The sequence below is a fragment of the Nocardiopsis sp. NPDC055551 genome, from assembly GCF_053619415.1.
Map to the genome: position 1 here is coordinate 230,687 of NZ_JBSHJJ010000008.1, position 88,780 is coordinate 319,466.

The 88,780-nt window shown below is 69.2% G+C and carries 68 protein-coding genes and 1 riboswitch (1 of these 69 only partly in view); of the genes, 47 read left to right on the forward strand and 21 right to left on the reverse strand.

Going from position 1 to position 88,780, the window contains the following annotated elements:
- The 3 genes from ACWGSK_RS16655 to eccCa form a co-directional block, all read right to left on the reverse strand.
- Window positions 1–31: the 5' portion of a hypothetical protein gene (locus ACWGSK_RS16655; RefSeq protein WP_452456162.1), read on the reverse strand. 2,489 nt of this gene lie to the left of the window's left edge; 31 of the gene's 2,520 nt are visible here — the first part of the coding sequence; it begins with the start codon at window positions 29–31; its stop codon lies beyond the left edge, outside the window.
- Window positions 32–275: 244 nt separating this feature from the next.
- Window positions 276–638 carry a DUF6507 family protein gene (locus tag ACWGSK_RS16660; protein ID WP_358512971.1) on the reverse strand — a complete coding sequence of 121 codons (363 nt, stop codon included), beginning with the start codon at window positions 636–638 and terminating at the stop codon, window positions 276–278.
- A 74-nt stretch (window positions 639–712) separates the two neighbouring features.
- Window positions 713–4,717 (reverse strand): type VII secretion protein EccCa, encoded by a 4,005-nt coding sequence (eccCa, locus tag ACWGSK_RS16665; RefSeq protein WP_452456163.1) that lies wholly within the window; start codon window positions 4,715–4,717, stop codon window positions 713–715.
- A gap of 376 nt (window positions 4,718–5,093) precedes the next feature.
- On the opposite strand from eccCa, the gene ACWGSK_RS16670 reads away from it, so the two are divergent.
- From ACWGSK_RS16670 to ACWGSK_RS16695, 6 genes are all read left to right on the forward strand, one after another.
- Complete coding sequence (locus tag ACWGSK_RS16670; RefSeq protein WP_358512967.1) at window positions 5,094–5,432, forward strand: hypothetical protein; 339 nt, start codon at window positions 5,094–5,096, stop codon at window positions 5,430–5,432.
- Window positions 5,433–5,457: 25 nt separating this feature from the next.
- The gene (locus ACWGSK_RS16675) at window positions 5,458–5,757 is read left to right on the forward strand and encodes a hypothetical protein (protein ID WP_452456164.1); all 300 of its coding nucleotides are present in this window, start codon (window positions 5,458–5,460) and stop codon (window positions 5,755–5,757) included.
- A 43-nt stretch (window positions 5,758–5,800) separates the two neighbouring features.
- Window positions 5,801–6,781 (forward strand): TNT domain-containing protein, encoded by a 981-nt coding sequence (locus ACWGSK_RS16680; RefSeq protein ID WP_358512963.1) that lies wholly within the window; start codon window positions 5,801–5,803, stop codon window positions 6,779–6,781.
- 92 nt (window positions 6,782–6,873) lie between these two features.
- Window positions 6,874–8,199: a type VII secretion integral membrane protein EccD gene (gene eccD, locus ACWGSK_RS16685; RefSeq protein WP_358512961.1), complete on the forward strand. Its 1,326-nt coding sequence runs from the start codon at window positions 6,874–6,876 to the stop codon at window positions 8,197–8,199.
- Between the two features lie 14 nt (window positions 8,200–8,213).
- Window positions 8,214–9,104 (forward strand): ATPase, encoded by an 891-nt coding sequence (locus ACWGSK_RS16690; RefSeq protein ID WP_358512959.1) that lies wholly within the window; start codon window positions 8,214–8,216, stop codon window positions 9,102–9,104.
- Window positions 9,105–10,258: 1,154 nt separating this feature from the next.
- Window positions 10,259–10,768, forward strand: a complete 510-nt coding sequence (locus tag ACWGSK_RS16695) for a hypothetical protein (protein WP_452456165.1) — start codon at window positions 10,259–10,261, stop codon at window positions 10,766–10,768.
- A gap of 277 nt (window positions 10,769–11,045) precedes the next feature.
- Here ACWGSK_RS16695 and ACWGSK_RS16700 read toward each other — a convergent pair whose 3' ends face one another.
- Window positions 11,046–11,807, reverse strand: coding sequence for a hypothetical protein (locus ACWGSK_RS16700; RefSeq protein ID WP_358512955.1), 762 nt, complete (start codon window positions 11,805–11,807; stop codon window positions 11,046–11,048).
- A 221-nt stretch (window positions 11,808–12,028) separates the two neighbouring features.
- Here ACWGSK_RS16700 and ACWGSK_RS16705 point away from each other — a divergent pair, with 221 nt between their 5' ends.
- The 8 genes from ACWGSK_RS16705 (at window position 12,029) to ACWGSK_RS16740 (ending at window position 26,527) form a co-directional block, all read left to right on the forward strand.
- Window positions 12,029–14,974, forward strand: a complete 2,946-nt coding sequence (locus ACWGSK_RS16705; protein WP_358512953.1) for a sigma-70 family RNA polymerase sigma factor — start codon at window positions 12,029–12,031, stop codon at window positions 14,972–14,974.
- Window positions 14,975–15,171: 197 nt separating this feature from the next.
- A complete protein-coding gene (locus tag ACWGSK_RS16710) occupies window positions 15,172–16,815 on the forward strand; it encodes an NYN domain-containing protein (RefSeq protein WP_358512951.1) in 1,644 nt (547 codons plus the stop codon).
- Window positions 16,816–16,849: 34 nt separating this feature from the next.
- Window positions 16,850–17,413 carry a hypothetical protein gene (locus ACWGSK_RS16715; RefSeq protein ID WP_358512949.1) on the forward strand — a complete coding sequence of 188 codons (564 nt, stop codon included), beginning with the start codon at window positions 16,850–16,852 and terminating at the stop codon, window positions 17,411–17,413.
- 388 nt (window positions 17,414–17,801) lie between these two features.
- Window positions 17,802–18,008: riboswitch (cobalamin riboswitch) on the forward strand.
- Between the two features lie 156 nt (window positions 18,009–18,164).
- Complete coding sequence (locus ACWGSK_RS16720; protein ID WP_358512947.1) at window positions 18,165–20,753, forward strand: ribonucleoside-diphosphate reductase subunit alpha; 2,589 nt, start codon at window positions 18,165–18,167, stop codon at window positions 20,751–20,753.
- 94 nt (window positions 20,754–20,847) lie between these two features.
- The gene (locus ACWGSK_RS16725) at window positions 20,848–21,927 is read left to right on the forward strand and encodes a ribonucleotide-diphosphate reductase subunit beta (protein ID WP_358512945.1); all 1,080 of its coding nucleotides are present in this window, start codon (window positions 20,848–20,850) and stop codon (window positions 21,925–21,927) included.
- A 204-nt stretch (window positions 21,928–22,131) separates the two neighbouring features.
- Window positions 22,132–23,343 (forward strand): acyl-CoA dehydrogenase family protein, encoded by a 1,212-nt coding sequence (locus ACWGSK_RS16730; protein WP_358512943.1) that lies wholly within the window; start codon window positions 22,132–22,134, stop codon window positions 23,341–23,343.
- Between the two features lie 378 nt (window positions 23,344–23,721).
- Entirely contained in the window at window positions 23,722–23,934 is a 213-nt protein-coding gene (locus ACWGSK_RS16735; protein ID WP_358512941.1) for a DUF397 domain-containing protein, read from the forward strand.
- 442 nt (window positions 23,935–24,376) lie between these two features.
- Window positions 24,377–26,527, forward strand: a complete 2,151-nt coding sequence (locus tag ACWGSK_RS16740) for an ATP-binding protein (RefSeq protein ID WP_452456208.1) — start codon at window positions 24,377–24,379, stop codon at window positions 26,525–26,527.
- A 22-nt stretch (window positions 26,528–26,549) separates the two neighbouring features.
- Here ACWGSK_RS16740 and fxsT read toward each other — a convergent pair whose 3' ends face one another.
- A complete protein-coding gene (fxsT, locus tag ACWGSK_RS16745) occupies window positions 26,550–29,099 on the reverse strand; it encodes an FxSxx-COOH system tetratricopeptide repeat protein (RefSeq protein WP_452456166.1) in 2,550 nt (849 codons plus the stop codon).
- A 620-nt stretch (window positions 29,100–29,719) separates the two neighbouring features.
- Entirely contained in the window at window positions 29,720–29,890 is a 171-nt protein-coding gene (locus tag ACWGSK_RS16750; protein WP_358511845.1) for a hypothetical protein, read from the reverse strand.
- 552 nt (window positions 29,891–30,442) lie between these two features.
- On the opposite strand from ACWGSK_RS16750, the gene putP reads away from it, so the two are divergent.
- The 5 genes from putP to ACWGSK_RS16775 all read left to right on the forward strand — a co-directional run bounded on the left by putP (window position 30,443) and on the right by ACWGSK_RS16775 (window position 36,370).
- A complete protein-coding gene (gene putP / locus ACWGSK_RS16755) occupies window positions 30,443–32,005 on the forward strand; it encodes a sodium/proline symporter PutP (protein ID WP_452456209.1) in 1,563 nt (520 codons plus the stop codon).
- Window positions 32,006–32,134: 129 nt separating this feature from the next.
- The gene (locus ACWGSK_RS16760) at window positions 32,135–32,758 is read left to right on the forward strand and encodes a putative glycolipid-binding domain-containing protein (protein ID WP_452456167.1); all 624 of its coding nucleotides are present in this window, start codon (window positions 32,135–32,137) and stop codon (window positions 32,756–32,758) included.
- Between the two features lie 113 nt (window positions 32,759–32,871).
- Entirely contained in the window at window positions 32,872–33,702 is an 831-nt protein-coding gene (gene nadE / locus ACWGSK_RS16765; protein WP_452456168.1) for an ammonia-dependent NAD(+) synthetase, read from the forward strand.
- A gap of 403 nt (window positions 33,703–34,105) precedes the next feature.
- The gene (locus ACWGSK_RS16770; protein WP_358511854.1) at window positions 34,106–35,446 is read left to right on the forward strand and encodes an acyltransferase family protein; all 1,341 of its coding nucleotides are present in this window, start codon (window positions 34,106–34,108) and stop codon (window positions 35,444–35,446) included.
- Window positions 35,447–35,554: 108 nt separating this feature from the next.
- Window positions 35,555–36,370 carry an alpha/beta fold hydrolase gene (locus ACWGSK_RS16775; RefSeq protein ID WP_358511856.1) on the forward strand — a complete coding sequence of 272 codons (816 nt, stop codon included), beginning with the start codon at window positions 35,555–35,557 and terminating at the stop codon, window positions 36,368–36,370.
- On the opposite strand, the gene ACWGSK_RS16780 is transcribed toward ACWGSK_RS16775, so the two are convergent.
- Window positions 36,363–37,223 (reverse strand): SDR family oxidoreductase, encoded by an 861-nt coding sequence (locus ACWGSK_RS16780; protein WP_452456169.1) that lies wholly within the window; start codon window positions 37,221–37,223, stop codon window positions 36,363–36,365. The genes ACWGSK_RS16775 and ACWGSK_RS16780 overlap by 8 nt on opposite strands.
- Window positions 37,224–37,576: 353 nt before the next feature.
- Here ACWGSK_RS16780 and ACWGSK_RS16785 point away from each other — a divergent pair, with 353 nt between their 5' ends.
- Both ACWGSK_RS16785 and ACWGSK_RS16790 read left to right on the forward strand, forming a co-directional pair.
- Window positions 37,577–38,851 (forward strand): AGE family epimerase/isomerase, encoded by a 1,275-nt coding sequence (locus tag ACWGSK_RS16785; RefSeq protein ID WP_452456170.1) that lies wholly within the window; start codon window positions 37,577–37,579, stop codon window positions 38,849–38,851.
- Window positions 38,852–38,895: 44 nt separating this feature from the next.
- Window positions 38,896–39,834, forward strand: a complete 939-nt coding sequence (locus ACWGSK_RS16790) for a carbohydrate kinase family protein (RefSeq protein ID WP_452456210.1) — start codon at window positions 38,896–38,898, stop codon at window positions 39,832–39,834.
- 159 nt (window positions 39,835–39,993) lie between these two features.
- Here ACWGSK_RS16790 and ACWGSK_RS16795 read toward each other — a convergent pair whose 3' ends face one another.
- Both ACWGSK_RS16795 and ACWGSK_RS16800 read right to left on the reverse strand, forming a co-directional pair.
- Window positions 39,994–40,629, reverse strand: coding sequence for a hypothetical protein (locus tag ACWGSK_RS16795; RefSeq protein WP_452456171.1), 636 nt, complete (start codon window positions 40,627–40,629; stop codon window positions 39,994–39,996).
- Window positions 40,626–41,183, reverse strand: a complete 558-nt coding sequence (locus ACWGSK_RS16800) for an ATP-binding protein (RefSeq protein WP_452456172.1) — start codon at window positions 41,181–41,183, stop codon at window positions 40,626–40,628. The genes ACWGSK_RS16795 and ACWGSK_RS16800 overlap by 4 nt, the downstream gene beginning before the upstream one ends.
- 241 nt (window positions 41,184–41,424) lie before the next feature.
- Here ACWGSK_RS16800 and ACWGSK_RS16805 point away from each other — a divergent pair, with 241 nt between their 5' ends.
- The 10 genes from ACWGSK_RS16805 to ACWGSK_RS16850 all read left to right on the forward strand — a co-directional run bounded on the left by ACWGSK_RS16805 (window position 41,425) and on the right by ACWGSK_RS16850 (window position 51,610).
- Window positions 41,425–42,270 (forward strand): helix-turn-helix domain-containing protein, encoded by an 846-nt coding sequence (locus ACWGSK_RS16805; RefSeq protein ID WP_452456173.1) that lies wholly within the window; start codon window positions 41,425–41,427, stop codon window positions 42,268–42,270.
- A 6-nt stretch (window positions 42,271–42,276) separates the two neighbouring features.
- Entirely contained in the window at window positions 42,277–42,486 is a 210-nt protein-coding gene (locus ACWGSK_RS16810) for a DUF397 domain-containing protein (RefSeq protein WP_452456174.1), read from the forward strand.
- 453 nt (window positions 42,487–42,939) lie between these two features.
- Window positions 42,940–43,119, forward strand: a complete 180-nt coding sequence (locus tag ACWGSK_RS16815; protein ID WP_452456175.1) for a DUF397 domain-containing protein — start codon at window positions 42,940–42,942, stop codon at window positions 43,117–43,119.
- Window positions 43,120–43,174: 55 nt separating this feature from the next.
- Window positions 43,175–43,360, forward strand: a complete 186-nt coding sequence (locus tag ACWGSK_RS16820; protein ID WP_452456176.1) for a DUF397 domain-containing protein — start codon at window positions 43,175–43,177, stop codon at window positions 43,358–43,360.
- A gap of 488 nt (window positions 43,361–43,848) precedes the next feature.
- Window positions 43,849–46,653, forward strand: coding sequence for an AAA family ATPase (locus ACWGSK_RS16825; RefSeq protein ID WP_452456211.1), 2,805 nt, complete (start codon window positions 43,849–43,851; stop codon window positions 46,651–46,653).
- A 96-nt stretch (window positions 46,654–46,749) separates the two neighbouring features.
- On the forward strand, window positions 46,750–47,604 hold the full coding sequence (locus ACWGSK_RS16830; RefSeq protein WP_452456177.1) for an ABC transporter ATP-binding protein: 855 nt from the start codon (window positions 46,750–46,752) through the stop codon (window positions 47,602–47,604).
- Window positions 47,601–48,320 carry an ABC transporter ATP-binding protein gene (locus tag ACWGSK_RS16835; protein ID WP_452456178.1) on the forward strand — a complete coding sequence of 240 codons (720 nt, stop codon included), beginning with the start codon at window positions 47,601–47,603 and terminating at the stop codon, window positions 48,318–48,320. The genes ACWGSK_RS16830 and ACWGSK_RS16835 overlap by 4 nt, the downstream gene beginning before the upstream one ends.
- Before the next feature lie 11 nt (window positions 48,321–48,331).
- Window positions 48,332–49,183 (forward strand): branched-chain amino acid ABC transporter permease, encoded by an 852-nt coding sequence (locus tag ACWGSK_RS16840; protein ID WP_452456179.1) that lies wholly within the window; start codon window positions 48,332–48,334, stop codon window positions 49,181–49,183.
- A gap of 2 nt (window positions 49,184–49,185) precedes the next feature.
- Window positions 49,186–50,262, forward strand: coding sequence for a branched-chain amino acid ABC transporter permease (locus ACWGSK_RS16845; protein ID WP_452456180.1), 1,077 nt, complete (start codon window positions 49,186–49,188; stop codon window positions 50,260–50,262).
- 22 nt (window positions 50,263–50,284) lie between these two features.
- Entirely contained in the window at window positions 50,285–51,610 is a 1,326-nt protein-coding gene (locus ACWGSK_RS16850; protein WP_358511895.1) for an ABC transporter substrate-binding protein, read from the forward strand.
- A 105-nt stretch (window positions 51,611–51,715) separates the two neighbouring features.
- Here ACWGSK_RS16850 and ACWGSK_RS16855 read toward each other — a convergent pair whose 3' ends face one another.
- Window positions 51,716–52,654: an alpha/beta hydrolase family protein gene (locus tag ACWGSK_RS16855; RefSeq protein ID WP_452456181.1), complete on the reverse strand. Its 939-nt coding sequence runs from the start codon at window positions 52,652–52,654 to the stop codon at window positions 51,716–51,718.
- 270 nt (window positions 52,655–52,924) lie between these two features.
- On the opposite strand from ACWGSK_RS16855, the gene ACWGSK_RS16860 reads away from it, so the two are divergent.
- The gene (locus ACWGSK_RS16860) at window positions 52,925–53,341 is read left to right on the forward strand and encodes a ChaB family protein (RefSeq protein WP_452456182.1); all 417 of its coding nucleotides are present in this window, start codon (window positions 52,925–52,927) and stop codon (window positions 53,339–53,341) included.
- A gap of 97 nt (window positions 53,342–53,438) precedes the next feature.
- Here the strand turns inward: ACWGSK_RS16860 and ACWGSK_RS16865 are convergent, their stop codons facing one another.
- Window positions 53,439–54,293 (reverse strand): SDR family oxidoreductase, encoded by an 855-nt coding sequence (locus tag ACWGSK_RS16865; protein ID WP_452456183.1) that lies wholly within the window; start codon window positions 54,291–54,293, stop codon window positions 53,439–53,441.
- A gap of 154 nt (window positions 54,294–54,447) precedes the next feature.
- Between ACWGSK_RS16865 and ACWGSK_RS16870 the strand changes: the two genes are divergently transcribed.
- Window positions 54,448–55,425 (forward strand): TIGR03557 family F420-dependent LLM class oxidoreductase, encoded by a 978-nt coding sequence (locus ACWGSK_RS16870; protein ID WP_358511904.1) that lies wholly within the window; start codon window positions 54,448–54,450, stop codon window positions 55,423–55,425.
- A gap of 49 nt (window positions 55,426–55,474) precedes the next feature.
- Here the strand turns inward: ACWGSK_RS16870 and ACWGSK_RS16875 are convergent, their stop codons facing one another.
- Window positions 55,475–56,857 carry a cytochrome P450 gene (locus ACWGSK_RS16875; RefSeq protein ID WP_452456184.1) on the reverse strand — a complete coding sequence of 461 codons (1,383 nt, stop codon included), beginning with the start codon at window positions 56,855–56,857 and terminating at the stop codon, window positions 55,475–55,477.
- Window positions 56,858–57,324: 467 nt separating this feature from the next.
- On the opposite strand from ACWGSK_RS16875, the gene ACWGSK_RS16880 reads away from it, so the two are divergent.
- The 5 genes from ACWGSK_RS16880 to ACWGSK_RS16900 are packed head-to-tail and all read left to right on the forward strand — an operon-like array spanning window position 57,325 to window position 64,808.
- On the forward strand, window positions 57,325–58,578 hold the full coding sequence (locus ACWGSK_RS16880) for an SWIM zinc finger family protein (protein WP_358511981.1): 1,254 nt from the start codon (window positions 57,325–57,327) through the stop codon (window positions 58,576–58,578).
- Window positions 58,575–60,149: a DUF5691 domain-containing protein gene (locus tag ACWGSK_RS16885; RefSeq protein WP_452456185.1), complete on the forward strand. Its 1,575-nt coding sequence runs from the start codon at window positions 58,575–58,577 to the stop codon at window positions 60,147–60,149. The genes ACWGSK_RS16880 and ACWGSK_RS16885 overlap by 4 nt, the downstream gene beginning before the upstream one ends.
- Entirely contained in the window at window positions 60,146–61,255 is a 1,110-nt protein-coding gene (locus tag ACWGSK_RS16890) for an ATP-binding protein (RefSeq protein WP_358511913.1), read from the forward strand. The genes ACWGSK_RS16885 and ACWGSK_RS16890 overlap by 4 nt, the downstream gene beginning before the upstream one ends.
- Entirely contained in the window at window positions 61,255–63,627 is a 2,373-nt protein-coding gene (locus ACWGSK_RS16895) for a DUF5682 family protein (RefSeq protein ID WP_452456186.1), read from the forward strand. Before ACWGSK_RS16890 ends, ACWGSK_RS16895 begins: the two co-directional genes overlap by 1 nt.
- Window positions 63,624–64,808, forward strand: coding sequence for a VWA domain-containing protein (locus ACWGSK_RS16900; protein ID WP_358511919.1), 1,185 nt, complete (start codon window positions 63,624–63,626; stop codon window positions 64,806–64,808). The genes ACWGSK_RS16895 and ACWGSK_RS16900 overlap by 4 nt, the downstream gene beginning before the upstream one ends.
- A gap of 229 nt (window positions 64,809–65,037) precedes the next feature.
- Here the strand turns inward: ACWGSK_RS16900 and ACWGSK_RS16905 are convergent, their stop codons facing one another.
- Window positions 65,038–66,387, reverse strand: a complete 1,350-nt coding sequence (locus tag ACWGSK_RS16905; protein ID WP_452456187.1) for a hypothetical protein — start codon at window positions 66,385–66,387, stop codon at window positions 65,038–65,040.
- Between the two features lie 381 nt (window positions 66,388–66,768).
- On the opposite strand from ACWGSK_RS16905, the gene ACWGSK_RS16910 reads away from it, so the two are divergent.
- The 5 genes from ACWGSK_RS16910 to ACWGSK_RS16930 all read left to right on the forward strand — a co-directional run bounded on the left by ACWGSK_RS16910 (window position 66,769) and on the right by ACWGSK_RS16930 (window position 72,334).
- Window positions 66,769–68,160 carry an MFS transporter gene (locus tag ACWGSK_RS16910; RefSeq protein WP_452456188.1) on the forward strand — a complete coding sequence of 464 codons (1,392 nt, stop codon included), beginning with the start codon at window positions 66,769–66,771 and terminating at the stop codon, window positions 68,158–68,160.
- A 151-nt stretch (window positions 68,161–68,311) separates the two neighbouring features.
- On the forward strand, window positions 68,312–69,016 hold the full coding sequence (locus ACWGSK_RS16915) for a Crp/Fnr family transcriptional regulator (RefSeq protein ID WP_452456189.1): 705 nt from the start codon (window positions 68,312–68,314) through the stop codon (window positions 69,014–69,016).
- A 248-nt stretch (window positions 69,017–69,264) separates the two neighbouring features.
- Window positions 69,265–69,858, forward strand: coding sequence for an O-methyltransferase (locus ACWGSK_RS16920; protein WP_452456190.1), 594 nt, complete (start codon window positions 69,265–69,267; stop codon window positions 69,856–69,858).
- Between the two features lie 153 nt (window positions 69,859–70,011).
- On the forward strand, window positions 70,012–71,163 hold the full coding sequence (locus tag ACWGSK_RS16925) for an FUSC family protein (protein WP_452456191.1): 1,152 nt from the start codon (window positions 70,012–70,014) through the stop codon (window positions 71,161–71,163).
- A 34-nt stretch (window positions 71,164–71,197) separates the two neighbouring features.
- Window positions 71,198–72,334 (forward strand): PQQ-dependent sugar dehydrogenase, encoded by a 1,137-nt coding sequence (locus ACWGSK_RS16930; RefSeq protein ID WP_452456192.1) that lies wholly within the window; start codon window positions 71,198–71,200, stop codon window positions 72,332–72,334.
- 80 nt (window positions 72,335–72,414) lie between these two features.
- Here the strand turns inward: ACWGSK_RS16930 and ACWGSK_RS16935 are convergent, their stop codons facing one another.
- The 3 genes from ACWGSK_RS16935 to ACWGSK_RS16945 all read right to left on the reverse strand — a co-directional run bounded on the left by ACWGSK_RS16935 (window position 72,415) and on the right by ACWGSK_RS16945 (window position 74,568).
- Window positions 72,415–73,161, reverse strand: coding sequence for a hypothetical protein (locus tag ACWGSK_RS16935; protein ID WP_452456193.1), 747 nt, complete (start codon window positions 73,159–73,161; stop codon window positions 72,415–72,417).
- A gap of 145 nt (window positions 73,162–73,306) precedes the next feature.
- On the reverse strand, window positions 73,307–73,825 hold the full coding sequence (locus ACWGSK_RS16940; protein ID WP_452456194.1) for a hypothetical protein: 519 nt from the start codon (window positions 73,823–73,825) through the stop codon (window positions 73,307–73,309).
- A gap of 98 nt (window positions 73,826–73,923) precedes the next feature.
- On the reverse strand, window positions 73,924–74,568 hold the full coding sequence (locus tag ACWGSK_RS16945) for a hypothetical protein (RefSeq protein WP_358511943.1): 645 nt from the start codon (window positions 74,566–74,568) through the stop codon (window positions 73,924–73,926).
- Between the two features lie 271 nt (window positions 74,569–74,839).
- Between ACWGSK_RS16945 and ACWGSK_RS16950 the strand changes: the two genes are divergently transcribed.
- Window positions 74,840–75,472, forward strand: a complete 633-nt coding sequence (locus ACWGSK_RS16950) for a hypothetical protein (protein ID WP_358511946.1) — start codon at window positions 74,840–74,842, stop codon at window positions 75,470–75,472.
- 102 nt (window positions 75,473–75,574) lie between these two features.
- Here the strand turns inward: ACWGSK_RS16950 and ACWGSK_RS16955 are convergent, their stop codons facing one another.
- From ACWGSK_RS16955 to ACWGSK_RS16975, 5 genes are all read right to left on the reverse strand, one after another.
- Entirely contained in the window at window positions 75,575–77,260 is a 1,686-nt protein-coding gene (locus tag ACWGSK_RS16955; RefSeq protein ID WP_452456195.1) for a fatty acid CoA ligase family protein, read from the reverse strand.
- Between the two features lie 17 nt (window positions 77,261–77,277).
- Complete coding sequence (locus ACWGSK_RS16960; RefSeq protein WP_452456196.1) at window positions 77,278–78,180, reverse strand: alpha/beta fold hydrolase; 903 nt, start codon at window positions 78,178–78,180, stop codon at window positions 77,278–77,280.
- A 51-nt stretch (window positions 78,181–78,231) separates the two neighbouring features.
- Window positions 78,232–78,858, reverse strand: coding sequence for a TetR/AcrR family transcriptional regulator (locus ACWGSK_RS16965; RefSeq protein ID WP_452456197.1), 627 nt, complete (start codon window positions 78,856–78,858; stop codon window positions 78,232–78,234).
- Window positions 78,859–78,982: 124 nt separating this feature from the next.
- On the reverse strand, window positions 78,983–79,636 hold the full coding sequence (locus tag ACWGSK_RS16970) for a response regulator transcription factor (RefSeq protein ID WP_358511958.1): 654 nt from the start codon (window positions 79,634–79,636) through the stop codon (window positions 78,983–78,985).
- On the reverse strand, window positions 79,624–80,853 hold the full coding sequence (locus tag ACWGSK_RS16975) for a sensor histidine kinase (protein WP_452456198.1): 1,230 nt from the start codon (window positions 80,851–80,853) through the stop codon (window positions 79,624–79,626). Before ACWGSK_RS16975 ends, ACWGSK_RS16970 begins: the two co-directional genes overlap by 13 nt.
- 276 nt (window positions 80,854–81,129) lie before the next feature.
- On the opposite strand from ACWGSK_RS16975, the gene ACWGSK_RS16980 reads away from it, so the two are divergent.
- From ACWGSK_RS16980 to ACWGSK_RS16990, 3 genes are all read left to right on the forward strand, one after another.
- Window positions 81,130–81,372, forward strand: coding sequence for a hypothetical protein (locus tag ACWGSK_RS16980; RefSeq protein WP_358511964.1), 243 nt, complete (start codon window positions 81,130–81,132; stop codon window positions 81,370–81,372).
- A 615-nt stretch (window positions 81,373–81,987) separates the two neighbouring features.
- Window positions 81,988–83,346 (forward strand): serine hydrolase domain-containing protein, encoded by a 1,359-nt coding sequence (locus tag ACWGSK_RS16985; RefSeq protein WP_358511967.1) that lies wholly within the window; start codon window positions 81,988–81,990, stop codon window positions 83,344–83,346.
- A gap of 65 nt (window positions 83,347–83,411) precedes the next feature.
- A partial coding sequence (locus ACWGSK_RS16990) for an amino acid adenylation domain-containing protein (protein WP_452456199.1) occupies window positions 83,412–88,780 on the forward strand: 5,369 nt, incomplete at its 3' end.

Genomic DNA, 88,780 nt, shown 5'->3' on the forward strand with positions numbered 1-88,780 from the left:
CGGTGGCGACCCTGTCGACGGCGGAGAGCATGGTCTCGGATTCGGGTGCCACGTACGCGTCACCGAGTCCGCCCCAGTCGGCGACGATGTCGTTTCCGTCCGTACCGATGTTCTTTCCGGCGCGGCGAAGGTCCCTGGCGTACTCGTCCAGCGCGTCGGCGTCGATCTGCGGGATCAGGATCTGGGAGGGCTCGATGGCGCCGTCGCCGTAGCAGGCGCTCGCCTCCAGGTCATTGAAGAAGGGGTCGTTGAGGGGCAAGGGGGGATTCCTGGGATCAGAGGTTGGGGGGAAGGTCGTCCTCGGTGATGGGGGTGTCCAGGTGCGCGGATTGGGCCTCCGCGGCCATTTCGTAGTCTCCGTTGACGTAGTACTCGGTGGCCTCGGCGCAGCCGGAGAGAGCGCTCGACGTACGTCGCACCATCTGTCCGCAGATGGGGGAGAAGTGCTCCATGAACATGCCGATGGCCGAGCTCACCGGCATGCTGTCGGAGCATTCGGTCGCGGCGCCCTGGATGGCCGTGTCCATGTCGAGGATGTTCCCCGACAGGCCTTCCGTGGCCTCACCGTCGCCGAGGTGTCCCAACACGGTGGTGAGGACGGATCTCACGGTGTCGGTCTGGATGCTCCACTCGGACACGTTTCCTCCTTATGGCGAAATGGCCTCCCGCATCCTTTTCAGGAGGATGCTCTCGGACGGTGATCGGTTCGTGCTCATGTGTGTTCGTTGGGGTGGTCCTGGTCGAGGAGGGCGGTCTGGATGAGGCGGGTGGCGCCGCCACGGGGCATCCACCTGCCCCGACCCGGGGGCAGGGGCGAGGCGTACACGCGCGGGAAGATCTGCCCCTCACCGCGGTCGCCCGACATCAGCAGCGTGCTGCTGCCCACCTCCCGGACCGCTTGGAGCAGTGAGTCGTACATGCCGCGGCTCGCGCCCGCGGCGCGGCGGGCGATCACGAAGTGCAGACCGATGTCGCGTCCGTTCGACACGTATGGAGCGAACGGGCTCAACGGTTTTTGGCCCGCGGTGGTCAGCACGTCGTAGTCGTCGGCGAGCACGACCACGCGAGGTCCGTCGAAGGCGCCCGGTTCGACCTCCTGGCCCTCCCCGTCCTGGGGGATCCGGTTCTCCATCTCCTTGGCCACACCGGTCGCCAGGCCACCGCACACGCGGGGGTTGGTCGCGTACCCGCCGACGTACTCCGGGGGGACGACGTCGCGCAGGTTGCGTCGGGGGTCCATGATCGCGAACACGACCTCCTTGGGCGTGTAGCGTTCCACGAGCCCTTCGGCGATCATCCGCAGCAGGTTGGTCTTGCCGCACTCGCTGTCACCGATGACCAGCAGGTTCTGGTCCCGTTCGAACAGGTCCAGTCGCACCGGAGCCATGGCGCGTTCGTCCAGGCCGATCGGCAGGGCCTTGGGTTCGGCCTCCTTGTCCGGCAGGGCGTGTACCGAGAGACGGTGCGGTAGCACGCGGACCTCGGGGGCGCGGGCGCCGATCCAGGCACGGTCGATCGCGCGTACGGCGTGCTCCACCACCTCGCCCAGGTTCTCGGTGGAAGGGGCGCCGTCGAATCGGGGCAGCGCGGTCTGCGCGAACAGTTTCATGGTGGTCAGGGCACGGCCGTTGTCACCCTCGCCGATGGTCTCGGCGAGTTTGCGGGCGATGGCCGAGTCGGTCGGGTTGTTGAGCCGAAGCTCCACCTTCTGACCGAAGTTCGACTGCGCGTTCATTCGTACGTCGTTCCACCGGAGCATCGCCGAGACGATGTGGACGCCGTACCCGCCACCGCGCTGTAGCAGCTCGGTGACGATTCCCTCGACCTCCTCGAAGTCGCGGCGCAGGGCACCGAAGCCGTCCACGCAAAGGACGATGTCGGCGGTGGCCAATTCTGGAACCTCACCGCGGGCGTGCATGGCGCGCAGCTGCTCCATCGAGTCGATGCCGCGCTCCCGGAACACCTCCTCCCGGTGTTCGAGCATCCCCCGCACCTCCTCGATGGTTCGTCGGACCCGTTCGGCGTCGGTGCGTACGGCGACGCCGCCCACGTGCGGCAGTCCGGAGAGGGACTGGAGGCCGCCGCCGAGCAGGTCCAGGCAGTACACGGACACCTGGTCGGGGGTGTGGGTGAGCGCCAATGAAAGGACCAGGGTGCGCAGGAGGGTCGTCTTCCCGCTCTGCGGTCCACCGATGACGGCGACGTGACCACCCGAAGCGGTCAGGTCGAGGAGCCACTCGCCCTGCCACTGCTTGGTGGCGTCGTCCAGGAGCCCGATCGGCACATTCAGGGTGGGACGCTCACCGGGGATCCGCAGCCCGTGTTCGGTCTCCTCGGGAGCACCGCAGATCGCGTCGATGGTGGTGGCCTTGGGCAGCGGGGGCAGCCAGATCGCCCGGGTGGGTTCGCCGTGCTGGCCGAGCTGTCCCACCATCACGTCCAACAGGGTCGGATCGGTCGTGCGGGTGGGCATCGCGGCCTCCTCGTCGGGGGACGCCGTCTCGGCGACCTCTTCGGGGGAGGGGTTGTAGGCGGTGTAGAGCCGGGGCGAGGGGGTGACGTTCTCGTCCTCGGGCTCCTCCTCGATGACCGGTCCGCGGTAGGCGCCGGACACGTAGCCGGCCTTGAAGCGCTGGTAGACGGTGGTGTCGACCTTCAGGTAGCCGAATCCGGGCAGGGCGGGCAGGTGGAAGGCGTCCGGGGTGTTCAGGACCGTACGGCTCTCCTCCTCGGAGAAGGTGCGCAGGCCCAGGCGGTACGACAGGTAGGTGTCCAGGCCGCGGAGCTTTCCGCCCTCGATGCGCTGGCTGGACAGAAGCAGGTGCACACCGATGCTGCGACCGATGCGGCCGATGGACAGGAACAGTTCGATGAAGTCGGGGCGGGCGGTGAGGAGCTCACCGAACTCGTCGATGATCACCAGCAGGTGCGGCATCGGGTCGAGCGAGGGGTCCTTCTCGCGCTTGTGCGTGTAGTCCCCGATGTTGGGCACGTTGCCCGCGTCGCGCAACATCTGCTGGCGGCGCTGTACCTCGCCGGAGAGGCTGGCGTGGACGCGTTCGATGAGGGCGGCGTCGTCCTCCAGGTTGGTGATCATCCCGGAGACGTGCGGCAGTTCCTCGAAGGGGGCGAAGGTGGCGCCGCCCTTGTAGTCGACCAGCACCATGCTGACCCGCTCTGGCGGGTGGGACGCGGCCAGGGCCAGCACCAGGGTCCGCAGCATCTCGCTCTTGCCCGAGCCGGTGGCGCCCACGCACAGTCCGTGCGGACCCATGCCCAGTTGGGCGGACTCCTTCAGGTCCAGGACGAGCGCCTGGCCCATCTCGTCCACCCCGATCGGAACGCGCAGGAACGCGCGTTCGCTGCGTGGGGCCCACAGGCGCTGGACGTCCATGTCACCGGGGTCGCGCACACCCAACATGGCGGTGAAGTCGACGCGTCCACCCTCCTGCGCCGTCTCTTCGAGCGATTCGGCGGACAGCCGTAGCGGGGAGAGCATGCGGGCCAGCCCGGTCAGGGTGGCGGGGGAGACGTCGTCGAGGACACCGGTCCGCAGGACCGGGTCGGTGGGACGCAGGTCCTCGACCCTGACCTGGTCGCCGGTGACGGTGACGCGCATGTTCACGTCGCCGGGCTCGTCGATCTGCCGGGAGACCAGGTGCAGCACGGTGACGCCGAGCGAGGTGGGGTCGACGGTGTGGTCGGGGCGGACGAGTTCGGTGGCCACCTCGCCGTGGGTGTCGTGGATGACGAGGAGGCGGCGCAGCAGCTGGTAGGCCTCGCGACGCCCCATACCGCGTCGCACCTCGGAGGCGAAGTCGCTCCGCGATCGCAGTTCGTCGGCGAGCAGGGTGCCGAGGTCGCGGGGGGAGGGGGCGATGAGGCGGGTGGCGACGCCCTGTTCGCGTCGCTGGGGGTCGAGGACCTGGGGGAGCCACAGCAGCCAGGACCAGTCGTCGGCGTGCTCCTCGGGGTAGGAGACGGCCAGCCCGGCGTCCTCGGGGGCGTGGAACACGGCGAACTGGGCGACCATGGCCCGGACCATGCGCATGATGTCCTCGCGTTCGCCCACGACGCTGACGTTGCCCGTCATGTCCAACGGCAGGGTGAACGGCATGTCCGGGATGGTCTCGAAGCGTTGGATGGCGCCCTGGGCCTCGGACTGCATGAACGGGTCGGTGGGCGCCAGGGCGGTGCCCTGCTCGGCCAGGTCGAGGGGGCGACCGGAGGCAACACCGGTGCCGACCCGTACCTTCAGGAAGTCGTTGTGGCGCCGGCGACGCTCCCAGAGTCGCTTGGGGTCGCGAAGGACGTCGTAGAGGGCCTCCGGGGGTGGGTCGAGCAGACGCGCGTGTGCCCGTGTCTGCTGTTCCCAGGTGCTCAGTCTCTCCCGTAGTTCCTCCAGGTACTGGAGGTAGAGCTCGCGCTGGTTGCGCCTTTGCCTGCCGACCTGGCCGCGCCTGGAGAACAGCATGAGCAGCGCACCGAGGAGGGCCACGCACAGGACGACCGCGCCCAGGGCCATGAAGGCCGGGTTGCGCATGACCATCATGATCGTCAGGGAGGCCATCATGCCCACCATCGGAAGGATGGCCATGAGCGGATTGCCCTGGGACTTGCCGTCGGGGAGGGTCGGAGGAGCCTCCACCTCCCGGGGCTCCTCGGCGGGAGCCGGGTGGGTGGTGCGTGTCGGTCGGTGTACGACACGGAGGGCCATCGGCGTTCCTCTCGACTCTGGGAGAAGTCATGAGATCGGGCAGGAGCGACAAAACCCTATCGAAGCAGGGATTCCGGCGTTTTTTCGTGTGCCCGCACGGGTGTCGGGGCTTGAAGGGGCAAGGGGCATTCGAGTGCCCTATGGTGATCTTCCTCACTATTCTCGGGTTCGTCGAACATTTCGACTCGGGTGGTGAATCGGACGCGCCGTGTGTTCGGGCAGGTCAGCGAAGTGATCGGTGTGCTCGGAGGGGCTGGAAGCGCGGGCGGCACTGTCGGGGCGCCGTGATGGAGTATGGGAACCGTAGGTCTGTTCGGCGCATCCCCTGGAAGTCGGGATCGGCCGAAGCCAATCCTCGTGACAAGGCAGGTGGAAAATGGCGGACAAGGAACTCGATTTCCATCAGGCATCTTTTGCCAAGATGACCAGCAATACCGGTGAATCGGGTGAGCAGCTCAGCACCCTGGTCAACAGACTCGTGAACGCGGTTGATCCGCTGAAGGACAAGTTCGAGGGTAGCGGCAGGAATTCACTCGACGAGCTCCACCGTCGGGCGGAGACGGTGTCCATCCTGGTGGGCGGCGATCTGAACAACCTGAACGAAGGTCAGCGGGAAATGATGAACGCCGTACTCCAGGGTGACCAGGATATGGCGGACTCGACTCAATCCCAGATGAACGCCGCGAATTTCGATGCCGGTAAGCTGCGGGCCTAGATCATTCCTTGGGGATAGTGCGTAGATGAGCGACTACACGAAATACAGCAAGAACGCCTCGGCCGACGTCCAGGAAACGATCACGAGCATCACCGGCGAGTTGGAGACACTCATCGATGACCACGAGATCGATGTCAACTCCGTCATGTCGGAAACCGTGATCGAGGGTGCGGACGTCACCTACCTGGAGAAGGACCAGCGTTGGGCCCTGGCGGCTCATGAGGCCAGGGAGATCATCGCCATCATCCGCTCCGTGATGGAAGAGAACGATGGAATCGCCGACACCGCCCTGACCAGGGCTCGGACCGCCGCAGAGAGCATCTGACCCCGTTCCGGTAGGGGAACGAAGTCACCGAAGGGGAGCACCGATGGGCCGCGACTACGACAACCAGTTGCTCGAATCGGTCGCGGTCCGTCGGCAACGCCTGCGCGAGGCGGTGTTGTTCGGTGGACAGCGGACCAAACGCCGCTTGGACGAAGGGATCGGCAAGATCGTGATCAGCGCCTGCCTGGCCGCGGTCGCGTGCGCCGGGACGGTCGGTTGGTCCTTCGTCAGCAACACCCTCGGCAACCAGCGCCTGGAACGTGAACAGGCCGAGTCCGGGCCGGTGGAGAACGCCATCCCGGCGATCCCCGGCGAATGGGTGGGAGCGCGGGTCGACCTGGCCATGCTCAAGGAGCAACTGGATCAGGCCCAGGTTCCGGAGGACCTCTACGTCCTGCCCGGCGAGCCTCGGCCAGAGCCCGGCACGGTCGGTAGCTACTACCTCATCACCGAGGACGACGAGTTCGGCGCGCTGTCCGTGGTCGTCATGGACCTCGACCAGGGGCGTCCCGGCTACCAGTTCGCCGACGAGGACGAGACCGCTCGCTGGCTCTTCCAGGAACTGGCGACCACCGAGGGTGATCCGGCGACGCTCAGCGCCACCGACGAGGCCGCCGCCGTGGAGAACACGGCGGAGCTGGTGCAGGAGGTCCGGGACGGTTTGGACCAGCGCAGCGCCGAGTCCTACCTGCACACGCTCGACCCGGGGGACATCCTCGACTCCTTTGGTCCGGAGAGTGGGCGCCACCTCTTCCCCGACGGGACCCCCTACGCCGAACGTGGTCTGCCCGACTATGTTCGGACGGACTCCGGTGATCAGGACCTCTATCACCGTTACCGGGTCGTCCACCCGTTCCGGGTGACGGCCACCACCGCCCCGGCGGAGGACGGCGCCCCCGGTGGAGGTATCCGTTTCACGCTCGACACGGCAGGGTTCTCCGAGGTGCCACCGGCGCCGACCCTGCGCTGGCTGATCGGCCAGGGATACGTCGAGCGTGTGGCGGTCGACAGTGTTCCCCGATGACGAAGTTCCCCGATGACGAAGCCGGTCGACGCGCGTGACGCGTCACCAAGACCGTGGCGCACCGCGCCGCCCGCCCAGCAGAATGGAAGGTCATGACCGCTTGGAGCCGCGTGACGATCGTCGGTGAGGAGCGCCGGGTCGACGCGGTACTCCCGGCGAGTGAGCCCGTCGGTGTCCTCATGCCGGAGGTCCTGGAACTACTCGGGGACGAGCCCCAGAACCCGGCCAGGCTGCGCCACCTGGTGACCGCGTCCGGCGCGGTCCTGGCGGGTGAGAACACCCTGGAGGAACGCCGGATCGAGGACGGGTCCGTGCTCTGGTTGGTCCAGGACGAGGCTCCCGTACCCGCCCCCGTGGTGCACGAAGTGCCCGAGGCGGTGTCGAAGGCCCTGGACGACCACACCGGTAGGTGGACCCCCGAAGCGGCCCGTTGGAGCGCGACCGTCTCGCTGGCCGCACTCGCCTTGGGCACGGCCTGGCTCGTCCATGGACACCTGCCGGGAGGAACGGGCCTCGTGGCGATCGCCGCGATCGCGCTGGTACTGGTGACGGCCGGCGCCGCGATCGGACCGACCTGGCGGGAACCGCTGGGTACCGCGCTGTCGATCGCCGGCACCGTGGTCGGGGGCTTCGGACTATGGCGGGCCGGCGACCACTTCGACTGGCCGAACTGGGCCCTGTGGGGAGGGACCGCCGCCCTGCTCTCCGGGCTCGTGCTGTTGCTGGGCCTCACCTCCGGCCTGGGCCGGGGCGGGTTGGCCGGCGGCGGTGTCGGTCTGGCCCTGGCCTCGGTGTGGACCCTGTCCCGCGTCCTGGGCCTGTCGACCGATCTGGTCGCGGTGCTGCTGACCGTGGTCTGTGTGCTCGGGCTGAGCCTGCTCCTGAGGGTCGCCCTCATGATCTCGGGGCTGACGGTCCTGGACGACCGCCGAAGCTCCGGCGAATCGGTGGCCAGGGACGACGTCCTCACCTCGGTGGCCAGGGCGCATCGCAGTCTGGTCATCGCCACCGTGGCGGTGGCCATCGCCGTGGCCGTCGCGGGCCTCGGGCTCGTCACGAACCTCACCCCCTGGACGTCCGGGCTGTGCGTGGTGCTCGCGATCGTGGTGGCGAGCCGCTCCCGGCTGTTCCCGCTCATCGCGCAGAAGGCGGCGCTCATCGCCGCGAGCCTCGTGGTGCTGCTCGCCTTCCTCGTGGAGTGGGCCGCCGGTGAGTCGTGGGCGGTCTGGCCGGCCCTGGCCGTGGCCGTCGCGGTGGCGGCCATCCCGATGGTGGTCCTGGCCACCGAGCAGCCCGAGCACGTGCGCGCGCGTCTGCGTGGTGTGACCGGCCGATTCGAGGTCGTCGCCGTGATCGTCATGGTGCCGTTGGCGGTCGGGGCGTTCGGGACCTTCGAGCGACTGCTCGCGACCTTCTGAAGGGGAGGATGACGATGGGCACCACCAAGGCGGTGCACGGGGACCCCTGGCCGCGCAGGTTGGGCCGAGCGGTCGTGACCCCCTTTCTGCCGACGTCGGAGATCGCCGACGCCATCGAGATGCGCGGGCGCCTGCAGCGTTCCACGGCCACGGGTCGTCGGATCCTCGTGGACGACTTCGGCACCGGTGCGGACACCGCGGTCGTGACCGCTCTGATCGCCCGGGTCCTGGCCCACCACCGTCGGGATCGGGTCCTGACGGTGGACGCCACCGATCGGCTTCCGCCACTCGGTACCCGGTTGGACACCCACGCCGCGCATGCCTTGGGCGAGGGGGTGCGGACCGCGAGCTTCGAGCAGGCCAAGGAGAGCCTCGGTGAGGTGGGGCCCGGCCTGTGGACGGTCCAGGCGGCCCAGAACAACGAGGACGCCTACGCGGCGGGCCTGCTTCCGCTCTTCCGGTTCTTCGGCGTGACGCTGGTGACCGGTGGTTCGGGAGGGGCGTTCGTGAAGGCGGTCGCCGAGACCGCCCACTCTCGTGTCCGTGTGGTGCGGGCGACTCGGGATTCGGCTCGGATCGTGGGTCGCAGACTCGACCACCTGCTCCGTGAGGGCCGACGACACGAGGTGGAGAACAGCGTGATCGTGGTCTTCGACCAGGAGAGGGACGAAGACCCGGGGTTCGACGCCACGCGGATCACCCGCATCATCGCCGAGAGTGGGGCGGAGGCCGTGCGCCTGCGCTACGACCGGCACCTCGCCCAAGGGCTCGCCGTGCAGATGCGCCGGGTCTCGGAGGCCACCCATCGAACGGCGATCCACATGGCGGCGGAGGCCATGACCAAGGCCGTGGCGACGGTACGACCCCGGTACGCGGCAATGGAAGGGAGAGGTGAGTGGGCATGAGCCGGCGCGACGCGGAGGACTCGTCGGAACCGAGGGACGGGTCGTCCCCTCGAACGGACGCCTCTTCCCGGGGGCCGGCCCCGGTTCGACGGGCCCACCCGGGCGCGGAGCGGCACCCCGGGGATCCGGACACGTCGTCTCCCGAGGGACGACCGGATCCTCGATACCCGTTCAACGGTCCTCAGGGACCCCAGAACCTCCAGGGAAGCCAGGGATCCCAGGGTCCGCCGGCTCCTTCGGGGCCTTCCGGTCCTCAGGGAACCCAGAACCCCCAGAGTCCCCAGGGAACCCAGATATCCCATAGCCCCCATAGCCCCCATAGTCCTCAGGTTCCCCACAACCCCCAGGGATCCCAGAGTCTCCAGGGAAGCCAGGCATCCCAGGGTTCGCCGACTCCTTCGGGGCCTTCCGGTCCTCAAGCTCCCCACAACCTCCAGGGACCTCCCCGGCATCAGGCATACCAGGCTCCCCAGAACCCTTCCGGTCCTCAGGGGCCCCAGAATCCCCAGGCTCCCCAGGCTCTCCAGAACCCTTCCGGGCCCCAGGTCCCCCACAACCCCTCCGGTCCTCAGGTTCCCCAAGGCTTCCGGCCGACCCATGGGCCCGTCCGTCCTCCGGGGCCCCAAGGCCCCCAGAACCCTCAGGGGGCTTTCGGCCACCAAAGGCCGGGGTCACCTCCGGCCGGCGACGTGCCACCGCGGTACCAGGGCGACGGCGCGCCGCCGAGGCGATACACCGCTCCGTCCGGACCTCAGGTCCCCCCGGGCTCTTCCGGACCTCAGTACCCCTGGGCCGGACCGCACACCGCGCGAACGCCACCGTCGGGTCAGGCGCCACCTCCTCCCGGTTCGCGGGCCCCGTCCGGGCCGCCGCGCACACGGGCGAACGACTCGATCGCCGAGGCCTTCCTCTCGGGTACGTCGGGCATGTCCGCTCCGCCCGCTCCGCCCGCTCCGCCCGCCCCGGAACGTCCTCGGGAGGCGCCGACTCCTCGGCCGGAAGCGCCACGTCGGGTACCGCCGCCGAACCCGTATCCGTGGGAGGGGCCCCGACCCGAACCGACGCCCCCGCCGAGCGAGCCCTGGAACCCCCCTCCGAAGGACTCGGCGCCCCCTTCGGTCACGCCCCGGCAGGACACAGGACCTCGGGAACCCGTGCCGTGGGAGGCCCCGCGAACCGACCCCCGGGTCCAAGCGGAGTCAGGGCCGATCGCACCCGACCCCCTTCGTGAACCGGACCCCGCCCCCGTCCCGGAACCGCCGTCGGCCCCGCGCCCCGAGGCCCGGGTGGAGGACACGTCCGCTCGTCCGGTGGAGTCGGTTCCGCCCGAAGAGCCGATTCGGACCGAGGGAACCCTCCGGCCCGAGGAACCGCTCTGGCCGGCGGCCCCCGTGCAACCGGCGGCCCCGGAACGGCCCGAACAGCGGACCCGGCCCAAGGACGAGGCCGAATCGTCGGGTGTCGACTCGGAACCGTTCGCGTCGAGCACCTTCGATCCGGTGCCGTCCGCCAAGGGCATCGAGGCGTGGGCCGACATCGTGGACCGGACCCCGCCGATGCCGGGCGGTTTCGAGGAACGCATCGTGAACGTGCGGGCGGTCCCCGCGTCCCTGTTCGGTAGAGCGCTGTTCCGGGTGAGCCTTGGCCGGATCAAGGTCGGGTGACGGGCCGAACCGGGCGGCCACGCCCCTGCGCGAAGGAGAGGGGCGCGCCCACCTCCCCTGTGTGAGCGCGCCCCGGCGCGTTCGTCAACGCGCCCTCCCGTCCGACGTTCCCTTGGGCCGCCCTCTCTCGGGGCCAGAGGGCCCGGGGTGGTCGTCGGGCGGGGGCCGACCGCTCTGCGCGCGTCCCCTCGGCGTCGCGCGGCGGTCGGCGTTGCCGTCCGGTGGGGGCTCCTCTCCCCTCAAGGAGGGCCTGGTCCACCGGAACGGCGTCAGTGGGTCATCGGTCGGATCGAGCACCCCCGCCGTCCAGGGCGTCGAGCAGGGACAAGGCCTCGGCGTGGGTGCCGGGCAACGGGACCGACCACACGGCCGCCCCGTGCTCCCAACCGGTCTGTTCGCGCAGGAGGTCCAGTTCCTCCGCGAGGTTGGGTCCGTCCTGGGTCAGCACCGCGATCCGTGAGCGGTTCACCAGGCACAACGACTCGCCACGGGTGAAGAAGCGGCGCAGTTCGTGACCGAGCACGATGAGCCGCGCCGTCCGCCGCCAAGGGTCGAGTGAGGGGTCCAGCGCCATGACCACCAGACGGTGGTCGAAGGCGGCGGGCACGCCGTCGTCGATGCCCCGGTAGAGCTCGCCCACCCTGGTTCGCAGGTAGCCACGATCGGCCAGTCCGGTCAGCGGATCCTGGCAGTGGTCCCGGTCGCGACCACCTCGCTCCCAGCCCTCGGCCAGGGCTCGGACCATGGCGAACGGTGATCGGTCCAGCCCGATCGAGCGGGTGAACGCGTCCAGGTCCGTCAGGGCGCGCCCGATCCCCACACCCACACGGGCGCGGGCCTCGCCGAGCCTCGCGCAGGGTTCGGTGAGTTCGCCACCGTGCGCGTAGGCCTCACAGAGGACGTCCACGGCCGGGGTCCACCAGTCCTCGGACCGGGACCAACCCGCTGCCTGTGAGCGGTGCCTCCACGGCGTACGTAGTTCCCGAGCGCGGTGAACGTTGCGGCCCCCCGCTCCGGCTCCTACTTCGATCTCGCCCATGGTTCAGCTCCTGGTCGTCGTTTTCCCAGGTGGACGGAGGTGGGCCCGCGCCCCCGCGGTGGGCTCCCTCCGTCCGCCTCACCCCTAATCACGGAGATCGGTGGCGTTCATGACGCGGATAGGGGATATTTTTCGAGAACGTGTTTTCGGACGCCGAACCCACGCCCCCACGTCCGGTTCCGGTCAGCGGTGGGGCTGGACTACGAGTGAAAGGGCGCGGGGTGACCGACGCCGAAGGGGAGTACACAGAGACATTGCTCGGTGACGCTCAGATCATCGAGCAGGTCAAGGGTGGCGACAACGCCGCCTTCGGGGCCCTGTACGAACGCCACGCGACCGCCGCGCGTGGGCTGGCCCGCCAACTTCTGCGCGGTGAGGCCGAGGTCGAGGACGCCGTGGCCGAGGCGTTCACCAAGGTGCTCAGTGTCCTCCAACGCGGGGGTGGTCCCAGCGACGCCTTCCGGCCCTACCTGCTCACCGCGGTCCGCAACGCCGCCTACGACCGGGGCCGAGGCGAGAAACGCCAGGTCGTCACCGACGACATGGAGAGCTACGACTCGGGTGAGCCCTTCGTCGACCCCGCCCTCGAAGGGCTGGAGCGATCCCTGATCGCCCGGGCCTTCCTCTCCCTGCCCGAACGCTGGCAGTCGGTCCTGTGGCACACCGAGATCGAGGGGGTCAAGCCCGCGGAGGCGGCGACCATCCTGGGAATGAACCCCAATGGGGTGGCCGCCCTGGCCTACCGCGCGAGGGAAGGGCTGCGGCAGGCCTACCTGCAGATGCACCTTGCGGGTAGCGGGACCGCGGAGACGTGCCGTCCCACGATCGGTCTCTTGGGCGCCTACGTGCGTGGTGGCCTGGCCAAGCGGGACACCGGCAAGGTGGACCGGCACCTGGACGACTGCTCCGACTGCCGCGAGGTGTACGCGGAGCTGATGGACGTCAACGTCGGGCTGCGCGGGATCGTGCTTCCCCTGGTCGTCGGCTTCGGCGCCACGGGTTACCTGGCGTCCGTTCCCGGTGCGGCCGTTTCCGGCGCCTGGTGGAACCGGATGTCCAAGCGTCGGCAGCAGGCCACGGCGGGCGCCGCCGCGGCGGCCTGCGTGGCGGTGTCCGTCGCCCTGGCGATGGTGGGCGCGGACGCCCCGATCGAGGAGGACCCCCCGACGGCGGCGGCTCCGCCGATCGACGCCCCCGCGGAGGACCCACCGCCCCCGGCCGCGGACTCGGATGACCCGGACACACCGCCCGCCGATCCGCCTGCGCCGGAGGAGCCCGTTCCCGCGCCGGTGCCCCCCGCGGACGTACCCGCGGCCGAGTCGCCCGATCCGCCCCCGCCTCCGAGTGAGCCGGAACCCGTCCCCGAACCGGAACCGGAACCAGAGCCCGAACCGGAACCCGAACCGGCACCCGAAGAGCCCGAGGTACCCGAGGCACCCGCGGAGTGGCCGGAGTTCGCCGTGGGCATCGACCCCGTCGGCTCCCTCGTGCCCGGTGGCGACGGGATCATGGTCCTGGACGTGCTCAACACCGGCGCGGACACCACCGAGGACGTGGTCGCCGAGATCACCCTGCCCCCCGGTGTGGAGATGGTCTCCTCGGGTGGTGCGGGCAGAGCGATCCCGTTGTCGGTCGGTCACGGTGACTGGGGCTGTTCCGCCGGTGGCGGCGGTGGTGAATGCGTGCGGTCGGACATGGCCGCCGGTGAGAGCAGCACCCACTTCCTGGATGTCCGAGTGGCGCCCGACGCCGACGTGGACGTTCCCGCCGACGTGGCGGTCTCCTCCGGAGAGGTGCGCTACACCGCGACCGGTGAGCGTGGCGTGTCCTCGGAGGGAATCCCGGCCAGATACGCCACGGCCGGTCAGGTGCGCTCCGAGAGCGTGGGCAACACCCTGATGACCTGCATCGAACCCGAGCAGCCGGAGAACCCGAAGAACCCGTGGCCCTGGCCGTGGTGGGAGCGTCCGCGGGTGCCGGGGAGCGGGGACGACAACCCCCTGGCCCCGCCCGAGCGGTCACCCGACGCGGAGACCGATGTCGACCCCGACTCCGAGCCGGGTGCGGACGACGCCGATCTTCGTCGCCCTCCCGCGGACACCGGGACCCCTGGGACGGAGGGGGAGGGTGCGCTCGATGATCTCCTCGGGGAGGGAGGGGAGATCGGCGGCGAAGAACAGGAATTCGATCACGATCTTCCGGGGGTCCCCGGGCTTCCCGGAAACGAAGGGTCGGACGGCGGGGAATCCGGTACCGAGACCCCCGAGGCGCCCGAGGCCCCCGAGACCCCGGAGGAGACCGAAGGACCCGAGGCGCCAGAGGACGGTTATGAAGAGGAACCGGAGGAGGACGAGGAGCCGGGCGAGTGCGCGCAGGCCCGCGACCGCTCCGGTGAGCGTCTCGACAACGACAACTGGGTGATGGGGCCCCTGGACGACGACCGGGACCCCACGACGACTTCGTCCAGCGCCGCGACCTGGGAACTCCCCGCGGGCGGATCCGTGCGCTGGGCCGGACTGTACTTCTCCGCGGCGGGCGACCCGAGCGCTCCGACCGCTCGGATCAAGGGGCCGGGCATGGCCTCCTACACGACGGTCACGGCCGCCGACGTTCGTTCCGCCGAGCTGCCGGCCTACCCCGCCTACCAGGCGTTCGCCGAGGTCACCGAGCTGGTGCGTTCAGCCGGCGGTGGCCAGTGGTGGGTCGGTGACGTTCCCGCGACCGAAGGTCGGGGGGCGTACGCGGGGTGGAGCCTGGTGGTGATCCTGGAGGACCCCTCGGTGGAGGGGCACCGGCAGGCCATGGTTCTGGACGAGACCTCGGCGGTCTTCCAGGACGAGGTCGGCGCGCGGTTCCCGGTTTCGGGACTGCTGCCGGCGTCGGTCCCGGCCACGTTCGACGTGGTGGCCTGGGAGGGTGACGCCGATCTGGGCGGGGACCGTGTGCTCTTGGACGGCGTCCCGCTCGATCCACGCGAAGGCGGCGGTGACGCCGGCAACGTCTTCGTGAGCTCCGCGCGAGGCTCGGATGGCGACCCGATGACGTTCGGGACGGATGTGGTCCGATTCGACGCGCGGCTCGGACGCGAATCGGAAATCCGAATCTCCTCCGGACAGGACGCCTTGTTGATGGGCGCGATCGTGCTCACGGCCCCGATGCGCACCTGAGTCGAACATCGGTGCGGAGTTCATCGTGTGCACAGGGCGACCGAAGGGCCCGCGCCGACCGGGAAGGCCTCCTGTGTGTAGCAATGTATTGACGGGGAGTATTCAAAGGCGGCACGCAAAATCAGACAGACTTGGCTAGGCTGTGCCCCGGTCATGGATATGGCCCCAGAGATCGACAGGGAAGGGGGCGGTGTCACGTGGACCGTTGCGCGTTGTTCGTCGACGCGGGATACCTTCTCGCCGACGGCGCGATGGCCGTGCACGGAACCCGGAACCGGGACTCCGTCGCCTGGGACTACTCCGGTCTCGTCCAGTTCCTCAACGAGGTCGCACGGGATCGCACCGGCCTGCCGCTCCTGCGTTGCTACTGGTACGAGGCGGTCGCCGACGACCGGAGGGCCCAGGAACAGGACGGCATCGCCGACATCCCCGGCATCAAGTTCAGAGCGGCGAAGATCCGGCCCGGCCGCCGCGAGGGCGTGGAGGGCTACGTCCAACGCGACCTGACCACCTTGGCCCGCACCGGTGTCCTCTGCGACGCCGTCCTGGTGAGCGGTGACGAGGACATGGCCCCCGTGGTCGCCGACGTCCAGGACCTGGGTGTGCGCGTCACCGTCGTGCACATCTCGGTGGAGGGCAACTGGACCATCTCTCGGGCGCTGCGCCAGGAGTGCGACGACCTGATCGAGATCGGCGCCGGTCACCTGCGCCCGCACGTCAACCTGCTCTCCGGTGGTGGATCCACCCAGGAGAACGCGGCGAAGACGACCACGCCCTTCGCCAACGGACGCTCCCAGGCCCCCGCCGAACAGTCCCCCCACCCGGTGGCCTCCGGGCCCCGGAACGGCATGGTCGAACCGGCCACGCCCTCCACGGGTGGACTCGAAGCGATGTTCGCCGGCACCGGTGGCCAGCCCGTTCCACAGGGCAGCGCCATGGAACAGTTGCGCGCGATGCGTCGCTCGCTGGCCCAACAGCGCGGCGACCACCTCGCCGGCCCCTCGGGCGAGAACGCCCCTCCCGGAGCGATCGACGCCAACGGTTTCCCCTCGGGGGGACAGGCGGTGAACGGCAACGGGGTCTACCCGGGCGCCGGTCAGAACGGGCAGGCCGGGTACGTCGGCCCCCACACGGGCGCCCATCCGGCGCCGCGTGGAGCGGACGGAGGGTACGGGCTGCCGGCCAGACCCGGACCCGCCCAGGCGGCCGGAGGCGGTCCACAGGGCTTCGCCGGAACGGGCCCACAACAGGCCTTCTCCAATACGGGACCACAGCCCGCCTTCGGGGCGGGCACCGGTCCACAGGCCTCGTTCGCGCCCGACCCGCAACAGGCTCCACCCCATAGAAACCCTCCCGCCCCCGACCCCAGGTTCGGTGGCGGACACGGCGAGGAGCAGGGGTTCGGAGGTGGGGCGGACACAAACCCTACCTATGGGACCAGTACGGCAACTGACACCGCGCACAGCGGTGGCGCCGCGCCCCGTTTCGGGGAACGGCGACCTACTGGTCCCGAGTACGACGGCCGATTCGGCCCCGGCGGTTACCAGGAATCCACTCACAGTCCTGGATATGCCCAACAGACGGGGCTCGGCGCGCATACCGTTGATGATGCGGTGCACATCGCGCACAAGGAAGGGAACGACTTCGCGGAGTCGATCGCACGCGAGGCGCCGGTCCTTTGGGTGGAGGCCGTCCTCGCCCGCAGGCCCCGGATGCCCTCGGACCTGGAGGCTCGTCTGCTCCAGGGATCCTCGCTCCCGATCGACCACCTGCTGCGCGACGAGGTCCGAGATGGACTGCGCCAGGGGTTCTGGCAGGCCTTGGAGCGTGCCAGGCCCTGATCGGTGGGTGGGGAGAGCGAGTTGGGATGGGGCGATGCGGTTGACCCACGTGACGACGGCAGAACTCGACCGGTTGGAATTCCACGCCGTCCGATCCGGTGAACACGGCCGGACCGCCGCCCGACTACTGGACCTGGCCAACAGCGTCGACGCCGGTAGCGAGGTCACGCGGGCGGAGCTGTTCGTACGCGCCGGAGAACAGTGGGAGATCGCCCAGGAGTTCGAACGCGCCTGTTCCGCCTATCAGCGGGCCATAGACGATGGTGGCCCCACCGTGGTCGACGCGCACGCCCTCAGCGCCGGCGCCCTGTTGCAACTGGACGAGCGGCAGCAGGCCGAGGGGCACCTCAAGCGGCTGGAGACCGGTGAACCGGTCGGATTGCCCACCCACATCCACGTCACCGAGGCGTTGTACGCCCACGACGACCTGGAGGGCGCCGAACGGTGGGCCACCGTGGGCGCCCGACGACACGCCGGGCGCCCACAAAGTCCGTGCGATCGGGATCTGTTCCTCGAACTCCTGCGGATCCGATTTCGGATCAGGGCCGACCTCGGGCTGGCGGAGGATGATCTGGACCTCCTTCTCGACCAGGAGTGACCGCGCGATCCGACGAGATCGTAGGCGATCGGAGCGGGCGGCCTCCGGTTCGGTCGTCCCGCGCGTGTCCCGTGGTGGCGGGTTTCGGGGTGGGGCGGCGGCGCGGGTCGAGCACCGACAGACCGGGATCGGCCGGCCGCGAGTGAGGTTTCCTACCCTGCCCAGAGGTGCCGTGGCGGACACCCGGGCGAGGTGCCGGGTGCGTTCGTCCCGGGAACGTCCTAGGCTGTGACGCGCCCCCTTCGGGGACCCCTCCCGATACCGTCGCACAGCCCCGTTCCGGCGCTTTCATACCACGCCCGGGAGGCGTGTTCGACGACCGTCGAAGAATCTGAGAAATCAGCGACACGCCATCATCTTGCGGTGTTCCAAGCCGCCATCCCCTAGATGTAGTATCTGTCCCGCTGGTGGTTCACCGGGCTCGCAAGGGGCCGGTGACGCGAGAGGGAACCCGGTGCGAGTCCGGGACTGCCCCGCAGCGGTGAGTGGGAACGAAGGTCGTCACGCGCACCGGGAACCCCCGAAAGGTCCCGGGAAGCGACGGCTCGGTAGGGCGCCCACGAGTCCGAAAACCTGCCATCGGCACACACCCCCAGGTGTGTACAACGTCGGGGCTTCGAGGGAGAGTCGCCGCGACCCGACGATGGACCGCACGCATCCGGTGCGGCGATCCATCGTTGTGAGCCGCACGCTTGTCACTTGTGCCCCCGCACCCCCACCGGGACTCTTTTACCGAGGTTGGAGCCGCTGTATGACCCTTGACGTCGAGGCCGTGCCCGCATCCGTTCGGCCCGGACCGAACAACGAGGGCGGTCGTCCCGCCGCCGTCGACCGGATCGAGCATGTCGTGGCCGAGGCCTGTGCGCGGCTCTCCGGCGTTTCGGCGGAGAAGGTCCTGACCGAGGCGCGTCGCGGGTTCTACCCGGGCATCGCCGACGCCGAGGTCGAGCTCGGCGTCGTCATGGCCGCCCGCAGCTTCGTCGAGGTCGACCCGAACTACTCCTACGTGGCCGCTCGCCTGCTGCTGGACAAGCTCCGCACCGAGGCCCTGAGCTTCATCGGCGGCGCTCCCGAGACCGCCACCCAGGCCGACATGGCCGAGGGCTACGCGGGCTACCTGGCCGCCTACGTCGGTCGTGGCATCGACCTCGGGCAGCTCGACCCCGCCCTCGCCCGGTTCGACCTGGGGCGTCTGGGCAAGGCCCTGCACCCCGAGCGCGACGAGCAGTTCACCTTCCTCGGCATCCAGACCCTGTACGACCGCTACTTCCTGCACAGCGACGAGGTCCGCTACGAGCTGCCGCAGGCGTTCTTCATGCGCGTCGCGATGGGTCTGGCCCTCAACGAGGACGACCGTGAGGCCCGCGCGATCGAGTTCTACGAGCTGCTGAGCTCGTTCGACTTCATGGCCTCCACGCCCACCCTGTTCAACGCGGGCACGGTGCGCGCGCAGCTGTCGTCCTGCTTCCTGACCACGGTCGGCGACGACCTGCAGGACATCTTCCACGGCATCAGCAACAACGCCATGCTGTCCAAGTACTCGGGCGGTCTGGGCAACGACTGGACCCCGGTCCGCGGCCTGGGTTCCCACATCAAGGGCACCAACGGCAAGAGCCAGGGCGTCGTCCCGTTCCTGAAGATCGCCAACGACACCGCGGTCGCGGTCAACCAGGGCGGCAAGCGCAAGGGCGCGGTCTGCGCCTACCTGGAGACCTGGCACATCGACATCGAGGAATTCCTCGACCTTCGCAAGAACACCGGTGACGAGCGCCGCCGCACCCACGACATGAACACCGCGAACTGGGTTCCGGACCTGTTCATGCAGCGTGTGGAGGAGCAGGGCACCTGGACCCTGTTCTCGCCGGACGAGGTCCCGGACCTGCACGACAAGTACGGCAAGGACTTCGTCGAGGCCTACGAGAAGTACGAGGCCGAGGCCGAGGCCGGTCGTATCAAGGTCTCCAAGAAGATGCCCGCCGTGGACCTGTGGCGCCGCATGCTCACCATGCTGTTCGAGACCGGCCACCCGTGGATCACCTTCAAGGACCCGTCCAACCTGCGTTCGCCGCAGCAGCACAACGGCGTGGTGCACTCCTCCAACCTGTGCACCGAGATCACGCTGAACACGAACAAGGACGAGGTCGCGGTCTGCAACCTCGGTTCGGTGAACCTGCCCCAGCACGTGGGCCCGGACGGCGTCGACGTCGAGCGTCTGCGTCGTACCGTCCGCACCGCCGTGCGCATGCTCGACAACGTCATCGACGTGAACTTCTACACGATCCCCGAGGCGCGTCGCGCGAACATGCGTCACCGCCCCGTGGGTCTGGGTCTCATGGGCTTCCAGGACGCCCTGTTCAAGATCCGCACGCCCTTCGCCTCCGAGGGCGCGGTGAACTTCGCCGACGAGAGCATGGAGCTGATCAGCTACTACGCCATCGAGGCCTCCATGGAGCTGGCCGCCGAGCGCGGCTCCTACGAGAGCTTCGACGGTTCGCTGTGGAGCCGCGGCATCCTGCCGATCGACTCCCTGAGGCTGCTGGCCGACTCCCGCGACGGTGCCCTGGAGATGGACCGCGGCGAGACCCTGGACTGGGACTCACTGCGCGAGCGCGTCAAGACCACCGGGATGCGCAACTCCAACGTCATGGCGATCGCGCCCACCGCGACCATCGCCAACATCACCGGTGTGAACCAGTCGATCGAGCCGGTCTACCGGAACCTGTTCGTCAAGTCGAACATGTCCGGTGACTTCACCGTCGTCAACGACTACCTGGTCCGCGACCTCAAGGAGCGGGGCCTGTGGGACGACGAGATGGTGTCCGCGCTGAAGATGCACGACGGCAGCCTCGGTGAGATCGACCGGGTCCCGGACGACCTCAAGGCGCTGTACGCCACCGCGTTCGAGGTCGACCCGACCTGGCTGGTGGACGCGGGTTCGCGCCGTCAGAAGTGGATCGACCAGGCCCAGTCGCTGAACCTGTACATGGCCGCGCCCAGTGGTAAGAAGCTGGACACCCTGTACCGTCGCGCCTGGCGCTCCGGGCTCAAGACCACGTACTACCTGCGTTCGCAGAGCGCCACCCACGTGGAGAAGAGCACGCTGAAGGGCACCGACGGCCGCCTGAACGCCGTGTCGGCCACCCCGACGCCGGCCGCCGCGCCGAGCCCCGTCGCGACCCCGAGCCCGAGCCCGAGCCCGGCCGCGACCCCGAGTCCGGCAGCGAGCCCCCGCCCGGCCCCGGCCCCGGTCACCGAGCCCACGGAGCCCGAGGACGAGTTCGAGATCATCGAGGACCAGGCGTGCAGCATCGATGACCCCGAGTGCGAGGCCTGCCAGTAGGAACGCCCGGGGCCGGCGGGCGACCCCCGCCGGCCCCTCCTCGCCCCTCCACTCCCGTAGACGACCCGGTACGACCGGAGAACGGAACACGAGCATGACCGCGGTTTCCGAGAACAACGCCGCCTCCACCGGTCTCGGTGAGATCCAGCGTGACGCCGAGCGCGTGAACGTCGACGACAAGGCGATGATCAACGCCCGCGCCGACGTGAACCAGCTGCTGCCCCTCAAGTACACGTGGGCGTGGGAGAAGTACCTGTCGGGGTGCAACAACCACTGGATGCCCACCGAGGTCGCCATGCAGGCCGACATCGCGCTGTGGAAGTCCAAGGACGGGCTGACCGACGACGAGCGCCTCATGCTCAAGCGCAACCTCGGTTTCTTCGCCACCGCGGAGTCCCTGGTCGCCAACAACATCGTCCTGGCCGTGTACCGCCAACTGACCAACCCGGAGTGCCGCCAGTACCTGCTGCGCCAGGCCTTCGAGGAGGCCGTGCACACCCACACCTTCCAGTACATCTGCGAGAGCCTGGGCCTGGACGAGGGCGAGCTCTTCAACATGTACCGCGAGGTCCCGTCCATCACGGCCAAGGACGCCTGGGCGCTCAAGTACACCCAGAACCTTGAGGACCCGGAGTTCCGCACCGGCACGCCCGAGGCCGACCAGGCGTTCCTGCGGGACCTGGTCGCGTTCTACGTGATCTTCGAGGGCATGTGGTTCTACACCGGCTTCGCGCAGATCCTGTCGCTGGGCCGCCGCAACAAGATGGTCGGTATCGCCGAGCAGTACCAGTACATCCTGCGCGACGAGTCGATCCACCTGAACTTCGGCATCGACGTGATCAACCAGATCAAGATCGAGAACCCGCACCTGTGGAGCGAGGAGTTCCAGGCCGAGGTCCGGCAGATGCTGATCGACGCCTGCGAGCTGGAGGTCTCCTACGGCCGCGAGACCATGCCGCGCGGTGTGCTGGGGTTGAACTCCGAGCTGTGCGAGAAGTACATGCACTTCATCACCGACCGGCGCGCCGAGCAGATCGGCCTACAGCCCATCTTCGGTGAGACGGAGAACCCGTTCCCGTGGATGTCGGAGATGATGGACCTCCAGAAGGAGAAGAACTTCTTCGAGACCCGAGTGATCGAGTACCAGACGGGTGGCGGCCTGGACTGGGACTAGATCCTCTTCCCGGGAGAGACCTCTCCCTCCACGGCCCGGGGCGGGCGCGCGCCCCGGGCCGTTCGCGTGCCCGAGGAGGGTGCCCGGGTTCCTGGCCGGTTCCGGTAACGCGCTGACCGGAGGAGGCCAGAACCCGAACGAAGTCGCGTCGCCCGCGTCGAAACCGGGTGCGACCAGGAAGTTCCTGGCGCGGAGGGGAGCGACGTGGAACATTACTTCGGTGCTGAGCGGCACCGGACGCTGCGGGAGGAAGTACGCGGGTTCGCACGGCGGGAGGTGGAACCCCGGGTCCCCGAGATGGAGCGACGCCGTCGCGTCGACAAGGGCCTCTCCCGGCTGATCGCCGAGCAGGGCTGGCTCGGGGCGACCGTGGACCGAGGCTACGGCGGGATGGGACTCGGACACCTGGCCAAGACCATCATCATCGAGGAACTCTCCAGGGTCAGTGGGGCGATGGGCGCCATGGTCCAGGCCTCCCAGCTGGGGGTCGCCAAGATCGTGCACTTCGGCGACGAGGCACAGCGTTCGACCTGGCTGCCCGAGGTGGCCGCGGGCCGTTGCATGCCCACGATCGCGGTCACCGAGTACGGCTCCGGCGGGCACGTCCTCGGGATGACCACCAGCGCGGTGCGCGACGGTGACGAGTACGTGCTCAACGGGCAGAAGGTGTTCGTGGGCAACAGCCACGTCGGTGACCTGCACGGCGTGGTGGCCCGGACCGGCCCCGGATCGAAGGGCCTGTCGGCGTTCCTGGTCGAGTCGGACCGCCCCGGTTTCTCCCTGGGCCGGCACGAGGGCACGATGGGGTTGCACGGCTTCAGCTTCGGTGAACTGCGCTTCGAGGACTGCCGGATTCCGGCCGCCAACATGCTGGGTTCGGAGGGTGATGGGCTGTCGGTGGCCTACTCGTCCAGCGTCCTGTACGGGAGGGCCAACCTGGCCGCGGTGGCCCTGGGCATCCACCGCGCCCTGGTCGAGGAGACCAGCGCCTATGCCCGCCGACAGCATCGCTACGGCAAGCCGCTGGCCGAGGTCCCGGCGGTCAAGCTCAAGCTGGGCCAGATGCAGTCCCGGTTGATGGTGGCGACGCTGTCGCTCTACCACGCGGTGTCGTTGCTGGACCAGGGTCTGCCCTGCGATCACGAGCTGATCAACGCCAAGCTCGTCAACGTGGAGTACGCGCTGGACACCGCGCGCAACGCCATGGAGGTCCACGCGGCCCGCGGTCTGTACACCGACAGCCCCGTCGAGCGGTACCTGCGCGACGCCCACCACATCTTCGCGCCGGCCGGCACGAGCGACGTCCAACTCCTGCGGTTGGGAGAGGTCGCGTTGGGCACCGACAAGGGTCAGTGGTCCGAACGCCTGGCGGGTCGGCTGAGGACCGCACCGGAGCCGTTGCTCTCGGTGGGCTGACATGAAGTGCGGGGGTGGGAGGGGAAGAGACCGCCCCCGCCGGTCAGGTCAAAGGTAGGCCCTTTGAAAATGCCATCAAAGAGGCACGAAGAATGACACTCGATACCAGATTTCCCGCCGAAAGGAAACGGTCTGGTCACCACATGGGAACGGTTTGACAAACTGAAAGGATGTCCGGTTTGGGGCTCGCGTGGCAGGTGTTGCTACGCTACCGTTCCGATCATCACTTCCCGCCGATCCAGTGCGTGCTTGCTTTCATCGCTTGCTGCCCGTGATCCGTTCCGGGCTGCCAAGTCATCATAGTCCATAATATGAGATCGCCCGGGCGCTGTGCGGGAAAAGGCCAAAGTCAACGAAGACCAAGGGCAGGGTCGGCGCATGTTCGAAACACACATGGGGAACTCCCAAGACTTCTTCGGTAGGTGGCGCAAGTCGCACTACTCCTACGACATCGGTGCCTGCTGTGAAGTGCTCAACCTGACCTCAGGGGAATCATTCTTCCGTGACTCCGTTCACCCGGAGGATGCGCAGTTGAAGTTCGAGAACCGTGAGTGGACGACCTTTCTCGCGGTTTCGAAGGGATCCTTCTAGCTCTTTCGGTGTTGGGGCCTGACAGGTCCCGGGACGCGACCTCCCACCCGGAGTGTTCCGAGTGGGAGGCGGTAAAGGCCGTTTGTTGGGTAGGGAGCGCGGGGTAGGTTCCTGCGTGCCCCGAGCCCGGTATTCGAAGCGGAGCCGCACGGTGTCCGACACTTCACACCACAATTCCCTCGAACATCTTGGACAACATGAACCCGCCAGGGTCGAGTCACGGATTTCGTGGGTGTCCGGCCAAGCGGTCCAAGCCAGGGACGTCCACGGTGGTGTTCATTTCCATGGCTCCAGCGGCGTTCTACCGCGCCAGGCCATCCCCCGTGAGCTGCCCAGCGACGTACACGGCTTCGTCAACCGTGTCGCGGAACTCAAGACCCTCGACGTCCATCTCGATGATCATGACATCGGTGATTTGCGTGGGACCCTGCTCCACACCATCGTGGGCACTCCCGGAGTAGGGAAGACAGCACTGGCCCTACATTGGGCCCACCGAGTCCGGCGTCGCTTCCCCGATGGGCAGCTCTACTCCGACCTTCGGGGATATGGCACCGGCCGACCGGTCTCAGCGGACCAGATCTTGGACCGCTTTCTACTCGCACTCGGAGCGACAGCGGACGTCGTTCCACACGATGTCGATGGCAAAGCGGGTCTGTTCCGATCTCTCATCGCGGACCGTCGCATTCTCGTCATCCTGGACAACGCGGCGACCACAGCCCAATTACGTCCTCTGCTTCCAGGGACATCCACCTGTGCCGTACTGGTAACGAGCCGCGACAGGCTGTCCGGTCTGGTGGCGCTGGAGGGGGCACGACGCTTGACGGTTCGGGCTTTGGAGTCCGCTGAAGGAGTGGCCCTCTTGGAAGGGGCCGCCGCCCGGCACCGTCCAGATGATTCTCCGGAGGAAGTCGCCGAACTGGCCCGACTCTGTGGTCACCTTCCTCTAGCGTTACGAGTCGCGGCTGAACGCGCGGTGAGCCGCCCGTACATGCCCTTGGGCGACCTCCTGAGGGACCTCCGGGACGAGTCCACCTTGTGGACCGTTTTGGCGAGCGAACCCGAGGACGAGTCGCACGTTGTTCGTTCGGTTTTCTCCTGGTCCTATCGGCCCTTGCCTGAAGAGACGGCTGGAGTATTCCGTTCCCTGGGCCTGTACCCGGGGGTGACCTTCGGGACGAACGCGATCGCCGCACTCTGCGGAATGTCCACGACGGTGGTTCGCCATGCGTTGGACGCTCTCGTAGGAGCCCATCTGGTCGAGCAAACGGATGCCGATCTTTACCAAGTCCATGATCTGCTGCGCTCCTTCGCGTTGGACAGGGCGCGAAACGAGGATCCCGAAGAGAAGAGGCGTACCGCTTTGGAGAACTTGGCCCATTGGTACCTGTACTCCGCTGACGCCGCGGCCCGGGCCACCGACTCCCACCTGCGTCATCACGATCTGGGTGGGGTTCCGAGGCCGGAGACGGAGGTGCCCACCTTCTCTGGTCACCAGGATGCGCTTCGCTGGTTCGATCGTGAGTCCCTGAACATGTCCGCACTCGTGGAGGCCACGGCCGAAGCCGGACTGGACGCGCTCACTTGGCGGTTTCCCGTCATCCTGCGCCATGTGTACGTCTTCTACGCCTGCGGCTCCGAGTGGGAACGAATGATCGAATCGGGGATGATCGCGGCCACTCGCGAGAGGAACAGGGAAGCAGAGGCCGATCTACTCGAAGCATCGGGCATGGCCTGTGTGCAAGGCCATCGCTACCCGGAGGGTTTGGAACGCCACCGCCGGGCCCATGAGCTCAGGCGAACGATGAAGGATGAATTCGGAGTGGCGATGTCCCTCAACGCCATCGGAATCGTCCATCTGAGGGTCCGACGGCTCGACCAGGCCGCACAGCACTTCCGTCGATCCCTGGAGATCCTGGAGCCGCTCTCGAAAAGAACCTGGTCGGGGATCGCTCTCGGCAATCTGGCCAGGACCCGCTTGGAAGAGGGACGGTTCGAGGAGAGCTGGTCATTGGCTGAGCGGGCGGCGCGCATCCACCACGAGACCGGTAACCGGTTGAGCGAGTTCTCTTGCCTGACGACCCTGTGCGTGGCACAGAGAGAGTCGGGGCACACCGAGCAGGCGTTCATGGCGGTGCGGCTGGCTCTGGAGGTCGCCGCACAATTGGGTGGTTCGCTTCGTGAGGCACTTGCTCTGCTCGAACTCGGGATGCTGCTTGTCCGGGTCCGTTCCTGGGACGAGGCGATCGCCGCGTACCAAAGGGCGGCGGTGCTCTATCGACAGGGCGGGGACCTCATCGGTGAGGCCCGAGTGCTCGAAGCGACGGCGGATGCCCACCTGGCCATGGGACGTGCCGATGACGCGGTGCGATCCTATGCCCGAGCGATCGAGGGTTATCGATCCGGCGACCATTACCGTCGGTCCCTCGCGCACTGTCTGTATCGGCTTGGTGAACTGCACCGTGACGCAGGACGAGACCACCACGCGCGGCGAGAGTATGAGGAGGCCTTGGAGGTCTTGAAGGGTTCCATCGAGGCCGATTCGTCCGGACTTCGGGAGAGAATCGAAGGCCTGATACGAAACGGCCTGACATGAAACCTGCACCAAGAAGTTCGTGTTACAAGGGTGCGATGGGGAAGACATCGCAGTCCTGCCGCGTGAAGGTGGACATCGACGCCGCACCAGGGTGATCGGAACCGAACCGATCGATGAATACCGCCCGCAGTTCACTCCACTTGGCAGCCATGTCCTCACCCATGGCATGCCGGGTCACCAGATGGTTCCGATGCGTGGTCAACAAGGTCGGGTGGTCGGAGGGCAACCGAAGCAGACAGTCCGCGACCGTCATGGCCTCCAACTGGTGTGCCTCCTCGACACGGTCGAGGTGGAACAGATCGGTGGCCAGGTTCAATGTGGCCGGTAAGCAGCTGAACGCTCCCGGGCCGTAGATGCGCGTTAGGCGTTCCAGTCCCTCTTGATCGAGTTTGAGTGCTTCGGTGTAACGACCCGCGGCCCGCAGCACGATGGCTGCGCTGAGACGAGCGGTGGCGGGAAACGGGTGCTCGTTCGGATAACGCTCGTCCAGCGGACGCATGAGCGCCTCGGCCTCACGGACCGCCTCTTCCAGGTGTTCGTCGGAGCCCGTGCCCGCCAGGTTCACCATGTTGATCACTCGGCAGTACAGCACTTGCCGGGTATCGGCGGGATGGTTGCGTCGGTACATGGTCAGAGCTCCTTGCGAGAGCTCGGTGGCCGGTCCGGTGCGGCCAAGTCTGCGGTAGGTGACGGACAGGAACATCTTTCCCTGGAGCACGTGCGGGCTGTCCGGTTGGGCCGCGGAGGTGAAGCGGTCCATGCACTCCTCGATCTGGATTCGTGCCTCCTCCAGGCGGCCCAGCAGGATGAGGTTGAGGCCGACCGACAGGCCGCTGCGCAGGGTGTGCACGTCGTTGGGGCCCAGCACGAAACGCCGGCCCCGGAAGGTGTGCTGGTCGATGGCGAGGGCGGCCTCGAACCGGCCCTGTTCCTGGAGGACCTGGCCGTAGTCGTGCGCGGCCTCCAGGGTCTGCGGGTCGGATTCGCCGTACTCGGAGCGTCGGTGTTCGAGGATGCGACGGAAGTGCCGACCCGCCTCCTCGAAGCGGCCCAGTCCGCTGAAGGAGATGGCCACCGCGCGCAGTGACTCCAGGGACTCGTCGTCGTCACCGCCCACGCGTTCGATCTGGTCGGCGTGGATCCGCTCGGCCTCGGCCAGGGCCGTCACGTACTCGCCGTGGATGCGCCGGATCTTGTTGCGGCGCAGCCGCGCGTGCATACGGAGGGCGGGGTCGTCGGACCAGGAGTTGACGGCCTGTTCGACCAGGCTGGTGGCGTTGGAGTAGTCGCCCACCTCGGTGAGGAGGTCGACCACGTTCAGCACCAGGCCGCGCACCCGTGGATCCCGACTCAGCCAGGCCTGCGAGGCCTTCACGTGCGCGTACAGCCGGAGGTACATGGTCCGGTAGGCCGGGTCGGTGGGGTTGCCCGGGTCGCTCCGCGCCAGGATCAGGTGTGCCAGGTCCCGGTACCGCACCCGTTCGGCGTGCGGCAGGGACTCGCGGATGACCGACTGGAACAGCTCGTGCAGTTGGAGGGTGTTCCGCTCGTGGTCGAGGTAGGCGAGGTGGTGGCGGCTCATGAAGTCGAGGACTCGCCCCAGGAGTGCGTCGTCGCCGAGCAGCGCGGTGCCCGAGGGGGTCGGGCCCAGGTCACGGGGGCGGGAGAACAGGGCGCGCCCCAGGGGACGCGGCGCGAAGAACGCGCAGAGCCGGATCAGCTCCAGGACCATGTGCTCGATCTCGTGTTCTTCGCCGCCCGAGGCCAGTTCCTCGGACTGGATGCTCCATGCCACCTTGAGGGGGATCGTGTGGTCGTCCGGGCCGGAGTAGCAGAGCATCCGGTTGTAGCGTTCCTCGAACGTGTCCAGGAACTCCGCGGTGGGAACCGCCGACTCGCGCAGGAACGCGCCGACCTGGTTGAGGGTCAGGGGCAGGTATTCGAGCAGTTCGGCCAGACGTTCACCGTCCCGGGGGTCTTCGAGGCGTTTCGGGCAGACCTGGCGCAGCAGCGAGAGGCTCTCGGCGTTGGTGAGCCGGGGGACGACCTGTCCGTCGAACCGGCCCGCCGGGAGCGTCCGGGTGGTCCGACGGTGGTCGCGGGAGGTGACGAGGATGTTGCCGTCCCCTCCGGTGGGGAAGTAGTCGGTGGCCAGCCGTTCGACGTCGGTGACGTCGTCGAAGACCAGGAGCCAGCGGCCGACGGCGTGCCCGCCGGAGAGGGCGTCGCGTACGGTCTGGACGGCGCGGGGAACGTGTTCGTAGGCGACCGGCAGTCCGATGTGTTCGGCGAGCCGCAGGTAAGCGCGGTGCGAGTCGATGTCGGTGGAGGCGGGGATCCACCAGATGAGGTCGTACTCCTCCGAGTGACGGCGCGCGTACTCGGTGGCGATGCGGCTCTTGCCGACACCGCTTCCCCCACCGATCAGGAACCGGGATCCGGGCCGGGAGAAGACCTCGTGGATCTGCTCCAGAATGGCCTCCCTACCGGTGAAGTGCGGGTTGGCGCGGGGAACCCCGCCGATCACCGGGAGACGGGTGGTGTCCCTCTTCCGGAGGCGGCCGGTCGTCATCGGTCCACCAGCTTTCTCATATGGCGCTGAGCGAGGGGCCCGGCGACGCGGGCCGGGGATGACCGTTCACCGGGGACTCTCGGACGGTCACGGGTCGAGCACACGGATGGGGCGGGCCGGGTCGGGCCCGGTGCCCGAGGCGAGTCCCGAGAGGGATACGCGGTGCGCGCGCGGCCGCGAGGATGTGCGCGCGCAGGGGTCTCCCGCGGTGAGGAGGGCGTGCCCGGGGCATGGTGGGGGGACGTGCGGTGTCCGTCCACCGCCCGCGTGATCCGTGACCCTGGGGGTCCGGGGCACCGGTTCATGGCGTGATCCCCATGCCTCGCGTGACGACGGGTCCGGTGGACATGAAGACCATCACCGGACCGGGCGGGTTTCCCGCTGTGGGTGGACGGGGCCGACAGCGGGCGCTTGGTCCCAGGCTAGGTTCTGCCTTCGTTTCTGTCGATAGTTGTCCACAGCCTGTGGACAACGGTTGCCGGAACGAGTCCGCGGAAGCGAAAAACCGGCCTGAACGCGCGTTCTTGCCACGTGAAAAAGGAGATGTGGTGCCATCCGAAAATGCGCAGGCCAGGCCATGGAAAGGAAATGGAGGGGCGGGAACTCCTACCGGGCGCGCGTCAGCCCGAAGTGGGTTCGGGTTCGTAGTTGCGCATCATCATGGAGTTGCATTTGGTGCACAGGTGGCGGGCCGACCCTGGTGAGGAGGGCTGCCAGTCGTGCTCACCGCGAGGACATATCCCCGATGGTCCGATACTGCGGGCGCGGATGGCGGCGGGCTGTGCGTCCATGCGGCAACGTTAACGCGCTCACCCCGCTTTCCACCACCCTCGGCCGTGGAAGGTCGGCCGGAGGTCCACTCCTCCCCGAAGAACGCCGAACCGGTCGGGTTCTCGGGTTTTTCCGGACAAGCGGGCCGAACGCGACCTCGCCGGTTCGGGCACGGGCCCGGAGGACCCGCCGGCCTACCTGTGTGGTCTGGAGGCGGGTACGTACGCCCTGGGCGGCCAACCGTCCACGGCGGAGGGGCCGACCCGAGCGGTCCGCCGATCGCCCACCCACAGCCCGCACGTGCCCCGGCGACCGGGCGCCCATATTGTCGTGAGGTCCCATGACCTGATGACTGGCATGTCCGATCAGACAAAGGAGATGCCCGGGCGGTGGCGGGACGGACAATTGTTCCTGGTCGAAGACTCGACGAGGTCTCGAACGGGTGTTTTTCCGCACACGGGCATTGTGGTCCAGGCGGGCCAAGGTGATGATCTGTTTGTTCCGCATAAGTTACGCATAACGGTCCGACGTTGGCGTTTTTCAGGGAAAGGAGGGGACGGTTGAACGACTCCATGATCTGGTCGATCCTGACCTTCGGTGTGTACCTCGCCGGGATGGTCGCGATCGGCCTTTGGGTCTACAAGCGCACCGTCTCACAAGCCGACTTCGTGCTCGGCGGCCGGCAGCTCAACAGCTGGGTCACCGCTCTCAGCGCCAACGCCAGTGACTTCAGTGGTTGGCTGCTGCTGGGGCTTCCCGGAGCCATCTACGTCTCAGGCCTCGGCGAGGCCTGGATCGCGGTCGGACTGGCCTCCGGTTTCGCCGGCAGCTGGATCCTTCTCGCTCCGCGGCTCCGCGTCTACACCGAACGGGTAACCGACACCCGGTCCGGCGGGGACTCCGACTCCCTCACGATCTCCTCCTTCATGGAGAACCGTTTCAACGACCCCACCCGAATGCTGCGCGGGGTCTCCGCCGTCCTGATCATCGTCTTCTACTTCTTCTACGTCGCCTCCGGCCTCGTGGCGATGGCATCACTCTTCGACATGGTCCTCGGGCTGTCACCCGTACCCGCCATCGCGGTGGGTGCGGGCATCGTGGTGCTCTACACCGTGCTGGGCGGATTCCTCGCGGTCTCCTACACGGACGTGGTGCAGGCCGTCATGATGTGGCTGGCCCTGCTCATCGTCCCGGTGCTCGCCATCTCGCTCCTAGGTGGGTTCGGCGGGCTCGCGGACGGAGTCGGCGCCAAGGCCGACGGTCTGATGTCGGCGTTCGGTGGAACCTCCCTGGACGCGGACCTCGGAACCTGGGTGAGCGCGGAGACCTTTGGCTGGGTCGTCGTCATCTCCGGACTCGCGTGGGGCTTCGGATACTTCGGTCAGCCGCACATCCTCGCCCGCTACATGGGGATCCGTTCGGTGAAGGACATCCCCAAGGCCGCGGTCGTCAGCGTGGGCTGGGCGGTCTCCGCCATGATCCTCGCGGTCCTGGTGGGCTTCATCGGCATCGCCTACTTCGACACCCCGCTGGGCGACCCGGAACAGGTCTTCCCGCGTTTGATCGAGGCCCTCTCCCACCCGGCGGTGGCCGGGCTCCTCCTGGCCGCCATCCTGGCCGCCGTGATGAGTACCGCCGACTCCCAGTTGCTGGTCGCCGCCTCGGCCATCACCGAGGACGTCTACAAGGGCTTCGTCAACAAGGACGCGGACCCCCGCTTCCTCATGTGGGTCAGCCGCGGCACCGTCGTGGTCGTGGCCGTGGTCGCATCCCTGGTCGCCCTGTTCGGTGACAGTTCGGTCATGGACCTGGTCGGCTACGCCTGGGCCGGGTTCGGCGCGGGCTTCGGTCCGGTGCTCCTCATGGCCGTCTTCTGGAAGCGCATGACCTGGGCGGGCGCCCTCGCCGGCATGATCGCCGGCGGCGGCATGGCCATCCTCTGGGACTTCATCGACGAGGCCTTCCTGGGATGGGGCCTGTACGCCATGGTCCCCGCGGTCCTGCTCAGCTTCGCCTGCATGCTCGTCTTCAACGGCCTGGGCAAGGTCAGCCCGCAGATGGAGGCCGACTTCGACCGCGTCGAGGCCGAGATCAAGAACGGTGGAAGGGACGAGGAACCCACCACCACCGCCTGAGTCCGTCGGGGCACCGGATCGTCAAGGTCCACAGGTCCTGTAACGAAAGGCTTCCGGGCCCGTGTCACGTACGGCACGGGCCCGGTCGCGCTCTGGCGTGGGTCGGTCCCGGAACGGTAGAACGGTGACATGTCGTCACCGACGGAACACCCGGCAGCCTGGACCCGCACCGACGTCCCCGAAGGACTGGGGCTCGGCGCCCTCCTGCCCGAACCCGATGGTTTCCGCCTGGAGGCCGGGGAGACCGTCGTCGAGGACGAGGGGAGGTACTTCACCCGTTTCACCGTGCGAACGGACCTGGCCTGGGCGACCACGGAGGTCCGCGCCGAGGTCCTCTCCGCCGGCGGCACGGAATCGATCACCCTCCGGGCTCAAGGCGGCCACTGGAGCGACGGCAACGGTCGTGAACTGCCCGAACTGGTGGGCTGCCTCGACGTCGACGTCGCCGCCACACCGCTCACCAACACCCTCCCCATCCGCAGACTGGGCCTGAGACCGGGGGAACACCGCGACATCACGGTCGTGTGGATCGACGTCCCTTCCCTGCGCGTCAGACGTGTTCGCCAGCGCTACATCCGGCACGCGGCCGAGGGCGGCCTGGAGTGGTACACCTACCGCGACCCCCTGCACGGCGAGTACCGGATGTCCGTGGACGGGGACGGTGTGGTGGTGGACTACGAACGCTTCGCCCGCAGGCTTCACCCGGGTTCCCCACCCCCTCGACACGTGCCCTCCCGCCAGACTCCGAGGTGACCGAAGGGGCGCCGGGATCGGGGAACGTCGAAGCGCGGACCCTGGAAACCCGCGCGTAACACGAGGCGGGCGATAATCGAGGGGAACAGCCGCAGTACATCGAGGGAGCACACGTGACCGAGACCGATCCGAGCCGGGCGCGCGACGAGATCATCCGCGACCTCGGGGTCCCCGCGGACTTCGACGTCGACGCCGAGATCGAGCGCCGTGTCGCCTTCCTCGCCGAGAGGCTCACCACGACCGGAGCGCGCGCGTTGGTGCTGGGCATCAGCGGCGGTGTCGACTCGCTCGCCGCGGGGCGGCTGTGCCGACTGGCCGTGGACCGTGCCCGTGAGTCCGGTCACGAGGCCGAGTTCGTGGCCATGCGCCTGCCCTACGGCGTCCAGAAGGACGAGCAGGACGCCGCCCGCTCCGTGGAGTTCGACGCACCCGAACGCTGCCTCACCGTGGACGTACAACCCGCCACCGACGCCATGGCGGCCGCCCTCACCGCTTCCGGGATGAGCTACGCCGACGGCGCCGCCGAGGACTTCGTGGTCGGCAACGTCAAGGCCCGTGAGCGGATGATCGCCCAGTACGCCGTCGCCGGTGGTCTGGGTGGTCTGGTGGTCGGCACCGACCACGCCGCCGAGGCCGTCACCGGATTCTTCACCAAGTACGGCGATGGCGCGGCCGACCTGGTCCCGCTGGCCGGGCTCACCAAGCGCCGGGTACGCGCGGTCGCCGCGGCGCTCGGCGCCCCGGAGGACCTGGTCCACAAGGTGCCCACCGCCGACCTGGAGACACTCACCCCGCAGAAGCCGGACGAGGAGGCCCTCGGCCTCACCTACGAGCAGATCGACGACTTCCTGGAGGGACTGCCCGTCGACGACGAGGTGACCCGTCTCCTGGTGGGCCGTTACCGCTCCACCGCCCACAAGCGGGCCATGCCCACCGCTCCCTGACCGCCGCCGTCCCCTTCGGCCGTCGCCTTCACCGGGGCGGCCCACCGGTCGGTGGTGCCATGGTCCCGGCATCGTTATCCACAGGCCTCTGACCGGTGGGCCGCGGATCGGGTATTTTCTCACCAAGCCCTTCCGACACCCGTCCTCTCGGGTGCAAGGTAGTGCAGGCCCTACCTCGGTGGGTGGGCCTGCCGCCGCCGAGGAGGGGATCCTGCGCCATCGCGACCGAACGGCCTCCGCGCCTAGGGTCGTTTTCGACGACGCGTCATCGAGTGCCACTCGCGGTCTCACTCCAGGGCCTCCGCGGGGACGTGTCGACACCCCCTGTATCCCGGTCACCGCGACCAGCGGGCGCCTTCGTGCGCTCACCGGTCGTGCGGGACGACCAAGGAGCGACATACCGATGACCATGACCGTCGAACCCGCGGGTGGGCGACCGCCCACCACCGCAGCCGAGGCCGCCGCGCCCGCGCCCCGCACCCGCGACCGCTTCCTCGACGTACTGCGTCTGTTCGTCATGGTCCTGGTGGTGAGTCAGCACTGGTGGCTTCCGGTGCTCAGCGTGCAGACCCAGGGCGAATTGTCCGCGGGCAGCGTGCTCAGCTCCGAGGGCGGCTTCGCGCTCACCTGGATCTCCCAGGTCATGCCCTTGATCTTCTTCGTGGGCGGCGCCGCCAACTACTTGAGTTGGCGTTCGGCCTCGGGGCGGGGCGAGCCCGCCCGGGTGTGGTGGGCCAAGCGGCTACGCCGGCTCGCCTGGCCGGTGGTGCCCCTCGCGGTCGTGTGGATCGTGGCCTGCCACCTGATCGTCCTGAGTGGGGCGCCGGCGCAGCCGGTCCTGGTCGGCGCGGGTGCCGCGGGCATGATCCTGTGGTTCCTGGCCTCCTACGTCATCGTGGTCATGGCGACGCCGGTGCTGGTCGCCGCGCAGAAGCGGTTCGGCTGGTGGGTCCCGGCGGTGCTGCTCGCCTGCGCGGTGGTCGTGGACACGCTCCGGTTCAACTCCGGGGTCGAGTGGCTCGGTTACCTGAACGTGGCGTTCGTCTGGTTGGGCGTGCACCAGATGGGTTTCCGGTACGCGACCGGTTCGATCGGCAAGGCACAGGCCGCCGGGTTGGCCGTCGTGGGTGGCGTGGCCGCTCTGCTGCTGGCCTGGTTCGGTCCGTACTCGCTGAACATGACGGGTGTGTTCGCGGCCGAGACCTCGAACGTCGCCCCGCCCACGCTCGTCCTGGCGGCGCTGGGGGCCCTGCAGATCGGTGTCTCCGTGCTGCTGCGCGACGTGATCTCCGCTTGGGTGAACCGACCAGGGCCGGCGCGGATGATGGACCGGATCAGCCCGCAGTTGATGACCGTGTACCTCTGGCACATGTTGCCGATCAGTGTCGTCGCCGGTGTGCTGGTGTTCGGTCTGGGCATCGACACCCCCGAACCGATGACGGGTCTGTGGCTGCTGTGGGGCGTCCTCGGGATGGTGGTGCTGATCCCGCTCATCCTGCCGTTGGCACACTGGGCGGTGCGCTTCGAGGAGCCACCGCGGATGCTCAAGGGCGACCCCGGCCTGATCCGGGTGTTGGCCGCCGCGGCCCTGATCGGCGGGGGCCTGCTGGTCCTCACGGTGGGCGGTCTCGGGTTCGGGCCGCTGCCGGTGCTCGGACTGATCGCGGTCATCTGCGGTCTACTGCTCACCGCCGCCCCGCGCGCCCGGGTGCGGGAGACCGTACGCGAAGCGGTCCGCGTCTGACCACCGGGTGAATCGGCCGTCACGAGGCGTCGACGGGAATCCACCTCTTGTCCAGATTCACACCCGAACGGTGTGGCGTTGATGGGCGCGCGAGGGTAGACACGACCAATGGACCCCAGACACATCGCCTACGAACGGCACGGCAGTGGACGACCGATCGTTCTCCTGCACGGACTCGGGGACCGCAGACAGAGCTGGCGGGCCGTGGCGCCGCAGTTGGTGGCCGACTACGAGGTGGTCTCCATCGACCTGCCGGGTTTCGGTGAGTCGCCGGCGCCCTCCACGGACGAGCCCTACGACGTGCACAGCCTCGTGCGGGTGATCCGGGAGTTCTGCGCGCTGCACGGCCTCCAGCACCCGCACCTGGCGGGCAACTCGCTGGGTGGTTCGATCGCGTTGGAGTTGGGCGTGCAGGGGGTCGCCGGTTCGGTCACGGTGTTCTCACCCGCGGGGTTCTCCGACAACCTCGCCCGTTGGGGCATGCGCACCGTGGGGGTGGTCGCCAACCTGGCCACCCGTATCCCGATGCCGGTCAAGGAACGCCTGGCGGACACCCCTCCCGCCCGGGCGGCGGCCCGGGTCGCCCTGCGCGGAGACCCCTCCTCTCCGGAGGCGAAGGCCACCAGGTTCGGTGTGCAGGGGCTCGAACCCGGTGCTCCGTACGTGCGCATGGTGCCCAAGATCGCCGAGTACGACTTCGTCTCGCGCCCGATCGACTGTCCGGTCACGATCGCCTGGGGTGACCACGACCGGACCCTGCTGCCCTCCAGCGCCCGGCACGCCCACGAGCGGGTTCCGTCGGCACGCATGGTGTCGTTGCTCGGGGCCGGTCACATCCCGATGGCCGACGATCCGCTCGCGGTGGCCGAACACATCAGGTGGACCTGCAACGCCGCCGATCGGCTGGTCGCCCGGATCAGGTGAACCGGAACCCTCCCTCGGAACTGATCACCTGGCCGGTGATCCACGCCGCCTCGTCGGTGGCCAGCCAGGACAATAGCCGTGCGGGGTCGTCCGGTTCACCCAACCGGCCCAGCGCGAACATGGGCACCACCCGTTCCAGGAGTTCCCCCTCGATGTAGCCGGTCTGCACCGGGCCCGGGTTGAGAGTGTTGACGGTGATGCCGCGCGGCCCCAGCTCCGCCGCGATGGTGGGGGTGATCTGGGCCAGCGCGCCCTTGGCGGATGCGTACGCGACCTCGCCGGCCATCGGCCCGTGCATCTGCCCGGAGGTCATGAACAGCACCCGCCCGCCCGGGCGACCGTCGTGTCGGGCGGCGAAGGCCTGGGCGAGGAGCAACGGGGATCGGGCGTCTACCGCCCAGTGCCCGTCGAGCATGTCGGCGGTGATCTCGGCGAGGGTGCCGTCCCCGCCGCTGCGGGCGTGGTTGGCGACCAGGACGTCCAGGTGGCCGAACTCGGCGACGGTCGCCTCGACCACTCGCGCGGGGGCCTGGGGATCGGCCATGTCGGCTCCGATGTGCGCCACGCGGGCGTTCGGGTCACCGAGCACCGAGCGCACCCCGTCGGCCACCGCCTCGACGTCGTCGCCGCCCCAAGGCTGCGACTCGTCGTGCGGGCGGAAGTGGTGGAGCATCACGGAGGCCCCGTAGGCGGCGAGGCGGCGGGCGACCGCGTAGCCGATGCCCTCGCGTCGGCTGGCCCCGGTGACCAGGGCGACACGCCCGCGGAGGGGGAGCGGATCACGGGTGAGCGGTGAGAGAGGGTTCGGCGACTGCCCCGGCTCTTCGTGGTGGGGCCGGTCCGGGCGGCTCATGTTCGTCTCCTGTCGATTCGGCGGATGGGGGCACGAAGACTCATCGGATGGCGGCACTCTGTCATCCGATCGGGGTGATCGCCATCGCTTTTCGAACGCGCGCTGCCGGTTCCGTTCCCGCCCTCGGTCTCCCGCCCTCGGCCCCCTGGTTCCCGCCCCTGTGTCCTTGGTTCCCGTCTCCGGCTCCCGGCCTCCGTCCTGGCCCGCGCCCCGGTCAGGGGAAGGGGACCGAGACCGCAGCCGTGGGCACGACTTCCGCCTTCGGTCCGATCCACCCGGCCCCATGGTCTTTCCCGAGGTGGCCGGTGCGGGATAGCGTTGCGCGCGGAACAACTCCCCGAGGAGGCACTGGTTTGACCGCATCGACACACCCGGTCCCGGGAGGGGCCGCGTGGCTGAGGGAGCAGGAGCGAGGCCTGGTGGGCTTCGCGTCCGGGGCCGCGGTCCCGGAGGGCTTCGGCTGGTTGGACGCGAAGGGCGGGGTGGAGCCCGAACGCGCGACCGCCACCTGGATCACCTCGCGCATGACCCACGTGTTCTCCCTGGCGCACCTGCGAGGGGTCCCCAACGCCGCCGATCTCGCCGATCACGGGCTGGCCGCCCTGGCGGGTCCGCTACGCGACGCGGAGCTGGGCGGATGGTTCGAGGAGGTGCCGGAGGGCGGGGACCCGAGAAGTCTTCGGGAGCGCTCCCAAGCGCTGCCGGAGAAGGCCGCCTACCCGCACTCCTTCGTGGTCCTGGCCACCGCCAGCGCCGCCCACGCGGGCCGTCCGGGGGCGCGGGCCCTGCTGGAGGAGGCCCTCGGCGTCATCGAGGAGAAGTTCTGGGAACCCGACGCCGCGTGCGTGCGGGAGAGCTGGGACGCCGACTGGACCACCACCGAGCCCTACCGTGGCGCCAACAGCGCCATGCACTGCGTGGAGGCCTTCCTCGCCGCGGCCGACGTCACCGGTGACACCCTATGGACCCGTAGGGCACTCGCGATCGCCGAGCGCCTGATCCATGGGGTGGCCGCCGACCACGACTGGCGGCTGCCCGAGCACTTCACCCCGGACTGGACACCCCTGCCGGACTACAACCGGGACCACCCCGACCACCCCTTCCGACCGTTCGGTAGTACCACCGGGCACCTGCTCGAATGGGCCCGTCTGCTGGTACACCTCGAACTCGCCCTGGAGCGGGCCGGTGAACCGGTGCCGGACTGGCTGCTCACCGACGCCGAACTCCTCTTCGACAACGCGGTCCGTCGCGGCTGGAACGTCGACGGGGCCGAGGGGTTCGTCTACACGCTCGACTGGCAGGACCGACCGGTGGTGCGGCAACGCATGCACTGGGTGGTGGCGGAGGCGACCATGGCCGCGTGGGTCCTGGCCGAACGCACCGGCGGGGAGAAGTACGCCGAGCACCTGGACCGCTGGTGGGCCTACGCCGACCGACACCACGTGGATCGGGAGAACGGGAGTTGGTGGCACGAGTTGGATCCGCGGAATCGGCCATCGGGTTCGGTGTGGGCCGGCAAACCGGACGTCTACCACGCCTACCAGGCGGTGCTGTTGCCCCAGATCGGTCTGTCCACCTCGCTCGCGGCCGCCCTGCCCGCCCGTGATGTCGACGGGGGTGCGGAGTGAACGAGCGGACACCCGCCCGACTCGTGGTGGTCGGGGAGAACGTCATGGACCTGCTGCCCACCCGGCACGGCCCCCGGACCCTGTGGGCCGCCCCCGGTGGTGGTCCCGCCAACACGGCGGTCGCGGCGTCCCGACTGGGTCTGCCCACCCGGCTCCTGGCCCGGATCGGCTCCGACGGGTTCGGGTCGATGATCCGGGAACGTCTCCTGGGTGAGGGGCTGGATCCGGCCGGACTCGTCGACGCGGACGAGCCATCCGCCCTGGCCCTGGCCACCCTGGCCGCGGACGGGTCGGCGAACTACGACTTCCGGATGGATGACGCCGCCGACTGGCGTTGGCGGTCCGATGAGCTGCCCGAGGCCCTGGAACCCGAGGTCGTCGCGGTGCACGCCGCCTCGATCGCCCTGTTCCGGGAACCCGGAGCCTCCCTCATCGAGGCCCTGCTGCGGCGCGAACACGGGCGGGGTCGGGTGACCATCACACTCGACCCGAACATTCGCGAGGCAGTGATCGGTGATCGGTCCGACGCCCGCGCCCTGGCCCTTCGTCACGCCGCTCAGGCGCACGTGGTCAAGGCAAGCGACGAGGATCTCGCCTACCTCTACCCCGACCACACCCTGGAACAGGCCGCCTCGGCATTGGCGGCCCTCGGCCCGGTTCTGGTCGTGGTCACCCGGGGTGCGGAGGGCGCCTTCGCGCTCTCCCACGGGGTGTCGGCCTCGGTGCCGGCCCCGAAGACGGAGGTGGTGGACACCGTCGGCGCGGGGGATTCGTTCATGGGCGCGCTCTTGCACCGGTTGGATCTGGACGGTCGGTTGGGGGATGCGCCCCGGGAACGTCTGGCCGGCCTGACGGAGGCGGACCTGGAGGCGCTGTTGACGCACGCGGCCACGGCGGCCGCGCACACGGTCACCCGGGAGGGTGCCGAGCCGCCCACGTCGGAGGAATTGAACGCCGCCTTGGCCCGGGCCACGGCCGGGTAGCGTTCGTCGGTCCCGGACCTCGGCCCCCGGCCCTCGGTCCGCACCGACCGGGGTCCGTATCGTCTTGATTCGTCGGTCACCTGATGTGGTCTGTCCGACCCGAGCCGCACCGGGCTTCGTGTGCCCGGTGCGGCCTTCTCATGGGTGGGTCCCGTTCGGTCAGCTCAGGAAGGTGATCAGCGGTTGGGCCAAGGCGCCGGCCAGCGCGGCCAGTGCGTAGCCGGTGATGAGGTGGCCGATTCGGCGACGGGGCCTGCGGTGGCTCGTCGGGCGGCGCGGGCGGTCCGACCTTCGAGGGAGCGGAGGCGGCGGCACGTACTCCCGGCGTGGGCGCGGGATCGGTAGCGGACGGGCGGGCTCGGCTTCCTCAGCGGGTTCACGGGCCGGTTCCGGGACGGGGGTCGGCGTGAAGGTCAGTGTGGGGGTCGGCTTCGGTCCGGGGAGAGGCTCGGGGTCGGGTACCTGGTCGTGCCACCAAGGGAGCTGTTGGGGCCGTTCGGGTTCCTCGGCCCTGCGAGTGGCCGCGACCCGCATCCATTCGGGTAGGTCCCCGCGTTCGAGGCGGCGGCGCAGTCCGGGGGTGTCGGGCATCTGGGCCAGGAGTGCGCGTTCCCTGGGGGTGCGGCCCAGCGAGACCAGCGGCGGGAGTGATGCGGGGCCGGTTTCGTTCCTCTGGTGGGGGGTGTCGGTCAGTGTCGGTCGGGTCCCGGGGCGGTGTGGGGTGTGGTTGAAACGTCGGCCTCGGGGAGCGTCCAAGACCCGGCGCAGGTCCATGGGGATGGTCGCGTTGCTCATCGCCCACCCCCGCAGGCGCAGGTGGTGGAGGTGCCGGCGGTAGCGGTAGGGGTGGCGGGCGTGGGATAGGCGAACTCCGCCCACAGCACCGTGCCCGACACGGCCGGTGAGGTGGGATCGGTCCAGCGCTGGGTGCCCCATTCGCTCGCCAGTTGGTGGATGAGCAGGAGGCCGCGCCCGGACTCGGCCTGTTCCCACTCTTCGATGGAGCTTCGCGCGGGCGGGCACAGGGGGCGTGCGTTCAGGGGTCCGTCGTCGATGACCGACAGGCGCACGGTGGCCTGGTGCCCTACGACGATCGGGGTGGAGAGCAGGCGGACCACCGTGCCACCGGGGCGCTGTGAGCGGGAGTGCGTGACGGAGTTGGCGAAGGCCTCGCTTGCGCACAGTTCGATGTCCTCGCACAGGGAGCGGGGAACCCCGGCCAGGGCGTGCAGGTCAGAGCGCAGTTCCGCCCGGAACCGGGTGCAGGTGGAGCGGGTTCCGGGGTAGTGGCGGGCCTGCCACCGCCGCCCCGGGTAGGCGGGCGTGGGGATTTCAGGGACAATGGACATGTCGGCAACTCCTGGTTGAAGGGTTGGTTGTCGGCTGGCCCTGGCGGGTGGTGATAGCACCCGCCAGGGCCTTCTTCATGTCCGACGTCGGACATGTTGCCCGCGAAGGGCGGCCAGCCCGTACTCGCTGTTCTGCACAATCCCCTGCGCCAGCGGGGAGAACTAGCCATAGTCAGAGTATGACTCTGCGTGACTTGCTTGGCAAGGCTAATTGGCAACTCTAATTATGTAGGATGACCTCATGCCGATAGCAAGCCCCACCGTCGCCCAATGGCAGTTGGGTCGCGAACTCCAACAGCTACGCGCACAGCACGCGCTGACGATCACCCAGGTTGCGAAGGTCCTTGAGGTGACTACCTCCACGGTGAGCCGGTGGGAGTCCGCCGAGCGTGTGCCCAGAGAGAAGGAGCTGCGACAGCTGGCGCGGCACTACGAACTCCCCGATCGGGAATCCGAAGCCCTGCTCCAGCTACGACGACAGGCCGGCAAGCGCGGCTGGTGGCAGTCCTACGACTTGGAACAGCGCTACGGAACCTTCATCGGCTTGGAGGCCAGCGCCTCTGAGATCGAGGCTTACACCAGCACAGTCGTCACCGGTCTGTTCCAAACTGAGGACTATGCACGCGCCATCATCACCGGTGTCAACAGCGCTATCAGCCCAGAAGACCTTGAACGACAGATCGAGGTCCGCTCACAACGAGTCAGTCAGAACCTCTCCGACAGCGGCCCCAAGCTGTGGGTGATTCTCGGCGAAAGCGCTGTGCGTCAGCAGGTCGGAGGCACTCAAGTGATGCGAGGACAGCTGACCCACCTGTTGGAACTGTCCGAGCACCCCAACGTCACACTTCAGGTGATACCTCACGAAGCAGGAGCACACGTCGGTATGGTTGTGCCGACCTTCATGATCCTCAAGTTGCCCCAGGACGGACTCTCGACCGTCTACGTAGAGGGGCATCGCAGTAATCTCTTCCTCGAAAACCCCCGCGACCTTCGGAACCATGAGGCGATCTTCAACCAACTCCGGCTCGCCGGCGTCGGGGGCAACATGCTCCGCAAGCTCCTCTCCGGCATCCGCAAGGAATTGTGACAATCCATGACGCGAAAACTCCAGGCCAATGCCCGCAGACCAGCCAACTGGAGGAAGTCGACCTACAGCGCTGATCAGACTGCCTGCGTGGAGGTGGCGGACGAAATTTCCGGTGCCGCCATCCGAGACACCAAGCACCGCGAACTCGGGGCGCTCTTCTTCCCCGGTGGCGAGTGGGAATCCTTCCTCAACCTCGCCAAGCGCGACCTCGGCTAGTGAAACAGTCCCAAGCGTCGCGGGTGGAGTCCAGTGGCTCCACCCGTGGCGGTCTCTGTGCCAGGTCTCTGCTCGGGATCGGTTCCGACGACCGGGGTAACCGGTGCGGTCCCTGGGCTCGCACCGTTGCTTCACCACCACGCACGCGTGCTCCTGAACAAAGCCTGATGGTCGGAAAGGCCGGAGAACCGACAGGCTCGATCAGGCGCCGATGACCTTGCACGTAGCGCCGGTCTCGGCATCAGCAAGTTCATCTTCGCTATGACTTCCGCACCAGAGGGTATGGCAGGGCCAACCGCTGACATCTTCATGGGGGACCCGCCGGACATCACAACATACCGACGGTCTTCGAACATCTATGTAAGGCATGAGATGAACCAGAGCATTCCTGCGGAGGGCTGGTACAAGTCCACCTATAGCGCCTCTCAGGGGGAGTGTGTGGAGGTGGCGCATGTGCCGACAGACTTCCGCAAGTCCTCCTACAGCGGGGCCAACGGCAACTGCGTTGAGGTGGCCGGTACCCCCGCTTTCTCCGCTGTTCGTGATACCCAGAACCGTGAGTTGGGTGCGCTGATCTACGACCAGGCCGAGTGGAACGCTTTCCTCCACACTGCCAAGAGTGACCTGCGCTGACCGAAGGTGATCCTCGCAAGTCGCGGGTGGAACCCTTAGTAGAAGGACTTCCCACATGAGCATGAGCCTGGAATTCCGCAAGTCCTCCTACAGTTCCGGAGCCCACAACTGTGTCGAGGTGGCGGACTGGCCAACCGGTACCGCTGTCCGCGATGCCCAGAACCGTGAGTTGGGTGGGCTGATCTACGACCAGGCCGAGTGGAACGCCTTCCTCCACACCGCCAAGAGCGACCTGCGCTGACCGAAGGCGAGCAGGAGTACGGACCGAGTGAGTCCGTTGTCCACAGGCTGTGGAAACTCGACGGCCTGCGGTGGCCCGCGCGTGGTTCTTTCGACTCTTGGGGGAGTCCGAGAACACGCACCGGTTTCCCAAAGGCAGCAGAAAGCTACCTATAGTGTCGTGTGTCACGTTTGTCTGTTTCGCGGGTTGGGTGTTGCACGCACGTAACGTCTTGATAACCCGGACGGCCGTGTTCAAGTGGCGCTAGGGAGGCTTTCGGGGGTGGAGGCGGGCCGCCGGCCTCCCCGGGGCGAAGCGGTGGAACCACAGGTGGAGCAAGGGTTCCAAGTCCCCCAAGGCCTCTTCGCCAGGCCCGCTTTCGCTCCCGCGGATCCCCGATTCGAGGTGGCGCGCGTGACTCGGTACGGGGATCGGTGAAACGACCAGTGTCCCTGGTCGAACCTGCCGGAACCGGGTCCCTCTGTGCAACGGTGTGACACGTGGCACACATGTACACGGATCCCCCCGGTCCACGTCTTCGCGGACGGGACGCCGAACAGCGGACACTCACCGACGCCCTGGGCGACGCGAGGTCCGGACGAGGTGTGTCCATGCTGTTCACCGGCGGCCCCGGCCTCGGCAAGACCACCCTCCTCGAACACGCCCGCACCACCGCCGGTGATTTCACCGTCCTGCACGTGGCCGGTGTCGCCGACGAATCCGACATCCCCCTAGCCGGACTCCACCGGCTCCTCAGACCGGTCGAACCCGCACTGGATCGACTCGCGGAGGACCGACGCGCCCTCCTCCGGGAGGCCGTCACCCGAGGGGGCGTCGCCGAGTCCGACCGGTTCGCCCTCTCCACCGCCCTCCTCGACCTGGTCTCCCTGGTCGCCGCCGAGCAACCCCTCTTCATCTGCGTCGACGACGCCGACCTGCTCGACACCCCCACACTCGACGCCCTCGCCTTCACCGCCAGACGGCTCACGGGCACCGCCGTCGCCCTCGTCTTCGCCGCCCAGGACGGGCGCGGCAAACCCACCGACGCCCAGGTCGCCGGCGGCCCCACCGGCAACGGAGCCCGCGAACCCGTCGTCCACGGCGTCACCGAACACCCGCTCGCCCCACTGAGCGACCGCGCCGTCCACGACCTGCTCACCGATCGGGCCCCGGCCCACCTCGCTTCCTCGGTCCGCTCCGCCCTGGTGCGCGCCTGCCACGGAAACCCCGCCGCGCTGCTCGGGTTCCTCGGCGGACTGAACACGGCCCAGATCCAGGGCGAGAAGGCACTACCCGAACCACCACCCCTCCCGGCGCGGCTCCGTTCGGCGCTCCTCGCCCCGTACATCGCGCTGCCCGAGGGCACCCGGGACGTGCTGTTGCTCGCCGCCCTGTCCGCGGACCCCCGGCTCCACCTGCTCCTGACGGCCGGCGGGCCCGACGCGACCGTCTCCGTGCTGGAACCGGCCGAGGAACGCGGCCTGGTCGTCGTGGACGTCGACACCGTCACCTTCACGGACCCGCTGCTACGCGACACCATCCCCCAGGGCACACCCATCGGCCGGCTTCGCGCCGCCCATCGCTCCCTGGCCGCCGTCACCGATCCCGAGTTCGCGCCGGTGGAGTTCGCCCGGCACACCGCGCAGGGAGCCGAGGCCCCCGACACCGATCTGGCCGACCGGGTCGCGGTCGCCGCGCGTGGTGCCAGACGCTTGGAGGGCCCGCTGGCGGCCTCACTCACCAGCGAACGCGCCGCCGCACTCACCCCGGAGGCGGACGAACGCGCCTGTCGTCTGTCCAGCGCCTCCCACAAGGCCTACCTCGCCGGGGACACGGGCCGGGCATCCCGGCTGCTCGCCCAGGCCAGACCACTCGCCGTCTCGGACCGACGCCGCGCCATCATCGACCTCATCGACGCCCAGCTGAAGATGCGCGACTCCAACGCCATCGACGCCGCCGAGCGCCTATTCGAGATCGGCCGTGACCTGGCCCCGCACGATCGGAACCTGGCTCTGCGCGCGTTGGCCCGCGCCGCCGACAGTGCCTCCTACGCGGGCGATCCGGTACGACACGACCGCGCCGCCGCCCTGGCGATCCGGCTGGTGCGCCCGGACGACCCCACCCCGATGCGGCTGACCGCCGCGTACCTGGAGGGGTGCAGCATCTCCTTCCGGGGCGACTACACGGGCTCCACCCCGCTGCTGCGCGAGGCGGTCCGGCTCTCCTCGGAGGTGTCCACCCCCACGGAGTTGGTGTGGGCGGGCATCTGCGGTCTGCGTCTGGGCGACGCGCCCTTCGTCCGCAGCGTGACCTCGCGCGCGGCGGAGACCGCCCGATCCCGTGGCGAACACACCTTCGTCCCCTCGGCCCTGGCCTTCCTCGTCTTCTCCGAGTTCTGGAGCGGGCGCTTCCCCTCCGCCGCCGGGACCGCCCTGGAGGGTCTGAGGGCCTCCCGAGAATCGGGTCAGGCCATCTGGGCGACCCAGAACCTGGCGTCGCTGGCGATGATCGCCGCCATCCAAGGCGACGTCGAAACCTGCCGGATCCGGGCGCGCGCGGTCGCCACCCAGGCGGGGGAGAACAGCCTCGGCCTCCCCGCGGCCCTGGCCTCCTGGGCGCTGGCGGTCCTGGAGTTGTCCCGCGGCAACGCCGCCGACGCCTTCTTCCGGCTGCGTTCCCTGGTGCACGCCGGACCCGGGAACGGGCACCCCACCATGCGGTTGCTCACCGCCCCGCACTTCGTGGAGGCCGCGGTCCGCATGGGGGAGATGGAGTGGGCACGTGCCTCCCTGGCCGGATACCGGGGCTGGGCCGAGTCCGTGGACAGCACGAGCGCGTTGGCCCTGGCCGCGCGCGGGGACGGCCTCCTCTCCACAGGTGAGGAGGCGACCGACCACTTCGGGACCGCTTTGGCCCTGCACCGGGCCTGCGGTGACGACGACGTCGAACACGCGCGCACCCAGTTGCTGTTCGGTGCCCACCTGCGACGGGGCCGCCTACCCGGTCGGGCCCGCGAACACCTGTACAACGCCCTGGAGACCTTCGAACGTTTCGGGGCGCGGCTGTGGGTCCGACAGACCCGCGCCGAGCTGCGCGCCATCGGCACCTCCGAACGCGGACCCGAGACCCCTCCCACCGGTGAGCTGACCGCGCAACAACAGCAGATCGCCCGGTTGGTCGCGGAAGGCGCCACCAACCGTGAGGTGGCCGCGCACATGTTCATCAGCCCGCGCACCGTGGAGCACCACCTGCGCGGCATCTTCCGCAAGCTCAACATCAGGTCCCGGGTGGATCTGGCCCGCCTCTTCAACTGAAGGGGGAGGCATCCCGGTCCGGACGCGATGGGGCGGACGGATCACCGTAACGTGCCGACCGGTCGGTACGTCCGGCCCGTCACCAGAAAGGCAGTCATGGAAACGACAGCACCGGAACACCTCCTGAGAGCGGACGGGGTGACCGTGCGCTTCGGAGGCCTCACCGCGCTCGACGACGTCGGACTCCACGTCGCACCGGGCTCCGTCGTCGGACTCATCGGCCCCAACGGTGCGGGCAAGACCACCCTGTTCAACGTCCTGTCCGGGGTCCTGCGCCCCACGGCCGGGACCATCTCCTGGAAGGGGGAACCACCGCCCGGACGCCGGACCCACCACCTGGCCAAGGCCGGCATCGCCCGCACCTTCCAGGGACTCAACCTCTTCCCGATGATGCCCGTGATCGCGAACGTCATGGTCGGTGCGGACCGGCTCGCGGGCGGTGGCCCGTTCTCCCTGATCAGCGGGCTCGGACGACACCACAAGGACGAGAGGGAGCTCCGCGAGCGGGCCTTGGCGACCCTCGAACGGTTCGGTATCGCCGAGTACGCCACGCGGCTGCCCGGCACCCTCCCCTACGGCGTGCAGAAGCAGGTCGCCCTGGCCCGCGCCTGCGTGGGCGAGCCGGAACTCCTCCTCCTCGACGAACCCGCCAGCGGCCTGTCCGGTCAGCAGATGAACGCCCTCGCCGAACAGATCCGCGGCTTCAGTCGGGACATGGCGGTCGTCCTCGTCGAACACCACATGGACCTGGTCATGGACGTGTGCGACCACATCTTCGTCCTCGACTTCGGCAAGGTCATCTCCGCCGGCACCCCCGACGAGGTGCGGGCCGACCCCGCCGTCACCCAGGCCTACCTCGGCACCCCCGCGGACGAGACGCCGACCGCCGGCGGCCCTGGCGCCGACGAGCGGGGACTCAACGGAACGCGACGGAACGGAGCCGTCCGATGAGCGCCGAACCCCTCCTGTCCATCCAAGGACTGACCGCCCACTACGGCCCCGTCCGCGCCCTCGACGACGTCTCCCTGGACGTCCCGGCCCGGGGGCTCTGCGCGGTGCTCGGCGCCAACGGCGCGGGCAAGACCACCCTGCTGCGCACCCTCACCGGACTGCATCGCGCCACCTCCGGCCGGGTCCTGCTCGAAGACGAGGACATCACCCGGCTGCCGACCGAGAAGGTCATCACCCGTGGGCTGGCCCACGTGCCCGAGGGCGGTGGGGTCATCGTCGAACTCACCGTCGAGGAGAACCTGCGCCTGGGCTCCCTGTGGCGCTCGGACCGGCGTGACCGAACGACGTTCGACCAGGTCCTGGAGCTCTTCCCGCCCCTGGCGGAACGCCGGAACAAGTCCGCGAGCACGTTGTCCGGTGGCGAACGCCAGATGCTCGCCATCGGCCGTGCCCTCATGGCCCGCCCCAAGGTGTTGTTGCTCGACGAACCCTCGCTCGGCCTCGCCCCGCTCATCACCGAGCAGATCTTCACCCTGCTGCGCGATCTGCGCGACCGTACCGGACTCACCGTCGTCCTGGTCGAACAGAACGCGGCCGGTGCCCTGTCGGTCACCGACCACGGGTTCGTGCTGAACCAGGGCGGCGTCGCCGCGGAGGGCCCCTCCGACGACCTCCTCGCCGATGACCGCACGCGCCACGCCTACCTCGGTTTCTGAGGGAGATCCCCATGACCCACTTCATCAACCTGACCCTGAACGGGTTGGCGTCCGGGGCGGCGTACGCGGCCCTCGCGCTGTCCCTGGTCATCATCTATCAGGCCACCCGGCTGGTGAACTTCGCCCAACCCGCCCTGGCGTTGGTGGCGGTCTACGCCGCCTACACCATCACCCAACTCACCGGCTCCTACTGGATCGGGTTCGCCGCCGCCCTCATCGTGGGCCTGGCCGCGGGCGCCCTCGTCGAGCGCGTCATCATCCGGCCCATCGCCAAGACTTCACAGCTCAACGCCATCATCGTCACCCTCGGCCTCCTCCTGGTGATCCAGGGCGGTGTCGGCATGATCTGGGGCAACGAACAACACGGATTCAGCTACGCGTTCAGCTACGTGGGCCGCTTCTCACCCGCGGACACCTTCGCGCTGGCGGCCGTGGGCGTCGTCGCCCTCCTGCTCTTCCTGGTGTACCGGTTCACCCCGCTGGGCCTGCGCATGCGCGCCGCGGCCTTCCGCCCGGAGGCCGCACGGCTCAGCGGGGTGAAGGTCGGTCTGATGCTCACCGCGGGATGGGGCATCGCCTCCCTGATCGGCGCCCTCGCGGGCATGCTCGCCGGGCCCCCGTTCATCTCACCCAACGTCTTCGACGTGGTGTTCGTCTTCGGGATCACCGCCGCCGTCGTCGGCGGCCTCGACAACCCCTTCGGCGCGGTCATCGGCGGTCTGCTCATCGGCCTCGGCATGTCCTACGTGTCCGGGTACCTCGGGCCCGAGCTGGCCACCCTGTCCGCCCTCGTCATCGTCGTCCTCGTCCTGAGCGTGCGCCCCGACGGCATCCTGTCCCGGCCGACCGCGCGAAAGGTGTAGCCATGTCCCAGCCCACCGCAGAGCGCGAGAAGCGCACCGCGCCCACCGAGGCCGCGGCCGTTCCCAGGCCGTCCCGCTGGGCGGCACTGCCCCTACCCGTCCGACACCTGGTCTTGGCCGCGCTCGGCCTGGCCGCCGTCACCGGGCTGCTGTTCGTCACCGGTGACCTCACCGCCCTGCGCATCGCCGCCATCGGGTACACCATGCTCGCCATCGCCGGGCTCCAACTGCTGGTCGGCGGTTCCGGGCAGGTGTCCCTCGGCCACGGCGCGTTCATGATGATCGGCGCCTACGCGATGGCCCTGCTCGTACTGCACCAGCCGATGCTGCCGATCAGCGCCAACCTCGGCATCATCGTCGTGGTGTCGATCGTCGCCGGCGTCGCGGTCGGCGCGGCCACCGCCCGCCTGCACGGGCCCTACCTGGCCGGCGCCACCCTCATCCTCGCGGTCGGACTGCCCGGACTCGCGCACCGCTTCCACGACCTCCTCGGTGGCAGCAACGGGCTCAACATCCGCACCGCCGGTGTCCCGCCCTTCCTCCAAGGTGTCCTCAGCACCAGCGAATGGCGGGCACTGGTCGTGTGGACCACCGTCGTCATCGGCCTGGCGGTGCTCGCCACCATCTCCGCCGGTCGCCTCGGCCGGCGGATGCGCGCCATCCGCGACGACGAGACCGCCGCCGCCATGGCCGGCGTCCCCGTCGGCAAGACCAAGGTGGTCGCGTTCGTCATCGCCTCCACCGCCGGTGGTCTGGCCGGTGGCCTGCAGGCCTACGTCCTGGGCACCGTCACACCCAGCAGCTTCACGCTCGTGCTGTCGCTGACCCTGCTCGCCGCGCTGGTGTTGGGCGGTATCGGCAGCCTGTGGGGTGCCCTGTGGGCGTCCATCGCCATCGTCTACCTGCAGATCTGGGCGACCGACCTGGCACGCGCCATGGAGCTGAGCCGGGACGTCGAGAACAACCTGCCCATCGTGTTCTTCGGCGTCGTGCTCATCCTCGTCCTGCGTTTTTGGCCCCTGGGTGTCCACGGGGCCCTCCAGAGCCTCAGAGCCCGCCTCCGAGCCCGCAACTCCTAACCCCCTTTCAAAGGAGAGAACCATGCGTACAAGTACCGGAACCCGGGCCCTTCTGGCTCCGGGCCTGGCCCTGGTCCTGTTCGCCACCGCCTGCACGGGCGCGGGCGAGGTCGGCGACAGCGCCGAGGTCGACCTGGACGTGTCCCCGGGCGTCACCGACGACGCCGTCGTCATCGGTACCCACCAGCCCCTGACCGGACCGGCGTCGGCCGGATACCTGGCGGTCTCCCAGGGGGCGGCGGCCGTGTTCGAGTTCGTCAACGCCCAGGGCGGGGTGAACGGGCGCGAGATCGACTACCGGATCGAGGACGACGTCTACGACCCGTCCCAGACGATCGACGTCACCCGTCAGCTCGTCATCGAGGACGAGATCTTCGCGATGGTCGGCGGTCTGGGCACGCCCACCCACAGCGGTGTCCTGGACTACCTGAACGAGGAGGGGGTGCCCGACATCTTCCCCTCCTCCGGCGCCCTGGCCTGGAACAACCCGGACGAGCACCCGCTCACCTACGGTTGGCAGACCGACTACACCAAGGAAGCGAAGATCCAGGGTGAGTACATCACCGAGAACTTCCCCGGTGAGTCCGTCGGTTACCTGTACCAGAACGACGACGTCGGAGAGGACTCCCAGGCCGGGCTCGACCAGTACCTCAGTGACGACGTCGTCGCCCGTGAGCACTACGAGTCCGAGGTCAGCGACCTGAGCGCGCAGATCGCCGAGATGGAGAGCTCCGGCGCCGAGGTCGTCGTGTGCTCCTGCATCCCGGCGTTCGTCGCGCTGGGCATGCTGGAGGCCGCGCGGATCGGCTACGAGCCCCAGTGGGTGGTCTCCAGCATCGGTGGTGACACCACGACCCTGCAGGGGCTGCTCGCGACGTTCACCGAGGGCAGCGACGCCGAGGACGTCCCGGCCGACGAGTTCCTGTCGGACATGCTGATCACCACCTACATGCCCCGGGTGGAGGACGAGGACGACGAGTGGGGACAGTTCTTCCTCTCGATCTACGACGAGTACGGCGAGGGCGACACCGTCACCAACACGCACGTCTTCGGCATGACCCAGGCCGTGATGTTCGCCCAGGTCCTCAAGTCCGCCGGCGAGGACCTCACCCGCCAGTCCCTGATCGACGCCATGGAGAGCCAGGAATGGCAGGGGCCCGGCCCGGTGCCCTTCTCCTCCTCCGAGGGTGACCACGGTGGCCACCAGGGCGTGTACGTGGTCCAGTACCAGGAGGGTGGCGCCATCGAGGTGGTCCAGGAGCCGCGTGTCACCGACCGCGAGGGCGGTGACATCGAGGAGGTCGACTTCGAGCCCCTGATGCCGGACACCCTGCCCTTCCACGACTAGTACCGACGGTCCCGAACCGACGGCGAGGGAGAACGACGAACGGCGGCCCAGAGGAAGATTCCTCCGGGCCGCCGTGGTGCGGGGTCGGATGTTCACAAGAGAGGGTCAGCCGCCGTGCGGGCAGGAGTCCCGGTAGTCGGAGAAGTCCGTGCCGAACCCGGTCCTGGGCGGCGGGCACAGGAACTGCTCATACCGCTCGTCCTCGTCCACGAACCGCTTCAGCCAGGAGATGCTGTACTTGGCGATCGTGGTGTTGGAGACGTTGGGCGCGAAGTGACTCGCGCCGCGCAGCTCCAGGTAGGCGCGGTCCAGAGAACTCGGCAGGCTCTCGTACATCGGGATCGCGTGCGAGCGGACCGAGGCCGTCACGTCGTTCTCGGCGCCGACGATCAGCGTGGGCGTCTCGACGCTCGACCAGTTCTTGCTGGTGTGCCAGGGGGTGAGCGGGATCGCCGCGCGCACCTCGGGCCGGTCGTCCACCGCGGCGAGCGTTCCGCCGCCGCCCATGGAGTGCCCCATGACGGCCAGTCGGTCACCGTCCACCGTGTCGTTGACGTCGCTGTCCTCGACCAGGTAGTCGAGCGCGGCCTCGATCTGGCGGCCGCGGCTGTTCGGCTGGTCGAAGCGGGTGTTGGTGTCGATGGTGAACACCACGAACCCCTGCGAGGCCAGGCGGTGCCCGTACCAGGACATGGAGGACTCGCCTGCGGTGTAACCGGGGGCGATCACCACACCGCCGAAGGTGCCCTCGCTGGTGTCGGTCGGGTAGTAGATCGTGCCCCCACCGAAGCCGCTGACCAGTGAGGAGACGGAAGTGGTGTCGGTGTCGAAGTGCCCGCGGGGCGCGGTGACGCTGGACTCGGTGGGGTCCGGGCCGCGTTCGTGCGGGCTCTCGGCCAGGGCCGGGCCGACGGTGGCGCCGGCGCCGATCAGCGACAGTCCGAAGACGAGGGCGGACTTCGCGGCGAGTCCGGACATCCAGGAGCGGGCCCGCGTTCTGGGGCGGGTACGCCCTTCGGGGGACGGGGGAGTTTCGGTCAGCACGTGATTTCCCTTTCTCGTGCAGCGGGAATCCGCGGCCTTTCGGTTATCGCGGATCGGGGGTTTCCCGAGGAAAGGTCAAAGGTGAGGGAATCGCCTTTCCCTTACTGGTTCTCGGGATGTGGGTTCACTATGCGGTCGATTGTGTGAACGCGCATCCGTCGAATCACCAGCGTCCGTGTGTTCCCAGTTCGAGAGGGTTGTCGGTGTTTCCCTTGGCGCGGGGTCGGGCAGGGCGGCCCGTAAGGAACCGAAGCCCAGGGGGTGAGGACGGTGCCAGGAGTCGACGAACTACCGGACACTCTGCGCCGGTCGCCGGAGAAGGCACAGCGCACGTGGATCGAGGCGCACGACAGCGCGGTCCAGGAGTACGGGGAGGGCGAACGCGCCCATCGGGTCGCCTTCGCCGCGGTCAAGCGCAAGTTCGAGAAGGTCGGTGACCGCTGGGAGCCGAAGGAGAGCAAGGGCCCCTCGGACCAGCAGGCGAAGAACCCCTCGGCGGGGCGGCGTCCCGGCTCGGACCGACCCACGGCCGGTGGTGTCGACGCCAACGCCAGCAAGGAGCACCTCTACCAGCGTGCCCGCCAGTTGGGTATCTCCGGGCGGTCCCGGATGCGCAAGGACGAGCTGGTGAAGGCCCTGCAGAAGGAGAGCAACCGCAGGACCTCGGGCTCGCGGCGCTCCAGCTGAACATCGGGCCTCGCACGCGGGCCCGAACACACGAGCCCACACACGAGGGCGGCGCACCCGCGGGTGCGCCGCCCTTCCCCTTGGTCGGTCGTGTGCCTCAGCTGCCCTGGATCTCGCCCCCGGTGGGCGTGAGCGTCTCGCCCGAGTAGAAGGACGAGAGCCGCTCGCTGGCGAAGAACACGTACGAGGGCGCGATCTCGTCCGGGTCCGCGGCCCGACCCATGGGATCCTGCTTCCCGAACCCCTCGCTGCCGCTTTCGCCCAGGGTGGCGGGGATCAGCGGGGTCCACACCGGGCCCGGGGCCACACAGTTCACCCGGATTCCCCGGTTCATCAACACCTTGGACAGGGACAGCGACAGGTTCATCACGGCCGACTTGCTCGACGCGTAGTCGATCAGGGAATCGTTGCCCCGCAGCCCGTTGATCGAGCCGGTGATGATGATCGATCCCCCGTCGGACATGTGCGGGAGGGCCTCCCGGATGGTCCAGAACACCCCCATCACGTTGACGTCGAAGGTTCGACGCAGCTGCTCGGTGGTCAGGTCGGTGAAGTTCTCGACCGGTGTCTGGGTGGCGGCGTGCTCCACCAGGATGTCGATCCCGCCGAGCTCCTCGACGGCCCGTCGCACCAGGTGGCCGCAGTGCGACTCGTCGGCCAGGTCGCCTCGGATCCCCACGGCCCTACGACCTTCCGCCTGCACCAGGTCGGCCGTGTGCTGGGCCTCGGCGTCCTCGCTCAGGTAACCGAAGACGGAGTCGGCGCCCTCCTTGGCGAAGGCCACCGTCACGGCACGCCCGATACCGGAGTCGCCTCCCGTGATCAGGGCGCGGCGGCCACTGAGGAGACCGCGCCCCTCGTAGTCGCGCATCTCGTCCCGAGGCTGAGGATCCATGGGTTCGGTCCGGCCCGGGTACGGCTGGTTCTGAGCGGGCGGTTGTTCGTGGTTCATGGTGTTCTCCCCTCCCACCGGCCGCCCTGCCCGACCGGCGGCGCGGCCACACATGGAGTCCGGGGGTGTGGCCCCGGCCCGGAGGGTGTTTTTTCCGATCGGTGGTGTTTCCGTTGCGACCGAGCCGGTCAGGGCACTGGACGAGGGGGTTCTCATGCGAGTCGGTTACAAGCTCTTCGCCGAGGGATACGGACCTCGGGAAATCGTCGAACAGGCGGTGCGCGCCGAACGCGCCGGGTTCGACTTCGTCGAGATCAGCGACCACTTCCACCCGTGGTTGTTCAGCCACGGACATTCCGGGTTCGTGTGGTCCATGCTGGCCGCGATCGCCGAGCGGACCGAACGGATCGAGATCGTCACAGGTGTGACCTGCCCGTTCATCAGGGTCCATCCGGCGATCGTCGCGCAGGCGGCCGCGACCACCGCGCTGCTCTCCGATGGGCGTTTCACCCTGGGGGTGGGATCGGGGGAACGTCTCAACGAACACGTGGTGGGCAAGGGGTGGCCCGACGTCACCACCCGCCACGAGATGCTCCGCGAATCCATCGAGATCATGCGGCTGTTGTGGTCCGGTGGCTACCACTCCTACAAGGGAGAACACCTGACCCTGGAGGACGCCCGGGTGTTCGACCTGCCCGAACGGCCGCCACGGGTGATCGTGGCCGCGTCGGGGGCGAGGTCGGCACGCCTGGCGGCCCGGTACGGGGACGGACTCTTCGGGACCGAACCCGGAGTGGCGCTCACCGAGACCTACCGGGGCCAGGGCGGCGACGGCCCCTGCTTCGGGGAGGTCCCCTTGGCCTGGGCCGCCGACGACGGTTCCGCGCTGGAATCGGCCCGTGAGCTGTTCCGCTTCGCGCTCACCGGTTGGAAGGTCCAGTCCGAGCTGCCCAACCCGGTGAACTTCGAGGCGGCGACCTCACTGATCAGCCGGGAGGCCATGGCGGACGTGTTCGGGTACGGCCCGGATCCGGAACGTCACCTGGAGGTGGTCCGTTCCTTCGTGTCCGCCGGATTCGATCACCTGGCCCTGATCAACGCCGGGCCCGACACCGAGGGCTTCTTCGAGTTCTTCGAGAGAGAGCTGGCCGGGCCGATCCGGGACATGACGCGGACACCCGTCGGCGCATGAGGGAGGCCTCCTCCGGACGCCCCGACACCGGACGACCCGGGCCGTGCGATCACAACCCGCGCCACCAGCGGAGCAGGCGGCCCAGCAGGTCCTCCGGGGGTTCCTCCTCCTCTACCGGGACCGGCACCTGTTCGGTCCGCCGGGTCCGGAGGGCAGGAGGTTCGCTCGGTCGTCCGGGGGTGAAGGAGACGGGCAGCCGACGCAGCCCGCGCAGGAACGGGGAGTTCACCACGCTCAGTTCCTCCGGTGGCACGGCCAACCGCAGGCCGCCGAGCCGTTCCTGAAGGACGTTCACCCCGATGGAGGCCACCAACCGCCCCAGTGAGCGGGCGGGGCAACTGTGCGGTCCGGCCCCGAACACCAGGTGGGCGCGGCGCCCGCTGGCCAACCCGGTGTCGGGGTCGGGGCGGCCGCCCCGCACGCTCGGATCCCGGTGTGCGGCGTCGATACCGATGAAGAGGGCGTCGCCGGAGCGAATGCGCGCGTCACCGATCCGCATGTCCTGCATGGCGATCCGCCCGGCCAGGACCTGGAAGGGCGTGTCCGTCCACATGACGTGGTCCAGGAGATCGTGGGTGGACAGACGCGCGTCGGTGTGGGCCTCGTGCATGCGCTCGTCGGTGAGCAGCGTGCGCACGCTGTTGCCGATGAGGTGGGTGGTGGGCATGTGGCCGGCGCTGATGATGAGGGCGGCCGTATAGGCGACCTCGCTCGGGCTGAGTCCCGACCGGTGTTCGAGCATCCGGGTGACGAGGTCGGGCCCCGGGTGCTCGGCCTTGCGGGCGACCAACCCGGCGAAGTACTGCTGCATGCGCTCGACCGCCTCCTCGGCGCGGCCGGCGTCCTCACCGAACACGGTCGTGGTCAGGTCTCCGAGCATGTGTCCGTAACCGTCGGCCAGACCGAAGAGCCGGTTGAGGACCAGGACCGGCAGGGTGGCGGCGAACTCCTCGATCAGGTCGGCCTCGCCACGGATGACGAAGGAATCGACCAGTTCGTCGGCGATGTCGCGCACGGTCCCGGCCATGGCGGACATGTCGATCCCGCCGATACCGTCCATGATCGGAGCGCGCAGGCGGTGGTGCTCCTCGCCGTCCGCGAAGAGCGCGTTGGGCAGCCAGGACATCATCGGGAGGGTCTTGGCGAGGTCGATCCGGCCCTCGACCACCTCCCGCCAGCGACGGGTGTCCCGCGAGAACAGGTGCGGTTGCTGGAGCACGGTGAGGTTCTCGTGGTAGTCGAGCAGGATCCAGGCCTTGGCCCCCGGTTCCAGCTCCACCGGAGCGATGGGCCCGTGTCGTTCGCGGAGCCTGCGCCACAGGCCGTCGCGTCCACCGGGCGGAGTCGTTCCGTACAGGGGCGTGGCTTCGGCCGAATTTCCTTGGGCGAGGGCGGATATCCCGTGTTCTCCATCGGGTCGGGTCGTGTTCATCAGGGTGTACGGGCGACCGGGAATGAGGGTTCGCGGTCCCCCTTCCCTCCCTTCGAGAAGTCGTGACACTGCCGTGGTGATGGGAAGGGGGAGAGGTTGGAAAAACGGGGGACCGGTGGTCGGGGATGGGCCACCGCGGTCGTCGCATTCTAGGTTCGGCCCGGCGTCCTCACAACAGCGTCGTATTCATTTGTGGCTTTCGGTGAGAGAAAGGGCAATAGGTATTCGCCTTCGTGTTTCCGGTGCTTTAGCGCTAATCGTCCCTCCTTCGGGAAGTGTCCCCGGGGCGCGGAGGGGCGGCCGGGACGCTCCGGTGACACGGTCATCGGAGTTGGGTCGAAGTTGTCCCGAAGCCCCCTGGATTGTCAGTGGTGATCACTAATGTTTCCTGTGTGAGCGATCGATGGAGTACCGACGAAGTCTGGGCGCTGGCACCGGACGCCTCATCCCACAAGGCCGCTCTCAAGGTGGCCAAGTCCGGGTCCTGGCCCGCGAGCGGCGTGATCGCCGCCGAGGGTGGAGCGACCTCGGCGGTGTGGGGTGAGTGCAAGGGCAGTGGGTCCAAGCCGTACCTGGCCGCCGCGCACCTGGACGGGGACAAGGGCCCCGCCTACAAGTGCAGCTGCCCCAGCCGAAAGATCCCCTGCAAGCACGTCCTCGCGCTGCTGGCCCTGTGGAGTCAGGGTTCGGTGGAACCGGCGGAGGAACGGCCCGAGTGGGTCGCCAAGTGGCTCTCCGGGAGACAGACCCGAGCCGATCGCGCCGCCGGCGGGGCCGCCGCTGCGCCCGTCGATCCGAAGAAGGCCGCCGCCACCCTCAAGGCCAGGGAGGACGCGGTCGCGGTGGGCCTCGAAGAGCTGAGGGTCTGGTTGCACGACCAGGTCGACGCCGGTCTGGCCGAGGTGCCGCGTCTGGGCTACGACCACTGGGACCGCATGGCCAAACGCCTGGTGGACGCCAAGGCCTCCGGCGCCGCCTCCCTGGTCACCCAACTGCCACAACGGGGCGGTGGCGACCACTGGCCGGACCGTCTCCTGGAACGTCTGGGCATGCTCCACCTGCTGGTCGACGGCTACCTGGCCAGGGAAGAGGTCGACGAACGCACCCGCGCGGTGCTGCGCGCACGAGTCGGTATCAGCACCCGTTCCGAGGACGTCCTCACCTCCGGTGAGCGCGTCCACGACACCTGGCGGGTCCTGGGCCACAACGACGGACTCACCCCCGACGGCATGCGCAGCCGTCGAACCTGGCTGCGCGGGGCCGACACCGGGCGTGTGGCCCTGGTCCTGAGCTACGCGCGAACGGGACAGACCCCGGAGTCGCCCTTCCGGTCCGGCACCGAGGCCGAGGGCGAACTCGCCTTCCACCCGGACGGGCGACGGGCGGTGCGGACCGACCGGATGACCGAACGGGCCTGCACCCCACCGACGGGCGGCGGTATCGACCAGGCCCTGGACTCGCACGCGAGGGCCTTGGCCGACGACCCGTGGTTGGAGGAATGGCCCGTGGTGCTGGAGCACGCCGTTCCGGCCCGCGCGGGCAACGGCTGGTACATGGCCGACCCGAACGGCGCCGCGCTGCCCTTGGAGACCGGAACCCTCTGGGCGGTCCTCGCCGCGACCGGAGGCCGGCCCACCACCGTGGCCGCCGAATGGTCGCCCAAGGCCGGACTGGCCCCCATGACGTTGTGGGACGACGAAGGAAGAGCCCTAGCCCTGTGAACCAGGAACCCTCGACCCCCGAACACGAGGCGGACGCCTCCGACCCCCGTGGAAACACCGGTACGGACTGGGGACGGCTGGTCTCCGCCGCCCTGGTCGGCACCGCCCGACGTACCGTGCCCACCCCGCCCGGTCTGCCCGAACGCTCCGAGAACGCCACCGCGCTGCTCGACCTCGCCGTCGTCGAGACGGTCCGCGCCAAGGCGGGGTACATCGCGCACACCGCCACCCCCATCGACCCGGACCCCTCCGACCCGCTCCCCGAGATCGGCGTGGCCGAGACACACCGTCTCGACGTCATCCTCGCCGGCCGTCCCGAACTGTTGGCCGAGTGGCTCGACCTGCTCGTCCGCTCCGGTCGGTGCGTGCCCCGCGCCCGAATCCCCGACCTGCTCGATCGCGCGGCCCGCGACCGCAAGCTGCGGCCGGCCGTGGCCGCCGCCGTGGGAACGCGCGGTGTCTGGCTGGCCGGCCTCAACAAGCCGTGGTCCTTCATCACCGCGGAGCCGATGCCCGGCGACACCTTCGACCAAGAGGTCTGGGACCAGGGCACCACGGAGCGACGCCGCCGTGCGCTCTCCGCCCTCCGCGCCCAGGATCCCGCCGCCGGTCGTGACCTGGTCCGGAAGGCATGGCCGAACGAGAGCCGTGGCGAGGTGCGGCGCGACCTCCTGGAGACCCTCGAACCCACGCTGGAACCCGAGGACGAACCGCTGCTGGACCAGGCCCTGGACGACGGCAACGCCAGCGTCCGAGGACGTGCGTTGTCCCTCCTCGTGGGGCTTCCCGACGGCGCGCACGCCCACCGGCTGCGCGGGTACCTGCGTCGTCGGCTGCGGGTGGTCCCGGACGCCCCGAACCCCGTCCACCTGGAGAACGTCGACCCCGACGAACCGGAACTCCTGCGCGACCTCGCCCTGGTCGCCGCCAAGACCCGGTCGCGCGTCAAGGACCCACGCCCCCAGGACGAACACCGCGAGCGTCACCAGGTCCTCATCACGCACACACCGCCGGACGTGTGGACCGAACTCCTCGACACCACCCCGGACGGGGTCCTCACCCGAGTCGCCGAGGACGACCTTCTGCGGGAGGCGATCATCGACGCGGTGGGCCTGCGCGGGGACGCCACCTGGGCACGAGCGGTGCTCGACCACCCGACCGTCGGATTGTCCCGAATGGTCGGTGGGTCGGTCCATGATCTACAACGACAGCGGATCCGGCAGCTGCTCGCCCCACTGCCGGTGGACGAACGGTGCGAACGGATCCGCGCGGTCATCGGGCGGACCAAGGGCAAGATCACCCTGTGCCAGGTCCTGACCGCCCTCCCCACCCCGTGGACCCGGGAACTGTCGGCTGCCGTCGTCGAGGTCCTGAGCCGATCGACCGATCGTCGCAGCCCCACGGACACACACGCCCACCAGCGGCTCTGCGTGATCGCCGCCGAGTCCATGCCACCCGAACACCTGGACCTGCTTCCGGAGTCCTCGCCCAACGAGGAGGAGGCGCACGAATACCTCCGCCTCCGCGACACCCTCCGATTCCGCCTCGACATGCACAAGGAGCTTTCGTGACCACCACCGCACTCAGCACCGACTCCGCGAGCGCGCTGCGCCCCCACGCCGAGCAGACCTACGCCGCTGAGCTGGAGGCTCTGGCCAAGGTCGACGACCGTCAGCGCCCTCCGGGCTGGCAGCTGTCGCCGTGGGCCGTCACGCGGTACCTGCTGGGCACCACCCTCGACGACGGCACCGAGATCACCCCGAAGTACATCGGTTCCCGTCGGGTCGTCGAGGTCGCGGTGGCGACCCTGGCCACCGACCGCGCCCTGCTCCTCATCGGTGTGCCCGGTACCGCCAAGACCTGGCTGTCGGAGCACCTGGCCGCCGCGATCGCCGGTGACTCCACCCTGCTGGTCCAGGGCACCGCCGGCACCTCCGAGGAGGCCGTCCGGTACGGGTGGAACTACGCCCGCCTGCTCGCGGAAGGGCCCTCCGAGGCGGCGCTCGTGCCCAGCCCCATCATGAACGCGATGGCCCGCGGGTCGATCGGTCGCATCGAGGAACTCACCCGTATGCCCTCCGACGTGCAGGACGGTCTCATCACCGTCCTCTCGGAGAAGGCCCTGCCCGTGGCCGAACTCGGCATCGAGGTCCAGGCCCGGCGCGGCTTCAACATCATCGCCACCGCCAACGACCGCGACCGCGGCGTCAACGACCTGTCCAGTGCTCTGCGCCGTCGGTTCAACACGGTGGTGCTGCCCGTCCCGGACAGCGCGGAGGACGAGGTCCGCATCGTCACCCAGCGGGTGGAGCAGCTCGGCCGCTCGCTCGAACTGCCGGAGGTGCCCACCAGCCTCACCGAGATCCAGCGCGTGGTGACGGTCTTCCGGGAACTGCGTTCGGGGGTCACCGAGGACAACACCACCAAGGTCAAGTCGCCCAGCGGCACCCTCAGCACCGCCGAGGCGATCTCGGTGATCACCAGCGGAATCGCCCTGGCCGCGCACTTCGGCGACGGGGAGCTGCGGCCCTCCGACGTGGCCGCCGGCATCCAGGGCGCCGTCGTGCAGGACCGCGTCGCCGACGGCGTCGTGTGGCGCGAGTACCTGGAGACCGTCGCCCGCGAGCGCGAGGGCTGGAACGACTTCTACCAGGCCTGCCGCGAGGTGGGCGCCTGATGGGACGCCCCCGAGTGGACACCTCCAAGGTGAGTGTCCTGGGCGTCCGCCACCACGGCCCGGGTTCCGCCCGGGCCGTGCGGGCCGCCCTGGACGAGATCAAGCCCGACCTGGTGCTGATCGAAGGGCCACCAGAGGCCGACTCCATCACCTCCCTGGTCGGTGGGCTCGAACCACCCGTGGCGCTGTTGGTGCACCTGGCCGACACCCCCAAGGCCGGTTCGGTCCGATCGCGGCAGGGCTGGGGCTTCTGGCCGTTCGCGAGCTTCTCCCCGGAGTGGGCCGCCCTGCGCCACGCCCACGACAACGACGTACCGGTGCGGTTCTGCGACCTGCCCGCGGCCCACACCATCGCCGAACGTATCGCCCGTGCCGAGGAAGCCGAGGAACGGCGGGAGCGGGCCGCGAAGGAGGAGGCCGACGCGACCTCCGAAGACGGGGAGACCACAGAACCCGACCCGACTCCCGGTCAGGTGGAGGACCCACGACCGGACGAGACATCGGAACCGGCCGAGGAACCACGGGTGCGGTTGGACCCGCTGGGGGTGCTCGCCGAGGCCGCCGGCTACGACGACGCCGAACGCTGGTGGGACGACGTCGTGGAACAGCGCACCGATGGTGAACCCTCGCCCTTCCCCGCGATCGCCGACGCCATGGCCGCAGTGCGCGCCGAGTCCGGACCCGAGACCGGGCGGGACGCGCGCCGGGAGGCGTACATGCGCCAGACCCTGCGCGGTGCGCTCAAACAGGGGTACGAGCGGATCGCGGTGGTCTGCGGTGCCTGGCACGCCCCGGCCCTGCGCGACCTGGGCGACTACTCGATCAAGGACGACACCGCCCTGCTCAAGGGGCTGCCCAAGGTGAAGACGGCCGCCACCTGGGTGCCCTGGACCCACGGGCGGCTCGCCTCCGCCAGTGGCTACGGTGCCGGGGTGACCGCCCCGGGCTGGTACCACCACCTGTTCACCGCCACGGATCGTCCGGTGCACCGGTGGCTCACCGCGGCCGCCCGCATGCTGCGCGAGGAAGGCCAGCAGGTGTCCTCCTCGCACGTGATCGAGGGGGTGCGGCTGGCCGAGAGCCTGGCCATCCTGCGCGGACGACCGCTCGCCGGACTCGACGAGGTCGCCGAGGCGACCACCGCCGTCCTCTGCGAGGGCGAGCAGACACGCGCCGCCCTCGTGCACGGGCGGATGGCGATCGGCGAACGGCTCGGTTCCGTGCCACCGGAGACCCCCATGGTGCCGTTGCAGCGCGACCTCATGGCCGCGCAGAAACGGCTCCGCCTCAAGCCCGAGGCCTTCGACCGCGACCTCGACCTCGACCTGCGCAAGGACGGTCAGCACGAACGCAGCGTGCTGCTGCACCGGCTCCGGCTCCTGGGCGTCGAATGGGGTGTGCCGCGCACGCCCGACGGCGGTCAACGCGGCACGTTCCGGGAGAGCTGGCGACTGCGCTGGGAACCCGAGATGGACGTGGCGCTGATCGAGGCGGCCCCGTACGGAACCACCGTGGCGTCCGCTTCCTCCGCCCGCGTGGTGGAGATCGCGGCCGACGCCGAACTGCCCACCCTCACCGCGCTCACCGAACAGTGCCTGTTCGCCGAACTGGGCGAGGCGTTGCCGGCCGTGCTGGCCACGCTCACCGACAAGGCCGCCACCGACAGCGACATCACCCACCTGATGTCCGCGCTGCCACCGTTGGCCCGCTCCACCCGGTACGGCGACGTGCGTGGAACCGACAGCGGCCACCTGCGCACGGTCGCCCAGCAGATCCTGGCCAGGGTCCGGGCCGGGTTGGCGCCGGCCGTTCGCGGGCTCGACGACGACGCCGCGGCCCGTTTCGTCAATGCCCTGGACCGTACCCACAACGCCGCCACCCTGCTCGACGACGACCTGCCGGCCTGGCTGGACACCCTCGCCGACCTCGCCGTCCGGGACAACGTGCCCGGCCGGATCGCCGGTCGGGTGAACCGGATCCTGTCCGACAGCGGACGGGTCGACGCCCCCGAGCTTCGCCGCAGGCTCGGTCTGGTGATGTCGCCGGGCACCGAACCCGCCCAGGCGGTCGCCTGGTTGGAGGGATTCCTCCAGGGCAGCGGGCTGATCCTGGTCCACGACGAAGAGCTGCTCGGCATGATCGACACCTGGCTGCTGGCCCTGCCCGAGGAGCGTTTCACCGCGATCCTGCCCCTTCTCCGTCGCACCTTCGGGGCCTTCGACGGCGCCGAGCGTCAGGAGATCGGTTCGGCGGTGACCAGGATCGACGGCGGTGGGGTCACCGACAGCCGTGAACGACGGCCGATCGACGCGAACCGGGCGGCTCCGGCCGTGGCCGCGGTACTGGGACTACTCGAAAGGAGCGGTGCGTGAACGCCACGACCAAGGCCGAGACCACCGAACGGGCCCGCCGCTGGCGGCTGGTCCTGGGACAGGAGTCCAACTGCGCCACCCTGTCCGGTGCCGATCAGGCGATGGACTCCGCCCTGGCCGCCCTGTACAACCGCTCCGGCCGTTCCTCCGGAGGCGGTCTCGGCGGATCCGGTGGCCGAGGCGCCGACCTCAGCGGTTCCGCGCCACGGGTGGCCCGCTGGCTGGGCGACATCCGTGAGTACTTCCCCTCCTCCGTCGTCCGGGTGATGCAGACCGACGCCATGGAGCGGCTCGGGCTACAGCAGATGTTGCTGGAGCCGGAGATGATGGAGGCGGTGGAACCCGACGTGCACCTGGTCGGGACCCTGCTCTCCCTCAATCGGGTGATGCCCGCGGAGGCGCGCGAGACCGCCCGGGAGATCGTGCGCAAGGTCGTCGAGGACCTGGAGAAGCGGGTCGCGCAGAAGACCCGTTCCGAGATCAAGGGCGCGATCGACCGTTCCACCAAGACCCACCGGCCCCGGCGCGTGGCCGACATCGACTGGAACGCCACCATCCGCCGCAACCTCGCGCACTACCTGCCCGAGTACAACACGGTGATCCCGCAGACCCTCATCGGCCACGGGCGTCGCAGCCAGGGAGTCCAGAAGGACGTGGTGCTGGCCATCGACCAGAGCGGTTCGATGGCGTCCTCCGTCGTCTACGCCAGTGTCTTCGGTGCGGTGCTGGCCTCCATGAGCACCCTGAAGACGTCCCTGGTCGTGTTCGACACCGCCGTCGTGGACCTCACCGAACAACTCACCGATCCCGTCGAGGTCCTGTTCGGCACCCAGCTCGGCGGCGGCACCAACATCAACAAGGCCATCGCCTACAGCCAGGGACTGATCGACCGTCCCACCGACTCGATCTTCGTGCTCATCAGCGACCTCTACGAAGGGGGCGTTCGCGCGGAGATGCTCAAGCGGGTCGCGGCGATGAGGGCCGCCGGGGTCCAGGTCGTGGTGCTGCTGGCCCTGTCGGATGAGGGCGCGCCGTTCTACGATCGCCACAACGCCGCCGCCTTGGCCGAACTGGGCGTCCCGGCGTTCGCCTGTACCCCGGACGTGTTCCCCGAGCTGATGGCCGCCGCCATCCAGGACCAGCCCCTGGACGCCTGGGTCGACAAACACCTCGACGGATAGGTTCCCCCGAACGGGGGTGGAGGCCGCGCTCGGCGGCCTCCACCGTGCTCTCCGAGCGGCTTGGGAGCGGGGTCGGAGTGGTCGATTCGGTGGTGCCGGTGTGCCCGACATCAGAGGTTCAGCACGCCAGGGGCTTTCCCCGCGGGGGAACGCGCAGATCCACGGAGGACCTCCGGCTTCCCGGCGATGCCGCCTCCCCGGACGGGCGACCGCCGAACCACGAGGCTCCTCAATCGGCGGACGCCGGTTCCATGGACTCCGGTTCGGGGCAGACGGAGTTCAGGTCGGGCACGGGGGTCAGACTCACCGAGAAGCGGGGCACCTTGGTGAGGCCGTGCTCGCGGTCCCACAGGAGGTCGACGTCGTTCGCTCCGTCGAAGTACAACACCGGCCGGTCGGTGGTCGGCGGTGGTCCGATCCGTTGGATCGGATCACCACCCGGTTCCACGCACACGACGGAGGGGGTGACCCCCACGTGGCCACGTGGTGCGCCACCCTCCGAGCGGTAGTGGGCGACGTGGTCGGAACCGACCTGGGCGCCCTGTTCCAAGGGCCCCTTCATGGTGGTGAGGAGTACGTACAAGGTGGCGAGCCCGTACAGACAGACCGCGAGGACCACCATCAGCCGTGGAAAGAACGATGTTCCCGGGGTACCGATGTGGAAGTAGCGGAGGAGACCGAAGGCCCCCAGCGAGACGAGGAGGACGACCAGCACCGGCAGAAAACCGGCCAAGGCGAAGAGCCGGCCCGGACCACTGGTCACCACGTCCCCGGGAGAGATCCCGAACGCCTCCAGGTAGGCGTCCTGGTTGGCGGTGCTCAGGGCGATCGTGAGGGGTGGGACCAGGGCGGTCAGCCCCAGGGGGAGCCAGGTGTTGATCCGACCCTCCGGGATGTGGCGGAACATCTGCCACACCCCGAACCCACAGGGCACGGCGAGCAGTGAGGCGATGACGACCGGGAACAGGTTCCCCTCCGGTCGCCACGTGGAGACGTACAGGCCGAAGAGCGCCACCCCTCCCACGGCCAAGATCATGAGCGCCACGATCGGGAGGAAACGCCGGTCGTCCAGCGGGTCCCTCACCGCCGAACCCCTTCCGTCCCCCACCGGGGGCTCGGCACCGGGCGGGTCCGGTGGGCCCACCACCATGAGTCCATCGGGTGGTCCGGCCTCGGGGTTGCGCTTCACGAAGTCGTCCAGCATCGACCTCGCCTCGGCGAGCGAGGACGCCTGGATGGTCCCCCGGGAACGCCACGACCTCAGGACACGGACGGGGGCCGCCAGCCATTCCCATCGGGGCATCCGGTCCCGGGGGAGTACCAGGTACCGGCGTGACGTCGACGGAGTGTGCAGCGGTCGGGCCGCGAAGGTGACCCGGACCTCCGTTCCGGACTTGGACAGTGCGTGTTGGAACTCCGCCAGGGCCGCCCGCGTGGCGCCCAGTGCCACACCGGAGACCGCGACACGCACGTCGTACCGACCCTCGCCCAGGTGCCGTGTCTGCCAGGGACGTCCACCCACCGTCGCGAGGAAGGCCGGCTCGTCCCGGGGTTCGACCTCCACCCCGATGCGCACCACGTGGTCGTAGTGCGCGGGAAGTTCGCCCGTCAGCGGCTCGGGGGCGGAGGGCTCGGGTGACGCGGAAGTCCCTGGATCATGCCGGGATCGCCGTCGTCGCCGGAGGAAACACATACGAACCTCGTCTGCTGGGGGTCGTGGGGAAGCCTACGACGCCCGTGTGAGGGCCGTTTCCGCGCCTCCTCCGCGCCGGATCCGGACCCCCACCGGAAAATCCCTTGGCGAGACGACCCCGAAAGCGGTTGACTCGTGCCCATGCCGCTCACGGAAGAGCAGGCCGCCCTCTAGCGGCGGCCAGATCCTCGTAGTTTCCGACCGCCGCATCAGCGTCCTCGCCGGTGCGGTCTCTCGGGCTGCCCGGCGTCCTACTCACCACGCCGGATGTCACTCGTGAAATCACCTTCGGGTGGCGGCACCCTCGTGCTCGTCACCGTTCTGCTGTCCACTCTGACCCTGCCGTTGTCCCTGACCGGGGCCTCGGTCGCGCTGCCCGACATCCAGACGGACCTGGGGGTCGGCCTCACCTCGGCGCAGTGGGTCGTCAACGCCTACAACGCGTGTTTCGCCGCCTTCCTCGTGTGCGCCGGTTCGATCGCGGACGCGGCCGGCCGTAAACGCGTCTACGTGTTCGGGGTCGGCCTGTTCCTGGTCAGCGGCCTGCTGTGCCTGTTCGCCCCCGGCATCGAGGCCTTGGTCGCGTTGCGCGCGCTGGGCGGGGTCGGCGCCGCCGCGGCCGTCGCGGGTGGCGGGTCGATGCTGGCCCTGGCCTTCGAGGGTCCGGCTCGGGCCCGGGCGTTCGGTCTGCTCGGCACCGTCCTGGGCGCCGGCACGGCCTTCGGTCCCGCGGTCGCCGGCCTGCTGGTGGAGGCCCTGGGCTGGCGGTTCGCCTTCGCCGGCCCCGCGACGGTCGCCGGTCTGGCCCTGCTATCGGCTTCGCGAATCCCGGCGATGCGCGGCGATGGCCGTTCCGTCGACTGGTGGGGCGGAGCCCTGTTCACCGTCGCGCTGTTGTTGCTGATCGGTGGGTTGGTGGAGGGACCCGCGCGGGGCGTCGGTGTCCTGGTGGGGCTCATCGCCCTGGCGGCCGTCGCCGCGGTGGGCTTCGTGCTGGTGGAACGCCGTCGGTCGGAGCCCCTCGTGGACGTCTCCCTGTTGGCCAACCGTCGTTTCGTCGCCTACGCCCTGGCCGCGGCCACGTTCATGTCGGTGTTGGTGCCCTTGCTCGTGTACCTGCCGTCGTACCTGATCAACGTGGTCGGGCTGGGAGCCGGCACGGCGGGCCTGTGGTTGCTGTTCCTGACCGTGCCGACCCTGCTGCTGCCCACGGTCGGCGCGGAACTGGTGAACCGGCTGCCGCACGTCGCCGTGGTGGTCGGTGCCCTGCTGCTTCTGGGAACGGGGGTCCTCGGCTTCACCACCCTGGCCCCCGACGCGTCCATGTGGTCGGTCATGCTGCCGTTCCTTCTGGTCGGGTCGGGTGTCGGGCTCACCGGCGGGATGATCGACGGGCTGGGCCTGGCCGCCGTCCCGCCCGAACGCGTCGGTACGGCCTCGGGTGTCTTCAACGCGACCCGGCTGAGCCTGGAGACGGTCTCCATCGCCGTGGTCGGCGCTCTCCTGGCGGTACTGACCGGTGGCCGGTTGGCGGGTGCGGACTTCACCGAGGCGCTGCACCTGGTGGCGCTACTGCTCACCGCGCTCGTCGCGGTGGTGTCGGTCGCCGTGGTCGCCCTGACCCGGAAACCTCGGGAGCGCGAACCGGCCCGACGATGACGACCCGGGGCCCGGAACCCCGGGCCCCGGTACCGATTCCGGGAAGTACCGGGCCACGTCCGTGGATCACGAATCTTCTCGGTTTCCGTGCTGATTCGCGCGATCGGGTGGTCTCCTGGGCATGATGAAGGGGGAGTGATGGGGAGGACGCATGACCGATTGGCCGATGGGCACCTTCATGTCCAGGATCGGGGGACCCGCAGCCGAGCGGCTCCTGTCACTGGCGCCACCGCGCTACCTGCCGGCCAACCGGGTGCTCATCTCCCAAGGTGACGAGGACGAGCAGATCATGCTCTTGGGCCCACCGCCGGAAGCGCGGAATTGGGACGCGGCCTGTGTGAAGGTCACCTCGGTCATGCGCAACGGCACCGAGGCGATGCTCGGTATCCGGGTACGCGGAGACCTCGTCGGCGAGCTCAGCATGTTCCGCGGCACCGCTCCGATCGCCACGGTCACCTCGTGTTCCCCGCTGTCGGTCCGGACCTTTCCCCACTCGGTGTTCGAGGCCTTCCTGGAGGAACACCCCAAGGCCTGGCGCGCACTGATCACGATGATGGCCGAACGGTTGGAGTGGGCCGATCGCCACCGTGCCGAGTTCATCGGTTACGAGGTGGAGGCGCGCTTGGCCCGGGTGCTCATCGAACTGGCCGACCGCCATGGCACCCCGACCCCGAACGGGATCGACCTGGGTGTCCGCCTCTCCCACACCGACCTCGGCAAGCTCATCGGCGCGCGCACCGACGCGGTCGGCAACGCCATCCGCCGCTTCCGGTCGGAGGGGATACTGGTGTCCGGATACCGCAACGTCGTCATCGTGGACATGGAGCGGTTGAAGGGGATCTACGAGAACGCGTGAGGGATTGCGGACTGATCAGTGGTCCGGTGGTCCTGAAAGCGGCACAATGACGTTCGGGCACCATGCCCCGACCCTCGCTCCACCCAGCGCCCAGTCCTCCGGCGCCCCCTCCCCGGTGGAGAAGAGCGGTTCCGGCCGCCGGAGTGGTGAGGACGGAACCATTCCGGCGGTCACCTCTCCCCTTCCTGGATCGACGCGACACTCGGGCTTAGCCTGGTGTCCCGGCCGCACCGAACAGGGAGTGTCCCGTGACAGAGACGCAGCAACGGCCCCTCATCCTGGACGCCATCGAGACCGACGCGGAGAGCCTCGGGTTCGGCATGTCCTGTGAGGAGGCGGTCGGACAGCTCCTACGGGCCCTGGCCGCGTCCAAACCCGGCGGTCGCCTCCTCGAACTGGGCACCGGAATGGGCGCGGGCACCGCGTGGCTGCTCGCCGGAATGGACGAACACGCCCGGTTGGACACCCTCGACAACGATCCCGAGCGCCTGGGCGTGGCCCGCCGACACCACACCCGGGATCCTCGGGTGACCCTCTTCGAGGCCGATGGCGGCGAGTGGCTGGCCGACCGTGCCACCGACGACGGGCCCGGGTACGACATGGTCTTCGCCGACACCTGGCCGGGGAAGTTCACCCACCTGGACGAAGCCCTGTCCCTGGTGGACCCGGGTGGTTTCTACGTGGTGGACGACCTGGCCCGGCAACCGCGGAACACCTCCCTCCCCGAGGACCACTGTCTGGCGGTGGAGGCCCTGATCAAGGACCTGGAGTCCCGAGCGGGGTGGGAGCGGCTACCGTTGCTCGGCTGGTCCTGTGGGGTCCTCGTCATGGTCCGACGCTGACCCGATTCCCTCTGGGCCGGCTTCCGAACGGTTTCCCTGCTGCGGCCCCGGGCCGGACCGTGAGCCACCCGGGCCCGTCATTGAAGGGTTCGACCCGCCCCTTCCTCGGGTAGTAGTGGCCACCACACGAACTGTGACCCTAGGAGGAGTGGAATGGCCAAGGGCGGTTGGGAACAACTGTGGCGGAGGATCGACCGGGCCCGGCGCAGACGTGGATTCGAGCGTGAGACCTTCGTCCTCATCCTCAAGTGCGCGATCGCCTCGACCCTCGCCTACGTGGTGGGACACCTGATGGGCGCGTCCACCCAGATCGGTTTCGCCCCCTTCACCGCGCTCTTGGTCGTCCGACCCAGCGTGTACGGGTCGGCGCTCCAATCCGGTCGATACGTCGCGGCGGTGTTCGTTGGCGCCCTGATGGCCGGAATCAGTGGTCTCACCGTTGGCCCCACCATGTGGATGTTCGCCTTGGTCGTCCTAGCGGCCCTCATCGTCGGGCAGACACGCTTCTTCGGTGAACAGGGAACACAGGTCTCCGTGGTGGCGGCCTTCGCCCTGGCCGGTGGAACCGCCACCAGCCTCTCGGACCTGGGGTCACTCCTGCTGATGGTTTGCGTGGGTGCGGGTTGCGCCCTGCTGACCAATATCGTCTTGGCCCCGGCGGTGCGTTTCCGTGACGCCGAGAACGCCGTCCTGGTCTTCTCCGACAGCCTGCGTTCCCTGACCGGTGAGATAGCTGCGGGGCTGAGCCAGGGCAAGGAGGGGTTGGACCCGGATTATTGGGCTGAGACCGCGGACGGGTTCGACGGGACGGTGCGCAATGCCCAGGAGTCGATCCGTCGGCAGGAAGACCGGTTGTGGTTCAACCCACGGCGGCTCCTGTCACGTGAGGAACCGTCGCCCGCGCAGTTCGACATCTACCGTGACTGGGTTCAGGCCCTGAGCCGAGCCGCGCAGCACGTGCAGTCCCTGGTGCGCGCGCTGCGCAGCACCACACGTTCGGGCTCTCGGTTCTCCGTCCCCGACGACGCGTTCCTACGGGAACTCGCTCCGTTGCTGGAGCGGGCCTCGGAGATCTTCAGGGTCGTGCATGATCAGGAGGAACCCGAGCGCAGCACCGCCTCCGACGACCTGTGCGCGATGGTCGACGACGCCCTGCGCGAGTTGGACAGGGTCCGCGAACGTGGGCGTCGGGAGTGGGGTGATGAGCAGTGGCCGGTGTACAGCGCTCTGCTCACCGACGTCGAGCGCCTTCTTGAGGAAGTGGACCAAGGTTACGAGAACGCCGAGCGGTCCGACGATCGGTGAGCGTACTCGTGCGCCCGATGGGCAGGGTTGCGGCATGGATCGCACATCCACGCCCATCGGATCCCGAAGAACGACGACCAACACCATCGCCCTCCTGAGCACCGTCCTTCTCGTCACCTCCTGCGCCAACGGGGAGGCCCGGAACATGGGCGACCAAGAGGGTGAGGCGACGGGCTCGAACGGGGCCGGAGCCCTCGACCTCGGTGAACCCAGGGACCTGGCCACGGACCTCGACGTCCCCTGGGGTGTCGACTTCCTCCCCGATGGTTCGGCGCTCGTGGCCCAGCGGGACTCCGCGGTCGTCGCCCACCTGACCCCGGACGGCGACGTGACCGAGGCCGGAACCATCGACGGGGTGGCGCACGGCGGCGAGGGCGGGCTCTTGGGGCTCGCGATCGACCCCGGGTTCCCCGACGAGCCCTACGCCTACGTGTACTACACGACCTCCTCGGACAACCGTGTCGCCCGGGTCGCCTACGACGAGGAGTCCGGGAACCTGGGCGAGACCGAGGTGATCCTGGACGGCATCCCCGCGGCGAAAACCCACAACGGCGGCCGGATCGCCTTCGGGCCCGACGGCCACTTGTACGTGGCCACCGGTGACGCCCAGGACACCGACAACGCCCAGGACACCGACTCGCTCGGTGGCAAGATCCTCCGGATGACCACCGCCGGCGACCCGGCTCCGGACAACCCCTTCGACAACCACGTCCTCAGCTACGGTCACCGCAACGTGCAGGGTCTGGCCTGGGACGAGGAGGAGAACCTGTACGCCACCGAGTTCGGCCAGGACACCCTGGACGAGGTCAACCTGATCGAACCGGGCGACAACTACGGTTGGCCGATCGTCGAGGGGCCCGGCGGGGGAGAGGAGTTCACGGATCCGCTGCTCACCTGGGAGCCGGCCGAGGCCTCACCGAGTGGTGCGGCCATCGCCGGCGATTCCCTGTGGGTGGCCTCCCTGCGCGGCGCGCGACTCTGGGAGATCCCACTGACCGGTGGGGGCGAGGTCGGTGAACCGCAGGCCCACTTCGTCGACGGATTCGGCCGACTGCGCACGGTTCTGGCCCACCCCGACGGCTCCGCGCTGTGGTTGACCACCAGCAACCTCGACGCCTGGGGTTCGCCCTCCGACGGTGACGACCGTGTCATGAACGTGCCCCTGGAGTGACCCGCGGCCCTCACGACAGGGGCCGGGGCCCCACCAGGGCGGGCCTCGCCGGGGCCCGGCCCGAGGAGGGCCGGAACCGGTCAGCCGATCAGGCCGCTCGGGATGACCTCCTCGGTGAGGACACGGCGGATCTCCTCCTCCTCACCGAGGTGCCCGGGGTGTTCGGCGTCCTCCCGCAGCCGGGCGCGCACGGCCGCGACCACCTCGTCACCGAGCAGTGTCCGCGCGAGCGGACCGGGCTCGATGGCCTCGTGCCAACGGCGCAGTGCGTCCAAGCGGCCGTGCTCCACCGCGTCACGGGTCATGTGGAAGAGACCGTCGACGTTGCGGTCGTAGGCGTCCTGGTCCAGCAGGTCCACGTCGACGACGGTGACCGGCCGGGGCGCGCCGCCGTCGGGGTCGGGGCGCATGTGATAGACCCGCCAGACCCGGCCGTTGGTGAGGTAGATCCACTCCGCGCCCTTGTCGACGGCCAGCCGTCGCGACACCTGGATGTTGCGCAGGTCCAGTTCCTGACCGATCCGGCACACCTCGACGGGGGCGAAGAGCGCACCGTCCAAAACGATCGCGTAATCGACGGAGTCACCACTGGTGCGGTACTCGGTGGTCATGTCCCGGTACTTGCTGAAATTGAGTCCGACGTCGAAGAAGTCGGCGACCAGCAGCCGGGTGTCACCGTCGTTGGCGTCGCGCTCGGCGAGCTCCGCGAGGGGGCCGGCGAGTCGGTCGACCGCGGCGGCCACGCGCCCCCGGACCTCGGTCTCCCAACCCTGGGTGGTGGTGAACTCGGCGGTCCTTGTCATGACCTGGGTCTCTTCAGCGTCCATGCCGTCCGTTTCCGTGTCTGGGGTGACCCCGTCACACGGCGTTCTCCGAGGGGGCGGGGGCACGCGGACGGGGGGAGAAACCGCTACAGATGCTACCGCCCGGTGGGCCCGCCATCGAAGGCCGAGGCCCCACCGGGCAGTGGAATCAGGTTTCCTCCCCGCTGAGGTGTCGGACGAAGGAACGGTAGTCGCGCAGGGCCAATCGCAGGACCTCGGTGTCGACGTCCTCGGCGCCGTCCCAGGCGGCACGCAGCGCCGTGCGCCGTTCCTCCAGGGCCGCGACCACCGCTTCGGCGACCTCGGCCGCCAGTGCGTCCGCCTCGGCCACGGAGGAGCGCGGATCGTCCACGAAACCGATCTGCACCTCCTTCCAACGGTCGAGGACCCCGGAACCCTCCAACCCTTGGGGCCGGAGTCGCCAGGGCTCCCCGTCCCGTTTCGAGGGCCGCCCCGGGGAGGACGGGCGTTTCTGCGCCGCCGGGACCCGCTTGCGGCGTCCCGCACCGCTCTTGGGCTCACGTTTGGGCAAGGGGTCGGGGTCCTTCACCACGGCTTCGACCTCGGTGGTGGTGGGATCGACGTGGTCGGGTGCGGGGAGCCACGGGCCGCCGTCTGCGGACGCGGGGTCCTTCGGGGGATCGTGCGGTTCCTTCGGGGTCTGCATTGGTCGTGCCTCCTGACCCGGTCGTGGAATCCTTGCGTGGTGCGCCCGCAGGGTCCAACGGGCTCCGCGCCCGGAGCCACCGGGAAGGTCGGCCCCGCTCACCGACCCTCCTCGGCGGCGTTCTCGATGGCTCGTTCACCGGCCGGAGAGGGTTCCCCACGTGGTGGGAGCCCGCCGAGCAGTGAGTCGGTGAGACCGCGGTAGGCCACGAGCGCCTCGCGCAGGCTCTCGGTCTGTTCCTGGTCGGCCTCGGCGAGGTGGCCGGCCGCGTGGGCGCGGCGGAAGTCGGCGACGGCCGTGGGGTGGTCCACGGACAGGACCTTGGCCAGGCGTTCGAACCCGTCGTCGTCGGCGGTGACGGTCGGTACGTCGGGGTAGCCCACGTCCCGCATGATGGTCTCGACCAGGCCGCGGGCGTCGTGTACGGCTCGGACGGGGTCGTCCACGAACCCCTGCTGTACGGAGGTCCACGTGTGGGTGTGGGCCCCGCGCTCCTCGTCGGTGAGTTCGCGAAGGTCGATGCCCTCGCGGTGGTCGAGTCGTCGCGCGAGGTCCCGTTCGGCGACGGCGGTGTCGCCGTGGGCCTCGACGGTGTGGTCGTACTCGGTGCCGAAGCGCTGTTTGAGCCGGGCGGTGCGCCGGGCCGGAAGGATCGAGGACCGCGCGGCGAACGCGATACCTCCGGCGAGGACGACCGCGACCACGAGCACTATCGCGATGATGACTATGGTTTGGGTCTCCACGGGGGGTACCTCCTGTGCGGCTCCTGCCCTTGAGCGCGACCACGAAACTCCGCCCGAACGGTGGTGCGGTGTTCGCGCAGGTGAGAGGGCGATCGTGAGGGGACGGTCGGTTCGGCGGGTTTGTGACCGGCCGATTCTCCGGAGCGCGCGAGGCGGTTTCGCCGTCACGCGGGGCATGGACCACGTCGAGGTGCGCGGCCCCGGGCGATCGGCCCGTCGCTCTGGGTTCTAGGGTGGCGACGTCGTTCCAACCTCTTGAGAAAGGCCCTTCGTGCCCAAGCACATGTCCGCCTCCGCCGCCCTCTCCTCGGGTCTGGCCCTGGCCCTGATGTTGAGCGGGTGCGGAGGTGATCCGGAGACGACCGAAACGGACGCGGCCGCCGCCGACGCACCCGAGACGGAAAGGGAACCGGAGGAGGGGGAGAACGATCGGCCGGAGAGAGACCTCGTCGACCCCCTGACGATCGCCCCCGAGAACCTGTGCACCGTGCTCTCCGAGGAGACCCTGGACGACCTCCTCGGAGAGGAGGACACGCGCAGCGACACACACGGGACGACGGGCATCCCCGACCCCGATGACCTGGACGACCTTGACCGGCTGCGGATGAGCTGCATGCTCGTCTCGGCGGCGGGCGGGACGATCCACTTCTCGATGGAGGTCCACGAGGGGCCCTACGTCGAAAGCACCCTCGCCTCCTACAGCGAGGAGGACGCCGACCCGGACGTCGACCTCGGTGAGTTCGCCGTCACCGGTGAGGGCGTCGGCGACGGGGCCGGGGTGACGGTGGTCGACGGACAGGTCCTCGTGGAGGTGACCTACGACCGTATGGGCGAGGCCGACCAGGACGAACTGTCGGAGGGCGCGCTCCGGGTCGCCGAGGAGATCATGGCGTCCATGGACTGACGGCATGGCCGCGATCGTCCAGGGGCGGGTCCTACGTTCCCGATCATCGGTGGCCCGGCTCGCACCACCGTGGACCCGCCCCTGCCCCGAGCGGGGCCCGCGTCACCGCTTTCTTCGACGGGCCAACGAGGCCCCCAACGCCGGTCGGTCGATCTTGGCGTTGTGCCGACGGTCCACGGGAAGGCGCCGCACCTCGACGAACTCGGTGAGGCCCCGGGTCGACTCGTTGCGTTCCGCCAGCGCGCGCAACTCGGCGGCCACCGTCGCGGAGTCGCGTCGATCCTCGTCGGAGCGTTCGACACAGACCACCGCGGCGATGCTCCCCGCCCGGGGCACACCGACCAGGGCCGCCCGGTGAACGGCCGGGTGGGTGGCCAAGACCGGCTCGACCCGCAACGGCAGGAAGATCCCGCCCCGGGTGATGACCCGATGCGAACGTCGTCCGCCCAACCACAGACGGCCCTGGTCGTCGAGGTGTCCGACGTCCCCCAACCGGTGCCACACCGTGCCGTCCGGATCGGGGACCTTGTTCGCGGCGGTGGCGACCGGGTCCTGGAAGTAGTCCTCGCTGATGTGCGGGCTACGGGCGATGACCTCGCCGACCTCGCCGGTCGGCAGGGCCTCCACGTCACCGATGTCGGCGATGTTCCCCTCGGTCACCGGGACGATCCGGAGTTCGACACCGGGCAGGCCCGGACCCACGCACAGGCCCTCACCGCGTTCGGTGCGCTCCCAGGTCTCCTCCAACACCGTCGTTCCCGAGATCTCGCACAGGGGAAGCGCCTCGGTGGCCCCGTAGTTGGAGTACAGCTCGCCCTCGGGGCCGAGCATGTCCCGAACCGCCGCGTACAGCGGCCCCTGGACCTCGGCGCCGCCCGCGACGATACGCCGCACGCTCTCCACCGTGATCGACTCGCGGCGGGCGTGCGCCGAGAGGTTTCGCAGTAGGGCGGGCGAACCGAACATCGACCGGACGCCGCGCTCCTCGATGGTGCGCAGCAGCGCCGCCGGGTCGGCGTCGCCGGGCCCCTTCATGGTGAAGTCCATCGGGGGGACCACCACCTGCCCGCCGGCCGACAGCGCGATGATCCAGAACATCGGGAACGTGGGCATGTCGATCACGTCGCCGCCGTCACCGAGCGCCCACTGGGCGCCGACCAACTCGACCATGGCGGCGAAGTTGCGTTGGCGCAGCACCGTGGGTTTGGGCTTGCCGGTGCTGCCGGTGGTGAAGGCGATGACGGCCGGATCGCCGGGTTCGACGTCGGCGGGTTCCGGTACGTCCGGAGCCCGGTCCGACAGCAGGTCGTCCATCGACCGCACGCCCGGCCAGGCGCCGTCCACGACGAACTCCTGACGCACCGTCCGCCTGCCCCAACCGAAGAGCCGTTTGGCCAGGTGCGCGCGGGGCGTACCGAAGAACACCTCCGGGCCGATCCGGTCGAGGCACTGCCGGACCCGCCGCATGCCGTGGCTGTAGGGCTCGACGCCCACCAGCGTGGCGCCCACACGGAAGAGCGCCGTGCCCAGCACGAGCGCGTTGAAGCTCGGCGGGACCATGAACGAGCAGAGGGTGCCCTCTCGGATCCCGGTGGCGCGCAGGCCTTCGGCCAGGCGTTCGGCGCGGTCCGACAGCTCGCCATAGGTCCGCTTGCGGTGGATGAGGACACCGTCGCGTCCCCTGTCGGTCTGGACCATGGCGACGCGGTCGGGGTCGGCGCGCGCCACGTCCAGGACTCGGTCGGCGACGCGGATGCGGTCGGGGGTGGTGGGGGTCGGTCCCGTCATCGGGGGCACCTCCGGGGTCATCGGGCGGGGGAGTCGACGTTGTCCAGGAAGGAACGGATCTCCTGGGTCACCGTCTCGGGCCGTTCGAGCATGGGCATGTGGCCCGCGTCGCGGACCAGGACACGATGCTCGGAGCGCAGCAAGGCGTCCAGGCGCACCCCGGCGACCGGTGACAGGACCCGGTTGCGGGCGCCCCAGATGGTGCAGAGCGGGGGCCCGTCGGGTCCGCGCACGATGCGGTAACTGGCGGGCAGGTCCGTGAGGACGTCGGTGAGGGCCGGTGTCTGGTCGTTCCGGAGCATGCAGGCGGTCAGTTCCGGGTCGTGGTGGAGTCCGGCGCGGACACCGGCCGGACCCAACTGGAAGCGGAGCGCCAAGGGGACGGCGGCGCGGGGGACGCGGATCCGACGCAGCGCCGCCCGCACCGGAGCGGTCACCGGCGACCAGGCCTCGGTGGGGGCCATGAGGATCCCGAGGCCTCCGCGGCGGAACGTCGCGTCCGTCAGGGGGTTGACCATGACGAGAGCCCGCACGTTCTTCGGGTCGCGGGCGGCGACCCCGGCGGCGATGGCCGACCCCATGCAGTTGCCGATCAGCGTGACGGGGGAGAGCCCGTCGTGCCGGACGAGGGCCGCGACCAGGTCCACGTGCGCGGCGAGGTCGATCGGCTCGGGCGGCATGGGAGAGGCGCCGAAGCCCGGTAGGTCGATGGCCACCACGCGGTGGTCGGCGGCGAGGTCGGCGATCTGGTGCCGCCAGATGCCGTGGGAGGTGCCGCCGTTGTGGAGCATGACGACGCCGGGTCCATCGTCGCCGGAACGTCGGACCGCGACCTCGACGCCGTCATGCCGGAACCGTTCGAGCGTGGCGTCGTCGGGTCGACTTCCGGGGTCGGAGGATTTTTGCGTGCTTTCTCCCATCAGGGCCTCCATGTCGCATTTCAGAGAATGATCATTCTCTGAAATCGGAGGCTACTGGGATGTGGTGCCCGCCACAACCCCCTGTGCGGGCGGAACGGCGCCGCGCAGGAGCCAGCCCACCGACTCGACGAGTCGCTCCGGCGACACCGCGTTCTCGTCGACCAGCCGCTGCATCGCGTACCCGTACGCCATGGCCTGCACCGCGCCGGCGAGCCGTTTCGCCACGTCGGGATCGGCCACCACACCGGCGTCGACGATGTTCGTCAAGAGGTTGGTCCGCACCTCGGCCAACAGCTGCGCGACGGCCTCCTCCAACGGAGGGTGCCGCAGCGCGTACAGCCAGAACTCGGCCATGAGGAGGACGATGTCGGGCGCGGTCTCGATCGTGGAGGTCCAGTTGGTGACCATCCGGGCGATCAGCTCGTCGTGGTCGGCGGTGACGTCGGCGTGGTGTCGACGCGAGGCCGCGCCCGCCTCGACCACGCGTCGGACCACGGCCAGGAAGAGTTCCCGCTTGCCGCTGAAGTTCGAGTAGATCGCACCGGTCGACATCCGGGCCTCGTGCGCGATCCGTGGAATGGAAGTGGCGCCGTATCCGTAACTCGCGAACACCGTCGCGGCGGCGTCGAGCAATGCCTCACGGGTGCGCTCCTGGCGCTGCTTGCGGATCCCGACCACGTCTGAGTCCTCCTCGTGTGTGTGCGGGACACAGACTAAGGCGATGCGTCACCCCGAGGGTTGGAGCCCGGAGAACGGTCGGGCACGGGCGTGGACGCCCACATGGAAGAACCGGCGGTAGGGGTCAGGCGCGTTCGGAGTCCAAGTAACGCAACACCGCGGCCACACGCCGGTCCGATCTGTCGTCGGGGGAGAGACCGAGCTTGCCGAAGATGCTGCGGATGTGCTTGTGCACCGCCCCGTCGGTCACGAACAGCTGCTTGGCGATGGCCGCGTTGCCCAGGCCCTCGGCCATGAGCGCCAGCACGTCGCGCTCGCGCGGGCTCAGCCTGCCGAGCGCCTCGTCGGCGTTCTGCCGCGCGAACAGTTGTGTGACCACCTCGGGGTCGATCACGGTCTGGCCCTTGGCCACCCGGCGCAGGGCCTCAAGGAACCGGTCCACCCGGCCGACCCGTTCCTTGAGGAGGTAGCCGACGCCCGAGGCGCTCACCGCCATCAGGTCGCTGGCGAAGGACTGCTCGATGTAGGCGGAGAGCACCAGCACCGGCAGACCGGGGTGGATCTCGCGGACGCGGATCGCCGCCCGCACCCCCTCGTCGGTGTGGGTCGGCGGCATGCGCACGTCCACGATGGCCAGGTCCGGTGCCTTCTCGGTCACGGCGTCGATCAAGGCGTCGGGATCGCCCACCGTCGCGGCGATCTCGAACCCCTCTCCCCGAAGCAGCGCGGCGAGCCCTTCCCTGAGGAGCGTGTCGTCCTCGGCGATCATGATGCGCACGGCAGCTCCGCGTGCAGGTGGGTCGGCCCACCGATGGGGCTGGTCACGGTCAACGACCCGTCGTGTGCCTCGACCCGCGTGCGGATCCCGGCCAGACCGGTGCCGGCCCCCTCACCGGCCCCACCACGGCCGTCGTCATGGACGTCGATGCGCAACGTGTTCTCCCTTTCGGTGACGCTGACCCGGGCGCGCGTGGCGTCGCTGTGCCGGGTGATGTTGGTGATGGCCTCGGCCACGATGAAGTAGGCCGTGGCCTCGATGCTGGAGGCGTATCGCTTCAGGCCATGGACCTCCACGATGCAGGGCACCGGGCAGCCACCGGCCAACGCGTTGAGCGCGCCCTCAAGGCCCCTCTTCTCCAAAGCCGGCGGGAGGATGCTCCGGATCAGTCCACGCATCTCGGCCAGGGCGTCCTCCGCGGCGCTCTGTGCCCGTTCCAGGACGTCATCGGCCTCCTCGGGGGACGTGCGCACGGCCCGCCGCGCGGTCCCCAACAGGATCGTGACGGCGACCAGCCGGTTCTGGGCGCCGTCGTGCAGGGCCCTCTCGATCCGGCGCAGCTCGGTGGTGTGGGCCTGGAGCGCGGCGGCCCGTGTCGCGGTGAGGTGGTGGATGCGTTCGGTGAGGACGGCCTGGGAACGCGATCCGAGCAACCACTTGCCCGGCAGGCCCTGGACACGTGCCAACGTCGGGCTCAGGCCGAACATGATGGCGCACCAGGCCAGGCCCAGGAAGCCGACGGCCAGGGCGCCGGGCCAGCTGTGCACGGGAAGCCCCACCGAGGCGCCCGCAGTGTTCGGGGGCAGTAGGTGCCACCACAAGGGGAAGGTGACGTCGCGGACGGCGATGATCGGGAGCAGGACCCCGAACAGGCCGAGGGGCAGGCCGAGGAAGGAGTGACACACGAGCCACAGGAGGTTCCGCCCCACCTGGACGTCGTCGTGGAGTGAGCCCAGCGCCCGAAGGGGGCCGCGCGGGACCTCGTCACCGTAGGGCTGGATGATCTCGGAACCCCAGCGCAGGAATCGGTCCCGTTCCCAGTTGGCCACCGTGCGCAGCAGGCGCAGGGCGGCGGGTACGAGGAGCAGACCGATCCCGAGGAAGGAGGTGAGGGCGACCGCGGCCAGGAAGATCAGGGTGAACAGTGCGGCCAACCCGGTCAGCAGCCCTCCCGAGAGCCGTTCCAGGCTGAGGAACATGTTGTGGAGCCCGGTCACGGTGAGGTTCCGGACGGGGGTGGGCGAACCGCTCCGTGTCGCCGGGCCGGGGGGTGTGTTCGTCTCCTGCGGGGGCACGGCAGAACCCTACCCGCCCGACCCGGCGGCGGTTCGGGCCGAGCGGACGGGTACAGCCTGCTGTACCCCGGGCGGGCAGACAGCGGGATGGATGGCGGGACGGGGGGTTCCTAGGGTGGTGTGCGTGCCCAACCCACGGGCCGTCATGACGGTTGTCCCTCGCCCGTCCGCGCGGCCGAGACCACAGGAGAACACGACATGACCGACCCCTACAGGTTCTCGAACACCCCCGCCGAACAGGGGCGTCGAGGTGACGTCGCCCCCAGGGGGCGACGTGCGGCGTTCCGAGGCGTGCTGTGGACACTGCTCATCCTCGGCGCGGCGGGCAACGCCGTCACCTCCCTGGGCGGATTCAACGCCCTGATCAGTCTGGCGTTCGGCCTGGCGACGGTTCTGTGCATCGTCCTGTTGATCGTGGACCACTTCCGTCACCGCGGCTGAGACCGGGCCGAAGGCGCACATCCGCCGGGGACCCACACGCTCGGCTCGACCGAGGAATTGTTAAAGGGTGAGAGATCTTCTCTCGCCCTTTTTTGTGTTGCTACCAGTTGTCTTCGTTTTATTAATGGAATGGCCGGATGCGGCCATTGCTTCCGGTAGCCCTACTCTATCGAAATATAGCTCTGTGTGATTTTGCGAGGTCGATTGCGTTTGTGAATATTTTTCATGTTGCGAGAAGTTGCCCCGCTCGATTCATTTTGGTGATACCAGTGAACGCGTGTAGGGGGTTTTTCTTTGCGGGCGGTTCATCTTTGGCGTCGGTCCGGTTGGTATCGCTCTGGAGGAAGTTTTTGCTGTTCAGGGTGGTCTTGTGAGTGTCCGATCGATGTTGGTTCGGCTTATCTCGAAGATCGCTTCCCGGGTGAATTTGTGAACTGCGTCCCATTTTTATCGGGCTTCTGGCCGATGTATTAAGGTCTTGGCCGTATGGTTTGCCATGGGGTGGGGGTGTAGGTAAGTATCAGTTCGCGGTACTGATGCTTTCCCTGTGGGCACGGGGCGTTATGTGTGGCCCAGGTTGCAAGTATTTCAAGCTTTTATTCTTAGGAGTTGATCTTGGAAAACGAGCTGTCTGGCCTGTTCAGAAGCCTGGTTCGTGAGCACGCCGTACCCGGGGCCCAGCTGTCGGTCTACCGTGAGGGAACCTTGTACGAGCTGGCCGAAGGGGTCGAGCACACGGGCTCGGGGCGGCCGGTCGGTCCGGCCTCCCGGTTCGCCTACGGATCGGTGTCCAAGATCTTCACCGCCGCCCTGGTCATGCAGTTGGTGGAGGACGGCGACCTCGATCTCGACGCGGCCCTGACCGACCACCTGAACGTTCGCGGTCTGCCCACCGGCCACCCGGCACACGTCACGACCCTGCGCCAGCTCCTCAGCCACACGGCGGGACTCGTCTCCGACCACGAAGCGGACCCGGCGCGAGCCGAACCCCTGCGCCACTACGCCGCCTCCCTCCTGCGGAGCGAATCGGTGGGCTCCCCCGAGAGCGCTTTCTCCTACTCCAACAGCGGGTACGCCCTGGCGGCCCACGTCGTGGAAGCCGTCACCGGCCAGGGCTGGTGGGAGACCCTGGAGTCCTACCTGGCCCTGCCCACCGGCCTCGACCTCGCCTTCGTGCACGACGCCCGAAGCCCCAAGGCGCCGAGTGGTCTGGTCAGCGGACACGCGGTGGACACCACCACCGGTCTCACCGAGCCGGTGGACTTCCACATCGAGCCCGAGCTGACCCCGGCGGGTGGTCTGGGTGGAAGCGCGACCACCCTGGTCGACTTCGCGCGATCCTTCATGGCTCCGGAGGACGCGGTGCTGGAGAGCGACATCGCCGACGCCACGATCCTCGATGAGATGGGCCGAGCCGTCCCCTCCGCCGACCCCTTCGGCCTGGCCGACGGCTGGGGCGCGGGCTGGGCCCTCCACCTGGCGACGGATCGCTTCTGGTACGGCCACGACGGCACACTCGACGGCGGGACCTGCAACCTGCGTGTCGACCCGGTGGGGCGCGTCGCGGTGGCTCTGACCACCAACGGCACCACCGGGATCCGGCTGTGGGAGGACCTGGTGTCCGGGCTGGGCGACCTCGGGTTGGACGTGGGGCACTACCGGCAGCGCACACCGGTGAGCCGACCCCGGAGGACGGGCGTGGACGTCACCGGGCGCTACGCCAACGGTGACCTCGCCGTCGAGGTCACCCACCAAGGGGACGGGACCCTGTGGTTCACCCTCTCCAATGGCTTCTCCGGACCGCTCGTCGCCGGCACCGACCTCTATTTCTCCGTGACGGTGGGCGATCTCGGCGGCATGTCCTTCGACGGCCGCTTCCTGCGTGCGACCGACGATCCCTCCACCATCGCGTCCATGCAGTACAACGGCCGCGTCCTGCGACGCACGTCCGCTCCCGTGCGTTCCCGGGCCTGAGCCCCGATCCGTCCTCCAGCCACTTCGGGTCCGTTCCCGGGCCGCCCCACACAGGAGTAGTGAACGTGCTGTCTGCCGATGCCTCCCCCAGCACCGACCAGCCCACCCGTACCCTTTCGGCCCTGTTCGCCGCGCGGGTGGCCCAGAGACCGGAGGCCGTCGCCCTGGTGTCGGAGGAGCTCACCCTCACCTACGCCGAACTCCAGGCCCTCGTCGAGCGCCGGGCCAGGGGCCTGGTCGCTTCCGGCGTGGTGCCGGGGGACCGTGTAGGAGTCCACTTGGGGCGCGGGGTCGACCTCGTGGTCGCCCTGCTCGCGATCACCCGGGTGGGCGCCGCGTATCTGCCACTGGACCCCGCCTACCCCGACGAGCGCCTGGCCCACATGCTCGCCGACTCTGGGGTGAACCTGGTCGTGACCGGCGCGGACACACCCTGGCAGGGCGATTCGGTGGTGACCACCGTCGACTCCGACCGGTTGGAGGGCACCGCTCCGCTCCCGGGTGCCGGGCCCCTGCCCGACGACGTCGCCTACGTCATCTACACCTCTGGTTCCACCGGCAGTCCCAAGGGAGTACTGGTCACCCACCGAGGCATCGAGGACCTGGCACGGACCCAGCGGGTCCGTATGAACGTCACCCCCGATTCCCGAGTGCTCCAGTTCGCGTCGCCCAGCTTCGACGCCTCGTTCTTCGAAGTGTGCATGGCCCTGCTCAACGGCGCCGCCCTGGTGGTCCTGCCACGACACGCGCTCCTGGGCGACGCGCTCGTGCGTACCCTGGCCGACCACCGCATCACCCACGTGACCCTGCCCCCCGCCGTGCTTCCGGGGCTGGACCCGACCGGTCTGCGTGATCTGCGGTCGGTCATGGTCGCGGGTGAGAGCTGCCCCGGGGCCATCGTGGAGCTGTGGTCGCGCGGGCGCGACGTGTTCAACGGCTACGGGCCCACCGAGACCACCGTGTGCGCCACCATGAGCGAACCGTTGTCCGGTGATGGCGTCCCGCCCCTCGGACACGCCGTCGACGGCACCAGGGTCATCGTGCTCGACGACCACCTGCGCCCCGTGGGTCCGGGTGGCAGCGGTGAACTGTACATCTCCGGGGCGGGGCTGGCCCGGGGCTACCACGGCCGTCCCGGACTCACGGCGGAGCGGTTCGTGCCCGACCCCCTCGGGCCGCCCGGAGCCAGGATGTACCGCTCCGGAGACCGAGTGCACGTGCTGTCCGACGGCGCCCTGGAGTTTCGGGGTCGCGTCGACAAGCAGGTCAAACTCCGTGGCTTCCGGATCGAGCCCGGTGAGGTCGAGACGGCCGCCATCGCTCTTCCCGAGGTGGCCAACGCCGCCGTCCTGGTGCGCGAGGACCGGCCCGGCATCCGTCGACTCGTGGCCTACGTGGCGGGTGAGCCGGGCGGTGCCGACCCGGAGGAGGAAACCGTCCTACGGGGCCTGAGGGAGGTCCTGCCCGACCACATGGTGCCCTCCGTGGTGGTGGTGCTCGCGGCCCTGCCCACCACACCCAACGGCAAGATCGACCACGACCGGCTGCCCGCGCCCGACGCCGTCCGACGAGAGTACGCGGCGCCCGAGGACGAGACCGAACGCGTCGTGACCGAGGAGTTCGCCCGCGTCCTGGAACTGGAGCGTGTCGGCCGCCACGAGGACTTCTTCGACCTGGGCGGGGACTCCATCCTCGCGGCGCGCGCCCTGTCGAGGATCGAGGCCGGCCTGGGCCGAGGCGTGGACCGCCGGGCGATCTTCACCCTGCGCACGCCGGCCCGCGTCGCCGCCGAGGGGATCACCGGCGAGGAGGCTCCCAGGCCCATCGAGCCCGTCGACCGGGACCGCCCCCTGCCGCTGTCCGCGGCCCAGCGCCGCCTCTGGTTCCTCCACCAGCACGACCCCGAGAGCGTCGAGTACTACACGGGCAGCGCCTACCGAATCCGCGGGGACCTGTCGGTCCCGGCGTTGCACGAGGCCCTGGGCGACCTCCAGGCCCGCCACGAGGCACTGCGCACCACCTACACCTCCACCGACGAGGGGCCGGTGCAGCACGTCCGTGCCCCCCGACGGACCGAGGTCCCGCTGTCCCGGACCGACCTGACAGAGTCCGGGGCGCACCGGGAACGGCGGCTGGAGGCACTGCTCAGGGCCGAGACGGAGCGTCCCTTCGACCTGGAGGACGGCTCGCCCTTCCGCGCCCTGCTGGTGCGCATGGGAGCGGACGACCACGCCCTCGTGCTCAGCGCGCACCACATCGCCTGCGACGGCTGGTCCGTCGACATCCTCGTCCGCGACCTCGGTACCTTCTATCGCGCCCGGGTCGAGGGCACCGTCCCGGAGCGCGCCGGCGCCGCACCGGTGGACTACGCCGACTTCGCCGTGTGGGAGCGGAACCGCTGGACTCGGGAGACCGAGCGGGAACACCTGGAGTACTGGACCCGGGAGCTGGAGGACGCGCGGGCCGCCGAGGTTCCCGCGGACCACCCCCGTCCGGCGGTCCGGACCACGGCCGGGGCGGTCCACCGCGCCGAACTCTCGCCGGAGGTCACCGCCGCCCTGCGCGACCTCGGTCATCAGCGGGGAGCGACCCTGTTCGTGACCCTCACGGCCCTCACCCAGCTCCTGCTGTCGGCGTCCTCGGGTAGCGCGGACGTGACCCTGGGCGTGGCCTCGGCGGGGCGCGACCACCACCAGGTGGACGACGTCGTCGGTTTCTTCGTCAATCCCGTCGCGGTGCGGACCCGGGTGGACCCCCGCGCCACCGCCGGGGACTTCCTGGACGGGGTGCGCGACACCGTTCTGGCCGCCTTCGACCACGAACTCCCCTTCGACCGGGTCGTGGACGCGGTGGTCGCCGAACGCGACCAGTCCCGCACGCCCGTCTTCCAGGCCCTCCTGGTGCTGCAGAACGCCCACACGGGCGCACTCGGCCTGCACGGCCTGGACGTGGCGCCCTTCGACCTGCCCCGCACCTCCTCCCTTTTCGACCTGGTCTTCGAGTTCGAGGAGCGCGGGGGCGGGCTCAGACTCGACCTGGAGTACAACACCGACCTGTACGACCCCGAGCGGATCGCCGCGCTCGTCGAGGGCGTCCGCCGGCTCGCCACCGCGCTCACCACGAACCCGGACCGGCCGGTCGCCCGGATCGGTGTGCGCACCGACGCCCAGGAGCGGGCTCTGGCGGAGTGGGAGGGGACCCACCCCGAGGGCGCGGAGCAGACCGTCCCGGAGGCGTTCGCACGGCGGGTCGCGCTCGATCCCGACGGGCTCGCGGTCACCTCGGCGGACACGGAACTGACCTACGCCGAGCTCGACGCGTGCTCGGCCGCCCTGGCCGAGCGGTTGCGCGCGCACGGCACGGGCGACGAGTCGCCGGTGCTGCTCGTGTTGGAGCGCGGGGCGCACGTGGTCGTGGCCATGCTGGCCGCCGCACGCGCGGGCGCCGCCTATGTGCCCGTGCACGCCGATGATCCGGCCGAACGTGTGGCGTGGCTGGCGCGGGAGACCGGAGCGGTCTGTGTTCTGACGGATGCCCCGTCGCGGGGGCGGGTCCAGGGCGTCGACGGACTTCCGGTGCTGGACCTGGACGGGCCCGAGGCCGATTCGGTCCGCTCCCGGGCCGATGCGCAGGCCCCGCCGGAGGCCGAGGCACGCGTCCTGCCCCAAAGCCTGGCCTACGTGATGTTCACGTCCGGTTCCACCGGCAGGCCCAAGGGCGTGGCGGTCACGCACGAGGACGTCGTGCGCCTGGCCCACGACCGGCTGTGGACCGGCGGCGACCACGACCGTGTGCTGTTCCACTCCTCCCACGCCTTCGACGCCGTCACCTACGAGATCTGGGCGCCGCTGCTGAACGGCGGTGTCGTGGTCGTCGCACCGCCCGGGCGCATGGACGCCGAGGAGTTCGCCGGGACCGTCCGCGCGCACGGGGTCACCGGGGTGTTCCTCACCACCGCGCTGTTCAACCTCTACTCCTCCCAGGACCCCTCCTGCTTCGAGGGTCTGCGCGAGGTCATGACCGGTGGCGAGGCGGCCAATCCGCAGGCGATGGAGCGGGCCGTCGAGGCCTGCCCCGGTACGCGGATCGCCAACGTCTACGGACCGACCGAGACCACCACCTTCGCCACCCGATTCCCCCTGCCGGGGGCCGTGCCCGTCCCGATGCCGATCGGCGGCCCGCTCGACGGCATGCGGCTGCACGTGCTGGACCCGCTGTTGCGCCGCACCCCTCCGGGGGCCGTGGGCGAGCTGTACGTGGGTGGTGCGGGTGTGGCGCGGGGGTATTGGGGGCGTTCGGGGTTGACGGCGGAGCGTTTCGTCGCCGATCCGTTCGGTTCGGGTGGTCGTTTGTATCGCACGGGTGATCTGGTGCGGTGGAACGTCGACGGGTGGTTGGAGTACGTGGGTCGGGCGGATTCCCAGGTGAAGTTGCGGGGGTTCCGGATCGAGCCGGGAGAGATCGAGTCCGCGCTGCTGGCCCTGCCCGGGGTGGCGGAGGCGTCCGTGCTCGTTCACCGGTCCCCGTCCGGGGCGCGACGCCTGGTCGGCTACGTGGTGCCGGACGAGAAGGGACTGCCGGAGGGTGGCGGGCAGGCCCTGCTCACCGAACTCTCCCGGGCCCTGCCCGCGTACATGGTTCCCTCGGCCGCGGTCGTGCTGGAGGCCATGCCGCTGAACGCCAACGGCAAGGTGGACCGGCGGGCGCTGCCCGAGCCGGACCTCGACGGACCGGGGGAGACGGTGGCCCCGCGTTCTGAGGTCGAGGGTGTGTTGGCCGGGGTGTTCGCTTCGGTGTTGGGTGTGGAGCGGGTGGGGGTCTTCGATGACTTCTTCGCTCTGGGCGGTGACTCGATTCTGAGTATTCAGGTGGTGTCGCGGGCGCGTCGTGCGGGTGTGGTGGTCTCTTCCAAGGACGTGTTCACGCGTGCGACGGTGGCCGGTCTGGCGGAGGTGGCCGAGGAGTCGGATGCGGCCTCGGTGGTGTGGGGTCCGGTCTCGGGTCCGGTGCCGTCCACGCCGATCATGCGGTGGTTCCTGGAGCACCACACGGTCCGACCGGACCACTTCAACATGTCCGTGCTCCTCGACCTGGCCGAGGACACCGACACCTCGCTGTTGCCGACGGTACTGGCGGGTCTGGTGGAGCACCACGACATGCTGCGCCTGCGCATGAGCCCCGGATCGGGCGGAACGGACGGCGCTGACGGCGCGGCCGTGATCGTCCCGGCGGGGGAGGCCGGATGCGAGCCGACCAGGGTCGACCTGTCCGGGCTCGACGAAGCGAGTGCTCGGGCCCTGGAACGCGAGCGCGTGCACGAGGCGCAGAGTTCTCTGGACCTGGTGTCGGGGCCGGTGGTGCGTGCGGTGTTGTTCGAGGGTGAAGGGGCTCCGCGTCTGTTGTTGGTGGTGCATCACCTGGTGGTGGACGGGGT

Coding starts and splice junctions, on each gene's coding strand:
- ACWGSK_RS16865 (WP_452456183.1), bottom strand. CDS start 54,293: ATGAACCACGAACAACCGCCCGCTCAGAACCAGCCGTACCCGGGCCGG.
- ACWGSK_RS16825 (WP_452456211.1), top strand. CDS start 43,849: ATGTACACGGATCCCCCCGGTCCACGTCTTCGCGGACGGGACGCCGAA.
- ACWGSK_RS16955 (WP_452456195.1), bottom strand. CDS start 77,260: ATGACGGGACCGACCCCCACCACCCCCGACCGCATCCGCGTCGCCGAC.
- putP (WP_452456209.1), top strand. CDS start 30,443: ATGATCTGGTCGATCCTGACCTTCGGTGTGTACCTCGCCGGGATGGTC.
- ACWGSK_RS16980 (WP_358511964.1), top strand. CDS start 81,130: ATGACCGACCCCTACAGGTTCTCGAACACCCCCGCCGAACAGGGGCGT.
- ACWGSK_RS16810 (WP_452456174.1), top strand. CDS start 42,277: ATGACGCGAAAACTCCAGGCCAATGCCCGCAGACCAGCCAACTGGAGG.
- ACWGSK_RS16770 (WP_358511854.1), top strand. CDS start 34,106: ATGACCATGACCGTCGAACCCGCGGGTGGGCGACCGCCCACCACCGCA.
- ACWGSK_RS16715 (WP_358512949.1), top strand. CDS start 16,850: ATGCGGTTGACCCACGTGACGACGGCAGAACTCGACCGGTTGGAATTC.
- ACWGSK_RS16845 (WP_452456180.1), top strand. CDS start 49,186: ATGTCCCAGCCCACCGCAGAGCGCGAGAAGCGCACCGCGCCCACCGAG.
- ACWGSK_RS16790 (WP_452456210.1), top strand. CDS start 38,896: ATGGACCTGCTGCCCACCCGGCACGGCCCCCGGACCCTGTGGGCCGCC.
- ACWGSK_RS16930 (WP_452456192.1), top strand. CDS start 71,198: ATGGATCGCACATCCACGCCCATCGGATCCCGAAGAACGACGACCAAC.
- ACWGSK_RS16875 (WP_452456184.1), bottom strand. CDS start 56,857: ATGAACACGACCCGACCCGATGGAGAACACGGGATATCCGCCCTCGCC.
- eccD (WP_358512961.1), top strand. CDS start 6,874: ATGACCGCTTGGAGCCGCGTGACGATCGTCGGTGAGGAGCGCCGGGTC.
- ACWGSK_RS16840 (WP_452456179.1), top strand. CDS start 48,332: ATGACCCACTTCATCAACCTGACCCTGAACGGGTTGGCGTCCGGGGCG.
- ACWGSK_RS16830 (WP_452456177.1), top strand. CDS start 46,750: ATGGAAACGACAGCACCGGAACACCTCCTGAGAGCGGACGGGGTGACC.
- ACWGSK_RS16800 (WP_452456172.1), bottom strand. CDS start 41,183: ATGTCCATTGTCCCTGAAATCCCCACGCCCGCCTACCCGGGGCGGCGG.
- ACWGSK_RS16735 (WP_358512941.1), top strand. CDS start 23,722: ATGTTCGAAACACACATGGGGAACTCCCAAGACTTCTTCGGTAGGTGG.
- ACWGSK_RS16720 (WP_358512947.1), top strand. CDS start 18,165: ATGACCCTTGACGTCGAGGCCGTGCCCGCATCCGTTCGGCCCGGACCG.
- ACWGSK_RS16725 (WP_358512945.1), top strand. CDS start 20,848: ATGACCGCGGTTTCCGAGAACAACGCCGCCTCCACCGGTCTCGGTGAG.
- ACWGSK_RS16780 (WP_452456169.1), bottom strand. CDS start 37,223: ATGAGCCGCCCGGACCGGCCCCACCACGAAGAGCCGGGGCAGTCGCCG.
- ACWGSK_RS16835 (WP_452456178.1), top strand. CDS start 47,601: ATGAGCGCCGAACCCCTCCTGTCCATCCAAGGACTGACCGCCCACTAC.
- ACWGSK_RS16850 (WP_358511895.1), top strand. CDS start 50,285: ATGCGTACAAGTACCGGAACCCGGGCCCTTCTGGCTCCGGGCCTGGCC.
- ACWGSK_RS16700 (WP_358512955.1), bottom strand. CDS start 11,807: ATGGGCGAGATCGAAGTAGGAGCCGGAGCGGGGGGCCGCAACGTTCAC.
- ACWGSK_RS16760 (WP_452456167.1), top strand. CDS start 32,135: ATGTCGTCACCGACGGAACACCCGGCAGCCTGGACCCGCACCGACGTC.
- ACWGSK_RS16795 (WP_452456171.1), bottom strand. CDS start 40,629: ATGAGCAACGCGACCATCCCCATGGACCTGCGCCGGGTCTTGGACGCT.
- eccCa (WP_452456163.1), bottom strand. CDS start 4,717: ATGGCCCTCCGTGTCGTACACCGACCGACACGCACCACCCACCCGGCT.
- ACWGSK_RS16925 (WP_452456191.1), top strand. CDS start 70,012: ATGGCCAAGGGCGGTTGGGAACAACTGTGGCGGAGGATCGACCGGGCC.
- ACWGSK_RS16960 (WP_452456196.1), bottom strand. CDS start 78,180: ATGGGAGAAAGCACGCAAAAATCCTCCGACCCCGGAAGTCGACCCGAC.
- ACWGSK_RS16870 (WP_358511904.1), top strand. CDS start 54,448: ATGCGAGTCGGTTACAAGCTCTTCGCCGAGGGATACGGACCTCGGGAA.
- ACWGSK_RS16750 (WP_358511845.1), bottom strand. CDS start 29,890: ATGGACGCACAGCCCGCCGCCATCCGCGCCCGCAGTATCGGACCATCG.
- ACWGSK_RS16670 (WP_358512967.1), top strand. CDS start 5,094: ATGGCGGACAAGGAACTCGATTTCCATCAGGCATCTTTTGCCAAGATG.
- ACWGSK_RS16675 (WP_452456164.1), top strand. CDS start 5,458: ATGAGCGACTACACGAAATACAGCAAGAACGCCTCGGCCGACGTCCAG.
- ACWGSK_RS16895 (WP_452456186.1), top strand. CDS start 61,255: ATGGGACGCCCCCGAGTGGACACCTCCAAGGTGAGTGTCCTGGGCGTC.
- ACWGSK_RS16910 (WP_452456188.1), top strand. CDS start 66,769: ATGTCACTCGTGAAATCACCTTCGGGTGGCGGCACCCTCGTGCTCGTC.
- ACWGSK_RS16935 (WP_452456193.1), bottom strand. CDS start 73,161: ATGGACGCTGAAGAGACCCAGGTCATGACAAGGACCGCCGAGTTCACC.
- ACWGSK_RS16820 (WP_452456176.1), top strand. CDS start 43,175: ATGAGCATGAGCCTGGAATTCCGCAAGTCCTCCTACAGTTCCGGAGCC.
- ACWGSK_RS16940 (WP_452456194.1), bottom strand. CDS start 73,825: ATGCAGACCCCGAAGGAACCGCACGATCCCCCGAAGGACCCCGCGTCC.
- ACWGSK_RS16680 (WP_358512963.1), top strand. CDS start 5,801: ATGGGCCGCGACTACGACAACCAGTTGCTCGAATCGGTCGCGGTCCGT.
- ACWGSK_RS16775 (WP_358511856.1), top strand. CDS start 35,555: ATGGACCCCAGACACATCGCCTACGAACGGCACGGCAGTGGACGACCG.
- ACWGSK_RS16805 (WP_452456173.1), top strand. CDS start 41,425: ATGCCGATAGCAAGCCCCACCGTCGCCCAATGGCAGTTGGGTCGCGAA.
- ACWGSK_RS16690 (WP_358512959.1), top strand. CDS start 8,214: ATGGGCACCACCAAGGCGGTGCACGGGGACCCCTGGCCGCGCAGGTTG.
- ACWGSK_RS16915 (WP_452456189.1), top strand. CDS start 68,312: ATGACCGATTGGCCGATGGGCACCTTCATGTCCAGGATCGGGGGACCC.
- fxsT (WP_452456166.1), bottom strand. CDS start 29,099: ATGACGACCGGCCGCCTCCGGAAGAGGGACACCACCCGTCTCCCGGTG.